Origin of the sequence: Streptomyces sp. NPDC051776 (genome assembly GCF_040681345.1) — a bacterium.
Classification (GTDB): Bacteria; Actinomycetota; Actinomycetes; order Streptomycetales; family Streptomycetaceae; genus Streptomyces.
Window position 1 is genome coordinate 1 of sequence record NZ_JBFAYQ010000022.1, and the last position, 87746, is coordinate 87746.

The 87746-nt window shown below is 71.4% G+C and carries 74 protein-coding genes, 1 tRNA gene and 5 pseudogenes; 47 read left to right on the forward strand and 33 right to left on the reverse strand.

Translation table 11 applies throughout. The annotated features are described in order from the left end of the window. Positions 1–658: 658 nt before the first annotated feature. Positions 659–985 carry a hypothetical protein gene (locus AB0M26_RS18230; protein ID WP_365261884.1) on the forward strand — a complete coding sequence of 109 codons (327 nt, stop codon included), beginning with the start codon at positions 659–661 and terminating at the stop codon, positions 983–985. 624 nt (positions 986–1609) lie between these two features. Here the strand turns inward: AB0M26_RS18230 and AB0M26_RS18235 are convergent. After that, positions 1610–2059, reverse strand: a pseudogene (locus AB0M26_RS18235) (transposase); the annotation flags it as partial. Here AB0M26_RS18235 and AB0M26_RS18240 point away from each other — a divergent pair. Next, positions 2060–2543, forward strand: a pseudogene (locus AB0M26_RS18240) (transposase); the annotation flags it as partial. A 32-nt stretch (positions 2544–2575) separates the two neighbouring features. Here the strand turns inward: AB0M26_RS18240 and AB0M26_RS18245 are convergent. Continuing rightward, positions 2576–2926, reverse strand: a complete 351-nt coding sequence (locus AB0M26_RS18245) for a VOC family protein (RefSeq protein ID WP_365261886.1) — start codon at positions 2924–2926, stop codon at positions 2576–2578. A 450-nt stretch (positions 2927–3376) separates the two neighbouring features. On the opposite strand from AB0M26_RS18245, the gene AB0M26_RS18250 reads away from it, so the two are divergent. The 7 genes from AB0M26_RS18250 to AB0M26_RS18280 all read left to right on the forward strand — a co-directional run bounded on the left by AB0M26_RS18250 (position 3377) and on the right by AB0M26_RS18280 (position 9907). Continuing rightward, positions 3377–3502: a hypothetical protein gene (locus AB0M26_RS18250; RefSeq protein ID WP_365261889.1), complete on the forward strand. Its 126-nt coding sequence runs from the start codon at positions 3377–3379 to the stop codon at positions 3500–3502. A 64-nt stretch (positions 3503–3566) separates the two neighbouring features. After that, positions 3567–4454 (forward strand): hypothetical protein, encoded by an 888-nt coding sequence (locus AB0M26_RS18255; protein WP_365261892.1) that lies wholly within the window; start codon positions 3567–3569, stop codon positions 4452–4454. Next, positions 4451–4813: a helix-turn-helix transcriptional regulator gene (locus AB0M26_RS18260; RefSeq protein WP_365261895.1), complete on the forward strand. Its 363-nt coding sequence runs from the start codon at positions 4451–4453 to the stop codon at positions 4811–4813. The genes AB0M26_RS18255 and AB0M26_RS18260 overlap by 4 nt, the downstream gene beginning before the upstream one ends. Positions 4814–5084: 271 nt before the next feature. Continuing rightward, on the forward strand, positions 5085–5273 hold the full coding sequence (locus tag AB0M26_RS18265; protein WP_365261898.1) for a hypothetical protein: 189 nt from the start codon (positions 5085–5087) through the stop codon (positions 5271–5273). Continuing rightward, positions 5270–5500, forward strand: coding sequence for an SRPBCC family protein (locus AB0M26_RS18270; RefSeq protein WP_365261901.1), 231 nt, complete (start codon positions 5270–5272; stop codon positions 5498–5500). Before AB0M26_RS18265 ends, AB0M26_RS18270 begins: the two co-directional genes overlap by 4 nt. Before the next feature lie 266 nt (positions 5501–5766). Beyond that, the gene (locus tag AB0M26_RS18275) at positions 5767–8475 is read left to right on the forward strand and encodes a tetratricopeptide repeat protein (RefSeq protein ID WP_365262111.1); all 2709 of its coding nucleotides are present in this window, start codon (positions 5767–5769) and stop codon (positions 8473–8475) included. Positions 8476–8854: 379 nt separating this feature from the next. Beyond that, on the forward strand, positions 8855–9907 hold the full coding sequence (locus AB0M26_RS18280) for a hypothetical protein (RefSeq protein ID WP_365261904.1): 1053 nt from the start codon (positions 8855–8857) through the stop codon (positions 9905–9907). 580 nt (positions 9908–10487) lie between these two features. Here the strand turns inward: AB0M26_RS18280 and AB0M26_RS18285 are convergent. Beyond that, positions 10488–10712 (reverse strand): hypothetical protein, encoded by a 225-nt coding sequence (locus tag AB0M26_RS18285; protein ID WP_365261907.1) that lies wholly within the window; start codon positions 10710–10712, stop codon positions 10488–10490. Positions 10713–10884: 172 nt separating this feature from the next. Between AB0M26_RS18285 and AB0M26_RS18290 the strand changes: the two genes are divergently transcribed. Together AB0M26_RS18290 and AB0M26_RS18295 are read left to right on the forward strand one after the other, a co-directional pair. Continuing rightward, positions 10885–12108, forward strand: a complete 1224-nt coding sequence (locus AB0M26_RS18290; protein WP_365261910.1) for a MerR family transcriptional regulator — start codon at positions 10885–10887, stop codon at positions 12106–12108. 9 nt (positions 12109–12117) lie between these two features. Then, positions 12118–12768, forward strand: a complete 651-nt coding sequence (locus tag AB0M26_RS18295) for an HAD family hydrolase (RefSeq protein WP_365261912.1) — start codon at positions 12118–12120, stop codon at positions 12766–12768. A gap of 492 nt (positions 12769–13260) precedes the next feature. Here the strand turns inward: AB0M26_RS18295 and AB0M26_RS18300 are convergent, their stop codons facing one another. Together AB0M26_RS18300 and AB0M26_RS18305 are read right to left on the reverse strand one after the other, a co-directional pair. Then, positions 13261–14400: a hypothetical protein gene (locus AB0M26_RS18300; RefSeq protein ID WP_365261915.1), complete on the reverse strand. Its 1140-nt coding sequence runs from the start codon at positions 14398–14400 to the stop codon at positions 13261–13263. A gap of 221 nt (positions 14401–14621) precedes the next feature. Then, complete coding sequence (locus tag AB0M26_RS18305; protein WP_365261918.1) at positions 14622–15401, reverse strand: SDR family oxidoreductase; 780 nt, start codon at positions 15399–15401, stop codon at positions 14622–14624. Between the two features lie 214 nt (positions 15402–15615). On the opposite strand from AB0M26_RS18305, the pseudogene AB0M26_RS18310 reads away from it, so the two are divergent. The 11 genes and pseudogenes from AB0M26_RS18310 to AB0M26_RS18360 all read left to right on the forward strand — a co-directional run. Further along, positions 15616–15929 (forward strand): annotated as a pseudogene (locus tag AB0M26_RS18310) (PhoD-like phosphatase N-terminal domain-containing protein); the annotation flags it as partial. A 176-nt stretch (positions 15930–16105) separates the two neighbouring features. Further along, positions 16106–16288: a twin-arginine translocation signal domain-containing protein gene (locus AB0M26_RS18315; protein WP_365262114.1), complete on the forward strand. Its 183-nt coding sequence runs from the start codon at positions 16106–16108 to the stop codon at positions 16286–16288. Positions 16289–16323: 35 nt separating this feature from the next. Further along, positions 16324–17574, forward strand: coding sequence for an extracellular solute-binding protein (locus AB0M26_RS18320; protein ID WP_365262117.1), 1251 nt, complete (start codon positions 16324–16326; stop codon positions 17572–17574). Between the two features lie 211 nt (positions 17575–17785). After that, complete coding sequence (locus AB0M26_RS18325) at positions 17786–18586, forward strand: sugar ABC transporter permease (RefSeq protein ID WP_365261921.1); 801 nt, start codon at positions 17786–17788, stop codon at positions 18584–18586. Next, the gene (locus AB0M26_RS18330; protein WP_365261924.1) at positions 18583–19446 is read left to right on the forward strand and encodes a carbohydrate ABC transporter permease; all 864 of its coding nucleotides are present in this window, start codon (positions 18583–18585) and stop codon (positions 19444–19446) included. Before AB0M26_RS18325 ends, AB0M26_RS18330 begins: the two co-directional genes overlap by 4 nt. Continuing rightward, entirely contained in the window at positions 19443–20651 is a 1209-nt protein-coding gene (locus tag AB0M26_RS18335) for an NAD(P)-dependent alcohol dehydrogenase (protein ID WP_365261927.1), read from the forward strand. Before AB0M26_RS18330 ends, AB0M26_RS18335 begins: the two co-directional genes overlap by 4 nt. Before the next feature lie 12 nt (positions 20652–20663). Beyond that, complete coding sequence (locus tag AB0M26_RS18340; RefSeq protein WP_365261930.1) at positions 20664–21470, forward strand: DeoR/GlpR family DNA-binding transcription regulator; 807 nt, start codon at positions 20664–20666, stop codon at positions 21468–21470. A gap of 305 nt (positions 21471–21775) precedes the next feature. Beyond that, positions 21776–23089 carry a Bcr/CflA family multidrug efflux MFS transporter gene (locus tag AB0M26_RS18345; protein ID WP_365261933.1) on the forward strand — a complete coding sequence of 438 codons (1314 nt, stop codon included), beginning with the start codon at positions 21776–21778 and terminating at the stop codon, positions 23087–23089. Continuing rightward, positions 23059–24315, forward strand: a complete 1257-nt coding sequence (locus AB0M26_RS18350; protein ID WP_365261936.1) for a serine hydrolase — start codon at positions 23059–23061, stop codon at positions 24313–24315. The genes AB0M26_RS18345 and AB0M26_RS18350 overlap by 31 nt, the downstream gene beginning before the upstream one ends. A 120-nt stretch (positions 24316–24435) precedes the next feature. Continuing rightward, positions 24436–25458: a small ribosomal subunit Rsm22 family protein gene (locus tag AB0M26_RS18355; protein ID WP_365261939.1), complete on the forward strand. Its 1023-nt coding sequence runs from the start codon at positions 24436–24438 to the stop codon at positions 25456–25458. Between the two features lie 261 nt (positions 25459–25719). After that, positions 25720–27399, forward strand: coding sequence for a ricin-type beta-trefoil lectin domain protein (locus tag AB0M26_RS18360; RefSeq protein ID WP_365261942.1), 1680 nt, complete (start codon positions 25720–25722; stop codon positions 27397–27399). A gap of 407 nt (positions 27400–27806) precedes the next feature. On the opposite strand, the gene ddaH is transcribed toward AB0M26_RS18360, so the two are convergent. Then, positions 27807–28619, reverse strand: coding sequence for a dimethylargininase (ddaH, locus tag AB0M26_RS18365; RefSeq protein ID WP_365261945.1), 813 nt, complete (start codon positions 28617–28619; stop codon positions 27807–27809). Positions 28620–28740: 121 nt separating this feature from the next. Continuing rightward, on the reverse strand, positions 28741–29007 hold the full coding sequence (locus AB0M26_RS18370) for a hypothetical protein (RefSeq protein WP_365261947.1): 267 nt from the start codon (positions 29005–29007) through the stop codon (positions 28741–28743). Positions 29008–29136: 129 nt separating this feature from the next. On the opposite strand from AB0M26_RS18370, the gene AB0M26_RS18375 reads away from it, so the two are divergent. Continuing rightward, entirely contained in the window at positions 29137–29739 is a 603-nt protein-coding gene (locus tag AB0M26_RS18375; protein WP_365261950.1) for a TetR/AcrR family transcriptional regulator, read from the forward strand. Here AB0M26_RS18375 and AB0M26_RS18380 read toward each other — a convergent pair. Continuing rightward, a complete protein-coding gene (locus tag AB0M26_RS18380; protein ID WP_365261952.1) occupies positions 29709–30557 on the reverse strand; it encodes a glycerophosphodiester phosphodiesterase family protein in 849 nt (282 codons plus the stop codon). The genes AB0M26_RS18375 and AB0M26_RS18380 overlap by 31 nt on opposite strands. Positions 30558–30708: 151 nt before the next feature. Between AB0M26_RS18380 and AB0M26_RS18385 the strand changes: the two genes are divergently transcribed. Beyond that, the gene (locus tag AB0M26_RS18385) at positions 30709–31434 is read left to right on the forward strand and encodes a bifunctional DNA primase/polymerase (protein ID WP_365262120.1); all 726 of its coding nucleotides are present in this window, start codon (positions 30709–30711) and stop codon (positions 31432–31434) included. Between the two features lie 152 nt (positions 31435–31586). Here AB0M26_RS18385 and AB0M26_RS18390 read toward each other — a convergent pair whose 3' ends face one another. The 4 genes from AB0M26_RS18390 to efeO are packed head-to-tail and all read right to left on the reverse strand — an operon-like array spanning position 31587 to position 35980. Further along, a complete protein-coding gene (locus tag AB0M26_RS18390; protein ID WP_365261955.1) occupies positions 31587–32447 on the reverse strand; it encodes a hypothetical protein in 861 nt (286 codons plus the stop codon). After that, positions 32434–33468 (reverse strand): iron uptake transporter permease EfeU, encoded by a 1035-nt coding sequence (gene efeU / locus AB0M26_RS18395; protein WP_365261958.1) that lies wholly within the window; start codon positions 33466–33468, stop codon positions 32434–32436. Before efeU ends, AB0M26_RS18390 begins: the two co-directional genes overlap by 14 nt. Next, positions 33468–34796: an iron uptake transporter deferrochelatase/peroxidase subunit gene (efeB, locus tag AB0M26_RS18400; protein WP_365261961.1), complete on the reverse strand. Its 1329-nt coding sequence runs from the start codon at positions 34794–34796 to the stop codon at positions 33468–33470. The genes efeU and efeB overlap by 1 nt, the downstream gene beginning before the upstream one ends. A gap of 38 nt (positions 34797–34834) precedes the next feature. Further along, on the reverse strand, positions 34835–35980 hold the full coding sequence (gene efeO, locus AB0M26_RS18405) for an iron uptake system protein EfeO (protein ID WP_365261964.1): 1146 nt from the start codon (positions 35978–35980) through the stop codon (positions 34835–34837). A 201-nt stretch (positions 35981–36181) separates the two neighbouring features. Between efeO and AB0M26_RS18410 the strand changes: the two genes are divergently transcribed. Next, complete coding sequence (locus AB0M26_RS18410; RefSeq protein ID WP_365261966.1) at positions 36182–36910, forward strand: CDP-alcohol phosphatidyltransferase family protein; 729 nt, start codon at positions 36182–36184, stop codon at positions 36908–36910. Here AB0M26_RS18410 and AB0M26_RS18415 read toward each other — a convergent pair. Then, complete coding sequence (locus AB0M26_RS18415) at positions 36864–37337, reverse strand: adenylyltransferase/cytidyltransferase family protein (RefSeq protein WP_365261969.1); 474 nt, start codon at positions 37335–37337, stop codon at positions 36864–36866. The two genes, AB0M26_RS18410 and AB0M26_RS18415, sit on opposite strands and share 47 nt — an antisense overlap. 185 nt (positions 37338–37522) lie before the next feature. Between AB0M26_RS18415 and AB0M26_RS18420 the strand changes: the two genes are divergently transcribed. The 3 genes from AB0M26_RS18420 (at position 37523) to AB0M26_RS18430 (ending at position 42284) form a co-directional block, all read left to right on the forward strand. Next, complete coding sequence (locus tag AB0M26_RS18420) at positions 37523–38779, forward strand: glycosyltransferase family 4 protein (protein WP_365261972.1); 1257 nt, start codon at positions 37523–37525, stop codon at positions 38777–38779. Further along, positions 38776–40500 (forward strand): lipopolysaccharide biosynthesis protein, encoded by a 1725-nt coding sequence (locus AB0M26_RS18425; RefSeq protein ID WP_365261974.1) that lies wholly within the window; start codon positions 38776–38778, stop codon positions 40498–40500. Before AB0M26_RS18420 ends, AB0M26_RS18425 begins: the two co-directional genes overlap by 4 nt. A 455-nt stretch (positions 40501–40955) precedes the next feature. Then, positions 40956–42284 carry a hypothetical protein gene (locus AB0M26_RS18430; RefSeq protein WP_365261977.1) on the forward strand — a complete coding sequence of 443 codons (1329 nt, stop codon included), beginning with the start codon at positions 40956–40958 and terminating at the stop codon, positions 42282–42284. A 57-nt stretch (positions 42285–42341) separates the two neighbouring features. Here the strand turns inward: AB0M26_RS18430 and AB0M26_RS18435 are convergent. Both AB0M26_RS18435 and AB0M26_RS18440 read right to left on the reverse strand, forming a co-directional pair. After that, positions 42342–42419, reverse strand: a tRNA-Trp gene (locus AB0M26_RS18435). A 578-nt stretch (positions 42420–42997) separates the two neighbouring features. Then, positions 42998–43438 carry a MarR family winged helix-turn-helix transcriptional regulator gene (locus AB0M26_RS18440; protein WP_365261980.1) on the reverse strand — a complete coding sequence of 147 codons (441 nt, stop codon included), beginning with the start codon at positions 43436–43438 and terminating at the stop codon, positions 42998–43000. Between the two features lie 107 nt (positions 43439–43545). Here AB0M26_RS18440 and AB0M26_RS18445 point away from each other — a divergent pair, with 107 nt between their 5' ends. Next, on the forward strand, positions 43546–44097 hold the full coding sequence (locus tag AB0M26_RS18445; RefSeq protein ID WP_365261983.1) for a hemerythrin domain-containing protein: 552 nt from the start codon (positions 43546–43548) through the stop codon (positions 44095–44097). A 37-nt stretch (positions 44098–44134) separates the two neighbouring features. On the opposite strand, the gene AB0M26_RS18450 is transcribed toward AB0M26_RS18445, so the two are convergent. Further along, entirely contained in the window at positions 44135–45694 is a 1560-nt protein-coding gene (locus AB0M26_RS18450; protein ID WP_365261986.1) for a hypothetical protein, read from the reverse strand. Positions 45695–45855: 161 nt separating this feature from the next. On the opposite strand from AB0M26_RS18450, the gene AB0M26_RS18455 reads away from it, so the two are divergent. Further along, positions 45856–47007 (forward strand): glycosyltransferase, encoded by a 1152-nt coding sequence (locus tag AB0M26_RS18455; protein ID WP_365261989.1) that lies wholly within the window; start codon positions 45856–45858, stop codon positions 47005–47007. A gap of 437 nt (positions 47008–47444) precedes the next feature. Here AB0M26_RS18455 and AB0M26_RS18460 read toward each other — a convergent pair whose 3' ends face one another. The 4 genes from AB0M26_RS18460 to gmd form a co-directional block, all read right to left on the reverse strand. Further along, a complete protein-coding gene (locus tag AB0M26_RS18460; RefSeq protein ID WP_365261992.1) occupies positions 47445–48296 on the reverse strand; it encodes a glycosyltransferase family 2 protein in 852 nt (283 codons plus the stop codon). After that, positions 48293–48802: a hypothetical protein gene (locus tag AB0M26_RS18465; protein WP_365261995.1), complete on the reverse strand. Its 510-nt coding sequence runs from the start codon at positions 48800–48802 to the stop codon at positions 48293–48295. The genes AB0M26_RS18460 and AB0M26_RS18465 overlap by 4 nt, the downstream gene beginning before the upstream one ends. Continuing rightward, positions 48799–50958, reverse strand: a complete 2160-nt coding sequence (locus tag AB0M26_RS18470; protein WP_365261998.1) for a LamG-like jellyroll fold domain-containing protein — start codon at positions 50956–50958, stop codon at positions 48799–48801. Before AB0M26_RS18470 ends, AB0M26_RS18465 begins: the two co-directional genes overlap by 4 nt. A 200-nt stretch (positions 50959–51158) precedes the next feature. After that, entirely contained in the window at positions 51159–52172 is a 1014-nt protein-coding gene (gene gmd / locus AB0M26_RS18475; RefSeq protein WP_365262001.1) for a GDP-mannose 4,6-dehydratase, read from the reverse strand. A 124-nt stretch (positions 52173–52296) separates the two neighbouring features. On the opposite strand from gmd, the gene AB0M26_RS18480 reads away from it, so the two are divergent. Next, positions 52297–53262, forward strand: coding sequence for a GDP-L-fucose synthase (locus tag AB0M26_RS18480; protein WP_365262004.1), 966 nt, complete (start codon positions 52297–52299; stop codon positions 53260–53262). Between the two features lie 481 nt (positions 53263–53743). Here AB0M26_RS18480 and AB0M26_RS18485 read toward each other — a convergent pair whose 3' ends face one another. From AB0M26_RS18485 to AB0M26_RS18495, 3 genes are all read right to left on the reverse strand, one after another. Further along, positions 53744–55228 (reverse strand): sugar transferase, encoded by a 1485-nt coding sequence (locus AB0M26_RS18485; protein WP_365262007.1) that lies wholly within the window; start codon positions 55226–55228, stop codon positions 53744–53746. A 534-nt stretch (positions 55229–55762) separates the two neighbouring features. Beyond that, positions 55763–56539, reverse strand: coding sequence for a GntR family transcriptional regulator (locus AB0M26_RS18490; RefSeq protein WP_365262010.1), 777 nt, complete (start codon positions 56537–56539; stop codon positions 55763–55765). After that, entirely contained in the window at positions 56536–57078 is a 543-nt protein-coding gene (locus AB0M26_RS18495) for a UTRA domain-containing protein (protein WP_365262013.1), read from the reverse strand. The genes AB0M26_RS18490 and AB0M26_RS18495 overlap by 4 nt, the downstream gene beginning before the upstream one ends. A 376-nt stretch (positions 57079–57454) precedes the next feature. Here AB0M26_RS18495 and AB0M26_RS18500 point away from each other — a divergent pair, with 376 nt between their 5' ends. After that, on the forward strand, positions 57455–57649 hold the full coding sequence (locus AB0M26_RS18500) for an ATP-binding protein (protein ID WP_365262016.1): 195 nt from the start codon (positions 57455–57457) through the stop codon (positions 57647–57649). Between the two features lie 144 nt (positions 57650–57793). On the opposite strand, the gene AB0M26_RS18505 is transcribed toward AB0M26_RS18500, so the two are convergent. Together AB0M26_RS18505 and map are read right to left on the reverse strand one after the other, a co-directional pair. Then, positions 57794–58429 carry a biliverdin-producing heme oxygenase gene (locus AB0M26_RS18505; RefSeq protein ID WP_365262123.1) on the reverse strand — a complete coding sequence of 212 codons (636 nt, stop codon included), beginning with the start codon at positions 58427–58429 and terminating at the stop codon, positions 57794–57796. Between the two features lie 226 nt (positions 58430–58655). Beyond that, positions 58656–59513, reverse strand: coding sequence for a type I methionyl aminopeptidase (map, locus tag AB0M26_RS18510; protein ID WP_365262020.1), 858 nt, complete (start codon positions 59511–59513; stop codon positions 58656–58658). A gap of 77 nt (positions 59514–59590) precedes the next feature. Between map and AB0M26_RS18515 the strand changes: the two genes are divergently transcribed. After that, positions 59591–59821: a hypothetical protein gene (locus AB0M26_RS18515; protein ID WP_365262023.1), complete on the forward strand. Its 231-nt coding sequence runs from the start codon at positions 59591–59593 to the stop codon at positions 59819–59821. 835 nt (positions 59822–60656) lie between these two features. Here AB0M26_RS18515 and AB0M26_RS18520 read toward each other — a convergent pair. Further along, positions 60657–61103, reverse strand: a pseudogene (locus AB0M26_RS18520) (hypothetical protein); the annotation flags it as partial. Between the two features lie 287 nt (positions 61104–61390). After that, a complete protein-coding gene (locus AB0M26_RS18525; protein ID WP_365262025.1) occupies positions 61391–62836 on the reverse strand; it encodes an aminotransferase class V-fold PLP-dependent enzyme in 1446 nt (481 codons plus the stop codon). Between the two features lie 430 nt (positions 62837–63266). Between AB0M26_RS18525 and AB0M26_RS18530 the strand changes: the two genes are divergently transcribed. From AB0M26_RS18530 to AB0M26_RS18555, 6 genes are all read left to right on the forward strand, one after another. Then, positions 63267–64373, forward strand: coding sequence for a sialidase family protein (locus AB0M26_RS18530; RefSeq protein ID WP_365262028.1), 1107 nt, complete (start codon positions 63267–63269; stop codon positions 64371–64373). Beyond that, complete coding sequence (locus AB0M26_RS18535; protein ID WP_365262031.1) at positions 64370–65824, forward strand: extracellular solute-binding protein; 1455 nt, start codon at positions 64370–64372, stop codon at positions 65822–65824. The genes AB0M26_RS18530 and AB0M26_RS18535 overlap by 4 nt, the downstream gene beginning before the upstream one ends. Beyond that, positions 65821–66732: a sugar ABC transporter permease gene (locus AB0M26_RS18540; RefSeq protein ID WP_365262034.1), complete on the forward strand. Its 912-nt coding sequence runs from the start codon at positions 65821–65823 to the stop codon at positions 66730–66732. Before AB0M26_RS18535 ends, AB0M26_RS18540 begins: the two co-directional genes overlap by 4 nt. Then, positions 66729–67658, forward strand: a complete 930-nt coding sequence (locus AB0M26_RS18545; protein ID WP_365262037.1) for a carbohydrate ABC transporter permease — start codon at positions 66729–66731, stop codon at positions 67656–67658. The genes AB0M26_RS18540 and AB0M26_RS18545 overlap by 4 nt, the downstream gene beginning before the upstream one ends. Positions 67659–67748: 90 nt before the next feature. Beyond that, a complete protein-coding gene (gene npdG / locus AB0M26_RS18550; RefSeq protein WP_365262040.1) occupies positions 67749–68465 on the forward strand; it encodes an NADPH-dependent F420 reductase in 717 nt (238 codons plus the stop codon). Positions 68466–68678: 213 nt separating this feature from the next. Further along, entirely contained in the window at positions 68679–68876 is a 198-nt protein-coding gene (locus tag AB0M26_RS18555; protein WP_365262043.1) for a hypothetical protein, read from the forward strand. 131 nt (positions 68877–69007) lie between these two features. Here the strand turns inward: AB0M26_RS18555 and AB0M26_RS18560 are convergent, their stop codons facing one another. Then, positions 69008–69802: a site-2 protease family protein gene (locus AB0M26_RS18560; RefSeq protein WP_365262046.1), complete on the reverse strand. Its 795-nt coding sequence runs from the start codon at positions 69800–69802 to the stop codon at positions 69008–69010. A gap of 155 nt (positions 69803–69957) precedes the next feature. On the opposite strand from AB0M26_RS18560, the gene AB0M26_RS18565 reads away from it, so the two are divergent. Next, complete coding sequence (locus AB0M26_RS18565) at positions 69958–73500, forward strand: BTAD domain-containing putative transcriptional regulator (protein WP_365262049.1); 3543 nt, start codon at positions 69958–69960, stop codon at positions 73498–73500. Positions 73501–73628: 128 nt separating this feature from the next. Here AB0M26_RS18565 and AB0M26_RS18570 read toward each other — a convergent pair whose 3' ends face one another. From AB0M26_RS18570 to panB, 3 genes are all read right to left on the reverse strand, one after another. Beyond that, the gene (locus AB0M26_RS18570) at positions 73629–74468 is read right to left on the reverse strand and encodes an ABC transporter permease (protein WP_365262052.1); all 840 of its coding nucleotides are present in this window, start codon (positions 74466–74468) and stop codon (positions 73629–73631) included. Beyond that, entirely contained in the window at positions 74465–75481 is a 1017-nt protein-coding gene (locus tag AB0M26_RS18575; RefSeq protein WP_365262055.1) for an ATP-binding cassette domain-containing protein, read from the reverse strand. The genes AB0M26_RS18570 and AB0M26_RS18575 overlap by 4 nt, the downstream gene beginning before the upstream one ends. Before the next feature lie 206 nt (positions 75482–75687). Next, positions 75688–76557, reverse strand: coding sequence for a 3-methyl-2-oxobutanoate hydroxymethyltransferase (gene panB, locus AB0M26_RS18580; RefSeq protein WP_365262058.1), 870 nt, complete (start codon positions 76555–76557; stop codon positions 75688–75690). A 158-nt stretch (positions 76558–76715) separates the two neighbouring features. Here panB and AB0M26_RS18585 point away from each other — a divergent pair, with 158 nt between their 5' ends. The 4 genes and pseudogenes from AB0M26_RS18585 to AB0M26_RS18600 all read left to right on the forward strand — a co-directional run bounded on the left by AB0M26_RS18585 (position 76716) and on the right by AB0M26_RS18600 (position 81767). Further along, entirely contained in the window at positions 76716–78344 is a 1629-nt protein-coding gene (locus AB0M26_RS18585) for an MFS transporter (protein ID WP_365262061.1), read from the forward strand. Beyond that, positions 78341–78940 carry a TetR/AcrR family transcriptional regulator gene (locus AB0M26_RS18590; RefSeq protein WP_365262064.1) on the forward strand — a complete coding sequence of 200 codons (600 nt, stop codon included), beginning with the start codon at positions 78341–78343 and terminating at the stop codon, positions 78938–78940. Before AB0M26_RS18585 ends, AB0M26_RS18590 begins: the two co-directional genes overlap by 4 nt. Positions 78941–79498: 558 nt before the next feature. Next, a complete protein-coding gene (locus AB0M26_RS18595; RefSeq protein WP_365262067.1) occupies positions 79499–80530 on the forward strand; it encodes an endonuclease/exonuclease/phosphatase family protein in 1032 nt (343 codons plus the stop codon). A 288-nt stretch (positions 80531–80818) separates the two neighbouring features. Continuing rightward, positions 80819–81767, forward strand: a pseudogene (locus AB0M26_RS18600) (MFS transporter). Between the two features lie 276 nt (positions 81768–82043). Here the strand turns inward: AB0M26_RS18600 and AB0M26_RS18605 are convergent. Further along, positions 82044–83792 (reverse strand): NAD+ synthase, encoded by a 1749-nt coding sequence (locus AB0M26_RS18605; RefSeq protein ID WP_365262070.1) that lies wholly within the window; start codon positions 83790–83792, stop codon positions 82044–82046. A 361-nt stretch (positions 83793–84153) separates the two neighbouring features. Here AB0M26_RS18605 and AB0M26_RS18610 point away from each other — a divergent pair, with 361 nt between their 5' ends. From AB0M26_RS18610 to AB0M26_RS18620, 3 genes are all read left to right on the forward strand, one after another. Beyond that, positions 84154–85047, forward strand: a complete 894-nt coding sequence (locus AB0M26_RS18610; RefSeq protein WP_365262074.1) for an alpha/beta hydrolase — start codon at positions 84154–84156, stop codon at positions 85045–85047. 120 nt (positions 85048–85167) lie between these two features. Next, positions 85168–86529, forward strand: coding sequence for a glutamine synthetase family protein (locus AB0M26_RS18615; protein ID WP_365262077.1), 1362 nt, complete (start codon positions 85168–85170; stop codon positions 86527–86529). Positions 86530–86693: 164 nt separating this feature from the next. Then, positions 86694–86849 (forward strand): hypothetical protein, encoded by a 156-nt coding sequence (locus AB0M26_RS18620; protein ID WP_365262079.1) that lies wholly within the window; start codon positions 86694–86696, stop codon positions 86847–86849. A gap of 140 nt (positions 86850–86989) precedes the next feature. Here the strand turns inward: AB0M26_RS18620 and AB0M26_RS18625 are convergent, their stop codons facing one another. Continuing rightward, on the reverse strand, positions 86990–87211 hold the full coding sequence (locus AB0M26_RS18625; RefSeq protein ID WP_365262082.1) for a hypothetical protein: 222 nt from the start codon (positions 87209–87211) through the stop codon (positions 86990–86992). Between the last annotated feature and the right edge of the window lie 535 nt (positions 87212–87746).

The window sequence follows — 87746 nt, forward strand, 5'->3', positions numbered from 1 at the left end:
CGACAGAACCCCTCAGCAAGGTTCATCGTTCCAGGTCAGGAAGGCACTTTCGCGTTTTCCGACCCAGCCAGCCGTACGCAAATGAAACGGCGAGGCTAGCCAGGTGAAACCCCGCCCAGGGGCCCCTCGTTGCACGGAACCGTAGGTCTTCGCGGGGGAACCCGCCCAAGACCCCAGCCGGTGGGCGAACTCACCACCTGCTGACCCCAGGGCCTGTGTCCCGAGCAGCCAATCGGGACACAGGCCCTTTCGCCGTACCGAGATCCCGGCAGCACAACGAGACCTACTCGGTGTGCGGTCGGAATCGGGCAGTGGGGGCCCGGGAAGTGCCGCTCCAAGACCTCCGACCAGCGGCGCACGACGAGGAAGCCTGTGGTCTCTGCCTGCGCCTGGACCAACTCGGTCAGAGCGTCGACGAATGGCTGAAAAGGCGTGCCTGGTTCGAAGCGCGGCAAGCGGCCTGCTTCAAGTTCGGTCTCCTTGCCGGGGCAGCCTGAGACTCCAGCATGAGGCCGCTCGGCATCAAGGTGGTGGGCTGTTCGGGGGATCGGGTGCGCACATTCAGTGACACGCTACCGATTTCGACCGGGATACAGCTTGTCCAGCGAATGCTTAGCGCGCGTGTTCCCTGCCGAAGGGGAACAGGAAGGGAGATTCCATGCATAAGGCGATGAGGGTGCCTGGCATGATGCTGGCGTCGCTGGCCCTGGTCGGAACATCGGCGACGGCGGCCAGCGCGTACAGTCCCTCCGGCGCCGATCGGCCCGGACAGCAGGCCCACGGTGGCGGCAGCCATGCCGCCCCGCCCGCCGACGAGGGCAATCGGTGCGGCAACGGCACCGAGTCGGGAGACGGCGACGCACAGGTCACGGTCGTCTGCGGGGCCAAGGGCGATGTCCACATCCACAACGAACAAGGCATCACGCCGAGTCTTGCCGAAGCGATCGGGGAAGTCATCGCCGTCGCTAACGGTGGCGGGGGCTGAGAGGCCGTTCCGGGAACCTGAGACCAGACGGGACGAACACGCTGCACTCCGATACCCCGCCCGCAAAGCAGCGGGCGTGTTGCAAGAACTCATAGGCATCGTCCTCCGGTGGAACGAGCGTTCCCCGCTCTGAGCGACGATACCCCGCGCGAACCGCTCGCCAGACGGCCGTTGAAACGGCGTCGCGTTCATGCGAACCGCCCCACGGCTACGCGATCGCTGTGTGAGGGCCCGAATCCTGTCCGGATTCGGGCCCTCAGCCTCCTGCAGGTGACGTGCGTCGAGGCAATTGGGAACTCACCGGTCGGACCGCGAGAAGCCGTGCTCCGCCCAGCGAGCCAGTGTATTCACGGTCAAGCCTTCCACCTCATGGCAGCCGCTCTCGCGTCAACGATCAGCCCGCTGGGTCAGCCCCGAGGGCTGACCCAGCGGCGCAGTGGCATCAATCAGCGTCCGCATGTCATGTCAGCAGGAACAGCCACTGGATGTATGAGGCCACGAGCTTGGTGACGCCTGTGTGGAGTCGGCAGGCCGGTGGCTGGTTCCCGGCGGCAGTGTGGGGTCGATGGTAGTTGTAGTGGATGTTCCAGGTGGTCAGACATCCCATCACTTTGAGGTGTCAAGTCAGGCCATCGCTGGTAGCTGGCCGTGGTGGGCCCAGGCTGTGGATTCGTCGTAGTGGGTGCGGGTCTTGAGGCAGCCGTGGAGGATGCCGACGAGGCGGTTGCCGACCTGTCGCAGGGCGGGGTTGTAGTCGAGGTCACGGGCCCGTTGCTTGTCGTAGTAGCGGCGGGCTCCGGGCGAGTTCTGCAGCGAGCAGAAGGCCTGGCGTTGGAGGGCGTCGGCGAGCCGGTTGTTGCGGACGTAACGGGCCTGGACGGTGTGGACCTTGCCGGAGGCGCGGGTCACAGGGCTGGTGCCGGCGTAGTTCTTCCGGGCCTTCGCCGATGCGTAGCGGGTGGGGTCGTCGCCGAACTCGGCCAGCACCCGGGCCCCGACGATCTCGCCGATGCCGGGCATCGACAGGTAGATCTCAGCGTCCGGGTGCGCGAGAAAATGGGCCTTCACCTCGGCCACCGCACCCGCGGCATGCGGTACTTCCACGGCTGCTACTCGGTCGGCGACGACAACCTGTGGGGCATCAACCGGTTGAGGAAGGGCGCCGGGAACACGATGACCGCACTGAAGTCGATACGCGCCGCCCGACACGATGGTGCCCCAATCTACGTGATCCTGGACAACCTCTCCGCCCACAAAGGCGCCGACATCCGCCGCTGGGCCAGGAAACACAAGGTCGAACTGTGCTTCACCCCGACCTACGCCTCCTGGGCCAACCCGATCGAAGCCCACTTCGGACACTGCGGCAGTTCACCATCGCCAACTCCCACCACCCCAACCACGCCGTGGAGACTCGGGCCTTGCACGCCTACCTGCGGTGGCGCAATGCCAACGTCGCCCGCCACCGCGACGTCCTGGCGCCGAGCGCAGGGAACGCGCCCGCATCCGCAGCGAGAGAGGCATCCGCCGGGGCGGACGCCCCCTCAAAGCCGCAGCCTGATCCAACGCTGCGGAATCTACGCGGCCACAGCACTAGAGGTCGTACGCGGTCGGGTGCAGCGGTTCGTACAGCCCTACCTCACCGCCGCCGGGCAGGCGGAAGGCGGTGAGCCTGCCCCACCGCTGCTCGCTGACCGGAGCGGTGAACTCCACGCCCTTCTCCTTCAGTTCGGCAACCGTGGCATCGACGTTGTCGCACATGAGGTAGAGCTCGTGCTTCTGGTCCGCGTCCGTTGGGTGGACGGCCACTTCCGCGGGCGGCAGCTGGAGGATGAGCCAGCCACCGCCGGCGTCGACGCTCTTCGCGCCGAGAACGTCCCGCAGGAAGGCGCGGTCCGCCTCGGCGTCGCGGCTGTGGAGGATGACGTGCGCTCCGTTGATCACGTCTCCCGACTCTACGTCGCCGCGTCCCACAGCTCGGGGGAAACGCGCCCGGCGTCCGCAGCGGAAAGGCATTCAGTGGGACAACCGGCCGCTCTCAGCAACGTCCTGACCAGCGCCGAACCCGGCAAACCTTTGCGGTCACAGCACTGGCTCTACTACGGCGGGACGGCCAGCCAAATCACGGATTCTCCGGATTCTGATTTTGCTCGCCAGCATTTGTCCGTGCGGCTTTGCTGCGTGGTGGCGGGAGGACGGAACGTCTGCTGCGTCGGCAGCGCTTACCCCGGAGACACGCGATGCGTAACCAGTCCAATGCTGGAGTTGAAGCTGCGTTCCTAAACGTTCAGAACGCCGCACAGTACATGGGTATTTCGGTGAACACCCTCTATGTGTGGCGCCATCGACGGCAGGGTCCGCCCAGCTTCCGGATGGGGCCCGGCGGGGAGGGTCATGTACCGCTGGGACCTGCTGGATACGTGGCTCATCGAGCAGGAGCAGGCGGACTCGCGGTCGAATCCGGCTCTCAACCCCCTGAACAAAGCGCCGCAGCAGCGCGAACGACGCAGGGCTGCTTGACCTGGTTGAACGGTTTCGAGGAACCAGCAGCACTCGGAATTTCCTGCATACGGAGATCGTCTGTGTGTCTGATCGCGCCGCGAGAACCAATGGCCAGGTCAAGGAGAAGGAGTGCATGGCGGGCTACATAGAGCACCGGTGGCTCAAGAAGCGGCCGAACAAGGAGACGGGCAAGCGCGAGCGCACTGCCATGTGGGGCAAGTGCACGCGCTACCGCGTCAAGGGGATACCGGGGGTACGAGACCGGTCTTTCGACACCCTCGCGGACGCCAAGGCATGGCTGGCCGAGGCACAGACCGACGCACGCCGAGGGGATTTCGTCGACGCCCGAGACGGTGCGATCAGCCTTCGTGAGTACGTCGAGAAGGACTGGTGGCCGTCCCAGGTACACCCCGCTCAGACACTGGAAAGCATGAGGCACCGGATCTGGGGGCAGGTGCTGCCGCCGCTCGGAGATCTGGCGCTCAGGGACATCGGCGTCGCGGAGCTGCGCAAGTGGTCGGCCGACGAGCAGAGGGCGGTGGCGTCGAGCACGGCCTATGTCGCGTGGGTATACCTCAAGGCGATCATGCAGGCCGCGGTCGAGGACAAGCGGCTCTACCGCAACCCGTGCAAGGGCAACAGCTCGATCAAGCCGCCGAAGAAGCCGGAGCGCAAGGCCCGCGCCTGGGACCAAGACCGTGTCGCTGCCGTACGGGAGGCGCTGGCCGCCCGGTACCGGATCACGGTCGACCTCGGGGTCGGGTGCGGACTCCGCCAAGGGGAGGTGTTCGGTTTCAGCCCAGACGATGTCCACGACGGCTTCGTGCACGTGGAGCGGCAGATCCTCATATACAAGTCACAGCTGTACTTCGGTCCACCGAAGGGCGGTAAGGAACGCGACGCCCTCTGCCCCAGGCGCTCGCGAAGCGGATCCTCACGCATCAGGAGCATTTCGAACCGATCGAAGTGACGCTGCCGTGGCTGGATCCCAAGGAGCCCGACCTAGCGCGCGAGGACCGGCGGAAGGTGACGGTCCGGCTGCTCGACGTGAGTACAGGAATCGACTACGCCCTGACCGTCGTACGGGCACCCGGCAGTACCAGACCCGAGCCCGCCATCGGCACAGCTGTCGCGGTGTCGAGCCCGCTGACCCGCCGCGAACACGAAGTCGCCGACCTCGTCGCCGATGGATTGTCGAACAAGCAGATCGCGACCAAGCTGATCATCTCCCAGCGCACCGTTGACGCCCACGTAGCGCACATCCTCTCCAAGCTCGACTTCACCTCCCGCGCACAAATCGCCGCCTGGATCACAGCGCACAGCACCTGACGCGATGTCCTGGACAGCAGTCGGCGGGCCGTCAAGATGGTGCAGCCCCGAGCCTCACAAACCCTCGCACGACCACATCACACGCGAAGTGGAGCGGCCGGTCGGCCGGCGAGGCCCAATCCCTGCGCTGCCGCTACGCGGACCGGACGACCACCGTCCCGCGGTGATCTCCCGCTGAACCTGCCGGGCCACTTCGGATCAATGCGCGGACACCGTCGCACGCACGAGGACGTAGCCGTCCTGCAGCACGACCGTGAGGACGGCGGCGTGAGTGGACCTGGCCGACGGCCGCACCAGCCTGGGGGGCCGCGGGGTGCCCCGCCTGCCCGGGATGACCGACGAGGAGGCGGGCTCCTGTTTCGGCGCCACCGTATTCCCCAACATGTTCATCGACATCAGCGGCAGCGAAGCCATGCTGACCAGCATACGACCCACGGTCCCACAAGCTGCCTTCTGGTGATCGAGTACCTGTTCCACCCCGACGCGCTCAGCGGGGACCACGACCTCGACCCGATCGTCGACTTCAACGAACTGGTCGGCCGGCAGGACAACGACGTGTGCGAGCGGGTCCAGCGGGGCGTGCGCTCACGGGCGTTCGACCACGGGCTGCTCCCCGCCAAGGACTCCCACGTCATTCTGTTCGAACAGCGCTACCTGCGCGACCGAGACGGAAACTCCGCCGACTGAACTGCTCGCAGAGTGGGATTGACCGACACGGCCGGGCGCCACGCCCCGCTCCCTGGGGGCAGGCAAACCCGCGCGCGGTGTGGCGATCCGCCCTCCTGCGACCGCCCCACCCCCGAGTCTGCCTTGGAGCCTTGACCGAGCCGCGGATGTCCGCTTTCGCGAGACCCGCGCCCCAGGCGCAGAGATCGGCGAGCGGGAAAGCGGGTGCGGAGTTGCTGGTACCTCTGCGGTCCCGGCCCGTTCGTTTCTAGGCTTGTGGGGTGAGTATGCCTCGACGGGTGTTCTTAAGCCATACATCGGAGTTGTCCCGATGGCCTCAAGGCCGTTCATTCGTCAAGGCCGCCGAGGAGGCAGTGGTCCGCGCCGGTGACGCGGTCGCCGACATGGCCTACTTCACGGCGCGGGACACCCGGCCGGCCGCGTACTGCCGCGAGCAGGTCCGCCAGTGTCACGTGTACGTCGGCATCATCGGCTTCCGGTACGGGTCTCCCGTACGTGATGAACCCCATGTGTCCTACACCGAGGCGGAGTTCAACGAAGCGACGGCCGTGGGCATGAAACGGCTGATGTTCCTCCTCGATGACCAGCCCGCGGTGGCGATGCCCCGAGAGGCGCTTTTCGACCGTCACTTCGAGCATCGGCAGCAGGATTTCCGCGCACGCCTGGTCGAGAGCGGTGCCACGGTCCAGAGCGTCCGCAGCCCCGAGCAACTGGAACTCCTCCTGCTTCAGGCTCTGCAGGAGAGCAAGCCCCGGGAACACCCTGCCGGCCCCGTCCCGGGTGAAGCCCGCTGCGCCGATCTGCCGGGGCTGCCCGTGGTCGTCGGGCGCGACGGCGAGGTCGGTCGGGTGGTGGCCGGGCTGACCGGCCTGCCGCCCACTCCGGTTCTCGTGCTGGGAGCCCCGGGCATCGGCAAGAGCACCGTGTGCGTGAAGGCGCTGCACCACGAGGCTGTCGCGGAGCGTTTCGGGGCTCGACGATGGTTCGTTCGGTGCGAACGCGCGAAGGACGCGGCATCGCTCCTGGCGGCCGTGGTCGCCGAACTCGGAGTGCACGCGGGCAGTTGCCGATCCCTGCTCGCCGCAGTGCTCGCGGAACTGGACAGGGCCCCCGCGGCGCTGGCGCTCGACAACCTTGAGACACCGTGGCTGGCCGATCCTCTCGGTACGGAGGACCTGTTGGGCCGGTTGACCGCGCGCCCCAGCGTCGCGGTGGTCGTCACCTTGCGTGGCACCGGCCGTCCGGGCCGCGTGCCGTGGACGGATCCGGTGTCCGTGCCACCCCTTGCCCTGTCCGAGGCCCGCTGGGTTTTCCTGCACACCGCCGGCTCGACCTTCGCAGCCGACCCCGCTCTCGATGCGTTGCTGGGGGAACTCGACGGTGTGCCTCTCGCCGTGGAACTGCTCGCCCACGCAGCCCAGGTCCAACCCGGCCTCGCCGAGCTCGCCCGCCGTTGGGAACGGGAAAGCGTCGCTCTGCTGCAACGCTCCGGCGGCCGTTACCGTGAGTTGAGCGTTCCGGTCTCGGTCGGGCTGTCCGTGTCCAGTCCCCTGCTGGACGACGATGCCCGGCGATTACTCGGCCTGCTCGGCCGGCTCCCGGACGGCATCGCGCACGACCATCTCGACACGCTTCTGCCGGGCGTCGGTGCCCGCGCCGCCGCCCTCGTCCGTCAAGTCGGCCTGGGCTACGACGACTCGACGCGTCTGCGCGTCCTCGCCCCCATCCGCGAACACCTCGCCGCAGCGCAGCCGGCCACCGAAACCGACCTCGACCGCGCCGTGACGTTCTACTGCCATCTGGCAGCCGGCCCGGGAGAGGCCGCGCGCGGGGAGATCGGGACCGGGAAAGCGGTTGAACGCCTGCAGCAGGAAACCGGCAACATCCTGCGCCTGATCGACCACTCCGCCCGGCATGGATGCACCGACGCACTCCCGCCGGCCGTCACCGGCCTGATCGCGTACATGGGCAGCACGGGAGCTCTCTCACCCGAAGTGCTGGGCGTCGCGGTAGCCGCAGTTGACACCCGGGCCAAGACCCAGGAACGCGCGCACGTCATGCATCGTCTGGGTGAGCTCACACGCGTCCGCTCGGACTACGTCACCGCGGAGCGGTATCTCCGGCGTGCGCTGGGTCTCTACGAGCAGGTGGGCGACGATCTCGGTCGGGCCAACGTCCACGACAGCCTGGGTGAGCTCGCCCGCGTCCGCTCGGACCACGACACCGCGGAGCGGCATCACCGGTGTGCGCTGGGTCTCTACGAGCAGGTCGGCAACCTTCTCGGGCAGGCGAACGTCCACGACAGCCTGGGTGAGCTTGCCCGCGTCCGCTCGGACTACAACACCGCGGAGTCGCTTCACCGGTGTGCGCTGGGCCTCTACGAGCAGGTGGGCAATCTTCTGGGCCGGGCCAATGCCACGTACGGTCTGGGGCAGTTGGCGCGCGCTCGCTCGGACCTCGGTGCGGCGGAGTCGCTTCACCGGTGTGCGCTGGGCCTCTACGAGCAGGTGGGCAATCTCCTGGGCCGGGCCAATGCCACGTACGGTCTGGGGCAGTTGGCGCGCGTTCGCTCGGACCTCGGTGCCGCGGAGCGGCATCACCGGTGTGCGCTGCACCTCTACGAGCAGGTCGGCAATCTTCCAGGGCAGGCCAATGCCCACGACAGCCTGGGTGAGCTTGCGCTTGCCCGCTCGGAATACATCACCGCGAGGCGCCACTACCGGAACGCTCTGAACGCCTTCCGGCGGCTGAACCACTCCGACGAGATCGCACAGTTCCCGGAGAACGTCGACGAGGCGGCGGCGACGGCCCACGACGAGCCAGGCACGGAAATCCCCGGGAGCGATTCCGCCGACGAGTCGGCGGCCTGCAGCGTCTTGATCCACAGCGCTCGACCGATGGGACAGAGCGCGCTGGTCGTGGGGTCGACGTCCGTACGTTTCTCCAGGTGCCCTTCGAACACGTCGAAGACGTAGCCCATGAAGCGGTGCCCTCAACTTGCCACCCCACCATGCGCTCTGCCCGCACGGCGCGCAACCCCAATGGCGCGCTGCCGTAGGCCCGTCACCCGAACAGGTATCGAACTCATCGGACCAGGGAATTCCGCCCGGTTGCGTCTCCTCGCAAACGCATGGCGATCACTCATGTGCCTGTGGTTCGCTTGCAGTTCGCAAGGTTCTGACGACGGCCACCCCGTGACGGGCCGGGCGGCGACGCCCGGCCGAGGCGGCGGCGCAGCCATACGAAAAGGATTCCGTTGGACCAGTTACCCGAGAGCGTCGGCCACGGTGAATTACGCGACGCCACAACGCTCATCGTCCTGCTGCGACCGCGAGCCCGGACGGAGAAGGACGGATGAGCCCCTTGATGCTCGGCGTCACCGCCGTCCTCATGGTTGCCGGTATCGGATTGCAGATCTGGTCCTCGGGGCCGCGCCGCGCCGGCCAGCAGTACGTCCTGCAACTCCCGTCGATCTTCCTGTACTCGCTGGCCGGCTCGCTCTTCCTGTTCACCGTCTTCCCAGATTCCGTCTCCGACGGCCGCGCACTCGGCTTCAGCCTTGGCGGCGCCGCGGGTTTCGTTGCCTTCTTCATGCTCGCCTCCTTCACCTGGCTGTCCCAGACACGTCCGCGCGACGAACTCGCCGCCGAACTGGCCCAGGCACGCGAAGAGGCCGCCAAGGCACGGAGTGAGTCGGCGGTCGAGAAAGCGCTGGATCAGCTTCCGAGACCGCTGCAGCAGTGCATTCGTTACGAGGTCCCCCTCCGCCGCGACCGAAAGCACCGCATTGGCGTGGTGACCGGAAATCTCGCCAACATCACGGGCATCGATGTCTGGGTCAATACGGAGAACGCGCATATGGAGATGGCTCGGACCACCGAGCCCACCATCTCCGGCACGATCCGCTACCACGGCGGACGGCGCGATGAATCCGGCAATCTCATCCACGACACCATCGCCTTGGAACTTGCCGAACGGATGACTGGTCGGTCCCGGATCATGCCGGGACACGTGCTCACCACAGGGCCGGGTGGGCTGGCCGACAGCCACCAGGTGAAGCGCATCATTCATGTGGCCGCCGTCGAGGGGGAGCCGGGAGTCGGCTACCGGCAGGTCGGCGATGTCGGGCGGTGCGTCCGGAACGTGCTGGGTGAGATGGACCGGCTCAACACCGCAGGTGAGGAACTGCACTCCGTGGTCCTGCCGCTTTTCGGCGTCGGCGGGGGCAATGGCGACCTGCGGCAAACCGTGGAGTCCATGGTGGCCGCCAGTGTCGACTACTTCCGTTCACACGGGGCTTCGCGCATCTGCACCGTCTACCTCCTCGCCTTCACCGACGTGCAGGAGGCTGTCTGCCGGCTCACGCTCGACCTTGAGCCGCAGCTGGACACGGCTGCGGGAGGCTGATGCCGCCGACTTGAGCGGTTGACGTATGTCACGGCGGTCTCGGACCTGAAGTCTCGTGGGTCCGCGAAAAGCCGACGGAGCTGACCAAGAACTCGAGGGTTCGGTCATTGCAGAACGGATGCGATCACGCACGTGCTGTGGTCGGCAGAGCTCTGAGGGGGCCCTGATGGGCCTCTGATGGGCCTCTGATGGGGCCCTGACGGGGAAGAGTCCCTCAGCGGTTGCCCGAGCAATCGTGCTTGCCCGAGCAATCGCCTGCTGCCCTGCCGGGCGAAGAACGGCCCCCGAGAGCGCGGTGGGCGCCCGAGAACGGGCACATGCACAGGTCAGAGCTTGATCGTCCTGGAGCGCGCCCAGCTCGAAAGACCGACGTAGTGCGTGCGGGTGCGGTTTCCGCGCAGCCCTCACCAGCAGGGTGGACCGAGTCGCTCCCGCAGGCGTAGGCCGAGTCGCGCCCGCAGGCCGTACCGGGGCCCGAAGACGTAAGGGCCCGCAGGCGTACGGGGGCCGACGGCGCACCGGTCCCGCAGGCGTACGGGGCCGAAGTCGTACGGGGATCGACGGCGTACCGGGAAAGGCGTCAGGCGGCGGGCCGCGGCCAGTGGTCCATGTCGCCGCCGCGCCATTCCACGAGCGTCGGGTCGCCCAGCGAGACCTGGGCAGGGTCGAGTCCCGCCGCGCGCAGGAATTCGGCCACGTCCCCGCGGCCGTGGGCCAGCCCCACGATCTGCCCGTGCACGGTGACCCGGCGCCCACCGGAGGGGGACGGCGGGTGCACGATCACAGGCGGGTGGCGGACAGCCATACGTACAGCGTGATGCGCGAGCCGCCGCGTCGCATCCCGGTCGCGGGCCGCGGCCGGGAGGGCTCGGCGAGAGGGAACCGGCGGCAGGCCGTTGACCTTCCCCTTCGGGGAAGCCCCAGCATCGCGGTGACCGGGCAGCCGCCCGGTGTGAGGAGGGGGAGGGGGAGTGGCCATGCGGCTGCTGACGATCGGGGTCTTCGCGCGGGCGGCGCGCCTCTCGCCGAAGGCGCTGCGCCTTTACGACGAGCTCGGGCTGCTCACGCCCGCACGCGTCGACCCGTCGTCCGGCTACCGGCTCTACGACCCGGCCCAGCTCGAGCGGGCCCGGCTGGTGGCCTGGCTACGCCGGCTGGGCATGCCCCTGGCGCGGATCCGGGCGGTGTGCGACGCCGGGCCGGGCGCCGCGGCCGCTGAGGTCCGTGCGTACTGGGCGCAGTTCGAGAGCGACACCGCCGCGCGGCGCGATCTCGTCGCCTTCCTCATCGACCATCTGTCAGGGAAGGACACCACCACCATGACCTCGGCAACCACCACCGCCGGCACCCGTCCCGGGTTCGCCATCCGCTACGCCGCCGCATCCGACACCGGGACCGTGCGCGAGCGGAACGAGGACACGGCGTACGCGGGCCCGCGGCTGCTCGCCGTGGCCGACGGCTTCGGCGGAGCGGCCGCGTCCGCGACGACCGCGTCCGCGACGGCCGCCTCCGCATCAGACACAGCCGCACCCTCCGCAGGAGTCTCCGCAACGCCCGCCGCGGACACGGCCGGTACGTCGGGCGTAACCGCCAGCGCCGTCGCCATCGAGGCGCTCAGGGCGCTCGAGACCGACGACGCCCCGCTCGGCAACCTTCTCAACTCCCTTGAGGAGGCCGCTCACCGGGCCAACAACAGTGTCGGCGAACTGGCCGCCTCCGACCCGGCGCTCCACGGCATGGGAACCACCCTGACCGCTCTCCTGTGGTCCGGTTCCCGGCTGGCGCTCGTCCATATCGGGGACTCGCGCGCGTATCTCCTGCGTGACGGCCGCTTCTTCCAGATCACGCACGACCACACGCTCGTCCGGGCGATGATCGACGAGGGCCGCATCACGGCGGAGGAGGCCGCTTCGCACCCCCAGCGTGCCCTGCTGCTGCGCGCCCTGGGCGGCGGCGGGGAGTTCGCCCCCGACCTCGGCGTGCGCGAGGTACGGGCCGGTGACCGCTACCTGCTGTGCTCGGACGGCCTGTCCGCCGTCGTCGGCGCAGAGGACATCCGCGACGTCGTGGCCTCGGCACCCGCCCCGGGCGACGCGGTACGCGAGTTGATCGACCTCGCAGTACGGGCGGGCGGCCCGGACAACGTCAGCTGTGTCGTCGCCGATGTGGTGGAGGACGTGGTGGAGCCGCGCGAGCCGTAGGCTGCCCGCATGGCTGTCCACGCGATCAAGGCTGTGGCGTTCGACGTCGGAGAGACCCTGGTGCGCGACGACCGCTACTGGGCGTCGTGGGCCGACTGGCTCGGCATGCCGCGGCATGCGCTGTCGGCGCTCGTCGGGGCGGTCGTCGCCCAGGGGCGGGACAGTGCGGACGCCATCAGGATCGCCAAGCCCGGCGCCGACGTCGCCGCCGAGTACCGTGCGCGTGAGGCCGCGGGGTGCGGAGAGCATCTCGAGGAGAGCGACCTCTACCCCGATGTCCGGCCCGTGCTGGCCCACCTGCGCCGGCACGGGCTGCGGGTCGTGATCGCCGGGAACCAGAGCGCTCGGGCCGCCGAACTGCTCCGTGCGCTCGACCTCCCGGCCGACGCGATCGCCACCTCGGGGGAGTGGGGCACGGCCAAGCCGGAGCGCGGCTTCTTCGAGCGCGTGGTGGGCCTCGCGCGGACCGGCCCCGAGCACCTGGTGTACGTCGGCGACCACCCGGCCAACGACGTCGGCCCCGCGAAAGCCGCCGGGTTGCGGGTGGCGCACATCCGCCGCGGGCCGTGGGGCCATCTGTGGGCGGGGAGTCCGGTGGCCGCGGCGGCGGACTGGCACATCGGCGCGCTCACCGAACTCCCCGCGCTGCTGGGGGCGTAGAGCGGTGGCCGGGCGGACGTATGCGACGACCCGCTGCGTACGCGACGGTCCCGCTGCGTACGTGACGGCCCGCTGCGTACGTGACGGCCCGCGGTGTACTCGACGGGCCGCGGTGTACTCGACGGCCCGGGGCGTACGCGATGGGTTCGCGGTGTGCGCGGCGGGGGCAGGTGTCGCGCGCGAAGCGTCGCGGTGTCCTTCGAGAGGGGTCGAGAGGGGGGGCGCCGGTGACGCTGCGGAACACGATCGTGCCGCGCACATACGCGGGCTCCGCGCGAGGAATTTCTGCACGGCCCCTCGGCACTGTGCGGATTGCGCGGTTCACTCGAACCAGGGCCGTTTCTCCCCGCTCCGCGGCCCACCCCGCCCCCGTCGCACTCCCTCCCTCCCAGCGACGGGGGCGGGCCCGTGTCCCTGCCGCCGACGGCTCCATGCCGGGCGGGCCGCCTTTGCGGTGCTGTGCGGGCGACCCGCCCGCGGGGGTGCCCGGGCTCACCCCGTTCCGGACGGCGGCTCGCCCCCGCCTCCCGTCGTCGGGCCCGTGGGCGGGACGGTCTGCTCGGGCGGCGTGGTGGAGGCGCTCGGCGTAGGCCCGCCGCTTGGCAGTTCACTGCCGCCGGACGGTGTGGACGTCGGGTCCTGGGCCGGTGTCGAGGCCGAAGGCGCGCTTCCGGGCAGGTGCGGGACATCGCCGCCGCCTTTCCCGTCCTTGGGCGGCGAGGCCGTCGCCTCCCCGGCGGCGTCCGATGTCTCCGAAGCGGAGGGCGAGGCGGAGGGGGAGGCGTCGTCGTCCGCCTCCTTTCCGTCCGAGGAGGCGGACGGACCGCTGCGCCCGGCGATACCGTCGCCGAACCAGCCCTGCCGCTCGTTGCCGCCCATGGGTGCGCTGGTGGGGACGCCCGGCAGCGGCAGCAGGGTCCGCGGGGCGATGGGTGTGGCGCCGGTCAGGCTCAGCACGAGGCCGGTGGCGTAGAGGGCGCAGGCCGATCCCATGACCCAGGCGATCCGCCGGCCGTACGGGAGCCGCGCCGGGGGCGGTTCGGCGGCGGGCGCGGTCGCCGCAAACGCGTTCCGCGCCGCGGCGGCCTGTCCTGCAACGGCCTGTCCTGCCACGGCCTGTGCTGCAACGGCATGTCGTCCAGCCACGGCCTGTGCTGCCAAGGCGCGTTCCGCTGCCGCCTCTGCTGCGTTCGCCCCCGGTGCTCGTACTGCCGACGCGTCCTGGGCCCACGCCGGTACGGACGTCCGCTCCTGCCCGCGCGCCTGCCCCCGCCCCTGCGCGTGCGAGTGCCCCAGCCGGTGGGACGGCTCCTGGACACGGGCGTTGGCGCGGGCCGTGGCGCGGGCGTGCGCCGCTTGCCCGTCCCCCTCCGGCACGCTTGCACGCTCCTGCGGGCGTACGGGCGGCCGTTGGCGGTCCCGCACCTCCGCCGGAGCCGGGCTGTTCGCCGCCTTCGTCCGCAGGAGGGGATCTGCGGACAGGAGGAAAGGGACGGAAGCGGTGACCTGGAAGGCGCGCCCCCGGGTCGAGCCGCCGGGGCCGGGGCGGCCCGCCGAGTCGTGGGCCGAGTGGAGAACTCCGGTGTCCTGCTCGGCCTGCGGGTGTGCTGGGGCGGGGGCAGGCCATGCCACGGCGTCACCGTACGGCTCGGTGCGAGGGGTGTGCGGTGCGGCCGGGCGGCCCTCCTGGGAGGGCTCCGACGAGTTCTGCCTGGAGAGCATGCCGCAACATAACCCGGCGCCCCCACCCAAGGAGGGAGATACTCCCGCTCAGTCGAATTGTGGCTCGAATCGGTCGAATTCCACCACGGTGGACGTCTGCGGCCCCGGGTGCCCTGCGCGGAGGCCCGGTCTCATCCCCGGCCGATGAACGGCATCGCTGTCGCCATCACCGTCGCGAACTGCACGTTCGCCTCCAGCGGCAGCGACGCCATGTGAAGCACCGTCCGTGCCACGTCCGTGGCATCCATCATCGGTTCCACCGCCATGGTTCCGTCCGCCTGGCGAATGCCGGTGCGCATCCGCTCGGTCATCTCCGTCGCCGCGTTGCCGATGTCGATCTGGCCGCACGCGATCCCGTACGCCCGCCCGTCCAGGGACAGCGACTTGGTGAGGCCGGTCATCGCGTGCTTCGTGGCCGTGTACGCGATGCTGTCGGGCCTCGGCACATGGGCGGAGACGGAACCATTGTTGATGATGCGCCCGCCTGGCGGGTCCTGCTCCTTCATCAGCCGGTATGCGCCCTGCGCGCACAGGAACGCCCCGGTGAGGTTGGTGTCGACCACCGCCCGCCAGTCCTCGTGGGCCAGTTCATCCAGCGGTACGGCCGGGCCGAAGCTCCCGGCGTTGTTGAAGAGCAGGTCCAGCCGCCCGAAGTGCTCGCCGACCACGCGGAAGAGCGCGTCGACGTCCTCCGGGCGCGTGACGTCGGTCCGCACCGCCAGAGTCCGGCCGCCCTCCCGGACCAGCCGCGCCGTCTCCTCCAGCGGGGGCAGGCGGCGGCCCGCCAGGACCACCGACCATCCGGCGTGGGCCAGTTCGAGAGCCACGGCCCGTCCGATCCCGGTCCCGGCCCCCGTGACCACGGCCGCCTTCGCGCCGGGCGTTGCCGGTGTGCTGTCGGTCTCCGTCATGGCCGGCAGCGTACGCGGGGCCGGAGCCGGGACGGCGTACGCGGGGCGGTACCCGGGCGGCGGAGGTGTCCGCTCCATGCGACGGATTGCCCCTGAACGTCCCAACCGGGCGTGAAGCTCATCGACTCGACATGCGCGTGTGTTGCACGCGCCAACGCCCCGCCGTTCCGCCTCACTGCACTTCCCCTGACAACACCCGTATGGGGAGGGGTAGATGACCCGCACGTCATACCAGCAGGAGTACCACCGGGAGCTCCGCGCCGCTGCCGCACACCTCGGGCGGCGCCGTTTCCTCACCGTCACCGGGGCCGCCGCCGCGCTCGCCTTCGCCACCAACCTGCCGGGGAGTGCCCAGGCCGCAGAGGCCGACGCCCGCAAGGCCGTCACCGCCGATCCGTTCACGCTCGGTGTCGCTTCGGGCGATCCGCTGCCCGGCTCCGTCGTCCTGTGGACCGGCTCGCCCCCAGCCCGTACGAGCCCGGCAACGGCCTGCCGAACGCCCGCATCGCGGTGGACTGGGAACTGGCCGACGCGTACTGCACGTGCCGTCGCGCGGCCCGGAGCGTGCCGGCGGCGGCCCGTGCACCACTCTTCTCCGAGAAGTTCTCGCAAGATGTGTTAACAACAGCGCATTCTTCTGCTAACAATGTGGCCCGTCAGAGTTCGCGCCCGTCGCGCCCGCCGACTCCAAGGGACGCACCGACATGCCCTTCCGCTCCCCGCCCCTCCCCGCACGACCACCGACGCCGCCGCTGAGCCGCCGCTCCCTCCTGCGCGGCGCAGCCGTGGCCGGGGCTGCGGGTCTGCTCTCCGCCGCGGCGGGCGGCCCGATGCGGTCGCCGACGCAGACGCCGGGACCTGGCGCCAGTACGCCGGCACCACCCTGAACTTCATCTCGGAGAACACCGCCCCGACCGCGGCCATCGCCGCGGACCTCGCCCCCTTCACCGAGCTGACCGGAATCGGGGTCAACATCGTCACCCTGGAGCTCTCCGCCCTGGCCCAGAAGGTCGCCCTCGACTTCGCCTCCGGCAACGGTGAGTACGACGTTGTCTACGCCGACCCGTACCTCGTCCTGGCCCCGTACGCCCCGGCGTTCGCCGATCTGCGCGCGTTCCAGGAGGACCCCGCGCTGCCCGGGCTGCCCGGCGGATTCGGCGACTTCATCCCCAGCCACCTCGACGCGGCCGGCCGCTTCCGCGACGGCGACAAGGTCCTCGCGCTGCCCTACGACTGCCCGACCATGGTCTGGCAGTACCGCGCCGACCTGTTCGAGAAGCACCGCGACCGGATGGCCGACGACCTCGGATTCGACCCGATGCCGTCGGCCGACTCGACCTGGGAGCAGTACTTCGCCACAGCGCGCTGGTTCAACGACCGCACCGACGACGTCCAGTACGGCACCGGACACAAGGCCAAGCAGCACGACTCCCTGATGTGCGACTTCTCGAACCTGCTCTGGGCGTACGGCGGCGACTACTTCGACGACGGTCCGGCCGTAGGGCGCCTCGGCACCGACGACCCGGGTCCCTGCCGGCTGCGCTCCGAACGGGCCGTCGCGGGCGCCGAGTTCTACGAGCGGCTGCTCTCGGTCGCCGACCCGGCATCCCGCACCTGGGACTGGGACGGCGTCGGATCCGCCTTCCGCTCCGGCCGGTTCGCGATGTGCCCGAACTGGCACGAGTACGCGGCCGCCAACGAGCAGGCCATGCCCGGAAAGGTCGGCTACGCCCGGCTGCCGAAGGGGCCCGTGCGCTCCGCCGGGATGTACGGCGGCACCGGCATCGCCGTCTCCGACACCATCCCGCCCGGCCGGCAGAAGGCCGCCTGGCTGTTCCTCGCCTGGGCCACCGCGCCCCGTACCCAGGTCACCGTCCTGGCGAGCAAGGTCGGCGGCGGCACCCCGACCCGTACCTCCGTCTACGCCCGGCAGGAGGTCGCCGACGCCGCGCACCGGCCCTCCAAGATGCCCAACATGCTCAGCTCCGACGCCGTCCGCGACACCTGGAAGCCCGGGAACATCGGCCTGCGTCCCAAGATCCCGATGTGGGGCGAGTGCGACACCGCCCTCTTCACCGAGGTGTCCCGCATGCTCGCCGGTGACACGAAGCCGGCCGAGGCGATGCAGGAGCCGCCGACCGTATCGACCGCATCGTCGCCCGAGGGTGGGTGAACTGACGTGCCCGCATCCGTGACCCCCGCACACCGCAAGGACGGCGCCGTACGCGACGGCGGAAACGCGGCCCCCGCGAACCGGACGGTCCCGGCGCCCCGTCCACCCCGTACCGGACCCGGAAGCCCCCGCCGCGGCGCCCGGTTCCCCCTCCCCGGATTCACCGGGCGGCTGATGGCTCCCGGGCTGCTGGTGCTCGCCGACCGTCTCCGTGCTGCCGTTCGCCGCCGTGGTGGCCATGAGCTTCGCGCGCGTCCATCTGCTCGGCGGACTGCGCCTCGACGACGTCGGCGTCACCAACTGGACCCGGCTGTTCACCGACCCCGACACCGCCTGGGCGTGGAAACGCACCGCCGTCCACTTCACGCTCACCGTGGGCGGCGAGATGGTGCTCGGCACGGCGCTGGCCATCTGCCTGTGGCGACTGCGCGGCGGCCGCAACGCGGCCCTGAGCCTGCTCCTCCTCCCGATGTTCGTGGCACCGGTCATCGTCGGCCTCCTCGGCCGCTTCCTCACCGACTCCACCTTCGGGCTCTACGCCTGGGCGCTGCGCCAACTCGGCTACCAGGGCGATGTGATGGCCGACGCCACCACGGCCTTCGCCGCCGTGACCCTGATGGACATCTGGGAGTGGACCCCGCTCGTCGCGCTGATCGCCCTGGCCGGACTCACCTCCGTACCCGCCGGGCTGCTCGAGGCGGCGGCGCTCGACGGCGCCGGGATGCTGCGGACGCTGCGCCACATCGTGCTGCCGTGCGTCGCGCCCGTACTGCTGGTGGCGCTGCTCATCCGCTCCATGGACGCGCTGCGCTACTTCGACATCATCTGGAACACCACCGGCGGCGGTCCTGCGAACGCGACCAGGACCGCGTCCGTCCAGCTCTACGAAACCGCCTTCCGCTTCTTCGACTTCGGCTACGCCGCCGTGACAGGCCTGCTGATGCTGGCCGTGACGACCGTCGTGGCCCGCTGGTTCGTGACTCTCCTCGACCGGAAGGGGCCGGCCGTATGACGTCCACCGCCTCGGGCGCGGCGCCGCTGCAGCGCGGCACCCGTGCCTCGCGCATCCTCGTCCGCGTCCTGGTCGCCGTCGCGCTGGTGTGGACGCTCGTTCCGCTCGGCTGGATGGCGCTGTCGTCCGTGAAGCCGACGGGCGAGGTCACGGCGCCGACGCCCGACGTATGGTTCGGCCCGACTCTGGACAACTACCGCAATCTCTTCAGCGGTTCCAACAACCTCTGGCCGTATCTGACCAACAGCGTGGTCGCCGCGGGGCTCTCCGCGCTGCTGGCGACCACCCTGGGCGCGCTCAGCGGCTACGGCCTGGCCCGCACCCCGATGCGGGGCAAACGCCATCTGTCGTTCTGGATCATCTCCACGCGCATGGCGCCCGCCGCGGCCGTCGTGCTGCCGATCTTCTTGATCTTCCGCTTCCTCGGCCTGATCGACACCCTGCCCGGGCTGGTGCTGGCCTATCTGAGCTTCAATCTGCCGTTCGCCATCTGGCTGCTGAACGCCTTCTTCGCCCAAGTGCCACCGTCCCTCGAGGAGTCGGCGCAGGTCGCCGGGTGCACGCGTTGGCAGGCGTTCCGCCATGTCGTGCTGCCGCTGACCCGCCCCGGGCTCGTCACCACCTTCGTTCTGTGCCTGGTCTTCTCCTGGAACGACTACGCCTTCGCGCTGGTGCTCAGCGGGCCGCACACCCAGACCCTGCCGCTCGCCGCCGGCCGGCTCGTCACACAGACCGGCATCGACTGGGGACAACTGACCGCCATCGGCACCGTCGTGGTGGTCCCGATGATGCTCGTCGGCCTTGCCGTACGCCGGTGGCTGGTCACCGGCCTGACCATGGGAGCCGTGACCGGAGAATGAGCGCCGACCGCACCTCCGCCGCCGGCCGGACGCCGATCGCCCGCACCTCCGCCGCCGGCCGGCCCGTCGACCACACCTCGGTGCGCGGCATCTCGGAGGGCAGCACTGCTGCCCGCCGTATGGCTTCCGCACCGGTCGCCCCGCTGCCCGCCCGCCGCCCCGACTTGATGCGTGCCGCGGTCCTCCGCGCACCCGGCGAACTCGTCGTGGAGGAGCGCCCGGTGCCGGAGCCGGGCCCCGGCCAGGTCCTCGTACGTATCGAGGCGGTCGGCATCTGCGGCTCCGACGTGCACTACTACGAGCACGGCAGGATCGGCGACTTCGTCGTCCGGGCCCCCATGGTGCTGGGCCACGAGCCGAGCGGCACGGTCGTCGCCCTCGGCCCCGGGGCGGCCCGCCACGAGCCCGGCGACCTCGTCTCGATCGAACCGGGCGTGCCCTGCGGGCGCTGCGCCCAGTGCCGCCGGGGCCGCTACAACCTCTGCCCCGGCGTCTCCTTCTACGCCACGCCGCCCGTGGACGGCGCACTGTGCGAATACGTCGCCGTCGACGAGGACTTCGCCCATCACGTACCGGCGTCGCTGAGCCCTGTGGCCGCCGCGCTGCTGGAGCCCCTGTCCGTCGGCGTCTGGGCCTGCCGTAAGGGCGCGGTCACCACCGGCTCCCGGGTACTGGTCACCGGCGCGGGGCCGATCGGCCTGGTCGCGGCGCAGACAGCACGAGCCCTGGGGGCCGCCGAGGTCGTCGTCACCGACATCGAACCCCACCGCCTGGAGGCCGCCCGCGGGCTCGGCGCCACCGCCACGTTCGACGCACGCAGGACGCGGCCGGCGGACAGCGGCTTCGAGCCGGACGTCCTCCTGGAGTGCTCGGGCGTACCCGCAGTCGTGGACGAGGCCGTACGGATCGTCGGACGCGCCGGGCACGCGGTGCTCGTCGGCATGGGCGGAGACTCCGTCCCGCTGCCGCTGGCCCATGTGCAAAACTTCGAGATCACAGTCACGGGCACCTTCCGGTACGCCAACACGTGGCCGACGGCCATCGCGCTCGCCGCGTCCGGTGAGGTGGAGCTCGACCGGCTGGCGACCCACCGCTACGGTCTGGAGGAGGCCGAGGAGGCGCTGACCGTGAGCGCCCGCGACCGGACCGCGATCAAGTCCCTCGTACGTCCGCAGCTCAACCGGCCGGACGCGGGCCGGGAGTAGGAAGGGGACCGCGTGCCCGCCAAGGCACGGCTGTCGCAGGCCGCAGTCGAGCAGCGGCGGCAGGCTGTCCTGCGGTACGTCGCCGAGCACGGCGAGACCCGCATCGACGACCTCGCCGCCCGGTTCGACGTCAGCCTGATGACGATGCACCGCGACCTCGACGACCTGGCCGGGCGGCATCTGCTGCGCAAGGAGCGCGGGCGCGCGGTCGCCTTCCCCGCCCTGACCATGGAGACGGCCACCCGCTTCCGCGAGGGCACCGGGGTCGTGGAGAAGAGGGCCCTGTGCGCCGCCGCCGCGCGCCGGATCGCCCCCGGGAGCACCGTGCTCATGGACGACTCGACCACCCTCTACCCACTGGCCGACGCCCTGGCCCGGCTCGGACGGCTCACCGTCGTCACCAACTCCATCGGCCTCGCCCAGCGCTTCGGGTCCTCGCCCGGGATGGACGTCACCCTCCTGGGCGGGCGCTACCACGGCGAGTTCAGCTCCTGCACGGGTCCCGAGGTCAGCCGCGGCCTGGCCCGGATCCACGCCGACGTCGCCCTGATGTCGGCCACCGCCGTCCTCGAGGGCCGTCTCTTCCATCCCCTCCGGGAGTACGCGGAGGTGAAGGAGGCCATGCTGGCGTCCGCGGACAGCGCCCTGCTCCTGGCGGACCACTCGAAGTTCGGCAAGACGGCCACCCACGCGTACGGCACGGTCGCCGCCTACGCGGCGGTCATCACGGACACCGGCACTTCGAAGGAGGAGACCGCGGCCATCCGCGCCCTTGGGGTCGCGGTGGAGGCCGTGGACCCGGGGGCGCCCTCGGCTTAGGCGGCTGACGCGGCCCGCGGAGTCGGCCGCGCCCGCCCAGGCGCACGTACGGCCGCACCGTCCCTCACGGAGCCGCGCCGCCCCCGCGGAGCTGCGCAAGCCCCCGGCCGGGCGCACGTACGGCCGCGCCGCCCCCGCGGAGGCGCGGAGGCCCCCGGCCGGGCGCACGTACGGCCGCGCCGCCCCCGCGGAGGCGCGGGGTCGTGGTGGCGACGGTCCGGGCGCCACCGTCCGGCCCACCTCGACCGTTCCGTTTCCGTGCCGTGCTGAGAGCATGGGAGGGATTCGACGAGATGGAGGGGCGCATGCCGGACACCGGCCCGACCAGACCGGAACAGATACCCGTCCCCACCCCGCGCCGGTCCCGTCCGGCGAGTTCCGCGCCCGACCGCCCGCTTCCCTCCTCGGGCCGTCGCGCCGGACTGCTCGTCACCCTCATCCTCGGCGGACTCACGGCCATGCCACCGCTGTCGATGGACATGTACCTCCCGGCGCTGCCGGAGGTCACCGAATCGCTGCACAGCCCCGCCGCGACCGTGCAGCTCACCCTCACCGCCTGCCTGGCGGGCATGGCGCTCGGCCAGCTCGTCGTCGGCCCGATGAGCGACCGCTGGGGCCGCCGCCGTCCCCTCGTCGCCGGCATGGTCCTCTACGTCGTCGCCACCGCCCTCTGTGCCTTCGCCCCCACCGCGGGGATGCTCATCGCCTTCCGTCTGGCGCAGGGCCTCGCGGGGGCGGCCGGGCTGGTCATCGCCCGCGCGATCGTGCGCGACCTGTACGACGGCGCGGCCATGGCCCGCTTCTTCTCCACGCTGATGCTGGTCTCCGGCGTCGCCCCGGTCGTCGCCCCGCTCATCGGCGGCCAAGTGCTGCGCATCACGGACTGGCGCGGCGTGTTCTACGTCCTCACCGGTGTCGGCGCCCTGCTGACCCTCGTCGCCGCCCGGTGGCTGGAGGAGACCCTGCCGCCGGAGCGGCGCCACAGCGGCGGGCTGGGCGCAACCCTCCGCACTGTCCGTGGGCTGCTGGCCGACCGGGTCTTCACCGGCTACATGCTCGCGGGCGGCTTCGCCTTCGCCGTGCTCTTCGCGTACATCTCCGCCTCGCCCTTCGTCGTCCAGGAGATCTACGGCGCCACCCCGCAGACCTACGGCCTGCTCTTCGGCCTCAACTCGATCGGGCTCGTCGGCGTCGGCCAGCTCAACGGAAAGGTGCTTGCCGGGCGGGTCAGCCTGGACAAGACCCTGGCGACCGGGCTCGCCCTCATCACGTCGGCGGCGGTCGCGCTGCTGCTGATGGCCTCCGGCGTCCTCGGCCCGGTCGGGCTCGCACCGATCGCCGCCGGGCTGTTCGTGCTGATGTCCGCCATGGGCCTGGTGCTGCCGAACACCAATGCGCTGGCCCTGACCCGTACGCCGCATGCCGCCGGTTCGGCCTCGGCGCTGCTGGGCACCACCGCCTTCCTCGTCGGCGCGATCGCCTCGCCGCTCGTCGGGGTCGCCGGTGAGCACACGGCCTGGCCGATGGCCCTGGTCCAACTGGTGTGTGCGCTGGCGGCCGTGGTCTGTTTCCTGGGACTGTGCCGCCCATGGGGCGCCAAGGACCACACGACCGGCTGACCGCCGGCGCACCGGTGCTGCGCGACGGGACCCCGGCGCAGGCCGGGCTCGACGCCGCCGAGCTGGATCTGCTCGTGCGCGACGTCCGGCGGCTGACCGAGGGCGAGGACCCCTGGTGCGCGGGGGCGGTGGTGTTCGCCGGGCGAGGCCCGGTCGTGGCCGTCCGCGAGGCGGCGGGCTGGGCCGTGCGGTACGCGGCGTACGACGCGAGGACCGGCCGCGGCGTCGAGCTGCCGGACCCCGGCGCGGCCGCGGACCGGGCAGCGGCCCCGCGGCAGGATGCAGCCGTGAACGCGAACGCGGACGGGGCCAAGGTGCCGATGCACACCGGCATCCGCTTCGACCTGGCCTCCCTGACCAAGCTCTTCACCGCGGTCGTCGCCGTCCAGCTGGTGGAGCGGGGCAGGCTGGGCCTGGACCGGCCCGCCGCCGCGTACGTCCCGGCCTTCGGTGCCGCGGGCAAGGCCGCCGTCACCGTCCGGCAGCTCCTCACGCACACCTCCGGTCTGCGGCCTGAACTGCCTTTCCACGAGCGGGAGGGCCGCGCGGACCGGCTCGCCCTGCTGTGGGAGGAACCGCTCGTCGTGGCTCCCGGCACGGGTTACCTCTACTCCGATCTGAACCTGATCGCCCTCCAGGCGGTCCTCGAGCAGCTGACCGGCCAGGGGCTGGACGTGCTCGTACGGGAGCAGGTCACGGGGCCGCTGGGCATGACGGCGACCGGCTTCGGACCCTTGGGCACCGTCGACGACGTGGCCGCCACCGAGGACCAGCGCCGCCCCTGGGCCAAGCTCGACCGCGGCATGCTGCGCGGTGAGGTGCACGACGAGAACGCGTACGCGCTCGGGGGAGTGGCCGGGCACGCCGGGCTCTTCTCCACGGCCGGTGATCTGGCCGTGCTCTGCCGGACGCTGCTCAACGGCGGCGTGTACGGAAGCGAGCGGATCCTCGCGGCGGAGTCCGTCGACGCGCTGCTCGGCCCGCCCGGGCTCGGCTTCGGGACCGACCAGCCTTGGTTCATAGGCGAGTTGGCCGGGCGGGGGGCTGCGGGGCACACCGGCTTCACGGGCACGAGCCTGGTTGTGGATCGGGTCACCGACACGTTCCTCATCCTGCTCGCCACCACCGTCCATCCCCGTCGCCGCCCCGCCGACAGCCGCCCCCGGGCCGCCGCCGCGACGCGGCTGGCGCGAGCGGTACGGGCGCCGGGGGCCGGGGAGGTCTGAGCCGGGGTGCCGGGTTGCCGGGTTGACGGGGTGCCGCTGAGCGTGCCCGCGCGGCCCGAGCAGCCCGGGGAGCACGGCTGCCGGGCAGACCTCGGCAGGGGCGGCACTAGACTCGGGCGCGTGCACTCCGCCCAGTCAGCCCGTCCGGGCACCGGAACACCGCCCGACCGGGCCGACGAGCTGCGGACCGCGCTCGCCCGGCTGCTCGACGGGCTGCCGCCGCGTCAGGCCGCGCAGGCCGTGGAGCGGCTGATGGCCGACTACCGGGGGGCCACCCCGACCGATGCGCCCGTGCTGCGCAACCGCTCCGACGTCACCGCCTACGCCGCGTACCGGATGCCCGCGACGTTCGAGGCCGCGACCGCCGCGCTCGCCGCCCTCCGCGACCGGCTGCCGGGCTGGGCCCCGGCGAGCCACGTGGACGTGGGAGGCGGCACGGGCGCCGCCGCTTGGGCGGTCGCGGAGGCGTGGCCGGAGCCGGAGGACCGGCCCACGACGGTGCTGGACTGGTCCGAGCCCGCGCTCGCCGTCGGCCGCGAACTCGCCGCGGACTCGGGCCCACCCGTGCTGCGCGCGGCCCGGTGGCACCGCACGGCGATCGGCGGCGGGCTCGCCCTGCCGAACGGCACGGACCTGGTGACGGTCTCGTATGTGCTGGGGGAGCTGGCCGAGGAGGCCCGCCGGACCCTTGTCGCGGAGGCGGCGCGCGTCGCGCGGGCCGTGGTGCTGGTCGAGCCCGGCACCCCGGACGGCTACGAGCGCGTCATCGCGGCGCGCGAGCGGCTGATCGCGGCGGGCCTGCGGGTCGTCGCCCCGTGTCCGCACAGTGCCGCCTGCCCCATCGAACCGGGCAAGGACTGGTGCCACTTCGCGGCCCGGGTCGGTCGCTCGTCCCTGCACCGGCAGGTCAAGCGGGGCTCGTTGCCGTACGAGGACGAGAAGTTCAGCTATGTGGCCGCGGTCCGCGACGCCGTGCCCGATGGACAGGCACGCGTGGTGCGCCGCCCCCAACTCCGCAAGGGCCAAGTCCTGCTGGACCTGTGCACGCAGGACGAGGGCCTGCGGCGTACGACGGTGACCAAGCGACATGGCCCGCTGTACCGGGCGGCGCGGGACACGGTGTGGGGCGGCACCTGGCCCTGAGGAGCGCCGGGAGCCGGTGCCTGCCCCCTGACCAGGTGTCCCTCTGAACCAGGTGTCCACCTCCCTGAATGCGGCGTGCCCACCGGGCCGCGGAACCCTCCGCTCCGGTGGCTGCGCAATCGGTTGCGCAGCGCGGTCGACGGCACTTACGATCACGGCCGGGCGCGGGGCGGCCGGTCACCGGCCGGGCCCTGACGCGCAGGCACGACGGCTTTCGCCCCGCTCTCGCACACCTGTGAGCACGTACGAGGAGCCGAGAAGGTGCCCAAGCCACCGAAGCCGTCCGGGGACCGGTCGGCCGGGCGGGGGGCCGCACCGCCCGTGGACACCGGCGGCACACCGGACGCGGCCCGCACGCCGGACACCGAACTCACCCGGCGCGTGCAGGCGGGCGCGCCCGTAGCGGGCCCGGCCATACGGGAACTCCGACGCCGTCACACGCCCGCCGTCCTCGCGTACGCCCGGCTCGCCACGCGGAGCGAGGAGGCCGCCGAGCAACTCGGCTCCCAGGCGTTCGCCCGTGCGGCGGCGGAGACGTGCCGGGGCGTCGACCCGGAGGGACCGTGGGGGCACCATCTGCTGCTGCTGGTACGGGACTTGGTGTCGGACTGGGTCGCCGACGGCCGCGAGACGAGGCTGGCCCCGGGACTGGCCGACTGGATCGAGCGGGAAGGGCGGAAATCTCACAACGGCCCGCCCACCGGCGCGTCACCGGCTCTGCGCGCCGCCTTCGACGGGCTGCCGCTCCGCACCCGCGGCCTGCTCTGGTACGGGGTGGTGGAGGAGGAACCGCCCGCCGAAGTCGCCCTTCTCCTCGGCGTGGTGGAGACGTCCGTACCGGAGGAGAGGTCCCAGGCGCTGGACGCCCTGCACCAGGCCTCTGCGCAGCGATACGCGGAGGATGCCCGTGACCCGGCCTGCCGGGGTTTCCAGCGCCTGATCGAGGCCGCGACCCGGGCGGATGGCGGGCAGCGCGACGAACACCTCGACGAACATCTCGCCGAGTGCCCGCACTGCGCGCGTGCGACCGAGGAACTGGAGAGGCTCGCGGCGGATCCTCGGGCGGCCATGGCCGATGCCCTGCTCGGGTGGGGCGGAGCGGAGTACGTGGCTGCGTGCCCGCCCCGCGGCTCCACCGGTTCCACGACCGCGACGCCGGACGTTCACGATGCGGCGGCCGCTCCGGCCATGGGTGCCGCACCCGTCTCCCGCCCGGGCGGCGGTGCCGCCGTGATAGAGCGGTGGGCCCTGCCGTTCATCCTCGTCGTCATGGCCGCGGTGGCGGTCAGCGCGGTGGTGCTGCTGACTCCCGATGCGGGGGAGCGCTCGGCGGAGGGCCTCGGCGACGCGGTGCCCCCGCCCGTCCCGGCCCCGCGGACGCCGACGGCGGCCACTTCGACGGCCACGACGAGCGGGCCGCCGGAAAAGGCCACGCCGTCGCGGACCCGGTCGCGAGCGACCGGAAAGCCCACGCCGACGCGCACGGCGCCGGAACGGCCCTCGGCGACGGCACCCGCCGTGCTGGGCGGCACGTTCACGCCGGTGGTGAACGCCGGTTCCGGGCTGTGCCTCGACGTCGAGTCCCCGGACTTCGAGAAGCGACCCGACGTCATCACCGTCCCGTGCAACGGATCGCCCTCGCAGCAGTGGCGCCTGGACGAGCAGGGGCTCGTCCATCTGCGGGCCGACCCGGACTTCTGCCTCGACTCACAGGGCAACACGCAGGAGAACACCGGCATCTGGCCCTGCAACCCGATCGAGGGGGACCAGCCGCAGAACCTGGTCTTCACCGCCGATCCATCGGGGACCGTACGGCCGTTGATCGCCCCGGACTTCGCGCTGACACCGCTCGACTCGGTGCCCGGCGCCAAGGTCGGACTCCGCCCGGTCGAGGCCGGGGACGCGCAGCGCTGGACGGCGGGGTCGCCACCGGCGGCGTAGCCACGGTGCCAGGCGAGGAGGGGCCGGGGGCGGGTGCGGGCGAACGGCCGGGCGAGGGATCCGCGTTGGGGCAACGCTCCACGGCCGGGCATGCGGCCGGTCATGATCGCCGCGCTCCGACGACGCAGGCCTGCACGACGAACACGGGTCGTGAAGGCCTGCGTCGCTCTCGCCGGTACTCACCTGCGGCATGCGCGGATGTGCCGGGCACCGGATACGGGGGAGCCGCCGCCCGCGATCCGGCGAACGGTTTCGCCGGATCGCGGGACCGCGGTAGCGCGTCACCCCCGCGATGGGTCATCGCCGCCATGGGTCATTGCCGTACGGCGCGTCGTCGCCGCAGGGCCGCGTCGCCGCGTCGCCGCGCATCGCACATCGCCGTGTGCACATCGCCGTGCGGCGCGGCGCTACGCCGGACGCAGCTCCGCCGTGCAGCACTTCACGCTGCCGCCGCCCTTGAGCAGCTCCGACAGGTCGATCCCGATCGGCTCGTAACCCCGCTCCCGCAGCGGTTCAAAGAGTCCCACGGCGCCCTGGGGCAGCAGCACGTGCAGGCCGTCGGAGACCGCGTTCAGACCGAGGGCCGCCGCGTCCGACTCCTCCGCGATGATGGCGTCGGGGAAGAGCCGGGCGAGGGCGGCGCGACTGCCCGGCGAGAAGGCGGCCGGGAAGTACATCACCTCGTCGCCGCCGAGCGCGCAGAGCGCCGTGTCGAGGTGGTAGTAGCGCGGGTCGACCAGATCGAGGCCGATCACCGGACGGCCGAAGAACTCCTGGGCCTCGGGATGGGAGAGCGGGCTGCTGCGGAAACCGCGCCCGGCCAGCAGCCAGGACTCGGTGACGGCGAAGTCGCCCTCGCCCTCGTTGATGTGCTCGGGCTCCCGGATCTCGGTGAAGCCGTGGGCGCGGTACCACTCGAGGTGGACCGCGGCCTCGTCGGCGCGCTGGGGATGTGCGAACTGCGCGCCGAGTACCCGCCCGTCGACGACGGTCGCGCCGTTCGCGGCGTAGACCATGTCCGGCAGGTCGGGCCGGGGTTCGAGTTCCTCGACGGTGTGGCCGAGAGCGCGATAGCGGTCGCGCAGGTCCTCCCACTGCGCGACGGCGAGAGCGAGATCCACCGGCTTCGACGGGTCCATCCAGGGGTTGATGGAGTAGGTGACCTTGAAGTGCGCGGGGGGGCACATCAAGTACCGGCGGGGAGTGAAGGTCGGGCGCAAGGAGACTCCTCACGGGTGTGGTGAAGCGCGGAGGCTGGCTGCCCGCGCGCTCACATGTTCCCCCCTCACGCCCGTTTCGTCACAGTGACTGTTCACATGATTCGCCGGTTCCGGGAAAACGTCAGGCGCCGGGCCGGTTCCCCCGGGTTTCCTCCGGGCCGCTCCGTCGCTCTCCGCCCCGGCTCTCCGCCCCGGCTCTCCGCCCCCTCACCACCGCCAACTTCCGCGGCAGCTCCCGTTTTCCGGCCGTCGGGTCCGCTCCGCCGCCCTGTCTGCGGTCGCCGCGGTCACTGCGGTCGCCGCGGTCGCCGCCGCGCAGCGCGGAGCGGGGGAGGTTGGCGTGGGTACCGTCGACGCCGAGCGGATGGCTCGTGCAGCCCCGGGTCATGAGGTCCTCCTCGGCTCCGCGGCGCTCATCGCGTCAGCGAGACAATTCGTCTCGTTGGCCACCAGGGGGCAGGTATCTGGTCCTCCTGTAAAGACGAAACGTCTCGCCTCGCGCTGGTAACTTCATGCCATGGCCCAGACCCGTACCCCCGACTCGGCCCGCCGCAGTGAGCGGTCCCGCCGCGCGATCCTCGACGCCTCCCTCGAACTCGTCGGAGAGGTCGGCTACCCCCGGCTGACCATCGAGGCCATCGCCGCCCGCGCAGGCGTCGGCAAGCAGACGATCTACCGCTGGTGGCCCTCCAAGGCCGCCGTTCTCCTCGATGCCTTCGTCGCCCTGGCCGAGGACTCCGCGGAGAGCGACTGCGAACTGCCGGACACCGGCGACCTCGAGGCGGACCTCAAATCCGTCCTGCGCGCCACGGTCGACGAGCTCAACGACCCCGCGTTCGATCTGCCGTACCGCGCGCTGGCCGCTGAGGGCGTCATCGACGCCGAACTCGGGGCCGAGTTCGTCTCACGGATCCTCGAACCGCAGCTCCAGCTCTACGTCGAGCGGCTGCGCGCCGCCCAGAAGGCCGGTCAGGTCGCGGACGGCATCGAACCGCGCATCGCCCTGGAACTGCTCGTCGGACCGCTCTCCCAGCGCTGGCTGCAGCGCACCATGCCGCTCACCCATGCCTACGCCGACACCGTCGTCGACTACGCCTTGCGCGGTATCGCCCCGCGCTGAGGCGCGCCCCGGACCGACGCGGCCGCGAGCAGGCCCGGAGCGTCCGTGATGATGCCATTGCAGCCGAGCCGCAGCGCGCGGTCGCGGTCGCGCGGGGTGTTCACCGTGTGCGCCCACACCCGGGGGATGCCCGCCGCGACCGCCCGCCGCAGATCCACGTCACGGGCCTGGTGGTCGACATCCAGCAGGTCGACGAAATCCCGCCATTCCGCGGGCCGGTCGTGCCGCATCTGGCGGGCCGAGCGCCAGAGCTGCGCCATGAGCCCCCTCCGGTGCGCCTCGCGGGCGACGGCCGGACGGTTGGTGTTCACGAACACGGAGTCCTCCAGCCCGCGCTCCTGGATCAGCCGGGCAAGTCCGGGCAGGCTGTCCGGGTCCTTGGCCTCCAGCATGAGCACCGTCCGTCCGCCGAACCGGTCCAGCACCTCGGCCGCCGTCGGCGGGCGCTCGGGCCGCCACCGCCCCGGCAGTCCCGCCGCCGGGCGCAGCCGCACCCGCCGCCACTCGCCGCGCGTGAGATTCCGCACCGGCCCGGCCCGGCCCGTCGTACGGTCCAGCGTGGCGTCGTGCATGACGACGACCGTGCCGTCCCGCAGGATGCGGGTGTCGAAGTCGAGGACCTGGACGACGCCGCTGCGCAGCGCGGCCGCGAGCCCGGACATGGAGTTCTCCGGTACCTCCAGGGCGCCACCGCGATGGGCGACGTAGACGACCCTGGGCAGACGGCCCGCGGAGATCCTGCGACCGGGGTCGACGGGGACGACGGGCCCCGCCAGGGAGATCGAAAGGACCCCCGCCAGCAGCGACCTTGTGAGCATGAAGACAACGCTAGGTCCGTATTTCCTGACATGCCTTGCATGAGGGGCCAGGTGGATGGCGCGTCCGGGCACCCCGGATGCGGACTCGGGCCACCCGAGGAGGAGGATGGTGGCAGCATTGATCGGACAACGGGTCGAAGTGAGGGGATACATGCAACGGCAGAGCAGGTTCTCCACATGGCTGCGCCGTCGTCCGAGGAGCGGGACGAGCGCGGGTACGGGCCCGGCAGACGCCCGTGAGGACCTGCTGCTGGCCGCCGCCGGCGCCGGATTCCCTCTCGCCCAGGCCGCTTATCCCGAGGGCTACGGCTGCTCCTGCGACCGTATCGGCTGTCCCACCCCGGGCCGCCACCCCGTCTCCTTCGCCTGGCAGACCCAGGCCTCCACCGATCCCGAGCAGGTCGCACGCTGGCTGCAGACCGAACCCGAGGCCAACTTCATCACCGCCACCGGCATCGACCACGACGTCCTCGACGTTCCGGCCGAGGCCGGGCTCAGCGCGCTCGCGCGGCTGGACTCCGAGGGCGTCGACGTGGGCCCGGTCGCGGTGAGCGGCGAGGGTCCGCAGGGCCGCGTGCTGTTCTTCACCGCCACCCGCGGCACCCCGGACGACGAGGACGAGTGGTGGCCGTGCGAGCTGGACTGCCACCCGGAGACGATGGACGAGCATCCGGGCCTGCGCTGGCACTGCCGCGGCAGCTATGTGCTCGTACCCCCGGCCCGGTTGCCGTCGAACGGTTCGGTGACCTGGCTGCGCGGCCCCGAACGGCCGCTGCCCGATCCGCTGACGCTGCTGGAGACGCTCACGGACGCGTGCGCCAAGTACGCCGACGAGGACGCGGGGCACGAATCAGCGGCATGGCCGCTGCGCCACTGAGCGAGCGGCCCTTCCTGAGCACCGCCCGCCGGAGCCCGCGCGCCGAGCACTGTCCTGCCGGAGTCGTGATTTCCGCGAGCCCGCCCGGACGGACCAGCCCGCGGAGAGCCCCAGCCGGGCCCGCCCATCCGCGGCGCGCGGGTCCCGTCTCGTCAGCCGCCCTTCGCCGACGTCACACCCTCCAGGCGGTTGAGGAACACCACTGGCCCCTGCGGCGGTATCCGAACCGCCGACTCCGAGATCCGCGACAGCGACAGCCACTTCCGCGGCTTCCCGGTCACCAGCGCCTTCGCCGTACTGTCCCGGATCTCGCCGATCCGGAAGCCCTCGGCCATCGTCCGCTTCTCCGCGTGGTGCGCCGCGAAGAACGCCAGCGCCCCGCCGTCCGCCAGCCGCAGCGCCACCGGGGCGTACTGCGGCGGCTTCGCCGGTTGGTCGATGTACTCCGTCCAGAACTGCGCGGTCCTGCGCAGCTTCTTGCGCGTCTCGATCTGCCCCGTCGTGGCCTGGCCCTCGGCGAACCTCTTGCCTTTGCCCGCCTTGAGGTAGCGGGTGTACGCGGTGCTCAGCCGCCCCGGAGCCATCGCCAGGCCCCGCGCCGCCCGCCGGGGGACCGGTTCGGCCCAGCCCTCTTCGTCCGTCTTGAACTCCGGCACCTCGTCAGGGCTCAGGATCGACAGATACGCGGCCTTCCACGGCTGCTTCGCGCCGTCCCGGACGAAGAGCAGCAGCCAGCGGTTGTCGTCCCGGTTGCTGTCGGTGTCCGCCAGGAAGAACTTCGGCCAGCCCGCCTGCTTCGGGATCGTGAACTTCGCGTCCGTCAGCTCCAGTTCGGGGTAGTCGGGATATCCCGCGGGACGGGTCTCGCGCTGGGCCTGCACCCCGGGCTGGTTCATCGCCTGGAGCGGCCCCGTTTCGACCCGGGCGAGGGCCGCGGGGTTCGACGTGCGGTACGCGGTGTTGTAGCCCTCGGTGAACTCCTCGAGGGCCTTTGGCGCGTCAGCCTTCGACACCGCCGGGACGATCTCCCGCTCGCCGTGCACCGTCACGCACCCCGTCAGCACCGTCGCCAGCAGGGCCGCGGCCGACAGCAGCACGGTGGTTCTCGGCCGCGTCACGGACTCCGGACCGGTGCTCTTCCGCCTCGGCATCACGGGGCTGGGATGCAGCGCGCTGCGGATCATCGGGGCGGGGCTCCTTCGGGGACTCCTTCGAGGCGGCCTGAGTCGGCGCAACCCTACCGGGGGCGAAGAAGAACGCGAGGGTGGGTACCAGATAGAGCACCCAAACGACGACCTGCAGCACTGTCGGATCCGGCTGGAAGTTCACCGTGCCCTTCAGCAGCGTGCCGTACCAGGTGTCCGGCGGGATGGCGGAGCTGATGTCGAACGCCTTGGTGCCCAGCCCCGGAAGGAACCGGGCCTCCTGCAGATCGTGGAAGCCGTACGCCAGCACGCCCGCCGCCACGACCACCAGCAGACCGCCGGTCCAGGTGAAGAACTTCGCCAGATTGATGCGCAGGGCGCCGCGGTAGAACAGCCAGCCCATCACCACGGCCGTCGCGAGCCCGAGTACCACGCCGATCAGCGGCCGTGACGTGCCGTCGTCGGTCGCCTTCACCGCCCGCCACACGAACAGGGCGGTCTCCAGGCCCTCCCGGCCCACCGCGAGGAACGCGGTCGCCACCAGCGCGCCCGTGCCGACGGCCAGCGCCTGGTCGAGCTTCCCCTGCAGCTCCGCCTTCAAGTGCCGTGCGGTGCGCCGCATCCAGAAGACCATCCACGTCACGAGGGCGACCGCGACGATGGACAGGGAGCCGCCGAGCAACTCCTGTGCCTCGAAGGTGAGCTGCTGGGAGCCGTACTCCAGCGCCGCGCCGAAGCCCAGGCTGAGGGCCACCGCGATGGCGATGCCCGTCCAGATGGGCCGCAGCGCATCGGTGCGTCCGGTCCTGACCAGATAGGCGATCAGGATGCATACGACGAGGCAGGCCTCCAGCCCCTCGCGCAGCCCGATGAGGAAGTTGGCGAACATCAGGCGCCTTTCTTCCCGGTGGCCTCGAAGAGTTCCCGGCCCCACCAGTCGTCCTTGCCCCGGACGCCCGGGGGGACGGCGAACAGGCCCGAACTCACGTGCTGGATGTACTCGTTGAGCTCGTCGCGCGCCAGGCTCTTCTGGACCGGCACGAAACCGGTGCGCACATCGCGCTGGTAGGCGATGAAGAACAGCCCCGCGTCCAGCAGCCCGAGCCCGTCCGTGCCGTCGGTGAACGAGTAGCCGCGGCGCAGGATGCGCGCCCCGCCGTTGCTGTCCGGGTGCGCCAGGCGGACGTGCGCGACCTCGGGCATCGCCTTGAGGTCCGGCTCGTCGCGCTCGCGCCGCTTGCCGTACGGGGCACCATCGCCCTTCGTCCGGCCGAAGATGTCCTCCTGCTCCTTGAGCGAGGTGCGGTCCCAGGTCTCGATGCGCATCCGAATGCGGCGGGTGACGACGTAGCTCCCGCCCGCGAGCCAGGCCGGGCCGTCCTTCTCCGAGACCCATACGTGCTTGCGCAGCGCGGGGGCGTCGGTGCCCGCGATGTTGCGGGTGCCGTCCTTGAAGCCCATGAGGTTGCGCGGGGTCTGCGCGTCGGGGGTGGTGGAGGAGGTCTTGCCGAAGCCGAGCTGGGACCAGCGGATGGCCACCTTGCCGAACCCGATCCGGGCGAGATTGCGGATCGCGTGCACGGCCACCTGCGGGTCGTCGGCGCACGCCTGGACGCAGATGTCGCCGTCGCTGCGGTCGGGGTCGAGGTTGTCGCCCGCGAACAGCGGCATCTCGATCAGCGCGTCCGGCAGCGCGGACTTCAGGCCGAAGCGGTCCTTGCCGTCCTTGACGAACAGCGTGCGGCCGAAGCCGATGGTGACGGTGAGGCGGGACGGCTTGAGGCCCAGGGCCTCGCCCGTGTCGTCCGGCGGCGCCTCCGGTATGCCGCCGACCGCGCCCTCGCCCACAGCACGGCCGGCAGTCATGGCCGCGGCCGCCTTCGTCCACTCCTCGAGGAGGCCGGCCAGCTCCTCGCGCGAGTCGGTCTTCACATCGAACGCGGCGAAGTGCAGCCGGTCCTGCACGGGTGTGGCGATCCCGGCCTGGTGCTCGCCGTGGAACGGCACGGCCGCGCCCTGGCTCGCCACCGCCTGCGCGTCGTCCCCTCCCGAGGACAGCGCGACGGCGGCGCCGCCCGCGGCGGCGGCTCCGAACGCGAGTCCTGCGCCGCCCCATCCGAGGAGGGAGCGACGGGAGGGGGCCTTGGCCCCGCCGTTGGCGTCACTGCCCGCGGTTGGCTCGGCGCCGGGGGTCGGGTCGGTCCTGTCGGCGGTCATCGACGCGTCTCTCCCTGCTGGTTGACGTGCGGTGGCTGTTACTTGACGACGGCCGCGGCGAGCTTGGACAGCGGCTCGGCGAGGGAGTTGACCCCGTCCGACAGCTCCTTGCGCTCGGCCTTGCCCACCTTGTCGTAGGAGGTGAACTCGTACGAGTTCGTGTCCTTCCGGTAGGCGTCGAGGAGCTTGTTCAGCGCGGCGAACTGCCGGTCCAGCTCCTCGACGAGGTCGGGGTCGTTCGCGGCCGCGACGGGGTTCAGCAGCTCGTAGGCCTTCTGAGCGCCCTCGATGTTGGCCTTGAAGTCGACGAGGTCGGTGTGGCTGTAGCGCTCCTCCTCGCCGGTGACCTTGCCGGTGGCGACCTCGTCAAGCAGCTCCTTGGCGCCGTTGGCCATGGAGGTGGGGTTGATCTCGGCCTTGCCCACCCGCTTCTGCCAGTCCCGCAGGTCCTTCACCAGGGTGTCGGCGAGTTCCTTCTCCTTGGCCCCGATCTTCCGGTCCTGCCAGAGCGCCTTCTCCAGACGGTGCCAGCCCGTCCACTCCTGGCCCTTCTCCAGACCGTCCTCGCGCAGGTCGACCTTCGGGTCGATGTCACCGAAGGACTCGGCGACCGGCTCGGTGCGCTCCCAGCCGATGCGCGAGGGTGCGTACGCCTTCTTGGCTCCCTCGATGTCGCCCTTCTTCACCGCCTCGGTGAAGATCTCGACCTTCGGCAGTGTCCCGTCGGCCTGCGCTTGCGCGTAACGGCGGTACTCGGCAACGGCCTTGTCCAGGCGCGGGTCCTGCTTGCTCGGCGCGCTCTCGCCGGTGGCATTCACCTTCTGCCGGATGCCGTGGCCCTTCATGCCGGGCTTGCAGGCGATCTCGTACGAACCGGCCTTCACCTCGGCCGTGATCTCGGCCGTGGTACCGGGACCGATGTTCTCCCGCTCGGTGACGATCCGGTCGCCGGGGGCGTAGATGTAGACCTCGGTCACCTTGCCGCCGGTGTTCTCCACCGCGAGCGTCACATGGCCCGCGGGGAATTCCTTCTTCGAGACCTCGCACGCGGAGTCGGACGCGGTGACCTCGATGGCGTCGGAGCTCTTGTCGTCGCTCTTGTCGGCACAGCCGGCGATCGTCGTGAGGGCCGCTGCGGCGGCCAGGGCGACGGCGGCACCAGAGGGGTTACGGACGGCTCGCATGCGGGCTCCAGGCAGGTTCGGACACTCGGTGGCGGTGGCGGGTGAGGCCGCCCTAACTTATCTGAGGCTTACCTCAATAGCTCCGGGGGGTCCAGTGATCCCCGTCTCACTGCGAATCGCCCGGACCGGCCGTCAGTGGTCCGTGTCATCATGATCGAGGCTTTTGTGTCCGGCTTGCGGACGAGTGCGACATCTGGGGGGATGATGGCTCAAACCATGGCGTTCGGTGTTGTTTTGCGAGAGTTGCGCAGCGCCCAGAAGACGGCCAAGGGCGTCTCTCTGTACTCGCGCCACATCAACCGCCCGGCGGGGCGGGTCATCGCCGCGGCGGCATACCGCATCGGGCTGACGCCCAATCAAGTCACCCTGGTCAGCGCCGCGTTCAGCTTCTCCGCGGTCGCCGCGCTGGCCTTCACCCCGCCCTCGTGGCCGCTCGCGCTCACCGTCTATCTCGGGCTCGCGCTGGGCTTCGCGTTCGACTCGGCGGACGGTCAACTCGCCCGGCTCCGGAAGGAGAGCAGTCCGGCGGGGGAGTGGCTCGACCACGTCGTGGACTGTGCGAAGATCACCGCTCTGCACGCCGCGGTGCTGATTTCCTTTTACCGATTCTTTGACCTGCCGGGGTCGGGCTGGCTGCTGCTGCCGCTCGGTTTCCAGTTCGCCGCCGTGCTGACGTTCTTCGGGGGCCTGCTCACCGACAAGCTCAAGCCGAAGGCCGGGGCGACTGCTCTCCCGGCCGCCCCCTCGCGCGTCAGGGCCGTCGCCCTTCTCCCCGTGGACTACGGCGTCTTCTGTGCGGTCTTCCTGCTGCTCGGCAGCGAGCGGCTGTTCCTGGGGGCGTACACGGCGCTCTTCGCCGTGCACGCCCTCTTCCTGGCGGCCTTCACGGCGAAGTGGTTCCGGGAACTGGCTGCGATACGACCGGCGTGACCGGCTGCGTGGCGAGCACGTCGAGGGCGCGGCGCAGCTGAGTGCTGGACGTGTGCACGGTGTAGGGGAAGTAGACCACCTCGACCCCCACCGCCTTGAAGTCGCGCTCCAGCTTGTCGCCCTTGCGCGTGCCCCGCCAGTCGTCGCCCTTGAAGATCACGTCGAACCTGACCTGTTTCCAGGTCTCCAGCTTGTCCGGCACGGTCTCGACGAACGCGGCGTCCACGAACCGGATGGAGCGGACGATCTCCAGCCGCTCGACCAGCGGCACCACCGGTGCCCGACCCTTGGCCAGCTCGGCCATCTCGTCGGAGACGACCCCCGCCACCAGGTAGTCGCACTGGCTGCGGGCGTGTCTGAGGATGTTGAGATGGCCGACGTGGAAGAGGTCGTAGACCCCGGGCGCGTAGCCCACGGTGTGCGGCATGAATGGAACCCCCCAAAGTGCGATGCGCTCCCCAGCACATCCGGGCACGACGATAGCCCGGCCCTCGCCCTCGTACAGGAACATTGCGAAAGCCGAACAGTCAGAGAAAAACGACATGTTGCACCGGCGGCCGACTCACGACAGCTAGGGTGCATCTGATCGACTCTGGGGGGAGAAGATGCGCCATGGCTGATCATGGGGGGCGGCGTCTGCTGCTGGTGTCCACCAACTACGCGCCCGAGCAGGCCGGAATCGGCCCGTACGCGACGCAGATCGCCGAGCATCTGGCGGCCGAGGGGGACGAAGTCCATGTGCTCGCCGGGATGCCGCACTACCCGGCCTGGCGGACCGACCCCGCCTACCGCGGCGTGTGGCGGACCGAGGAGCGGCGCGAGGGCGTGCTGATCCACCGCAGACGCCACACCGTGCCCGCACGCCAGACCGCGGTGCGCCGGGCCCTGTACGAGGCGTCTATCCTCGCCCACTCACTGGCCGCGCCGCCGCGGACGGGCCGGCCCGACGCGGTGCTCGCCCAGCTCCCCAGCCTGGCCGGCGGCGTCGTCGGGGCGCGCCTGGCGCGGCGGTACGGCGTCCCGTACGTCCCGGTCGTGCAGGACCTGATGGGCGCGGCTGCGGTGCAGAGCGGCATCCGCGGCGGGGGCCGGGCCGCTGCCGCCGCCGGGCGGGTCGAGTCCCATGTGCTGCGCTGCGCCACGCTGGTGGGCGTGATCCACGAGACGTTCGTGGACAAGGTGGCGGCCATGGGTGTCCCGCGCGAGCGCATCCGGCTCGTGCCCAACTGGTCGCACGTCGCCCGCCCATCCCGCCCGCGCGCCGAGATGCGGGCGCGCCTCGGCTGGCGTGAGGGACGCACGGTCGTTCTGCACTCCGGCAACATGGGCCTCAAGCAGGGCCTGGAGGTCCTCGTCGAGGCCGCGCGGCAGGATCCCGCGGTGCACGTCGTCCTCATGGGCGACGGCAATCAGCGGGACCATCTGCGGTCCCTCGGCGCCGGACTGCCCAATCTCCACTTCCTGCCGCCCGCCGAGGAGGGCGAGTTCCCCGATGTGCTCGCCGCCGCCGACGTGCTGGCCGTGACCCAGCGGGCCTCGGTGCTCGACATGAGCATCCCGTCCAAGCTGACCTCGTACTTCGCGGCGGGGCGGCCCGTCGTCGCCTCCGTCGCCGACCGGGGCGGCACGGCCGCCGAGGTCCTCCGCTCGGAAGCGGGAGTTCTGGTTCCGCCGGAGAATCCCTCCGCACTGCTGGCCGCTGTCCGTAAGCTGGCAGAAGACCCCGGCGCCGCGGACGCGCTGGGGGCGCGCGGCCCGGAGTACGTCGACGCCCACCTCAGCCGCGAGGCGGGTCTGGCCCGGATCACAGGGCTGCTCGACGAGGCGCTCCAGGGCCCGCCCGCACGGCCGAGGGGGGCTCGGACATGACAGCGATGACGGATCATGCCGGTGGGGCACAGGCGCACGAAGAACCGGATCTGCTGCGCGACCAGTTCAGGCAACTTCTGCGCTACCGGCTTCTGCTGGTGTTCGGAGTCGTCCTCGGACTGCTCGGCGGCGCCTGGATCGGATTGGCGGGCGGCAAGTCGTACGTGGCCACGAGCGAGGTCACCGTACGGCCCGCCACCATCGACCCCTTCGCACCCGGCAGTTCCACACCCGACAAGCAGGTCAGCATCGGCTCCGAGCGGCAGACCGCGGTCAGCAACGCGGTCGCCTCACGCGCCGCGAAGGACCTCGGCATGCCGGACGACACCGAGCGGCTGCAAGCCGGACTCCAGGTCACCAACCCGCCCAACACGCTGGTGCTGCGCTTCGCCTATACGGACTCCTCGCCGAAAACGGCCGCGAAGCGGGCCAACGCCTTCACCCAGGCCTATCTGGACAACCGCAGGCAGCAGACCCAGTCCCAGATCGACAACATGGTCAAGGGCTACCAGAAGCAGCTCAAGCCGCTGGAGAAGCAGCGCGACGAACTCGCCGACCAGATCGCGGGCCTGGGCGAGGGGCGGAATCTGGACACCACGCTGTCCGTCCAGTCCGGTGTCGTCGGCAAGATCTCCGAGCTGAACTCCAACATCACCAAACTGAAGGCCCTCGACACCACACCCGGCTTCGTGGTGCGCACCGCCACCCCGCCGAACGCGCCGTCAGGACCCGGCCTGCCCATGCTCCTCGGCCTGGGCGCCGCCGTCGGCATCGGCCTCGGCCTCCTCGGCGCGTGGGTGCGCCTGGTCTTCGACCCCACCGTGCGCTCCGAGAGCGATGTCGTACGCGCCCTGCGCGCACCCGTACTGGGCACCCTGCCGCATGCCGGGCGCCGCAAGGGGCCCGGACCGCTCCTCGCCGAAGGCCGGCTCGCGGAGGAGTACCGCTCCGTGGCCTTTCGCCTCGCCTACGACCAGCGGTTCGCCGACCGGCGGCGGTTGATGGTCGTCGCTCCGCGCGGCGGCATCGACACGGCGGCCGCCGCCTCGGTGAACCTCGCCGCTTCCTTCGTCGAGATGGGCCGCGACGTCCTCCTCGTCGAAGCCGACCTGCGCACCCCCTCGCTCGCGGCGCGGCTGCGCGCGGCCGACGGCATCCGGCCCGGCTGGGCCACCCGTACGTCCCCGCGCGGCGACGGCGGATGGCCGACGGGCGAGGAACTCCCCATCGACGCGGGCGAGTCCGGCGCCTTCGACCTCATCCCGGGCGGCCGCGTCCGCAACGTCGCCCGCGCGCTGACCTCGGGAGCGGCCAGCCGTCTCATCGCGACTGCGGACGCACCGGAGGCGGTGGTGGTCGTACTGGCGCCTGCCGTGCTCTCGTACGCCGACGCGATCGCGCTCGCCGACCGTGTCGACGGCGTGCTGGTCGTCTGCGATCCGCGTCAGGTGCGCCGTGACGACCTCGACCGCATCCGCGAACTCATCGACGGCGCGGGCGGCACGGTGCTGGGAGCGGTCCTCCACACAGAGAGCGGCAAGCAGCGCAGGGAGAACGCCCCGTCGAAGGGTGCCCGGCGCCGCACGACGCCGGACCAGGACGTGGCGTCCCCGTCGTCCGTCGCCGACGAGTTGCTGGTCTCGGAGGCCGAGGGCCCGGGCACGCTGGCGCTCCGCGCGGTGGACTCCGCGGACCTCCCGGTCCGCACCCCACGCCGGTGACGCAGGGGCGGCACGGAGGTGGCGCGGGGGAGGGGGAGCAGCCCCGCGGGTCCGTGCACGGGCCGGGGGGCGCGGCCGCCTCAGGGGGCGTACGAGGGGGCGACCCGGACGGCGGCGAGCGGGGGGAGGCCGCAAGGGGGGCCGGAAGGGAGGCCGGTCGCGAGGCCGCGAAGAAGAACTCCCGCCGCCCAGACGGCGGTCGGAGATCTGCCCGCGGAGCGTTCCGCCGGGAATCCGGCGAGGCAGACGCCCGTTGGGGAGCCGCCCGCCGGAACGCCGACCGGAACCCGGGCCGCGGGGACACGGCGAGCACGCGTCCGGGTGGTGGGGACACCGAGGGATGCGGCGGGGCCGAAGGCGCTTGCCCTGGGGAACGGCGCGACGGCCGGGAGGCCGAGGAGTCCGGGGGTGACGGGGAGTCGCGCGACGGGGGGCTCGGGACGCGGCTCGCCGTCGTGGCCTCCGTCGCCGACCAGGGCGTCGCCGCGCTGACGAACATCGTCGTCCTCATCGTGGCCGCGAGGCTCTCCACCGCCGCCGGATTCTCCGCCTTCTCCGTCGTCTACACCGTCTTCACTGTGCTGCTCGGACTCTCCGTCTCCTACGTCGGCCAGGCGCTCGTCCTGGAACGCGGCACGGCGGACGGCGTACGGGCGGCGTGCCGCTCCGCGGTCGGCTTCACCGCCGCGGCCTCCACCGCGATCGGCCTCGCCTCCGCCGCCGCGCTGGCGTTCGTCCCCGGCGGGACCGCCCACGGCCTGTGCGCGCTGGGGCTCGTGCTGCCCGTGGTGCTCACCCAGGACGGCATGCGCTACTGCTTCTCCACTCTCCGGCTGCCGCACCTCGCCCTCGCCACCGACCTCGTACGGCTCGCCGCCGTCGTACCGGCCCTCGCCGTACAACCCCAAGGAGCGGGCCCCGTACGCCTGGTGGCCGTATGGGGACTGTCCGCCGTGCCGGCGCTCCTCGTGGCTGCAGCCCTGCTCTTCCCGCGCCTGCGCGGTCTGCGCGGCGATCCGCGCGGCCTGCTGCGCTGCGGGCATCTGGGGAGGCGCTTCGTGGTGGAGTTCGCGGTCGGCAACGCGTCCAGCCAGCTGGCGATCGTCGGACTCGGTTTGTTCGCCAGCCCCTTGGCAGTCGGCGCCCTCCGCGGTGCGACGACCCTCTTCGGGCCGATGAACGTCCTCTTCAATGCCTCGACCGCCTTCGGGCCGCCGATCCTCGGACGCTTTCCGTCCGCGTCCCGCAAGGTGCGCGCCACCATCGGGCTGGCGGCCGCACTGGCCGGGATCGCCGCCGTCTGGGGCCTCGTCCTCCTCGCTCTGCCCGATCGCCTGGGGCGCCAACTCCTCGGTGACACCTGGGCGTCGTCCTCCGTGCTGCTCCCGGCGACCGGCAGCCAGTACGCGGCCATCGCCCTCGGCACCTGCGCGCTGCTGACGCTCCGCGTCCTCCGGCCCCGGGCGACCCTCCCCATCCAAGTGGTCTTCTCCCTCCTGTCAGTGGGTTGCCTCCTCGTGGGCTACGCGCTGGGCGGCGTCCTCGGCGCGGCCTGGGGCCTTTGCCTCGGCTCCGGCCTCAAGGCGTGCGCGGCGTGGCTGCGCATCGCGTCCGTACGACGTGAACGACCGGCGGCGGACGATACGTCGCGGCCCGCGGGCGACGATGCACCACGCCCCGCGGAGCCGTCCGGGATCAGCCTCCCGGAGACGGTTGCGGACGGTCCTGCGGAGAGCCGACGAAAAGCGGCGGCGGACGACGGAGTCCCGCGGCCCTCCGCCTGACGGCATCCCCGTTCTATCGCAACACCCCCGGAAGACGGGGCCGTTGGCGTACGCGCATGGCAGGGGCGGCAGGAGTCGAACCTACGCCTCACGGGTTTGGAATCCGCTGCTCTGGCCTGGCTGAGCTACGCCCCCTCGATGTCCCCAGCCTGACATCCCGCGTGCGACCGGCCGCCACGGAATCACGTCCCCCCCTGTCTCGCGACCCCTCCCGGGAGCGCCCCTGGGCACGCGGCGACTTCTCCAGCCGCAGGCCGTGTTCCTCCGGCAGTGCCCCCCTTCCGCCGTGCGTCGCGCCGCCCGTGTGCACGCGCAAGAGTCCGCGGACGCTCAACGAGGGCTTCCGTACGAGAATTTGACGGGTCGATCCGCAGGGAGCGGGTGCCGCGCTCGACGCCCTCGACCAGTTCGGTGTGCTCCTCGAAGTCCTCGACGGCCTGGGGCCCGTCGCCACCCGGGCGCTGCGTGCCCGGCTCCGCGGCCGTTCTGTCCGCGCCTCACCCCGTCGTCCCGGCACATCCTGAGCCGTCCTCGCGGACCCGGGCCCTGGCCCGTCCGCGCCCTCGTTCCGCCGCCCCCGCCGCGCGGATCCCGCCGTCCCCGCGCGGTTCCCGCCGTCCCCGCGCGGATTGCACCGCTCCCGCGCGGATTGCACCGCTCCCGCGACGACCCTGGCGATTCGCTCCATACCTCGGCCCGTCGCGCCCGCGCTCTCACGGATTCCGCGCCTCGTACGCCCCCAGCTCCGCGAGGAGTCGGCGGATGAACGACCGCGCCTCGCGGATCTCCTCGTCGGGCAGCTCGGCGCCGAGTGTGCGGTGTATCGCGGACGCCCGGTCCCTGATCCGCTCCAGCGAGTCCCGCCCGCCTGGCGTCAGGGTCAGCAGCGGGGATCCGCGGTGGTCGGGGTTGGACCTGTACTCGGCCTGCCCGAGCGCCACCAGGTCGTTGGCGACGCGCTGGACGTTCTGCCGGGTGACGCCGAGGCGGCGTGCGGCGCGGGCCACGGTGACCGGCTCATCGGACGCCACGCTCAGTACCTGCCACCGGGCCTGGGTGAGCCCCTCGGCCCGGGCCAGCGACTCTCCGGACCTCCGCAGCGCACCAGCCGCCTCGAAGATGTCGGCCACCAGGAGTGCCATCTCGTCTGCCATTGCGCCCTCTCCTTCGACGTCCATGAACACCTCATTTGACAAGTCATTGTCGCTCTGTAAACCTGTTGTCAGTTTACTCGTGATGCAGCACGAAGGGAAGCGGAGCCATGCCGAAGATCGACCTCTACCGAAATGTCCACAAGGGCCAGCGGGCCCGTCTGTTCGCCCTCGCCGTCGACGTCGGGTCCGCCGACCCCGAGGCCATGAAGGACGTGGCCGAGCAGTGCCTGGAGATCACACAGGAACTGCGCGAGCACGCCGACCACGAGGACACCTTCATCCACCCGCTGCTGCGCAACCGGGCGCCCCAAGTCGCCGAGGCCCTGGACGCCGAACACGTCCGGCTCGACGCTGCACTCGCCGAACTCGACGTCCACGCGCGCGCCCTGCCCGCCGTCTCCGCCGAGGAGCGGCCCGACGCGCAACACCGCCTCTATCTCTCCCTGAACGAGCTGATCAGCGCCTACCTGGCCCATCTGCACGCCGAGGAGACCGTGGCGATGCCGGCGCTGTGGAACTACTGCAGCGGCGACGAACTGGGCGCCGCCTTCCAGGCGTTCCTCGACTCCCGTACGCCCGACGAGCGCGCCCTCGACATGCGGCGGATGCTGTTCGCCCTGCCGCCTTCCGTGCGCGCGGAGATCGCGCCCCACGCATAACGCGAAGAGAGCGTGGGAGTCGGTCGGAGCGACGCCGTCAGCGCAGTAGTTTCCTGGGTCCCGAACGGAAGGTCGTCACCAGCGCAAGGCACAGCAGCGCGATACCCACCCGGCCCGACGCCTGGAGCAGCGGACCCCGCAGCAGGATGAAGGCATAGCCCGCGATCAAAGGGATCACGATCGCGAGCACGTTCCCCGGCCGTGGGTCGTCCAGCGTCCGCTCGGTGTAGCGGCGGTCGCCGCGGGCGCACAGATAGCCCAGGCCGAGGAAGCCGCCCGTCATGCCCACCGGGCCGAAGTCCAGCCAGAGTTCGGCCCACAGGGGTGAGGAGAGATTGGTGTTGCTCATCCCCATCCACTGGCCGACCCGGACGCCCGAGTCCAGGGGTTTGCCGTGCCAGACCGACCGCGGCACGAAGAAGAACGTCGAGGCGGTGAGCTGGCGGCCGTAACTGTGCCCGACGCCGGAGTCGACGAAGGTGATGGTGTTGGCGAGCATGCCGACCTGGTCGTAGTCCTTGCGCACCAGCGGGTCCAGGACCGAGGTGGACTCCACCGGGCGGTGGCCGGAGTCGTCGTAGCGGAACCGGTCCATGAACGGGAACAGCAGCAGCGCGGCCACCACCCCCATGGCCAGCGCGGCCCGGTACATCACCGGACTCCGGGGAAAGGCCGTGAACAGGATCGAGAACATCACCGTCAGGAACCAGTAACGCGGATTGGATATGGGGTTGTTGACCAGGACGTTGATCCCCAGCAGCCCCGTCCACATCGCGATCACCAGCGGCCGCCGCCGCGCGTGCCGGGAGGTGACCAGCCAGCGGGTGACGAAGAGGAAGGCCAATAGCGCGGGCACCGTCCCGAAGCCGCGCAGAAACGCCGAGCCGACCTGGGATTCTCCGCCCCCGCCGACCCCGCTGCTCTGGATCCCCTCGCTGATCTCCTGCCGGCTGCTGAAGAAGACCGCGGGGCCGCCAAGTTTGACCACGAACAGAGCGCTCGCCACATACGCCACCGCGACCAGCAGATACAGCCGGCGGCGGCTGACCGAAGCCGTCCGCCGGTTTCTGCGGGGGCGCAGGACGGGCCGGTGGCGGGCGAGGAGCACGCCCACGTCGAACGCGACGCAGCCGCACAGCCCGAGCGACACCGCCAGCACCACGTCCCCGCGCGTCCCGACGACGGGCGTCGGCGTCTGACCCAGCACGGCCTGCGCGAGCGGAGCCACGCCCAGGGCCACGTATACGAACAGCCAGAACGAGCCCTGGATCAGCCGCCTTCGGGCGGTCAGCGTCATCGCCGCGAGCCGGGCGCCCGCGTAGCAGGTGAGCACGAGTTGCAGCCAGTACGCCTCGTCGCGCACGCCCGGGCCGGGCTGTACGGCCACCAGGACGGGGAGGAAGAAGACCAGGCCGAGCACCAGGGGAACGGCCAGCGCGCGCGAGAGCACGGCGCGCGGTGAGACCGGCGGCACCTCGCGCCGCGCGGACGCGGCGTCCGGACCCGGATCGTCCGTGCCGCTCCTGCCGCTCCTGCCGCTCCCGCCGCTCCCGCCTCTGCCTCGGCCTGGATCCGTACTCCGTACGTCGACCGCCATGGCCCCCCACCTCGTTCACCCCGAAGCCCCCCGGCCCCGATGCAGTCTAAGGAGGGCGAACCGCTATCGAACGGCATATCGGAAGATCCGCCCTCACCGCCCCGCCCTTCGCCGATACGCTGACCCGACGATGCTGGGGAGCATCGGGGGGAGGACATTCCGTGAAGGTTCTGCATGTCGTCACGCTGCACACGCCGACCAACGACTTCGGGGGGCCCACGCGCGTGGCCTTGAACCTCTCCAAGGGCCTGCGGGCCCGCGGAGTGGACGCGCGGATCGCCACACTGGGCGACGGGTTCGACGGTCCACTGCCCGACACCGTCGAGGGGGTCCCGTCGTACGTGTTCCAGGCCCGGCACGTACTGCCCCGGTTCGAGGTCAGCGGCATCACCTCACCCGCGCTGCTCGCGCGCGCACGGCGTCTGGTCATGGGGGCGGACGTGGTGCACGTCCACCTGATGCGCGATCTGATCACTCTGCCGTTCGCGCTCGTGGCGCTGCAATGCGGGCGGCCGCTCGTCCTGCAGACGCACGGCATGATCGACCCGACCGAGAAGCGCGTCGCGAAGGTGGTCGACGCACTCGGGCTGCGGCGCGTGCTGCGCCGCGCGGACACGACGCTGTACCTCACCGAGATGGAGCGCGCGGGCGTCGAGGCCGTGATCGCCCCGGACCGGCTGCGGGGCAGCCACCGCCTCGTCAACGGCGTCCAACTCCAGGAGCGCAGGCCCGCGTTCGACGGCGACCGCCCGCCGACGGTCCTCTACTGCGCCCGCGTCCAGGCCCGCAAGCGGCCCGAGGACTTCATCTCGGCGATGCCCACGGTCCTGGCCAAGTACCCGGAGGCCCGCTTCGTGCTTGCGGGCCCCGACACGGGCGCTCTGGCCGCCCCGATGATGGAACTCGCCCACGACCTGGGTGTCGGCCACGCCGTCGACTACGTGGGCGCGCTCGGCCACGCCGAGGTGCTGGAGCAACTGCGCCGCTCGGACGTGTACGTGCTGCCGTCCGTCGTCGAGCCGTTCGCCGTGTCCGTCCTGGAGGCCATGTCGGTGGGCGTGCCAGTCGTCGTCACGAAGACCGGCGGGCTGTCACCGGACGTCGAAGTGGCTGGCGCGGGACGGGTCGTGGCCTCGCGCCCGGACGCCGACAATGGCCCGCTGGTCGGCCAGGCCATCCTCGAACTCCTGGACCCCGCCGCCGGCGAGGACGCCTCGGACGCCGCCTGGCGTCTGATCCGCGATCGGTTCGCCATCGAGAAGGTCGTCGACACGCTCCAGGACGTCTACGAGGGCGTCATCGGCAACCACTGAGGCACCGGACAGGCGCGACGACACGCGTGGCGACCCGAGCGGCCCGCCACCCCGGCTGACGGGGAGGCGGGCCGCTCGGTCCGATTCCACCGGTCCGGTCGACCGCGCCGTGACCGGCCTGGGGCGTTCGCCGGCCGGGTCACTCGTAGACGACAGTCGACGGCGACCGAGCGGTCGACCGGCAGGCGCTGGGTGGTCGAACGCGATCCGGAAGCGGCAAGTGGGAGGTTGTTGTTCTGCCGCCCCTTCTGCGCCGTGTTCTGAGTGAACAGGTCGCCCGCGGATGCGGCGTCGCCGCCGGATTCGGCACGACCGCCCTCCACCGTTTTCCCTGGACGGCCTACCGCCCCAGGGCGTCACGGACGGCGCATGCGACGAGGTCACAGCCCGTCAGAGCTGTGACCTCGTCGCCACGAACACCGTTGCGTGCTCTCGTACTAGCCCGCCTCCCGTGCCTTCAGGGCGATCTGCCAGCGGTAGAAGGACATGGCCAGTGCGTAGTCGAGCCCGGCCCGCCCGTCCAGGAAGCCCCGCTTGTAGAGGTAGGCGTACGCGAACGACACCAGCGGTTTGAACGGCGCCTTGTGGAAGAGCTGCCCCTGCCGCGTCTTGGCCGTGCGGATTTCTTCCTTCACCTCCGGATGGTGCTCCAGCCACGCCTCCCAGTCCGAGTAACGGTTGTGCCGCTCGAACCAGGTGCGGACCGGGTCCAGGTCCTCGTGCTCGATCGGGGAGTTGAGCCGCCACACCGACTCGGCCACCGGCTGGTAGTGCCCCTCCTGCTCACCCATGCCCGGTGCGTCCAGGTCGCCGAGCACCGGGAAGTGGCAGCGCCTGCGGTCCAGCAGCGCCCTCTTGACGATGGTGTAGCCGTGGCGGAGGCGCTTGCCCGCGAACCAGTACCCCAGCGGGATGTCGAACGCGGCGACCTTCAGGGGGCGGGAGAAGACGTACCGCAGCTCCTCCAGCAGTTCGGGGCTCGGTGTCTCGTCGCCGTCGAGGAAGAGCAGCCAGGGGACGTCCGGATGGACATGGTCCAGGCACCACTGCTTCTTCTTCGGGTAGCGGCCGTCCCACTCGTACTCCACGATCTCGGCGCCCAGTCCGGCCGCGATCTTGCACGTGTCGTCCGTACTCGCCGAGTCGACCACGACGACTGCCTCGACATGGTCGATGACCGAGGAGACGGTCCTCGCGATGTTCTCGGCCTCGTTCTTCGTCGGGATCGCGACGACGATCGGGAGCCGTCCCTCGACCCTCCCCGCGGCGCGCGGTCTGCTCCGGCTCAACCGCTGCTTCCCTTCTTCGCGGCCTCCAGCAGCGGCCGCTGCTGCGGGCACAGGTGGGTGATGGCGGACTCGGCGTTCGCGATCTCACCGGTGCGGATCGCGCTGATCGCCGCCTTGCGGTCGTGCTCCGCTGTGCGGGTGATCCGCTGGCAGGTCTCCTGGCCCACCTGCAGAACGGCCGCGGGGTCCGTTCCCTTGGGCACCCGGTCGGCCAGGTACTCCTTCTCCTTCTTGGTGAACGAGCCGGTGACCGGCTCCAGTTCGTCCTCCGGCACCTTGGGACCGGGCGGGGTCCGGTCCTTCTCCGCGGCGGACTTCCCGTCGCCGGACTCCGCGGAGCCGGCGGATTCCCCGCCCGCCTCCTCGCCGGGCGACGCGGTGGCCCCCGCCGCGGCGGAGGTGTCCTGCTTCGTTTGTCCGCCGGAGTCGCCGCTGCATCCCGCCAGCAGCGTCGCCGCCGCCGCGAGAACGGCGGCGGCGACGGCAGCCCGGGAACGGCCCGTCACGGGCGCGTCCTCAGGTTGTAGTGCGCGGAGATCTGCGAGCCGGACAGCACGCCCGGGTAGATCGCGGTCTCGTCGATCTGCCCGGCGAAGTAGTCGCTCGTCGGCGTGGAGGGCCACGAGGAGTTGAGGGCGTCGCCGCCCACGTGCCAGTACCCGTCGTAGTTGGCGCTGCTCGTCACCAGCAGATTGCTGGCGCGCAGCGTCCCGTCCACGTACAGCCGCATCCCGCTGGAACCCTGGGTCGCCACGACGTGGTGCCACCTGCCGTCGTTGAGGCCTGCACCGGTGTTGATGGTGCGGGCGAAGCTGCTCGTGACCCCGAAGACGATCCGGCCGTCATTGGTCATGTACAGATGCTTGTCGTAGGTGGAGCTTGCCTCCTGGGTGCGGTTGCCGAAGCCGACGAGCTTGCCGCCCTGCGTCGTCGTGGTCTTGAACCAGGTCTCGATCGAGTACGAGGCCGGCCGGCTGTGCTTTCGGTCGCTGTAGGTGTACTCGTCGATGCCGTTGTAGCCGACGGCCGTACTGCCTCCGGGCACCGCGGCCGGCGTCGCCCGGTAGGACGGCGCGTTGCGGTGCACACCGCTGTTGTTCGTGCCCGAGTCGTCGGCGGCGAACTGTCCGCCGGCCTCGTCATAGCGCCAGTACAGCGTCGCCCCGTCGGCCTTCACCCGTGCTGGGTAGGCCTCGGCGCTCGCCGCGACCGTCACCGTCTGCGTGGCCGACTTGGCGCTGGTGTTGGTGCCGTCGCTCGCCGTGATCCGGTAGGTGTACGTCGAGCCCGGTGTCACGTCCGTGTCGGTGAAGGTGAGCTGCGGGCGCACCCAGGGCAGGGACGAGCCGCCGACCGTGTGAACCGGCGTCGACGAGCCGTTCTTGTAGACGCGGTAGGTCAGCTTGCTGTCGTCCAGGTCCAGGCTGGACTGCCAGCGCACGTCGACCTGGCCGGGCTCGGTGCTGGAGGCGTTGACCAGCGGCACCGACGGGGCGCCGGTGTCCGGGGCGCCGGCGAAGCGGGTGAGGCCCTGCTGCCCGGAGCCGTTGACGGTGGTGAACTCACCGCCCACCCACAGGTAATCGGTCCCGCCCTTGGACGCGGTGGCCATCACACGCGGCCCGATCTGCTCGCCCAGCCCGTCATTGGTGTCCGGGAACCAGCCCAGCAGCGTCGGGTCGTCGACCGACTCCGCCAGCAGATGCTTGCGCCGCTGGTTGGGGAACTCGCCCATGCTGCTGCAGTCGTGGGCGTGCGAGCCGGAGTACAGCACGCTCTCGTGGACCTCGACCGCCTGGGTGGCGCCCAGGCAGGTGTCCCGCCAGCGCTGGTTCAGGTCACTGAGGTTCACGGCGATCCGGCCGTCGAAGACGCCGCCGCCCGTGCCCTCGTTGCCGGTGTAGAAGCCGGTCGCGTCGGTGGTGATGTCCTTGACGACCGAGGAGGTCGGAATGAAGCCGCCTCCGTATGCCTTGACCAGGGCGCCCGTGGAGGCGTTCGCCACGGCCAGGGCGTGCGAGTTCGTGCCGTTGACGGTGAAGAAGTCACCGCCCAGCAGCACCTTGGAGCCGTCCGGTGTGACCTCGACGGCCCGGCCGGGCTCGTCGGCGTCGGCCTTCCACGGCAGCAGGTCACCGCCGGTGTTGACCGCTCCGAAGTACTGCCTGCTCTGGCCCTCCAGCGAGGTGAAGTCCCCGCCCATATAGACGGCGTCGTCGGTCGCGGCCAGGGCGCGTACGGTCGCGCTCGCGGCCACCTTGAACGACGGCTTGGGCGTGCAGCTCGCGATGTCGATCGCGGCCACATTGCTCATGCCCACGCCGTTGACCGCGCCGAACTGGCCACCCGCATACAGCGTCTTGCCGTCCGGCGAGACGGCGAGGGCGCGTACCGTCGCCGTGCCCGAGCCGATGGTGAACGACAGCTTGCAGGACGTCGGCGCGCCCGTCGCCGCGTCGAGCGCGACGAAGTTGACCGCCTGCTGTTCACCCGTGCCCGCCGGGGCGTCCGGCGGTCTGACGGATGAGAACGTGCCCCCCGCGAAGACGACTCCGCCGGCTTCCGCCATCGCCCAGACGATGCCGTTCGTCTGCCAGGTCGGCAGATCGTCGGCCGTGATTCCCACGGGTGGGGTGACCGCCGCCACTTTCCGTGCCGACATCACCCCCACCCCGACCACGGACGCGGCTGCCATCGACAGAACAGCCGTGTAAACCCCCACTTTGCGCATGTGCCCCCCTGGCCCCTGCGGTTTTTCCCGGCGGCCGGGGCGGCCGCCTTGTGGACCGCAGGTTAGGCCGCCGCTCATCCCTCTGTAACCGTCTTGGCCAAAATGGTGCCTGTACTTTGCGAGTTGGTATGTCATCGATCGATACGAATGGCTGTACCGGACAACTCCGCATCAAGCCGTGACACATCCGCATCCACCATGATGCGTGCCAGCTCCGGCCACTTGACCTCCGGCTTCCAGCTCAGCAGGGACTCCGCCTTGGAGGCGTCCCCGATGAGTGCGTCCACCTCGCTGGGACGTTCGTACTTGGGGTCGAAGCGCACGAATTCGGCCCAGTCGAGACCGGCCGCGGCGAAGGCCGTCTCAAGGAAGTCCCGCACGGTGCCCGCCTCACCCGTGGCCACCACGTAGTCGTCCGGCTCGTCGCGCTGCAGCATCAGCCACATGGCCTCGACGTACTCGGGCGCGTAGCCCCAGTCCCGTACGGCATCGAGGTTGCCGAGGTAGAGGCGGTCCTGCAGGCCCGCCTTGATACGGGCCACCGCGCGGGTGATCTTGCGGGTCACAAAGGTCTCGCCGCGCCGGGGGGACTCGTGGTTGAAGAGGATGCCGTTGACCGCGAAGAGGCCGTACGCCTCGCGGTAGTTCACCGTCGTCCAGTAGCCGAAGACCTTGGCGCATCCGTACGGGCTGCGCGGGTGGAACGGGGTCTTCTCGTTCTGCGGGGGCGGGGTCGCACCGAACATCTCCGAGGACGAGGCCTGGTAGATGCGGGTGTCGATGCCGCTCGCCCGTATCGCCTCCAGCAGCCGCAGGGAGCCCATGCCGGTCACGTCGCCGGTGTAGAGCGGGGCGTCGAAGGAGACCCGGACGTGGGACTGGGCGCCGAGGTTGTAGACCTCGTCGGGACGCAGCTCGCGGAGCAGGTTCACCAGGGCCACCCCGTCGGACAGGTCGGCGTGGTGCAGGACCAGTCTCCGGTCGGGCTCCTGCGGTCCCTGGTAGATGTGGTCGAGGCGTTCGGTGTTGAAGGTGGAGGACCGGCGCAGCAGACCGTGCACGGTATAGCCCTTCGACAGCAGCAGCTCGGCGAGATACGAGCCGTCCTGGCCCGTGATCCCTGTGATCAGCGCGGTCTTCTGCATGGTGTGGGTTCCCCCCCTGTCGGTACGGGCCGACCGGCCCTGGTTCACTGGGAATTGCTGCGGTTTCTTACGCATCATGAAATTCGCCCCATGACGGGCGCCCCTCGCTGGCACAATCCGGTGCATGACTGCCGAGACCTCTCCGGGGACCGGCCGGCTGCTGCCGGACCGGGCCCGGATATTCGTGGCGGGCCACCGCGGCCTGGTCGGATCCGCCATCGCCCGTCGCCTTGTGTCCGAGGGACACGAGGTGATCACCCGCAGCCGTGCCGAACTCGATCTGCTCGACGCGGCCCGGACCGAGACCTTTCTGAAGGACCTCCGCCCGGACGCCGTCGTCCTGGCCGCCGCCAGGGTCGGCGGCATCCTGGCCAACAGCACCAGCCCGGTCCAGTTCATCGAGGAGAACCTGCGCATCCAGCTCGGTGTGATCGCGGGGTCGTACGCCGCGGGCGTCGGCCGGCTGCTCTTCCTCGGCTCCTCCTGCATCTACCCCAAGCTGGCCCCGCAGCCCATCCGCGAGGAGGCACTGCTGACCGGGCCGCTGGAACCGACCAACGAGCCGTACGCCATCGCCAAGATCGCGGGCATCGTCCAGGTGCAGTCCTACCGGCGGCAGTACGGTGCTTCGTACATCTCCGCGATGCCCACCAATCTCTACGGGCCCGGGGACAACTTCGACCTCGAGACCTCGCACGTGCTGCCCGCGCTCATCCGCCGCTTCCACGAGGCGAAGCGGGACGGGGCGGAGGAGGTCGTGCTGTGGGGCAGCGGCACCCCGCGCCGCGAGTTCCTGCACGTGGACGACCTGGCCGCCGCCTGCACGCTGCTGCTGCGCGGCTACGACGGCGACGAGCCGGTCAACGTCGGCTGCGGGGAGGACCTGACGATCCGCGAACTGGCCGAGACCGTACGCGAGGTGACCGGCTACACGGGCCGCATCGCCTTCGACACGACCAAGCCGGACGGCACCCCGCGCAAGCTGCTGGACATCTCGCGGATGGCGTCGCTCGGCTGGAAGCCGCGGATCGCGTTGCGCGACGGGATCGCCGCGGTCTACGCCGACTGGCGGGCGCAGACCGCCCGCTGACGCGGTGTCCGCACCGCAGTCCGGCGCGGCCGCCGCGGAGCGGGCAGGCGCGGCCGGGGCCGTGGTGGTGGCCCGGGTGGCCGCCGCATGGGCGGTCGCTGTTGCGCCCGGCCGGGGCGCCCGGGCAGGCGTGGTCGCGGTACCGGCGGCAGGCGCGGCCGGGGCCGGGGCGGAGGCGCGGGTGGCCGCCGCCTGGGCGGTCGCCGTTGCACCCGGCCGGGGCGCTGCGGCACGCGGCGCGGCCGCGGGACGCCGCGCGCAACCGCCCTGCGACGGGCCGCCGTTGGGTGCCGTGAACGGAGCGCCCGCCCACGATGACGCGCCGCGGCGCTGCGTCGCCGATGCGCCGTGCGACGGCCCGTCGCCACTGCCGTGGCGGGAGTGCTCCACCCGCCGCGGCAGCGAGGCGCCGGCCGGTGCGACCCGGGCGCGACCGTCCCGCGGCGGCCCGATCGGGCTGCCGGGCCGGGGCATGGCCACCTCAGTAGGCTCCGCGGCCGTCGACGACCGCCCGGAACGTACGGGCTATGACATCGAAATCGCCGCCTATCGACCAGTTGTCCGCGTAGCGCAGATCCAGTGCGACGGTCTCGTCCCAGGACAGGTCCGAGCGGCCGCTGATCTGCCAGAGCCCGGTCAGCCCGGGCTTCACGGTCAGCCGACGAGCCGCCACCTCGTCGTACTGAGCCACCTCGTCGGGCAGCGGCGGCCGTGGCCCGACCAGTGACATCTCACCGCGCAGCACATTGACGAGCTGTGGCAGTTCATCGAGCGAACTGCGCCGCAGCCAGCGGCCGATACGTGTGACGCGAGGGTCGCGCCGCATCTTGAACAGCGGACCGTCCTGCTCGTTGGCCGACGTCAGCTCCGCCCGGCGCTGCTCGGCGTCCGCCACCATCGTGCGGAACTTCCACATGGTGAACGGGGCGCCGTCCAGCCCGATCCGGGTCTGCCGGTGCAGCACGGGACCCGCCGAGTCGAGCCGGATGGCCAGCGCCAGCAGCGCGTACACCGGGGCCAGCAGCAGCATTCCCAGCGCGGCACCAGCCCGGTCGAGCATCGCCTTCGCCACAAGATGCGGTCCGCGCCGCGTGGGCGCCGCGACGTGCAGCAGCGACAGTCCGGCGACGGTCGCGGTCTGGATGCGCCGCATCGCCACGTCCGTCAGTCCTGGAGAGACGGCCAGGGGCAGCCCGGCGTCGTGCAGTGCCCAGGAGAGCCCCCGGAGCCGCTCGCCACTGAGCCGCGGGCCCGGAGCCACCAGGACCAATTCCGCGCCCAGTTGCTCGGTGGCGGCCAGGACCGGGATCCGGTCCTCGTCCTGTGTCGAGGGCGGTGCCGAGCCGAGCCGCGCGAGCGCGGGCACCCCGGACGTCAGCGTCCCCTCGCCGACGGGGACGACGCCGACGACCACATAGGCGTGGTCGGTCCGGGCCGCCAGATGCTCGACCACCTCGTCCGCCGCACCCGGCTCGCCGATCACCAGCACACGGTGCACCGCCTGCGCCTCGCGCCGCAGCGCTGTCAGATGGCGGTGCGTGGCCTTGCGGCACACGACGGTCGCCGGGAGCGTCGCCGACAGGGCGAGCAGGGCCAGCGCCGGTTCGGAGCTCTCCCCGACGGCCACTCTGGCGACGGCGAGCACCCCGAGCAGCGTCAGCCAGTCGCGGAACACGGGAAGGACACCGCGCGATTCGCCCAGCGCCTGGGCGGTGTAACGGCGGTGGGACGCCCGTACGCACAGCCAGACGGCCGTGGCGACGAGCCCGGCCAGCAACGGGTGCGGCTGGCTTGTGACATCGAAGAGAACGAGCACGGGCGCGCCGATGCCCAGCACGTCCGTGGCGAGCGCGATGGGCAGATACCACCGCGCTTTGTCACGGCGTCCGACCCCGAGCGGAGCACTGTGCTCCGCCGTTACGGGTCTGAGGCCCCCCGCCCCTGATCCTGAATAGGACATACCCATACGCCGCATGGACCCCCCTGGCACCTCGCGACCGAAAAGCGCACCGATCACTTCCCCAAGTGACCACCGGTACGCAAGTTCCTGTGACGGTATGGCAATCCGCTGGGCGTCCGCCGGGGTTTGCCGGTTTTTGCTGCGTGATATTCCACCGGTTCACCTGGCGAGACGGCTGATTCGCGATCCTTGTTACGGGCTGGCGTCGTCTGCTAACGCAGCGGTGGGGCAGGGCCGCGGGCGCGCATGCGGAGGGAGCGCGACCGCTGGCGCGGACCGGGCCCGGCCGCCTCGGCGGCCGGGGCGTGGTCCGGTCCCTCCGCGATTGGTGTCCCGTGCGTGGCGACTCGGCCTCCGCCCGACCGCCAGCCGGGTTTCCAGCTTTCGAACTTTCGAAAAGGGCCAAAAACAGTCGGGGCGTGAACTTAGCCCAGTACGCCGCGTCATGCTCCTCCCGCCCCGCCCTCCCGCGGTTCGAGGGTCCTGTGACCCCGGACCAATGGCTGGCGCTGTTCGCGGCCCTCGACCGGCCGAATAGTGTCACTCGGGTGTGATCTCGTACTGCACCTCGTAGAGGTGGCCCGCCTTGGCCATCACCGTTGCTTCGATGGGCCGTTCGTCGTCGCTGTAGACGATCCGGAGGGTGCGGAGGACCGGGAGGCTGCTCGACAGGCGGAGCGCGGTGTACTGCTCCCGCGTGGGTACGCGCGCGGACACCCTGTCGACGCTGAGCCGCGGCGGGTGCCCGAGCTCGGCGAGCAGCGTCGGAGTGCCGCCTTTGATACGACGCCGCTCCATGACCGCCGTTCCTCGGACGATCTCCAACGGGTAGTAGGAGTGAACGAGTTCGACCGGTTCGTCGTCGATGGTGAGTAGCTGGCAGCGGAGCAGGGCTCTGTCGCCCTCGCCGAGCCCCAGGGCGGCGCCGACGTCGGCGGGGGGCCTGGTCTCCGCCACGTCGAGAAGTCTGCTCCGCGGATGGCCGTGCCGCCTGGCCTCGGTGAGCCAACGGTACGGCTCATCGGAGGCCGCCGGCGCCATGTATGACGCGGGCCGCATGGTTCGCTGGCGATGCTCGCGCACGGTGACGGCCGCCCCGGCACGACCGACCACGAGCCCTTCGTCCTTGAGGAGTTGGAGCGACTTCTGCACGGTCGCGTTGGAGGCGACGAACCGCTCCTTGAGCTGTGTGGTGGACGGCAGTTTGCCGCCCGGAGGCAGGTCACCGCTCATGATCTCGTCGCGCAGATCGGCCGCGATGCGCTCATGCAGCGCGCGGCGGTCGGCATCGTCCGCTTCGGGCTTGGGCACGGTCATCCGATCCTGAGTTCGTAGCGCAGGCCCTGCCGCTGCGAGGGCATGCTCATGATGTCGACCTGAATCGTTCGATCTTCGTGGTCCAGCGTGAGGCGCGTGAGCTGGAGCACGGGTTCCGTCTCCTCGATCCCCAGCGTCTTCGCCTCATCCGTGTTCGGCAGCCGGGCGATGACGTCCTCGCGGAGGCGGACTCCACGGTGCCCGAGCTCGGCCAGCAGCGAGACTGTGCCGCCGGGGACCCTTGCAGTCCCGGCCAGAGGTGTGCCGCGGGCGATGCGGATCGGATAGTACGTATCGGTCAACTCGCATGGCTCGTCGTCGAGATACATGACGCGTCGGCGTACGACGACATCCTCCCCGTCCGGCAGACCGAGCAACTCCACGATCTCGTCCGGCGGAGACACCTCCCCGGCGTGGACGATCCGCTGCGTTCCCCGACGTCCCTTCGCGGCAGTCTCTGTGCTCCACGGGTCGGCCCCCGGCTTCTCGCGAGGCCGGACATACGGCATCGAGGTACTGACCCACTCGCTCTCGCCCACGTCGTCCTCCGGTACAGGCCGATGATCTTCCAGCCTTGCTGCTTTACACGGTAAGCGACGCGCTTCCCGCGAGCCCTATCTCCCCGGTGCCAGCCTTGCTGCTTTTCGTGAATAGCGGTACTGTCCGGCCGAAGCATGCGACCCCCAGCAAGGCGGTGATGTGCCGTGTCCCCTGCGCGGCAGCGACGATTTCCCCGGCGACGCGCCTCCGTTGGTGCCGCGCGTGACTTCACGATCGCTACCCTCGCCCTGTGGGAAGTCGTCGGCCGTCAGGACGACATGCGGCTCTGTGTCTCCGAACTTGCCACGAATGCCGTCCTGCACGGCGTGCCGCCGGGGCGGGGAGTTCTGTGTCCGGCTCTCCGTCGGTGACGGCGTGACGCGGCTCGAGGTCCGGGGCAGCGGCGATGGGCACCCGGAGCTGCGGATTCCTCGAATCGAGGGCTCTAACGGCCGGGGTTTATGGCTGGTTGAGCACTTGGCCGATGACTGGGGTGTTGTCGAGCATCGGGTCGGCAAGACCGTGTGGACAGTCTTCAAGGTCACGGATGTGCCGGACGGGGCCGCGTGAACGGTTGATTCGCGCTCGGGCCCACCGTGCGAACCTCGTGCCGGTGTCGTCCCGACGGCCGGCGGTGGGCCTTGTGGGTCGCCTGGTAGGTGCGTGTGCCGCAATGACCGGCGGAGTCGCGAAGTCGCGTACCCCGCCCTGTCGCTACGCGCTCAGCGGGAACCGCTCGCCCAACTCCCTGAACACCGCCGTGTTCAGGGAGAACGCGCGCTTGCACTCGTCGATCACGCGCTGCTTCTCCAGGTCGTCCACCGGCAGGGCGTCCAGCAGCGCGCGGTACTCGCGCTTGAAGGCGGCCGGGTTGGAGATGCCCGTGAAGACGTAGAAGCGGACGCCGTCGCCCTTGCGGTCGAAGCCCCAGGACTTCTCGGCGGTGGAGCGGATGATCTGGCCGCCGGACAGGTCGCCGAGGTAGCGGGTGTAGTGGTGGGCGACGTAACCGGCCGGCCAGGTGCGGGCGACCTCGGTGATCCGGGAGGCGTACGCGGCGGTCGCCGGGAGGGCCGCCGCTGTCGCGGGCCAGTCCGTGCGGCCGCCGTGCAGATGCGTCAGGTCGGTCTCCAGGGACCCGACGCGTAGCAGCTCGGGGCGGAGGAAGGGACCTGCCACCGGGTCGTGAGCGAGGTCGTCGGCGGTGCCCTCCAGCGCGCGGTAGACGTACCAGAGCTGCTCGGTGTAGCGCGTGTACGCCTCGACCCCGAGCCTTCCGCCGAGCATGTCGCTCATGAAAGTGGAGTTCTCCGCCTCGGTGTGCTGCTCGTGCGAGGCGGTGCGGATCAGCGTGGAGAACGGCGCCGGCTCCTGTGCGGGCGGTTCCGCGGACCGCTCCTCCGCGGACGGCTCCTCCGCAGGCGGTTCCGTTGCCGGGCTGGATGCGTCCAAGGCAGCCTCCGGGGACCGTGGGACGGGGAAGGTGGCCACTGACGGACCCGCCCGGGCTCCTGCTCGGGCTTGCCCGATGCAATGCTTCCCGACGTCCTGTCGGCAAAACCGTACGGCTCACATGCTACGGGAGCGTCAGGATCTCCGCACCCGTCTCCGTCACCACGAGCGTGTGCTCGAATTGGGCCGTTCGCCTGCGGTCCTTGGTGACGACCGTCCAGCCGTCCTCCCACATGTCGTACTCGTACGTGCCCAGCGTCAGCATCGGTTCGATGGTGAACGTCATGCCCGGCTGGATGACCGTGGTCGCGTTCGGGCTGTCGTAGTGGGGGATGATCAGGCCGGAGTGGAACGACGCGTTGATGCCGTGCCCGGTGAAGTCGCGGACCACGCCGTAGCCGAAACGCTTCGCGTAGGACTCGATGACCCGGCCGATGACATTGATCTGCCGACCCGGCCTGACCGCCTTGATCGCGCGGCTCAGCGACTCCCGCGTCCGCTCCACCAGTAGCCGGGACTCCTCGTCGACGTCCCCGCACAGATACGTGGCGTTGTTGTCGCCGTGCACGCCGTGGATGTATGCGGTGACGTCGAGGTTCACGATGTCGCCGTCGCGCAGTTCCGTCGAGTCCGGGATGCCGTGGCAGATGACCTCGTTGACCGACGAGCACAGCGATTTGGGGAAGCCCCGGTAGCCCAGCGTCGACGGGTAGGCGCCGTGGTCGCACATGTACTCGTGCGCGACGCGGTCCAGCTCGTCCGTGGTCACGCCGGGCGCGATGTGCCCACCGGCCTCCGCCATGGCCTGGGCGGCGATCCGTCCCGCGATGCGCATGCGCTCGATCGTTTCCGCGTCCTGCACCTCGGGCCCGGAGTACGGGGTCGGGGCCGACTTCCCCACGTACTCGGGGCGGGCGATGGAAGCGGGTACGGAACGGGTGGGGGACAGGGTCCCCGGCACGAGAAGCGACTGGCTGGACATGCCAGCGAGTGTATCGATGCCGGATCGGGCAGCATGGCGGCAGAGGCGGCCCGGGCCGCGGTGAGAGGAGCTCTGGGATGGCGCTGTTCAAGAAGAAGGCGGCCGGGAAGCCGGGCGAGTGGTTCTACTGCCTGGAGCACCGGAAGGTCGAGGAGGGCCCCGAGTGCCCCGCCAAGGACCGGATGGGCCCGTACACCACCCGGAGCGAGGCCGAGCGCGCGATGGAGATCGCCGCCGAGCGGAACGTTCAGTGGGAGAACGACCCGCGCTGGCACGAGGGCTCCGCGCGCGGGGGCGACGAGAGCTGATCGCCACGCGTCGTACGGCCGCCCCCGGTCGTAACTGACGCCGCCGCCGTACGGTCGCCGCGAGGGCCCCATGGAGTGCACGCGGGCGGCCGTGTGCTGTGCGCGCTGACGCAGAACCGCAGCGGGCTGAGGGCGGGACCCCGGGCGGGGGCCGAGATCCCGGGACCGGTGACGGGAGGCGCCGGGCGGGCGCCGACGCCGAGCGGCAGGTCCACACCGCCGCTGCGTGCCGCCGGTCAGGGGTCGGACCGGCCGTTACGGGACGGCCCGGCGCCGACGCCGCGGGCGCCGGCCCGTGGCCGTTTCGCGATGACCTTCGGCGATGCTGCTGCGGCGTTACGGCTATGGGCCATCAGCGCGTGGGCTACCAGCGGGTCGGTGGTGGTGCCGTGAGCTGTTCCGCGAGGCGGGCGAGCCGGTCGCGGAAGCCGCGGCGGTTGCGCGGAGCGGGCAGCCGGTTCTCCCCGGCGGCCGCGCTCACCAGGTGCTGAACGGTATCGAACCCGTCCTCCGGGCCCTGTCCGGCTTGCGGGACTCCGGGGCCGCCGAGGACGTCAGGTGCGCCCCCGCAATCCGCCGGGCCGCCGCAATCCGCCGGACCCTCGCAATCCGCCGGGCCTCCGCCGACCGCCTCAGCACCGCCGACCGCCTCAGCACCGCCGGCCGCCTCACTCCCGCCGGCCGCCCGGCCTCCGCCGCCCCGCCCCCCGACAGGGGCCGCGCCCCTTTCCGCACCCGGCCGCCCCGGTCCGCGTTCCGGCACGCCCGACGCGTCATCGCCCTGCCTCCCCGCCTGGGCGGGCGCCGAGCCCCCACCTCGCGGGACCAGCCCGCACGGCACCGTCAGGGCGTCGTGCGCCAGCGCCTGCAGATCACGGTCACCGCCCTCCAGCGCGAGGATGGTCACCCCGGCACGGCGGGCGTCATGGACCCGCTCCAGCAGGCCCTCGCCGGGACTGTCCGGCGTCACCACGAGCAGGGTCTCGCCGCGCCTGGCCGCCTGGATCCTGCCGAGGCCCACGGCCAGATGCGCCGGTTCGCCCGGCCGCACCCTGTGCCGTACGAGCGTGGGGGAGAGCTGGGGCAGACCGGACCAGGCGGCCTCGTCGTCAAGATGCGCCGCCAGGTGCCACGGCTCGTAGGTCTCGCCGCCCACCAGCAGCAGTCCGCCGCCGTGAGGTTCGACCGAGGTCCGCAGCGATCCGGCGAACCGGCGCGTGGCCTCCAACCACTCGGTTCCCGCGAGCACTTCGCGCAGCAGGGCGACCCGTACGGCATCCATGGCCGCGCATCCTGCCGGAGCCCATCCCGGAGCGCGACCGATTCCCGCGGACCCTCACCCGGACGGGGCGCAGGGCCGTGCCGGGTGCCCGCCACGGCCGACACCCGGGTCGGCCGGTACGCCGGGTCCGGAACCTCGGGCGCTCGGGTGCTCCGGGAGTTGGGGTGTCCGAGCCGTCCCATGCCTTGGGCGTTCGGTACCCCGGCGCGCTCGGGTGCTCCGGGAGTTGGGGTGTCCGAGCCGTCTCATGCCTTGGGCGTTCCGGTGCTCGGCGCTCCGGCCCGACGTCACTGGCCCCTCACGACGTCGTGGTAGCAGCGGATGATCGCGGCCGCACTGCGGGCGATGTCGTCGGCGGTGGTCTGCCAGGAGCAGACCGAGATCCGCATGACCGCGCGGCCCGCGAAGACGGACCCGGACAGCCAGCACGTACCGTCCTGCTGGACGCGGCGGACGACCTCTTCCGTGAGGCCGTCCGCGTCGTCCCGTACGGGGCCGGTGAAGCGGACGAGGACCTGGTTGAGGACCACGTCGTTCACGATCTCGACGCCCGGTTCGGCCGCGAGCAGCGACGCCATGCGGCGTGCATGGGCGATGTTGGCGCCGACCAGGCGGGCCACGCCCGCGCGGCCGAGGCTCCGCAGGGCCGCGTAGACCGGGACCGAGCGGGCCCGGCGGGACCACTCCGGGACGGTGTCGATTTGCTCGCGGTGCCCGGAGATCTCCAGGTAGTCGGCCGTGACGGCGAGCGCGGCGCGGTGGGCCTCCGGGTGGGCGACGAGCGCAATGCCGCAGTCGAAGGGGACGTTCAGCCACTTGTGCGCGTCGGTCGTCCAGGAGTCGGCGAGTTGCGCGCCGTCCAGGAGGCGGCGGTGTTCGGCGTCCGCCGCCAATGCCCACAGGCCGATCGCCCCGTCGACGTGGACCCAGCCGTCGTTCGCATGGACGCGTTCGCACACCGCGCGCAGGGGGTCCACCGCACCGGTGTTGATGCTCCCCGCCTGGACGCAGACGATCGGCGGGCGGTCGGCCCGCGCCAACGCCGCGTCGAGGGCGGACAGTTCCATCGCGCCGTTCGCGTCGCACGCCACGGCATCCACGCGGGTGCCCATGCCCAGGTAGCGCAGGGCCCGGTCGATCGAGGCGTGGCGCTCTTCGCTCGCGATGACCGGGATGCGCGGCGCGTTCCAGAGGCCGTCCGTCTGAACGTCCCGGCCGGCCGCGGCCATCAAGTGGTGGCGGGCAGCGGCGAGACCCGTGAACGCGGCCATCTGCGTACCGGTGGTGAAGCCGACCGATGTCCGTCGGGGAAGCCCCAGCAGGTCGACGATCCACGCGGCGCACACGTCCTCGACGACGCTCGCCGCGGGACTGCAGGAGTGGAGCGTGGAGTTCTGGTCCCATGCGGTGACCAGCCAGTCCGCGGCGGCCGCCACCGGCAGCGAGGAGCCGATGACGTAGCCGAAGTAGCGCGGGCCTGCGCTTGCGGTCGATCCGAGTTCACCGGCGCGCGCGAGGGCGTCCAGGGTCGATGCCGCATCCTCGCCGTGAGGGGGCATGCCATCGCCTTCCCCCAGTGCGGCGCGTATCTCCTCCGCCGCGGCCGCCGGGAAGACCGGCCGGTCCGGCAGGGAGGACCGCCAGCGCACCGCGTGCTCGTACGCCTGGTGCAGCAGGCCCGGGAAGTCGCCCACGTCCGGCCACCGCGCTCCGTGGCCCTCGACTGCCGTCATGTCCTTCGCCGCCCGTCCGGTCTGTGACCGCGATCGAGGGGCGGTCCGTACCCAGAGATCCATCGTGCGCGGGACCGGGCGGAGGCGCTGGCGGGAATCGGACGCAGCGTTCGGGGGTGGACGGGTGGCGGGGAGCGAGAGGCGCCGACCGGAGGGCGGGGTACCGGGAACTCCCCCCTACGGCAACAACGCCCTTCTGTTCAGCAGAAAGAGACGAAGCGTCATATGACGTTCACTCACCGTTTGCCCGCCGCGGGCAGAGCTGGGATCCCTGCCGAAACCCGGGGAAGGTCCCCGTGGGACAACGACGTCCGGCGCCTTGACGGCCCATGGGGTCCTTCCTATGGTTCGCCGCAGGACGAAGGACGTCCTACGTCCGGTCGGAGCCAGGGTGCAATCTCGTGTGCAACGGAGCAGCGGGAGGGGTCGCATGGCAGTCGGGGGCACCGCGTCGTACGAGGTCTCCGTACCCTTCCGGGCGGGCGAGGACGGATACGCAAGCTTCCGTATTCCCGCTGCGGTCAAGGCTGTTGACGGGACGTTACTCGCCTTCTGCGAGGGCAGCGCCGGGTCCCAGGAGGACCACGGCGACATCGACATCGTGCTCCGCCGCTCCACCGACGGCGGCCGCACCTGGGGCCCGCTCCGGGTCATCGCCGAGAACGGGGACGGCACCGCGGGCAACCCCGCCCCCGTCGTCCTCGGCACCGGACGGCTCCTCCTCGTCCACGTCCGCAACGCCGCCGGGGCAACCGAGCAGTTGATCCGGCTCGGGCAGGTCGGTCCCGCCGACGGCCGCCGCGTGTGGGTGCAGCAAAGCGACGACCACGGGGGAAGCTGGAGCGGCCCCCGTGAGATCACCGCGTCGGTGAAGAGACCCGGCTGGCGCTGGTACGCGACCGCTCCCGGGCACGCCCTCCAGATGCGCCGGGGCCCGTACGCCGGGCGGGTCGTCGTCCCCGGCAACCATTCCGCGGCGCCGTCCGGATCCGACACCGGTGCCGAGGGCAAGTACGACGGCGGCCACAGCCTCCTCAGCGACGACGACGGCGCCACCTGGAGGATCGGCTACACCGACAGCAGAGCGAACGGCCGCATCAACGCCAACGAGACGACCGCCGCCGAACTCCCCGACGGGCGGCTCTACTTCAACTGCCGCAACGACTCCCCGGCCCCCGGCACCCGCGCAGACGCCCATTCGGCGGACGGCGGCGAGACCCTGGAACGGCCGTTCCGCCCGCAGGCGGGGCTCACCGGGCCGGTCGTCCAGGGCAGCGTGCTCCACCTCGGGGACCCGGACGTCCTGCTCTTCTCCGGGCCCTCCGACCCGGGCTTCCGGGCCTTGATGACCGTGCGGGCGAGTCGTGACCGCGGCGTCACCTGGCGGCCCGTGCACACCGTCGACGGCCTTCCGGCCGCCTATTCCGACCTCGTGCGCGCCGACGACGAGACCGTGGGGCTGCTGTACGAGACCGGGGACTTCCATGCGTACACCACCATCACCTTTCGCCGGATTCCCGTGGAGGAGCTGTCATGAGCGATGCCGGCCGCACAAGCCCCAACAGCCCCGGCTCCGGCCCCCGTCCCGGTCCCGGCCCCCGTCCCGGTCCCGGCCAGGGCCCCCACTTCGGCACGGGCCCGGCTGGTCACCGCCCGTCCCGCCTCTCCTGCGCGCCCGCCCGCCGCGCCGTCCTCGGTGCCGCCGCGGCCACCGCCGCGGGCTTCGCCCTGGCCGGCTGCGGCGATTCGGGCGAGGGCGGAGGCGAGCCACGGGGCCGCAAGAAGGGCCAGAAGATCACGCTCACCTTCTGGTCGTGGGTGCCCGGCATCGACAAGCCCGTTGCGCTGTGGAACGAGCGCCACCCCGATGTCCAGATCAGGCTGGAGAAGGTCTCGGCCGTGGGCGGCGCCCAGTACGCCAAGATGCACGCCGCCATCAAGGCGGGCAACCCGCCCGACCTCGGCCAGATCGAGTACCCCGTGGTGCCCAGCTTCCTCCTCGACAACGGGCTGCTGGACCTGGCCGAGTACGGCGCCGCCGAGGTCAAGGGCAAGTTCGAGGGCTGGCAGTGGCAGCAAAGCGTCTTCGGGAAGTCGGTGTTCGCGATCCCGCAGGCCTCTGGGCCCATGGGACTGTTCGTACGCCAGGACCTCTTCGACAAGTGGGACGTGGAGACGCCGCAGACCTGGGACGAGTACGAGGCTGCGGCCAAGGCTCTGCGCAAGAAGGGCGCCTGGATCGAAACCTTCTCCGCAACCAACGGCAACCGCTTCGCGGGCTTCGCCTGGCAGGCCGGGGCGCGCTGGTTCCGCGCCGAGGGGGAGACCTGGGTCGTCGCCATCGACGACGCGCCGACACGCAAGGTCGCCGACTACTGGGAGTCGCTGGTGAAGCAGAAGCTCATCAAGACCGTCCCGGACCGGCAGAACGCCTGGTACAAGGACATCCAGACCGGCACCATCGCCGCCTGGCTGGGCGCCAGCTGGGGCGACGCACTGCTCGTAGGCAACGCCCCCAAGACGGCAGGCAACTGGCGGGTGGCACCGCTGCCCCAGTGGAAGAAGGGCGACAACGCCGCGGCCAACTGGGGCGGTTCGACCACCTCGGTCTTCCGCGGCACCAAGTACCCGCAGGACGCCATGGACTTCGCCGTCTGGCTCAACACCGACCCCGCGTCGATAAAGCTCCTCATCGACGGAGGCTACGGCTGGCCCAGCGCCGTGGCGGGCTGGTCGAACGCCGACCTGGAGGGCCAGCGGGACTTCTTCGGCGGCCAGGAGTACAGCAAGGTCTTCCGGGCGGCGGGCAAAGCCGTGGACACGAGCTGGCGGTGGGGCCCGGCCATGGACACCCTCTACCAGCGGCTCGGCGACGCCTTCACCGAGGCCCTGGGCAACGGCGGTTCCTTCCGCTCCGTGCTCACCGCGGTTCAGCGGCAGACCGTCGGCGACCTGAAGGCCAAGGGCCTGAAGGTGGAGACCGGGTGAGGCGCCCCACCCGCGCCGAAGCGCGCAACGCCCGTACCGCGACGGGCTTTCTGCTGCCCTTCCTCACGCTGTTCCTGCTCTGCTTCATCGCCCCCATCGGCTATGCCCTGTACCAGAGCCTGCTGAGGACCGAGCGGAGCGGCCCGCTCGGTCTCGGCGGCACGCACGAGGTTTTCGCGGGCCCGGAGAACTACACACACGCCCTCCAGGACCCCACGTTCACGCAAGGCTTCGGCCGCGTGCTGCTCTTCGGCGCCGTCCAGATCCCGGTGATGCTCGCCCTCGCCACCGCGCTGGCGCTGCTCCTCGACGCCGCCTCAGCCCGCTGGGTCGGATTCTTCCGCACGGCCTTCTTCCTGCCGTACGGGGTGCCGGGCGTGATCGCCTCGATCCTCTGGGGCTTCCTCTACGTACCCGGCATCAGCCCCTTCGTCGAGATGGCGGGTGCCGTGGGCCGGGACGTCGACTTCCTCTCCCGCGGCACCGTCCTGTGGTCGATCGCCAACATCGTCACCTGGCAGTACGCGGGCTACAACATGCTCGTCCTCATCGCCCAGTTGAAGGCCGTGCCGGGCGAGCTGTACGAGGCGGCGCGCATCGACGGGGCGAGCGCCTGGCAGGTCGCCCGCCACGTCAAGCTGCCGCTGATCCGGCCCGCGCTCGTCCTCACCTGCGTCTTCAGCATCATCGGCACGCTCCAGCTCTTCGCCGAACCCCTGGTGCTGCAGCCCCTGTCCAACGCCATCGACTCCGGCTACACCCCCAACCTGGCCGCCTACAACGAGGCGTTCAAGGGCAACAACCACAACATCGCGGCGGCCGAGGCGGTCCTGCTGGCCCTCGTCGCATGCGCGCTGTCCTTCGGCTTCCTGCGGATGACCGGGCGCGCGGGGAAGGACGCCGAATGACGCTCGTCACCGAGGACACCGCTCCCGAACCCACCTCCGCGGCGCGGGCGTCCGGCGCGGAGACACCCGGCCGGGCCCGCGGCCCCTCGCAGCCGCCGCTGCGCTTCCGCATCATCACGGCCTCGCTGCTCGCGGTCGCCGCCGTGTACTTCCTCGTGCCGCTCTACTGGCTGGTGGTCTCGGCGACCAAGAACACCGAGGGCCTCTTCGGCAGCTTCGGATTCTGGTTCGCCGACCCGCATCCCTTCCGCTACCTCGGCGACCTGCTGGCCCACGACGACGGCATCTACGTCCGCTGGTTCGTCAACAGCCTCCTCTACGCGGGTGCCGGTGCCGTCGCCGCGACCCTGCTCTCGGCCGCGGCGGGATACGCGCTGGCCAAGTTCCCGTTCCCCGGCCGGGAGGGCGTCTTCAACCTCGTCCTGGCAGGGGTGCTCGTCCCCGGAACCGCTCTCGCCCTGCCGCTCTATCTGCTGTTCAGCGAGCTGGGACTGTCCAACACGTACTGGGCGGTGCTGATCCCGAGCGTCGTCAGCCCCTTCGGCGTCTACCTGTGCCGGATCTACGCGGCCGCGGCCGTGCCGGACTCGCTGCTGGAGGCCGCCAGGATCGACGGCGCGGGCGAGGCGCGGATCTTCTCCGTACTGGCGCTGCGCCTGATGACGCCCGCGCTGGTGACCGTCTTCCTCTTCCAGTTCGTGCACGTCTGGAACAACTTCTTCCTTCCGCTGGTGATGCTCTCGGATTCCCGTCTCTATCCGCTCCAGCTCGGCCTGACCGGCTGGCAGGGGTACGCCGACCGGCAACCGGTGCTGTACCAGTACACGGTTGGCGGCGCGTTCCTCTCCGTCGTGCCGCTGATGGTCCTGATGGGCGTGCTCCAGCGCTACTGGCGCACCGGGCTGACCGAGGGCAGCGTGAAGTGAGGCGGTGGGGACAGCGCGTGCGCGGCGCTACGCGTGAGGTGAGCCACGCCGACGTGTTGCGGCCGGAGCCGGCCTGGCAGGATCGGCGGCATGACGACTAACGACGCCGCCGGCTCCGCACCCCAGAAGCCCCCCGCCAAGGACCCGTGGGACCTCCCCGATGTATCCGGCCTGGTGGTCGGCGTCCTCGGCGGTACGGGCGACCAGGGCCGCGGTCTGGCGTACCGGCTGGCCAGGGCGGGCCAGAAGGTCATCATCGGCTCGCGCGCCGCCGAGCGGGCGGAGACCGCCGCCGCCGAACTCGGCCTGGGCATCGAAGGCGTCCAGAACGACGAGTGCGCGCGGCGCAGCGACGTGGTGATCGTCGCGGTGCCGTGGGAAGGGCATGCCAAGACGCTCGAGGCGCTGCGCGAGCCGCTCGCCGGCAAGCTCGTGGTCGACTGCGTCAATCCGCTCGGCTTCGACAAGAAGGGCGCCTACGCGATCCGGCCGGAGGAGGGCAGCGCCGCCGAGCAGGCCGCGGCCCTGCTTCCCGAGTCGCGGGTGGCCGCTGCCTTCCACCACCTGTCCGCGGTGCTGCTGCAGGACCCGGCGGTCGAGGCCATCGACACCGATGTGATGGTGCTGGGGGAGTCCCGCGCCGACACCGACCTCGTCCAGGCGCTCGCCGCCCGGATCCCCGGGATGCGGGGGGTCTACGCGGGCCGGCTGCGCAATGCGCACCAGGTCGAGTCCCTGGTGGCCAATCTGATCTCGGTCAACCGCCGCTACAAGGCCCATGCGGGGCTGCGGGTCACCGACGTGTGAGCGGGCGCGGCGCCGTCGCCGGTGCTCGTCCCGCCGCGCCCTTCGGGCCGCGTTCCTCAGGCCGCGTCATGACGCGGACTCGCGCCCGCCGGGCCGCGCCCTTCCGCCGGGCCTCCTCCCGGGCGCCGTGGGCGGGACGTACCGCCGGGGGCCGGGACCCGGGGGGCATGGGGGACAATGTGCGGGACCTCATCCTCGGACAGGAGTCACCCCATGCCCCGCCTCGCCCTCTTCGCCCTCGCCGTCTGCGTGCTCGCCGTCGCCGCGGCTGTGGTGTCCTTCGCGCGGGGGAGCTGGCTCGGCATCCTCTGGATCATGATGGCGGGCGTCTCGTCCAACATGACCTGGTACTACGTCCGGAAGGCCAAGGCCGACCGCGCTGCCGCCGCGAACCGTACGGTCACGGGCTGAGCGTCCCGGGGGCGCGGGCCGCCGACGGCCGACCCGGGCGGCGCGACCGGACCCGCCGACGGCCGGTCCCGGCCGAGAAGCCGATCAGGCACGCCGCGGGCGGAGGGATTGCCCGAGGGGCGCCTGTCCGGTCAGTGCCCTGCGGGGATCTGCGGCTCGCCCTGCCAGAAGCGGAAGAACTCCTGGCCCCAGGAGGTGTCCCAGTGCGTCACGCCGAGGCCGTTCAGCAGCGTGTCCACGGTCCCGAAGAACGCCTGGTTGACCGACGGCGCCCACAGGAGCCCGAACACCGCCAGCAGCCCGAAGGGCGCGAACGGCTCGAGCCGTTGGCGGATCCGGTACGACAACCAGGGCTCGATGACGCCGTAGCCGTCCAGGCCGGGGACGGGCAGGAAGTTCAGGATCGCCGCCGTGACCTGGAGCAGGGCGAGGAACGCGAGCGCGTAACGGAAGGGGCCCGGCACTCCGTCCATGGCCCCGATCCAGAACGGCGCCGTCAGCGCCACGGCGAACAGCGCGTTGGTCAGCGGTCCCGCCGCCGAGATCAGGCTGTGCTTCCAGCGCCCTCGGATCCGCCCGCGCTCGATGAACACCGCTCCGCCCGGTAGCCCGATTCCGCCCAGGATCACAAAGATCACGGGCAGCACGATGGAGAGCAGGGCGTGCGTGTACTTCAGCGGGTTCAGCGTCAGATAGCCCTTCGCCCCGATCGAGATGTCACCACCGTGCAGCGCGGTGCGGGCGTGCGCGTACTCGTGCAGGCACAGGGAGACGATCCAGCCGGACACCACGAACAGGAAGACGGCGAACCCGGTGCTCGCGGCCGAGCCGGTCCACACCGCCCACGCGGACACCAGCATGATCGCGACGAGGCCGAGAAAGACGGGACTGACCCGCCGCTCGCTGCGGGTGATGGTCGTGGCCATGGATGAGAGCTCCTGTGCGTGCGGGGCGAGGCCGGACGAGGCCGGACGAAGGGGGACGAGGGCCGGGGCGTCCCGACCGTACAGGCGGCAGCCGGGAAACGTACGGCACTCCGGTGTGAGTTCCGCCCCGTCCCTACCCGGGCGGCGGGCTCGTCATGGCTGCCGCACCGGCATGGGGCGGCAGCCGCCTCGTACAGGAGAATGACCCGGTGCGCTACGGCATCCTCGGCACGGCACAGGCCCACGACGACGACGGGACTCCCGTCGCGCTCGGTGGTGTACGCCTGCGTGCCCTGCTCACCGCGCTGGCGAGGGAGCCCGGGCGCGTACGCACCGCGGAGGCGCTGATCGCCGAGGTGTGGGGCGACGCCCCTCCCGCCGACGCCGCCGGGGCGCTGCACGCGCTGGTCGGGCGGTTGCGGCGGGCGCTCGGCCACGACGCCGTGGGTTCGACGGAGGGCGGTTACCGGCTGCACGCGCAGCGTGACGAGGTCGATCTGTGCCGCTTCGAGCGGCTGGCCGGGGAGGGCGCGCGGGCGCTCGCGCGCGGTGACGCGGCCGGGGCTGCGGCCCTGCTCGACGAGGCGCTCGTACTGTGGCGCGGCGCGGCGCTCGCCGACCTTCCGGCCGGCGGGGGCGCCGCGGCGGGCGCCGAGGCCCGGAGGCTGGAGGCCCGGCGCTGCCGGGTCGCGGCCGACCTCGACCTCGGCCGTGCCGAACGTGCCCTTCCGGAGCTGGCGGCCCTCTGCGAAGAGCACCCGCTGGACGAGCAGCTCCAGGGCCTGCGCCTCCGGGCTCTGCGGGACGCGGGCCGCACCGCCGAGGCGCTCGCCGCGTACGAGGACATCCGCAGCACCATCGCCGACCGTCTGGGTGTCGACCCGAGTCCCCAACTGCGGGCGCTGCACACGGAGTTGCTGGACCGAGGAGGCGGTGCGGCCGCTCCGGGCGGCGGGGAGGCACGGGCCTCCTCCCGGCCCGCGTCATGGTCCACGTCGGGGCAGGCCGGCGCCATGACGGCCCGGCACGGCAACATGCGCGCCCGGCTGACCAGTTTCGTCGGGCGCGAGACCGACCTCGCCACCCTCCGTGAAGATCTGGCGGCCGCCCGGCTCGTCACCCTGACCGGCCCCGGCGGCGCGGGGAAGACGCGTCTGGCGCAGGAGGCCGCCGACGCGGCCGCCGGACTGTGGCCGGACGGCGTATGGCTGGCCGAGCTGGCGCCCCTCGACGAACCGGCGACCGTGGCCGAGACGGTCGTCACCACCCTCGGTGGGCGCGGGACCGTCATCGGCGGCAGTACGGGCGAGGGTCTGCGCGCGGCGATGGAGCCGCCCGCCGCCGACCCGTTCGCGCGGCTCGCCGAGTACTGCGGCCGGCGCCGGATGCTTCTCGTCCTGGACAACTGCGAGCACGTCGTCGGCGCCGCGGCCGAGCTGGTCGCGTTCGTTCTCGGCCACTGTCCGGACGTTTCTGTACTCGCCACCAGCCGGGAGCCGCTCGGTGTTCCCGGCGAACTGGTCCGCCCCGTGGGGCCGTTGCCGGACCCCGTCGCGGTGCGGCTGCTCGCCGAGCGCGGCGCGGCTGCCCGTGCGGGGTTCCGGCACGACGACGACCCAGCGGCGTGCGGCGAGATCTGCCGCCGGCTGGACGGGCTGCCGCTGGCCATCGAGCTGGCCGCCGCCCGGCTCCGCTTGCTCACCCCGCGCCAGCTCGCGGACCGCCTCGACGACCGCTTCCGCCTGCTGACCAGCGGCAGTCGTACGGTCCTGCCCCGGCAGCAGACCCTCAAAGCGGTCGTCGACTGGTCGTGGGACCTGCTCAATCCGCTGGAACGCGCCGTCCTGCGCCGCCTCTCGGTCTTCGCGGGCGGCTGCGACCTGTCTGCCGCGGAGGCCGTGTGCGGGGACGAACCACCCGCCGGGGGGCGGGGCGCCGGCGGTGGTGAGGCAGGGCCGGATGCCCGTCGTGGCGAGGCGGGGCCGGACACCGGTCGTGGCGAGGAGCGGCCACCCGCCGGAGACATGGTCCACGGTGTTCACGAACCGCCCGCCGGGGCACCGCGCATCGACCCCCGCGATGTCGCGCCTCTCCTCGGTTCTCTTGTCGACAAATCGTTGCTCGTCGCCGAGCCGGGCTCGGACGGCGCGATGCGTTACCGGCTGCTGGAGACCGTCGGCGAGTACGCGGCGGAGCGGCTCGACGAGGCGGCCGAGCGCGGGGCGGCCGAGCGGCGCCACCTGGTCCACTTCCGTGAACTCGCCCGTACCGCGGACCCATTGCTCCGCGGGCCCGCCCAGCGCACCTGGATCGACCGGCTGGAGCGCGAGCACGACAACCTCCGGGCCGCCCTGCGGCGGGCGGTCGGCGCCCGGGACGAGCACGAGGCGCTGTGCCTGGTGCTCTCCCTCGGCTGGTTCTGGCAGTTGCGCGATCACCGCACGGACGCCCGTACGTGGTCGGCCGCGGCAGCCGAGCTCGGCCCCGACCCCTTCGACGATGCCGTCGCTCCCGCGCCCGATCTGCACACGCGCCCGATCGATGCACCGCCGCCCATGCCACCCGGCGTGCTTCAGGAGGCCCGGCGCGGGGTGCGGCTGATCGGTCTCGCCGGCGACGAGTACGCCGCGGAACACCTCGGCAGCGTCGACCGCCTGGAGCGGATCAACCGCATGGCCGCCGCGTACCGTCCAGGGCAGCCGCAGACGTGCCGCGTCCCGGGGGTCATGTGGTTCTACGCGGTACTGCTGACCGGGGACTTCGACAGGCTGTACCGGACCGTCGACGCGACCGTGGACGCCTGCCGCGAGCTGGGTCACACCTGGGAGCTGGCGTTCATCCTGCGGTTCCGCTCCCGGATGCTCGCGGAACGGCCTGGACAAACCGACCGGGCGTGCCGGGACGCGGACGAGAGCCTGGAGATCTTCCGGCGCCTCGGCGATCTGTGGGGCGTCGCGGAGGCGCTGTCCTCGCGCGGCGAGGCGCGCGAGCGGCGCGGTGAGTACGAGGCGGCGGCGGAGGACTACCGGAAGGCGGCGGCCTGTGCGGGGCGCCTTGGTGCGCAGGCCCAAGTGCCCTTGCTGCGGGCCCGGTTGGCGGGCGTGCTCATCGAGTCGGGCGACGCGGAGACGGGCGAGTCCATCCTCCGCGAGGTGCTGGACGACGGCCGCCGGGCAGGCAGGGACGCCATGGCCTTCGTCCGTCTGCATCTGGCCATGGTGCTGGGCCGCACCGGTCGTACCGCGGAGGCGCGTGAGCACATCGGGCTGCTGCGCGAGAGGGACTTCGCGGACCGCCTTCCCGCCCTGTTCGAGGCCGTGGTGCTGGGGATGCTGGCGTGGCTGGACCTCGTCGACGGGCTCCCGGCCGAGGCGCTGGTCAAGGTCCGGCGGGCACTGGCGAAGACGCGGGACCCGTTCACGGACCTGGTGGCCCCGGCCCTGCCCGTCGTCCAGCTCATGACGGCGGCGCGCGCCCGAGCGGCCCTCGGCGGCCCGGACGACTCCCGGATCGCGGCCCGGCTCTGCGGCGCGTACGACGCGCTCGTGCCGCCGGGACACCACGCCCCGACGGTGGAACGCGAGGACCGGACGGCAGCTGAGGCCACGGTCCGGGCCGCAGTGGGCGACGCGGCCTACGAGGAGGCGTACGCCGAGGGCTGCGGCCTCTCGCTCGACGAGGCCACACCCCTGGTCTGACGGGAGGGTTGACGCCGTCCGCGGCCGGTGCTCCCCCCCACGAGCCCGGCGATCGGGTCCGGCCGCCGCCTCGGCCCCCGTACGGGGGGGGACCCTCCGGCCCCCGGTCGCCGCCCGGGCCGGCGCCGTCATGTCTTCCTGCGGAACTTCCGTACGGCCAGAGGTGCCGTCACCACCGTGATGCCCACCGCCCAGGCCAGCGTGATCGTCACCGGGCGTGCGACCGCCCCCTGGCCGTTGAGCAGCGCCCGGGCCGCGTCGGCCAGTTGCGAGAGCGGGTTGTAGTCGGTGAAGGCCTCCAGCCAGCCCGGCATCGTCCCGGGCGGAGCGAAGATCGACGAGCCGAACTGCAGCGGCATGATGGTGAGGAACCCCATGCCCTGGACGGCCTGCGGGGTCCGCAGCGACAGACCCAGCAGCATGAACACCCACGTCAGTGAGGTGCCGAAGCCCAGGGACAGGGCGATGGCGCCGAGCAGTTCGAGCGGTCCCGTCCGCAGGTCGAACCCGATGAGGAACGCCACGGTCAGCAGGACCAGTGTGGAGATCAGCATCCGGCCGGTCTCGACGACGACCTTGGCGATCAGCACGGAGGAGCGGGCGATGGGCATTGTGCGGAAGCGGTCCATCACGCCCTTGGTGAAGTCGACGTTGACGCCGGTGCCCACCGACATCGCGATGTTCAGACCCCCCATCGCCATCATGCCCGGGATCACATAGTTGACGTAGACGTCCCGGTCGCCGCCGAGACTCCCGCCCAGGGCGCCGCCGAAGACGTAGACGAACAGCAGCGTGAAGACGATCGGCATCAGCAGGGCGTCGAACATCGACTCCGGGTCCTGCTTGATCTGCATGACGTTGCGGCGTACGAGCGCGCCGATGTGGCGCAGATTCGCGCGAAGGCCGATGCGTCCCTCGCCCCGGTCGCGTACGGGCGCGGCCGCCGAGACCGTCGGCGCCGCGCTCATGCCACGGCCTCCTCGTGCGCGTCCGGAACGCCCCGGGGAGCCGAGGCCTTCCGGCCCGTCACGGCCAGGAACACCTCGTCCAGACTGGGCAGATGGGTGTCGATGCCCGCGAGCGCGAAGCCCCGTGCGCCCAGCAGCCCGATCACCGCGGTCAGTTGCTCGTCGCTGATGATCGGCACCTTGACCAGGCCCTCCTCCACATCGGCGGTGGCTCCCGCGATGCCGTCGAGGCCGGCGTGGGCGATGGCCCCGGCCATGCCGTACACATCGCCCGGGTCGGCCGGGCGGACCTGCAGGGTCCGTCCGCCGACCTTCGCCTTCAGTTCCTCGACGCCGCCCTCGGCGATGACACGGCCGCGGTCGATGACCGTCAGGTCGTCCGCGAGCCGCTCGGCCTCCTCCATGTACTGGGTGGTGAGCAGGACGGTCAGGCCCTCCGTGACCATGCGCTCGACCTCGTCCCACACCTCGTTGCGGGTGCGCGGGTCGAGACCTGTCGTCGGTTCGTCCAGATACAGCACGGCAGGCCGCCCGATCATGGAGGCGGCCAGGTCCAGGCGGCGGCGCATGCCGCCGGAGTACTGGGAGGCGGGTCTGCGGGCGGCCTCGGTGAGCGAGAACCGCTCCAGCATCGCGTACGCCCGGCGGCGGGCGTCACGGCGCGGAAGGTCGAGCAGCCGGCCGATCATGTAGAGGTTCTCCCAGCCGGAGAGCTTCTCGTCGACGGAGGCGTACTGCCCGGTCAGGCCGATGGCGCGACGGAGCTGCCGGGGCTGCTTCACCACGTCGCACCCGGCGACGGTCGCGGTGCCGGCGTCGGGCACCAGCAGGGTGGACAGGCACCGTACGAGCGTGGTCTTGCCGGCGCCGTTGGGCCCGAGGACACCGAGGACGGTGCCCTCCTTAACCCTCAGGCTCACGCCGTCCACGGCCCTGGTCTCGCCGAAGTGCTTGACCAGTCCCCGTACTTCGACGGCGTTCCCGCCTCCGGGGCCCCTGCCGTAGTGCGTCATGGGGGAAGCGTCCCAGCCCCCGCCGACATCGCACCGACATCGCGCCGACAGGGCCGCGGCCGGTGACGGCCCGCCGACCTGCGGCGGGCGGTGACGTGACGGACCGCGGGCACGGAGGGGCCGGCAGCCGCGCCGGCGGGGGAATCCCGGCGGGCTGCCGGTCCGGGTGGCGCAGGCGTCGAGGACCGGGTTCCCCGGCCCGGTTCCTAGTGGAAGCTGTGCTCCTCGGCCGGGTACGCGCCGCCGACGACGTCCTCGGCGAACGCTTTGGCCGCGCCGCCCAGCACCTCGCGGAGCTGCGCGTACTGCTTCACGAACCGGGGCACGCGGCCGCCCGTCATGCCCGCCATGTCCGTCCAGACCAGCACCTGCGCGTCGCAGTCGGGACCGGCGCCGATACCGACGGTCGGGATGTGCAGCGAGCGGGTGACCTCGGCGGACAACTCTGCCGGTACGAGTTCCAGTACGACGGCGAACGCGCCCGCGTCCTGCACCGCCTTGGCGTCGCGTCGCAGTTGCTGCGCGGCCTCCTCGCCGCGCCCCTGCACCGGGTATCCGCCGTACGCGTTCACGGACTGCGGAGTGAGGCCGATATGCGCCATGACCGGGATGCCGGACTCGACGAGCAGCTCGATCTGGTGCGCGGAGCGCTCGCCGCCCTCCAGCTTCACCGCGCCGACGCCCGCTTCCTTGATGAGCCGGGTCGCGCTGCGCAGCGCCTGCACCGGGCCCTCCTGGTACGAGCCGAAGGGCAGGTCGCCGACGATCAGGGCGCGCCGGGTGCCGCGGACGACAGCCGCGGAGAGGAGGGTCGTCTCGTCCATCGTCACGGGGACGGTGGACTCGTAGCCGAGGTGACAGTTGCCCATCGAGTCGCCGACCAGCATGACGGGGATGCCGGCGTCGTCGAAGACGGAGGCGGTCATGGCGTCGTAGGCGGTGAGCATGGGCCACTTCTCACCGCGCTGCTTGGCGGCGGCGATGTCGCGGACGGTGAGGCGTCGGCTCCCCGTGCCGCCGTACAGCGCCTTGCTGCTGTCGGCGGAGGAGTTCTGGGCAGGCGAGACATGCGTCATTGCAGCGGCTCCTTCGTCATCTCGAGGCGCCCTGACGGCGTCCCCGGACCAGGTCCATGGTGGCACCTCTCGCCTGAGCCGCAAAGGGGAGCTGTGGCGTGACGTGTCTCATCAGATACGGAACGGGTTCGTATCGTAAAGGGGGTAAGGTGGAGCGCATGTCGTCTCCACCCGGTAGTCCCTCCGTCCGCACCGTCCCCGAGGCCGTCCACCAGCGCCGGTGGCTGATCCTCGGGGTGCTGATGTTCAGCTTGCTGATCGTCGTGCTGGACAATTCGATCCTGAACGTGGCGATGAAGACGATCGCCACGCCTCCGCCCCACGGCCTCGGCGCCACCCAGAGCGAGCTGGAGTGGGCCATCAACGCGTACACCCTCGTCTTCGCCGGCCTGCTGTTCACCGCGGGACTGCTGGGGGACCGGCTGGGGCGGCGCAAGATACTGCTCGTCGGCATGGTCCTGTTCGGCGTCGGCTCCGTCCTCGCCGCGATGTCGGATTCACCCGGTCAGTTGATTGCCTTCCGCGCCCTGATGGGCTTCGGCGGCGCCTTCGTCATGCCCGCCACGCTGGCGATCCTCATGAACGTCTTCGAGCACGACGAGCAGCCCAAGGCCATAGGAATCTGGGTCGGCGGAGTCGGGATCGCCATCGCCATAGGGCCCATCACGGGCGGGCTGCTGCTCGAGCACTTCTGGTGGGGGTCGGTCTTCCTGGTCAACGTGCCGGTCGTGCTGCTCGGCCTGCTCGGCATGGTGCTGCTCGTCCCCGACTCCCGGGACCCCGCTCCGGGGCGGGTCGATCCCTACGGTGTCCTGCTGTCGATCGTGGGCCTCGTCCTGCTCGTCTACGGGATCATCAAGGGCGGCCAGCTCGCGGACTTCGCCGATCCGGAGGTGCTCGGGGCGATCGGCTCGGGACTGCTGGTCCTGCTGGTGTTCGTCCTTCACGAACGGCGAACCGACCATCCGGCCATGGACATGGGCTACTTCCGCAAGCCGGCGTTCTCCGCCGCCATCGCAGCGATCTCGCTGGTCTTCTTCGCGCTGATGGGCGTGACGTTCTTCACCGTCTTCTACACGCAGAGCGTGCGCGGCTACACCCCGCTCCAGACCGGGCTGCTGATACTGCCGCTCGCGCTCGCCCAGATGTTCTTCGCGCCGCGCGCGCCGCGCGCAGTCGAGCGGTTCGGCGCCCGAGCCGTGTGCGCGGGCGGGATGCTCGTGGTCGCGCTGACCCTGGCCGGCTTCCTCCTGCTCGACCAGGACACCCCGATCTGGGTGCTGGAGGTGCTGTTCTTCCTGCAGGGCGCGGGCATGGCCCACACCATGCCGCCCGTCACTACCACGATCATGCAGGCGCTGCCCCGAGAGAAGGCGGGTTCGGGCTCCGCGCTCAACAACACGTTCCGCCAGGTCGGCGGAGCGCTCGGAGTGGCCGTCCTGGGGTCGTTGCTGTCCACCAGCTACCGGGACGGCATCGAGGGCCACCTCACCGCCCTGCCCCCCGGCGTACGGCACTCCGCGGGCGAGTCCATCGAGGCGACCGTCGCGGCCGCCGACCGCCTGGGGCCCGCCGGCGCCGCCCTGCTGCAGCCCGCCAACGAAGCCTTCATCCACGCCATGCACATCACCGTGGGGATCGCCGCCGGTATCGCGGTCGCCGGGGCCGTGATCGTCGCGCGGTTCATGCCGGGGCGCCCTTCCGCGCCGAAGCCGGAGGGTGCGGTGCAGGAGACCGCCCCAGCGTCGGTACCGCGGGCCGGGGAGCGGGAGAGCGAGGAGTCGTGACCACCGCAGAGCGCCGAGGCCGCCCGCGCAACGCGGCGGTGGACACAGCCGTCGTCGAAACCGTCCTCCGTCTCCTGGAGGAAGGAGCTCCGCTGGGCCGGCTGTCGATCGAGGGGATCGCCCGCGCGGCCGGGGTCGGCAAGGCCACCGTCTACCGGCGCTGGCCCGGCAAGGAGGACCTGCTCCTCGACGTCATGCGCTCCGTCGAGGAGGAGGTCCCGGAACTGCGCGGGACCTCCGTCCGCGACGACCTCGTCGTCCTGCTGGAGTTCCTGCGCCGGCGCGGGCTGGCGAAACGCTCCTCGGCCGTGCTCCGGGCGGTCCTCACCGAAGTCCGGTCCCATCCTCGGCTGTGGAAGGAGTACCAGGACACGGTCATACAGGCGCGGCAGGACGCCGTCCGCGTGGTCCTGCAGCGGGGCCGGGCGACGGGCGAGATCCGGGCCGATGTCGATCTGGAGCTGCTCACCGATCTGTTCACCGGGCCGATGCTCGCCCGCGTCGTGCTGCACGAGTGGCAGGAACTGCCCGAGGGGCTGGCCGAGCGCATCGTCGACACGGTGCTCGAGGGTGTACGACCGAGCGCCACCGGCTGACCACGGGGTTCCGGACGGCGCTTCCGCACGGCGCTCCTGCATGACGCTTCGGCACGGTGCCCGCGCACGACGCTCCCGCATGGCACTTGGGCGAGGCGTTGTCCACAGGCCGGGCATCCTCGAGCCGGGCGTTGTCGGACCCCTCTGCGACGGTGTGTGTACGGGGCGACGGGGAGGCGTTGCGCGGACCGAAGGGGGAGGGGCGCCATGAGGGATCGGTACAACGGCCGGGCAGGCGTGGGCCGGACCGGCTCGAGGGACCACGACGGCATTCGGCGGCGCCTCGATCAGGGCTCGGATCCCGGGGGGTGGGGCGCGGGCATGCGGCGCGTGCCGGCGCGACACCTCCGGACATTTGGTGTGTTCGTCGCCGTGCTTCCCGGTGTTTGTCCAGGTTCTGTCACAGGCCACCGCGTGCCGGTACCGGCCAGGAACCCCGCGCCCCGGGGCGTTCGTCCTCGTAGGAGACCGGGCCCCCGGGGCGGCACGAAAAGCAGCCGCCGCCCATCGCTTATGGTGCGTAGGCGGGGCAGTGAGAAGCAGCGAGGATCGGCACACATGACGCAGGCGCAGATCAGGCACATGGGACACGGCAGCTCGGGCGCCGAGCGGACCGGATCCCGTGGGCGGCGCCTCCTGAGCGGCTGGCAGGCCCCCCGGATCTGGCGGCGCGGCATCGTGCTCGCCGTCCTCGCCCTGGTGCTCGCCGGTCTGATGGCCTTTCACGCGCGGATCCCCAACGGGGTCGGAAACGTCGGCAGTCTGCTGGAGACCTTCCTGCCCTGGCTCGGCCTCGGAATCCCGGTGCTCCTCCTGCTCGCGTTCGCGCGCCGCTCGGCGACCGCCCTGCTCGCGCTGCTGCTGCCGACGGTGGTGTGGCTCAACATGTTCGGCGGACTGGTCACTTCCAAGGCCTCCACCTCCGGCGACCTCACCGTGGCCACGCACAACGTCAACGCCGAGAACACCGACCCGGCCGGGACGGGGCGCGATGTGGCCCGGTCCGGTGCCGAAGTCGTCGCGCTGGAGGAGCTGACGGGCCGTGCCGTGCCGGCGTACGAGCAGGCGCTGCGCGGCACGTACAAGTACCACTCCGTGCAGGGCACCGTGGGGATCTGGAGCAAGTACCCGCTGAAGGGCGTCCGTCCCGTCGACATCAAGCTCGGCTGGACGCGCGCGCTGCGTGGCACGGTCGAGACCCCGAAAGGGCCGGTCGCCGTCTATGTCGCCCATCTGCCGTCGGTGCGCGTGAAGTTCAACGCGGGCTTCACGGCCGGGCAGCGGGACGACAGCGCGCACGCCCTGGGCCAGGCGATCGAACGCGAGCCGATCAGCAAGGTCGTGCTGCTCGGCGACCTCAACGGGACGATGAACGACCGGGCGCTCGCGCCCGTCACGTCGCCCGGCGCCTCGACGATGCGCTCCACACAGGGCGCGGCGGGCGACGGCTTCGGCTTCAGCTGGCCCGCCTCGTTCCCGATGGCGCGGATCGATCAGATCATGGTGCGCGATCTGGAGCCGGTGTCGTCCTGGACGCTGCCGAAAACCGGCAGCGATCACTTGCCGATCGCGGCCACCATCCAGATCTGAGCCGGGCGCGGGGCCGGAGCGGGCCTCGCTGTGCCTCGCCTCCGGGCCACGGGTCGGAGCGCCCGTACGACGTCCTCCGCGGCTTGCCGTACGACGTCCTCCGTGGCCGTACGACGTCCTCCGTGGCCGTACGACGTCCGCGGCTTGCCGTACGACGGGTGGCCGTTTCGCTCACGGAGATCCTTGGCCTGCCCGCAACAAGGGGTTCACACGTCGGACGCACGCGTATGAGAGACTTTGTTCCGGGAAAAAACAAAACAACTCATCCGGAAGGAAGGTTCTCGCTCCATGCCCCTGGCCCTGCTGGCCCTGGCTGTCTCGGCCTTCGGCATCGGCACCACCGAGTTCGTGATGATGGGCCTGCTGCCCAACGTCGCCGACGACCTCGGCACCTCCGTGCCCACCGCCGGCCACCTCGTCTCCGCCTACGCCATCGGCGTCGTCATCGGCGCCCCGCTCCTCGCCGCGCTCGGCTCCCGCATCCCGCGCAAGCGGATGCTGGTCCTCCTCATGGCTCTGTTCACCGTCGGCAACCTGGCCTCGGCGTTCGCCCCGGACTTCGCGCTGCTGGCCGCCGGGCGAGTGCTCGCCGGACTGCCGCACGGCGCGTTCTTCGGCGTCGGCGCGGTCGTCGCCGTCCGGCTGGTCGACCAGCGGCGGCAGGCGCGCGCCGTTGCCACGATGTTCCTCGGCCTCACGGTCGCCAACATCGTCGGTGTCCCCGCCGGCACCCTCCTCGGCCAGCAGCTCGGATGGCGTGCCACGTTCCTCGTCGTCACGGCGATCGGGCTGGTCGCGGTCGCGGCCCTCGCCCGGCTGGTGCCCCACATGCCACTCGACACCCGGGCCGGTCTCGTACGGGAGATGTCCGCCCTGCGCCATCCGCAGGTGCTGCTCGGCCTTCCTTGGCGCCGTGGGCTTCATCACCACGACGCCGCTGCAGATGCTCGTCATGAACAAGGCGCAGCACGCGCCGACGCTGGCCGCCGCCTCCAACCACTCGGCGTTCAACCTGGCCAACGCCGGGGGCGCGTGGCTGGGCGGTGCGGCCATCGCCGCGGGGTGGGGATGGACCTCGCCCACACTCGTCGGTGCCGCCCTCGCGGCGACCGGTCTCGCCATCGCCGTCACCGCCGGGCTCCTCGACCGGTCCACGGCCCGTACGGCCCAAGGTGCGGGCGCCTCGCGGGTCGTCGCGCGCAGCTCCGATCCGGTGCGGGTCGAGCGGGTCGGGTGAAGAAATCCGGCGGGTGACGTGGCTGCCTTGACCTGGGTGTCATCCTCGGAAGTGCGGCGCGTAGAGCTGCACCGCAGACGGCCGTGCCCCGCCCACTGCGCGGGGCACGGTCTTGTCCGCCGAGGTCCTGTCCCCCCGCGGTCCTGTCCGCGGCGGTCACGTCCGCCGTGGTTTTGTCCCCCGCGGACTTGTCCGCCGCTGCCCGGGACCGGCGGGCCCCGGCAGCCCCGGGCGCCCACCCCCGCGGTCCACGGCCCCTCGTGCCCGGTGGTCGGGTCAGCCTTCGCGCCAGCGGTTGGTGATCGGCAGCCGGCGGTCCTTGCCGAAGCCCTTGGCGGAGATCTTCGTGCCCGGCGGGTACTGGCGCCGCTTGTACTCGGCCCGGTCCACCAGCAGCAGGACCCGCCCCACCTCGTCCGCGTCGAAGCCCGCCGCGACGATCGCGTCCCGTCCCCGGTCGTGGTCCACGTACAGGTCGAGAATCGCGTCGAGGATCTCGTAGTCGGGCAGCGAGTCCGTGTCGACCTGGCCGGGGCGCAGCTCGGCGCTCGGCGGCTTGACGACAGAGTTCTCCGGGATCGGCGGGGTCTGGCCGCGGTCGGCGGCCGCCCGGTTGCGCCACCGGGCGAGGCGGAAGACCTGGGTCTTGTAGACGTCCTTGATCGGGCCGTACGCGCCGACCGAGTCGCCGTAGAGCGTCGAATACCCCACCGCCAGCTCGGACTTGTTGCCCGGGGCCAGGACGATGTGGCCCTCCTGGTTGGACACCGCCATCAGCAGCGTGCCGCGCAGCCGGGACTGCAGGTTCTCCTCGGCCACTCCGGTGAGCCCGAGCGACTCCATGTACGCGTCGAACATCGGCTCGATGGGCACCGTGCGGAAGTTGAGTTCCGTACGGCGGGCCAGTTCGGCCGCATCGCCCTTGGAGTGGTCGGAGGAGTACTTGGACGGCATGGAGATGCCGTGGACGTTTTGCGCACCGAGGGCATCGCAGGCGATGGCGGCGACGAGGGAGGAGTCGATGCCGCCGGAGAGGCCGACGAGGACACTGCGGAAACCGTTCTTCGCGACATACGCGCGAAGGCCGACCACCAGCGCCGAGTAGACCTCCTCGTCATCGTCGAGCCGGTCCGCGTACCCGCCCTTGAGCTCCGGTTCGTACGCCGGCAGCGGGTCGGCGGAGAGCGTGATGTGGTCCACGAGCAGACCGTCGTCGACGGTGCCCGCCGGAACCGCCCCCGCCGCCGGAAGATCGAGGTCGATCAGCACACAGCCCTCGGCGAACTGGGGTGCGCGGGCGATCACTTCGCCGTCCGGGTCGACGACGATCGAGTCGCCGTCGAAGACCAGCTCGTCCTGGCCGCCGATCATCGCCAGGTACGCGGTCGTGCACCCCGCCTCCTGGGCACGCTTGCGGACCAGATCGAGGCGGGTGTCGTCCTTCTCGCGCTCGTACGGGGAGGCGTTGACGGACAGCAGCAGCCCCGCGCCCGCGGACCGGGCCGCGGGCACCCGGCCCCCGTCCTGCCACAGGTCCTCGCAGATGGCGAGCGCGACGTCGACGCCGTGCACGCGGACGACGGGCAGGGTGTCGCCCGGTACGAAGTAGCGGTACTCGTCGAAGACCCCGTAGTTGGGCAGGTGGTGCTTGGCGAACGACAGCACCACCTCGCCGCGGTGCAGCACCGCCGCGGCGTTCTGCGGGGCTCCCGCGGGCTGGCCGTAGCGCGGCTGTGCCTTCTCCGACCGGTCCAGGTAACCGACGACGACGGGCAGATCGCCCAGGCCCTCGGAGGCGAGCCGCGAGGCGAGGGCGCGCAGCGCCTCACGCGACGCCTCGACGAAGGAGGTGCGCAGGGCGAGGTCCTCCACGGGGTAGCCGGTGAGCATCATCTCGGGGAAGGCCACGAGATGGGCGCCCTGCTCGGCGGAGTGCCGGGTCCAGTGGACGATGGCCTCGGCGTTTCCTGCGAGGTCGCCGACGGTCGAGTCGATCTGATTCAGTGCGAGGCGAAGTTGAGGCACGCGGCCAGTGTAATCGTCTCTCTGACACGATGTCCCGGGCGGGGTATGTGGGGGCCTTCACTCGGTGCCAAGGGCTCACGGTAGCGGCAGCGGTACGGACCGTCGCACGCCTGTACGCGCAGAGCCCCGCCCGGAGGTGACGCCTCCGGCCGGACGTGCATCGCATCCAGGGGACGTGCATCGCATTCAGGGGACGTGCATCGCATCCAGGGACGTGCATCGCATCCAGAAGCCACGGAACCATTCCGGCCGGAGATCGATCTCCCATGCTCGGAGGAACGGCCTTGGGGCGATTCTGCCGGGAGGCCACCGAGAGAGGCGGGCCGGGCCGCTGCCCGCGGGAGGGCGCAGGATGAGACGCATGAGGCGCGTACCCGGCCGGATGCTCACGGTCGCCGGAGTCCCCACCCACGTCGTACGCGAGGGCGAGGGCCCGGTCTGCGTGCTCAGCGGGGGGCTCGGCATGAGCTGGTTCGACTGGGGACCGGTGGTCCCGCTGCTGACTCCGTACCGCACCGTCGTACGGTTCGACCGCCCCGGTCTCGGGCTCAGTGCCCGCGCGCCCGCGCGGCAGGTCCCCACCGCCGCGGGAGAGGCGGGCCGTATCCTGGCGGTCCTCGACGCGCTCGGGCTGTCCGGCCCGTGCACGGTCGTCGGCCACTCCCTCGCCGGATTCCACGTGGAGGCGTTCGCACGGCTGCACCCCGCACGGACCGCCGCGCTCGTCCTCGTCGACACCAGCGTGGAGGAGGACGCCCGGGCTCCCGCCGTCCCCGCTGCGCCCCGCGCGGCCGCCGCGCGCCTGCTGGCCGCGGGGCTCGGCGCTGCGGGAGTGCCGCGGGCGCTGGGCCGCTCCATGCGTCGCCTCACCGTTCGCGCCCAGACCGTACGCCACGAAGACCCGACGCCCGAGGCCCTCGTCCGCCTCTGCTACAGCACCACACGCGTGCTGCGCGCGAGCCTGCTGGAGAACGCGACCTATGCCGGTATGGCCGCGGAACTTCTCGATCTGCGGGCCCGTCATCCGCTGCCGGACGTCCCGGTGACCGTCCTGGCCGCGTACGGCGCCACCGACGCACCGCGCGAACTGCGCCGCCTGGACCGGCAGCGCCGGCTCGCCGCGGAACTGGACGGCGCAGAGTTCAGGATCGCCGCCCCCGCCGGCCATCTGGTGATGATGGACGACCCCGCGGCGGTCGCCCGTGCCGTGCTCGGGGAATCGCCCGCTTGGGACATCACCGCCGGGAGGACCTAGCCTGACCCCGGGGGACGAAACGCGGCAGAAACGCCGCCACGTGATACTGAACGGGCCACAGCGCGGTGGCGCACCCGAGAAGCTCCAGAGCAAGCCGTCTGACCTGCGAGGATAGGAATCATGGATAAGCAGCAGGAGTTCGTGCTTCGTACGCTCGAAGAGCGCGACATCCGCTTCGTGCGCCTGTGGTTCACCGACGTGCTCGGCTTCCTCAAGTCGGTCGCCGTGGCGCCCGCCGAGCTCGAGCAGGCCTTCGACGAAGGGATGGGCTTCGACGGTTCGGCGATCGAGGGCTTCGCCCGGGTCTACGAGTCCGACATGATCGCCAAGCCGGATCCGAGCACATTCCAGATCATCCCGTGGCGGGCGGAGGCGCCGGGCACGGCCCGGATGTTCTGCGACATCCTGATGCCGGACGGCTCGCCCTCGTACGCCGACCCGCGCTATGTCCTCAAGCGCATCCTGGCCAAGACCTCAGACCTCGGCTTCACCTTCTACACCCACCCCGAGGTCGAGTTCTTCCTGCTCAAGGAGAAGCCGGTCGACGGCTCGCGGCCCACCCCCGCTGACAACTCCGGCTACTTCGACCACACCCCGCAGAACGTCGGCATGGACTTCCGCCGCCAGGCGATCACGATGCTGGAGTCCATGGGCATCTCCGTGGAGTTCTCGCACCACGAGGGGGCCCCGGGCCAGCAGGAGATCGATCTGCGCTACGCGGACGCGCTGTCGACGGCGGACAACATCATGACCTTCCGGCTGGTCATGAAGCAGGTCGCGCTGGAGCAGGGCGTGCAGGCGACGTTCATGCCCAAGCCGTTCTCCGAGCATCCCGGCTCTGGCATGCACACCCATCTCTCCCTCTTCGAGGGCGACCGGAACGCCTTCCACGAGTCGGGTGCCGAGTACCAGCTCTCCAAGGTCGGCAAGTTCTTCATCGCCGGACTGCTCCGTCACGCGGCCGAGATCTCCGCCGTGACGAACCAGTGGGTGAACTCCTACAAACGGATCTGGGGCGGCTCGCAGCGCACCGCGGGCGCGGGCGGCGAAGCGCCGTCCTACATCTGCTGGGGCCACAACAACCGCTCCGCGCTGGTCCGCGTCCCCCTCTACAAGCCGGGCAAGACCGGCTCGACCCGCGTCGAGGTCCGCTCCCTGGACTCCGGCGCCAACCCGTACCTGGCGTATGCGGTGCTGCTGGCGGCCGGTCTGAAGGGCATCGAGGAGAGCTACGAACTCCCGCCGGGCGCCGACGACGACGTCTGGGCGCTCAGCGACCCGGAGCGCCGCGCGATGGGCATCCAGCCCCTCCCGCAGAACCTGGGCGAGGCGATCACCCTCATGGAGCGCAGCGAACTCGTGGCCGAGACGCTGGGCGAGCACGTTTTCGACTTCTTCCTCCGCAACAAGAAGCAGGAGTGGGAGGAGTACCGCTCGGAGGTCACCGCGTTCGAGCTGCGGAAGAACCTGCCGGTGCTGTAGCGGTCGGCGCCGTCCTCCGGGGGATCCGACTCCGGTGGAGTCCGACTCCGAAAAATCCGACGGAAAAGCGTGCAGGGCTGACGGTCGCGGACTGCCGGCCCTTCCACATCTAGTACTGGCGTTTCCTCGGCCCCCTGGTTCAGGCGGAGCGCGACAGAGGGCAGGTGTGCGACACCGGTTGTTTCGCCGACAACTTCGAATGGCTCGCGGAGCGGGCCATGGAGTGGCGTAGGAGCGACCGGGCGAAAGCCCGCTGGCTGTCCGGGGTCTGGAAGGAGTACGAGGCCAACAATCCGCCCTCGGCGGCCGGCAGCACGTAGGGTTTCCGGAAGAATCCTTCGGTGCTGCACGGGAATTGTGTTTCACTCGGGGAGCTTCCCCACCCGCGAAGCATTCCTCACCCGCACAGATTCTTCAGCCCCGAAGCATTCCTCACCCGTTCTTCAGCTTGAAGCATTCCTCACCCGCGGAGCGTTCGCAGAGCCGAGCGGGCGTGCCCGGGGGTGAGCCATGGGGTGCGCCACCCCTCGTCACGGCCGTCCGCGAGGTCCTCCACCAGGGGCAGCAGCGCGTCGCAGCGCCGCTCAGGCGTCCTCACGGAGACGAGCCTCTCGGGGCCCCAACGCTCCTTCATCCCAGGAGTGTCGGTGCTGATCCAGGGGCCGAGGTCGAGGAAGCGCATGCGGTACCACCGGTCGAGGGGTGACGTAGGGGCGGCGACGGGGGGTGAGTCCCACGGGTGCCCGAAGTCATGCACTGACGAGCGCGCCCGGAGCGGGACCCCGGTCGCCGGCTGACCCGCGTCGCGCACCACACGGACGACCGGCGTGTACGGGACGAACCGGCCTGTGCGGCACGGCAGTCGGGCGCGGCAGCGTTCCCGTCCCCGCCGGGCCGGCGGTCGGCGACCGTCGGCCCGGATCCGTCCGGAGGGTCTCGGGCAGTGGTTCGCCGCGGCCCGTAGGTATACGGGCCGAAGGTGCGCGACGGCTCCCGGGACGGGCAACGGTCGCCCGAGTACAACAGCGCCGACCGCAGGGCCCGAGGACGCAGCGGCGCACGGACGCCGGGTGCCGGGGCCCAGGGACGCCGGGGGCAAGGGCCCACGGATGCCGGGTGTCGGGGCCCAGGGACGCCGGGGGCAAGGGCCCACGGATGCCGGGTGTCGGGGCCCAGGGACGCCGGGGGCAAGGGCCCACGGATGCCGGGTGTCGGGC

Excerpts from the sequence above, each read along its gene's own strand:
- AB0M26_RS18230 (WP_365261884.1), top strand. The coding sequence starts at position 659 with ATGCATAAGGCGATGAGGGTGCCTGGCATGATGCTGGCGTCGCTGGCC.
- AB0M26_RS18250 (WP_365261889.1), top strand. The coding sequence starts at position 3,377 with ATGTACCGCTGGGACCTGCTGGATACGTGGCTCATCGAGCAGGAGCAG.
- AB0M26_RS18275 (WP_365262111.1), top strand. The coding sequence starts at position 5,767 with ATGCCTCGACGGGTGTTCTTAAGCCATACATCGGAGTTGTCCCGATGG.
- AB0M26_RS18280 (WP_365261904.1), top strand. The coding sequence starts at position 8,855 with ATGAGCCCCTTGATGCTCGGCGTCACCGCCGTCCTCATGGTTGCCGGT.
- AB0M26_RS18285 (WP_365261907.1), bottom strand. The coding sequence starts at position 10,712 with ATGGCTGTCCGCCACCCGCCTGTGATCGTGCACCCGCCGTCCCCCTCC.
- AB0M26_RS18290 (WP_365261910.1), top strand. The coding sequence starts at position 10,885 with ATGCGGCTGCTGACGATCGGGGTCTTCGCGCGGGCGGCGCGCCTCTCG.
- AB0M26_RS18295 (WP_365261912.1), top strand. The coding sequence starts at position 12,118 with ATGGCTGTCCACGCGATCAAGGCTGTGGCGTTCGACGTCGGAGAGACC.
- AB0M26_RS18305 (WP_365261918.1), bottom strand. The coding sequence starts at position 15,401 with ATGACGGAGACCGACAGCACACCGGCAACGCCCGGCGCGAAGGCGGCC.
- AB0M26_RS18315 (WP_365262114.1), top strand. The coding sequence starts at position 16,106 with ATGCCCTTCCGCTCCCCGCCCCTCCCCGCACGACCACCGACGCCGCCG.
- AB0M26_RS18330 (WP_365261924.1), top strand. The coding sequence starts at position 18,583 with ATGACGTCCACCGCCTCGGGCGCGGCGCCGCTGCAGCGCGGCACCCGT.
- AB0M26_RS18335 (WP_365261927.1), top strand. The coding sequence starts at position 19,443 with ATGAGCGCCGACCGCACCTCCGCCGCCGGCCGGACGCCGATCGCCCGC.
- AB0M26_RS18345 (WP_365261933.1), top strand. The coding sequence starts at position 21,776 with ATGCCGGACACCGGCCCGACCAGACCGGAACAGATACCCGTCCCCACC.
- AB0M26_RS18350 (WP_365261936.1), top strand. The coding sequence starts at position 23,059 with ATGGGGCGCCAAGGACCACACGACCGGCTGACCGCCGGCGCACCGGTG.
- AB0M26_RS18370 (WP_365261947.1), bottom strand. The coding sequence starts at position 29,007 with ATGACCCGGGGCTGCACGAGCCATCCGCTCGGCGTCGACGGTACCCAC.
- AB0M26_RS18375 (WP_365261950.1), top strand. The coding sequence starts at position 29,137 with ATGGCCCAGACCCGTACCCCCGACTCGGCCCGCCGCAGTGAGCGGTCC.
- AB0M26_RS18380 (WP_365261952.1), bottom strand. The coding sequence starts at position 30,557 with ATGCTCACAAGGTCGCTGCTGGCGGGGGTCCTTTCGATCTCCCTGGCG.
- AB0M26_RS18385 (WP_365262120.1), top strand. The coding sequence starts at position 30,709 with ATGCAACGGCAGAGCAGGTTCTCCACATGGCTGCGCCGTCGTCCGAGG.
- efeU (WP_365261958.1), bottom strand. The coding sequence starts at position 33,468 with ATGTTCGCCAACTTCCTCATCGGGCTGCGCGAGGGGCTGGAGGCCTGC.
- efeB (WP_365261961.1), bottom strand. The coding sequence starts at position 34,796 with ATGACCGCCGACAGGACCGACCCGACCCCCGGCGCCGAGCCAACCGCG.
- efeO (WP_365261964.1), bottom strand. The coding sequence starts at position 35,980 with ATGCGAGCCGTCCGTAACCCCTCTGGTGCCGCCGTCGCCCTGGCCGCC.
- AB0M26_RS18410 (WP_365261966.1), top strand. The coding sequence starts at position 36,182 with ATGATGGCTCAAACCATGGCGTTCGGTGTTGTTTTGCGAGAGTTGCGC.
- AB0M26_RS18415 (WP_365261969.1), bottom strand. The coding sequence starts at position 37,337 with ATGCCGCACACCGTGGGCTACGCGCCCGGGGTCTACGACCTCTTCCAC.
- AB0M26_RS18420 (WP_365261972.1), top strand. The coding sequence starts at position 37,523 with ATGGCTGATCATGGGGGGCGGCGTCTGCTGCTGGTGTCCACCAACTAC.
- AB0M26_RS18425 (WP_365261974.1), top strand. The coding sequence starts at position 38,776 with ATGACAGCGATGACGGATCATGCCGGTGGGGCACAGGCGCACGAAGAA.
- AB0M26_RS18440 (WP_365261980.1), bottom strand. The coding sequence starts at position 43,438 with ATGGCAGACGAGATGGCACTCCTGGTGGCCGACATCTTCGAGGCGGCT.
- AB0M26_RS18445 (WP_365261983.1), top strand. The coding sequence starts at position 43,546 with ATGCCGAAGATCGACCTCTACCGAAATGTCCACAAGGGCCAGCGGGCC.
- AB0M26_RS18450 (WP_365261986.1), bottom strand. The coding sequence starts at position 45,694 with ATGGCGGTCGACGTACGGAGTACGGATCCAGGCCGAGGCAGAGGCGGG.
- AB0M26_RS18470 (WP_365261998.1), bottom strand. The coding sequence starts at position 50,958 with ATGTCGGCACGGAAAGTGGCGGCGGTCACCCCACCCGTGGGAATCACG.
- gmd (WP_365262001.1), bottom strand. The coding sequence starts at position 52,172 with ATGCAGAAGACCGCGCTGATCACAGGGATCACGGGCCAGGACGGCTCG.
- AB0M26_RS18480 (WP_365262004.1), top strand. The coding sequence starts at position 52,297 with ATGACTGCCGAGACCTCTCCGGGGACCGGCCGGCTGCTGCCGGACCGG.
- AB0M26_RS18485 (WP_365262007.1), bottom strand. The coding sequence starts at position 55,228 with ATGGGTATGTCCTATTCAGGATCAGGGGCGGGGGGCCTCAGACCCGTA.
- AB0M26_RS18490 (WP_365262010.1), bottom strand. The coding sequence starts at position 56,539 with ATGACCGTGCCCAAGCCCGAAGCGGACGATGCCGACCGCCGCGCGCTG.
- map (WP_365262020.1), bottom strand. The coding sequence starts at position 59,513 with ATGTCCAGCCAGTCGCTTCTCGTGCCGGGGACCCTGTCCCCCACCCGT.
- AB0M26_RS18515 (WP_365262023.1), top strand. The coding sequence starts at position 59,591 with ATGGCGCTGTTCAAGAAGAAGGCGGCCGGGAAGCCGGGCGAGTGGTTC.
- AB0M26_RS18525 (WP_365262025.1), bottom strand. The coding sequence starts at position 62,836 with ATGACGGCAGTCGAGGGCCACGGAGCGCGGTGGCCGGACGTGGGCGAC.
- AB0M26_RS18530 (WP_365262028.1), top strand. The coding sequence starts at position 63,267 with ATGGCAGTCGGGGGCACCGCGTCGTACGAGGTCTCCGTACCCTTCCGG.
- AB0M26_RS18535 (WP_365262031.1), top strand. The coding sequence starts at position 64,370 with ATGAGCGATGCCGGCCGCACAAGCCCCAACAGCCCCGGCTCCGGCCCC.
- AB0M26_RS18545 (WP_365262037.1), top strand. The coding sequence starts at position 66,729 with ATGACGCTCGTCACCGAGGACACCGCTCCCGAACCCACCTCCGCGGCG.
- npdG (WP_365262040.1), top strand. The coding sequence starts at position 67,749 with ATGACGACTAACGACGCCGCCGGCTCCGCACCCCAGAAGCCCCCCGCC.
- AB0M26_RS18555 (WP_365262043.1), top strand. The coding sequence starts at position 68,679 with ATGCCCCGCCTCGCCCTCTTCGCCCTCGCCGTCTGCGTGCTCGCCGTC.
- AB0M26_RS18560 (WP_365262046.1), bottom strand. The coding sequence starts at position 69,802 with ATGGCCACGACCATCACCCGCAGCGAGCGGCGGGTCAGTCCCGTCTTT.
- AB0M26_RS18565 (WP_365262049.1), top strand. The coding sequence starts at position 69,958 with ATGGCTGCCGCACCGGCATGGGGCGGCAGCCGCCTCGTACAGGAGAAT.
- AB0M26_RS18570 (WP_365262052.1), bottom strand. The coding sequence starts at position 74,468 with ATGAGCGCGGCGCCGACGGTCTCGGCGGCCGCGCCCGTACGCGACCGG.
- AB0M26_RS18575 (WP_365262055.1), bottom strand. The coding sequence starts at position 75,481 with ATGACGCACTACGGCAGGGGCCCCGGAGGCGGGAACGCCGTCGAAGTA.
- panB (WP_365262058.1), bottom strand. The coding sequence starts at position 76,557 with ATGACGCATGTCTCGCCTGCCCAGAACTCCTCCGCCGACAGCAGCAAG.
- AB0M26_RS18585 (WP_365262061.1), top strand. The coding sequence starts at position 76,716 with ATGTCGTCTCCACCCGGTAGTCCCTCCGTCCGCACCGTCCCCGAGGCC.
- AB0M26_RS18595 (WP_365262067.1), top strand. The coding sequence starts at position 79,499 with ATGACGCAGGCGCAGATCAGGCACATGGGACACGGCAGCTCGGGCGCC.
- AB0M26_RS18610 (WP_365262074.1), top strand. The coding sequence starts at position 84,154 with ATGAGGCGCGTACCCGGCCGGATGCTCACGGTCGCCGGAGTCCCCACC.
- AB0M26_RS18615 (WP_365262077.1), top strand. The coding sequence starts at position 85,168 with ATGGATAAGCAGCAGGAGTTCGTGCTTCGTACGCTCGAAGAGCGCGAC.
- AB0M26_RS18625 (WP_365262082.1), bottom strand. The coding sequence starts at position 87,211 with ATGCGCTTCCTCGACCTCGGCCCCTGGATCAGCACCGACACTCCTGGG.